This is a genomic window from Microbispora sp. CA-135349 (assembly GCF_050947365.1).
Taxonomy (GTDB): Bacteria; Actinomycetota; Actinomycetes; order Streptosporangiales; family Streptosporangiaceae; genus Microbispora.
Genome location: NZ_CP192001.1, coordinates 57,672 through 169,977, shown reverse-complemented (window position 1 = coordinate 169,977; position 112,306 = coordinate 57,672). Strand labels below are relative to the sequence as shown.

Below are 112,306 nucleotides of genomic sequence, written 5' to 3'. Positions count from 1 at the left end.
TTTTCGCGTCTGCCACCACTGTGCAGTGGCGCCGACGAGCCGGCGCGACCCTCGAAACAGGAGCCGGGCAAGGCCGAAAAGGAACGCGACCTGGAACAACAGGGCGCACATGAGCATGGTCTCGTTGAGTAACCTTCCGCCGGCCCAATCACGTGCCCAATCTCCGACGACGGATGTGATGACCATGCCCAGCACGTACCCGGCCATCACCAACGCTTCGTTATACGCCGCCCGCATGAACTGATCGTAGGGCTGCGGCGAACCCGCGGGCTTTCCCTGTCCTGATGGTTCCGCGACGGCCGGCGTTCGAGGGCGCGGCCGTGTACGGGGACGACCTGCGGGCGCTGCTGGGCGAGATCGCCTCAGACTCCGGGGCCCCCTCAGGCCGGCCGTGTCACTCGGCCATAGTGAAGTAGGCGGCCGGATCAAGAGCGTTGAGCGCGATCCAGCGCTGCGCCGTCGCTTCGGGGGGCGCCTGGCCGCCGCCCGCCGAAGCGCGGAAGAAGCCCTGCACGTCGAGAGCGATGCGGGGATCGTCGTCGATGCGCCGCGCCATGTCGTAGTAGACGGCCAGTTCATGGGCGCACCGCGGGGTGCCGGCAGGGCAGGAGCAGTCGACGCTGTCGAGGACCGGCACGGGCGCATGGCCCGCGTCGGCGACCGCGCGGTACAGATCGTCGGTGAGCAGGGCCTGAATACCGCTCAGCTGACGGGAGATCTCGGCCGTCGCCCCCGCGGACATCGGCGCGACCTCGATCGTGACCACCGAGCTGCCGCGACCGCGCTGCACGACGGCGCGCACGGTCCGGCCGTCGAACGTGATCTGCACCTTGCCGACGCGTGCCATGCGCCGCGCGCTCGGCAGCTGGGGATCGGGACGGGTCTGCCGCAACGACTCGGCGAACCGGACCCAGTCCTTGCCCCACGTCGTGTAACCGTAGTCGTGGTCGGCCATGGTCAGTTGACTCGCTTCCGGCGCAGGACCTCGATGAGGCGGTCGTCGTCCAGGCGGGTCAGCTCGGCGACGCTGGACATGTCGGCGATGTCCGACAGTGCGGACTTGCGGTTGTGCATGGCCGCGATGTGCTCCTCGATGGTGGTCCCGGTGGTCAGGGTGGTGACGGTGACCGTGCGGGTCTGACCGATCCGGTGGACCCGGTCGGACGCCTGGGCCTCCACGGCCGGGTTCCACCACCGGTCGAAGTGGATGACGTCTGCCGCGCGCGTGAGCGTGAGCCCGGTGCCTCCGGCCTTCAGGCTGAGGACGAGCACCTTCGGACCGTCGCCGGACTGGAACCGGCGTACGATGCCGGCCCGTTGCTCCGGGTTCAGCCCGCCGTGGAAGAACGGCGTACTCACCCCGAACTGTTCGGCGAAGTGCCGGACCAGCAGCTCACCGGTCTGCCGGTACTGGGTGAAGACGAGGGTCGGAGAATCGTTCTCCAGGTTGTTGGCCACGATGTCGGTGCACAGGTCGAGCTTTCCCGACCGGCCCGACAGCTCACCGAGGTCGTCCGTGATCAGGCCCGGATGGTTGCAGACCTGCTTGAGCGAGGTCAGGACGGCGAGCACCTTGGTCTGCCGCTGGGCGCCACTGCCGAAGCCGTCGTCGATGACCTGCTCCAGCAGCCGGTCGTACAGCCTCTCCTGCTCCTCGGTGAGGTCGCAGATGAGATCGGCGTGGATCTTGGGCGGGAGCGACCCCGCGACCTGCGACTTCTTCCGCATCAGCACGACCGGCTCGATGGCCCCCCGCAGCCGGGCGGAAGCGGCCGGGGAGCCGTCCGCGATCGGCCGCACGAAACGACGGCGGAACTGCGTCCGGTTCGCGAACAGGTGCGGTGCGACCAGATTGAGCAGGGCCCACAGCTCGTCGAGGTGATTCTCGACGGGCGTCCCGGTCAGGGCGATCCGCGCGTCGGCCGCGATTGTGCGCGGCCTTCGACACCTGCGTACGGGGGTTCTTCAGGCTCTGCGCCTCGTCGAAGACCGCGGTGCTCCACCGGATCCCCGCCAGGGCCGGGCCGTGCGTGCGCAGCGTGGGGTAGCCGGTGAGCACCACCGTGCCGTTGTCCACCTCGGGCAGCGGCCCGCCGCGCCAGATCGTCGCCCCCAGGCCAGGTGCGAACCGCGCGATCTCGTGTGCCCAGTTCCCCACCAACGACGTGGGACAGACCACCAGTTGCGGCCCCTTCTCGGCCCGTCCGGCGACACAGCCGATGGTCTGCAGGGTCTTGCCGAGTCCCATCTCGTCGGCCAGCACCGCGCCGCCGTGCGTCTCGATGGTGTCGCGCAGCCAGCTCACCCCGCGCACCTGATACGGGCGCAGCTTGGCGGTGAGCGCCGTCCGCATCTCGGCCCCCACCGAGGTGGTGCGGCGGAAGACGCCGCTCGCGTGTTCCGCCGTCGTGACGGCGACACCCGTGGCGTCGGGAACCGCGTGCGCGGCGATAGGCAGAGCCGACTCTCCGCACGCGATCCACGACCGCCAGACGTCCACCGACCGGCCGGGCGAGTCGAGGGGCGCGGCCACGAGCCGGTCCGGCTCGATCAGCACGCAGTCGACGTCGGACACCTTGAGCCTGCCGAGGTCCGGCGTCGGCACGACCAGGGGAACGGTCTGGACGTCACCGACCGGCGGGGGCGCCCCCACGGCGCCGTCGGCCCAGGTCCACAGGGCGAACATGTGCCGGTCGGGCAGGTAGGTGGCCTGACTGGCCGACCGCGCCTCGGGGAGTTTCTGCCCGGTTCCCACGGTGTCAACAGGTGCCCACGTCGGAACGGCAGGAATCGACTGCTGCGTGGACTTCGGCAACGTGGATGTAGTCATGAATCCTTCGGATGCGATCCGGAAAGGCCGACGAGCGGACCGTAGGCGACCATCGGGCGTATGTCAATTCCCGGGCGACCGGTAACGGCCGGCGATTTTCCGGCGCCCCCAAGGGCATACCGCCAAGTGTTCTGTCAATTCTTGAATATGTGAGCGGCCGGCGGTTCAGTGCGCGCCCGCGGGCATGCCGCCAAGCGTTTGTCAATCTCTGATCCTGCTGTTTGACTTCGTGCGAATTCCGTGCCCACCCCGTGTTCTGCCTCTGCTCCGTGTTCTGCCTCTGCCCCGCGCCCCACCCCGCCCCTCTACCGCGTCGTGCGCCGCACCGGAAGTAGGAGGAGGTGGGCACGGGTGCCGGTGGGCTGCTCCCGGGGCCCGTTTTGGGGCCGCCGGGAACGGCCGGGCGCCCAGACGGCTACCGCGTGCGGGCGGTCCTTTCGGCTGCCGGTCCAGCAGGCCGAATATTTTTCCCCGCGTAGTTCCGGCATAGAAGGATTGATATTCATCCGGGTCAGTGGAACGCAAGTCGTCGAACCCCTGACTTCCTGCTTCGATCTTCAATAGATGAGGCTTCCACTGGGCGACATACAGTCCGCCAGTGACCGTGACTGACCTGGTTGACCGCGCCAAATGGCACGCTATTGGCACGGCCGCGCTGGATCCGTGCCCGCTTGACTCTCGGAAATCCCGAGACTGGGTGCTGTCCGGGTGAGCAGCGACGATTTCTTGAGCATCGGTGTTTCGCCTTGGTCGGCGGCCTGTCGATTCATGGCGTGCTGCGGCCGGCGGTTGTCGATCCGGCCACTGGTTATCGTCGCTACCGCCCTGAGCAGGCCCGGCACGCCAGGCTGATCTGCGTGCTGCGGCGCGTCGATGTGCCGGTCGCGCCGTAGGACGATCTGGTTGGTCCGGCGTCAGCCGGTGAGATCGGCGATGGCTCGCAGCGCCGCGATGTGCTTCGCGTACGCCGCCTTCCCTTCGTCGGAAAGTGACAGCCACGTACGCGATCGCCGGCCAACGCGCCCCTTCTCGACGTGGACGTAACCCGCCTTCTCCAGCAGCGCCACCTGTTTGGAGAGCATCGCGTCGCTGATCTCCACACCGTCTCGCACTGCGGCGAACTCAGCGTTCGCGAGGCCGGCGAGCGCGGCGACGATCGAGAACCGGACCGCGTGGGTCAGCAGGTCGTCCAGATCATGGCGCGGGTGGCTGAGGCTCCCCGCGTGCCCGCGTTCGCTGTCTTGCCCCTGGCTCATGCGCGCCGCTCCCGGTACGCCCCGATGAGCATGGGCAGTGAGACGATCACGCTGGCAGGCAGCCAGTACGCCAGGTCTCCGGTTGTCTGGCCGGCGCCTACAGCCAGCGCCACGCCGTAGAGCGCGAAGGTCCCACCCCAGTAGGGGCTGATGCGCCGACGCGTTCCGGCAAGGTGGACCAGGCGGCCCCGCTCCCACACCGTCATGACCACGACCATCGCCCCCCACGCGGCGAAGACGGCGGCTTTCAACAGCCTCGACTCGATCAGTCCGACGCCGGCCGTGACCAAGCCGATGCTGACACCGAATACGACAAGTTTGGTGCTGGCCCAGCGCGCCCGTGCGCGCAGCCGCTGAGACGCGTTGGCGGCGGAGCGTAGCGCGTCACGAGCCGCCTCAGGTGTGATCCCGTCATCCATGGATGCCACTCTGGCATCTACTTACCAAAATGGCAAGTAGATGTCGCTCCGGTTACTCGCCTGGTCACCACGCCCACGGCCTACCTCTGGGACGTTCGCCCTGATCTGTCGTCTGCCGTCGGCCCCTCGTGAAGCGACAGCGGGCCGGGGTCCGGTGGCGGGCACAAGCAGGCGCTTCCTGGCGGGACGTCGGAGTGCTACGGCTGCAGGCAAGCGGCGTACGCCCTGTTCCGTCGCCGGCAGCGTGCCGGCGACGGGCAGAAGATCCTCACTACCCTTTCCTCTGGTTCACCCCGCCCTCTCTTATCGGCTGCCGACTCTGGCGAGGTCGCCGAGGTGATCGCAGGGGCGATCCGTCAAAACCGCTCGCATCGCTGTCACGCCCCGCGACAGACCAGCATGAACGCCGACGTCGTGATCGCCACAGCGCGTGGGACAAACCGTTTACTGGGGGCATGTCCGATTTGCGAAGATCTAGCCATGGACCTGCAGATCACCACGCTGGCGGAGCGTCCCGAACTCGAGCCGCAGCTGTGGAGCACGCCCGACAGCTGGCCGGCCTTCATGAAACAGGACCCGGCCGCCAACCTGTTCTATCCGATCGTAGGCACCCAGTATGCGGAGTTCACGCTGGTCGCCACAGACCGAACCGATCCTGGCGCCGTCGTGGCACGCGCCTTCTCCGTCCCCTTCGTCCTCGGAGGCGACGAGCTGCCCGACGACGGCTGGGACGGCGTGCTCTGGCGCGCCACCGCGACACGGCGACGCGGCAACTCCCCCGACGCGGTCTCGGCACTCGAGATCACGATCAGGCCCGACCTGCAGGGTAAGGGCCTTTCCGCCGTCATGCTCGACGCCCTGCGCACCCAGGCCGCCCGGCTCGGCTTCAGCGAACTACTCGCCCCCGTGCGTCCCAACAGGAAGCACCTCGAGCCCCGCACCGCGATGGCCGACTATGCCGCGCTTCGCCGGGAGGACGGCCTGCCGGTCGATCCCTGGTTGCGCGTGCACGCACGCGCCGGAGGGGTGATCGACAAGATCGCCCCGCGATCCATGGTGGTGGCGGGCACCCTCGAGGAGTGGCGAGACTGGACCGGCCTTCCGTTCCAGCGGACGGGCGACGTAGAGGTTCCGGGGGCGCTGGTGCCCGTCCACTGCAACGCCGATGAGCTTGTTCCGCTTTGACGGACACCGTTGGTGTGGTGGTCAGGCCGCACGAGTTTCTTCGTAGGCGGCGGGGCTAACGTAGCCGAGGCTGCTGTGAAGGCGGCGGAGGTTGTACCAGCTCTCGATGAATTCGAAGATCGCACTGCGGGCGGCGGCCCGGGTGGGCCAGCGGCGTTCGTCTAGGAGTTCGCCCTTGATCGTGGCGAAGAACGACTCGGCCAGCGCGTTGTCCCAGCACTGACCTCGGCGGCCGACCGACAACCGGACTCCGAGCCGCTCCGCCAGGCGGGTGTAGGCGGTGCTGGTGTATTGGCAGCCGCGGTCCGAGTGGAAGATCACCGGTTTGGTGGGGCGGCGGTTGCGCCACGCGCGCTGCAAAGCGTCCGCGACGAGCTCGGTGCGCAGGTGGTCGGCGGTGGCCCAGCCGACCACGCGGCGTGAGGCGATGTCGATGACCGTGGCCAGATACAACCAGCCCTCATCAGTGGCGATATACGTGATGTCGCCACACCAGCGGGTGTCGATCTCGGCTGAATCCGGCTGGAAGTCGCGACTGACCAGGTCCGGCCGCTTGGCGGCGTCTGGGTCGGGGATCGTGGTGGTCTGCCGGCGGCGCCGATACCGGCCCTGTAATCCCAGCGCGCGCATCAGACGGGCGACGCGACGTCGTCCGCATCGTTCGCCTTCGTGCTGAAGGGCCGCGTGGATGCGTGGGGCGCCGTAGGTTCCACGCGATTCACGGTGGACGCCGCCGATGCGTTCGCTCAACTGGTTGTCGCGGACAGCGCGGGGGCCGGGTGTGGGGTTGCGGCGGGCGTAGAAGGCGGCGCGGGAGACTTCCGGCAGTTCACACGCCCGTTTGACGTTGTGACCGCCCTGCTTCTCCGCCTCGATGAACGGGTCCACGCTCACCGGGTCTCCCGCACGAAGAAAGCCGTCTTAGATTCAGACGATCAACGCAACACTGCTAGTGGATGGGTGGATCGTGGCTCGGATGGGTCGGCCGGGAATGTCGGACGCGATGAAAGAAGACTTGTGGCGGCGGTGGCGCGCCGGTGACTCCATCAGCGTGATCTCCCGGGCACTGGGCAAGCCCCCGGGGTCGGTTTTCACGGTGCTGAAGCACCATGGCGGCATCGCGCCGGCCGAGCGGGTGCGCCGGGCCGAGCACTTGAGCGCCGAGGACCGGGAATCGATCTCTCGCGGCCTCGAGGCTGGAGCCTCACTACGTTCGATTGCCGTGTCGATCGGCCGGCCGGCATCCACGGTGAGCCGGGAGGTCGCCCGCAACGGCGGCCGAGTGAAGTACCGTGCGGTCGCCGCCGAGCAACGCGCTCAAGAGCAGGCACGTCGCCCAAAACCGTCGGCCCTGCAGGACAACCCGGTGCTGCGCCAGCTGGTGATCGAACTGCTCGACAACGAGTGGTCCCCGGAGCAGATCGTGGGGCATCTGCGGCTGATGCACGCCGGCAACCCGCTCATGCGGATCAGCCACGAAAGCATCTACCGCGCGATCTACACGACCCGCTGGAAAGTGATCCCGCGTGAGCTGTGCACCAAGCTGCGCACGCGCCGTCCCATCCGCAAAAACAAGAAGAACACGGTCAAGGGCCAGTGGCGTTCCCAGATCACCGGGGCCCGGCCGATCGAGGAACGGCCTGACGCAGCCAACGCCCGAACCGAGCTCGGGCACCTCGAAGGCGATCTCATCGTCGGAGCCAAGAACAGCCAGGTCGCGACGCTGGTCGACCGCAAGTCCCGCTATCTGACCATGGTCGCGCTACCCAGTCGTCACACCACGACGGTCATCCCCGCCCTGCAGCAGGCGTTCTCACGGATGGATGCTCGCCTGCTCAGCACTCTCACCTGGGACCGCGGTATGGAACTCGCCGGCCACCGGTTGCTGACCGAAGCAACCGGCGTCGACGTCTTCTTCGCGGCACCGCGCAGCCCGTGGCAGCGGGGCACAAACGAGAACACGAACAAGCTGATCCGGCAATACTTACCGAAAGGCATCGATCTGAGCCTGTACAGCCAAGCCGACCTCGACGCCTTGGCCGCCCGGCTGAACGACCGCCCCCGAAAGTGCCTCGGCTACCGAACCCCGGCCCAATGCGTTGCCTTGACTCTTTGAATCTAAGGTGGCCCGCTTGAGGATGTCGACGTCCTCGCGTAGCCGGCGGTTCTCCCGCCGCAACGCGACCAGTTCCTCGCGTTCGCTGCTGGTTAGCCCGTCACGCTGCCCGGCGTCGACCTCGGCCTGGCGGACCCAGTCCCGCACCGCGGTCTCGGTCAAGTCGAAGTCCTTGGCCACCTGGCCGATCGAGCGATCACCGCGCTGGCACAGCTCGACGATCTCGGCCTTGAACTCCGGCGTGAACGAGCGGCGAGGACGCTTCTTCTTCCCCATGCTCTCCATCTTGGACATCCTTCCGGGGACGAACCCCTGATCTCAGATGTCCGTCAAACCGGATCAAGCCCAATGCGGACCAGTCGGCCTGTAGGCCGGGTTCTAATTTCGCGTGCTCATGATCTGGGCGGATAACTTCGGTATCCCCGGGGACGTGCGAAAACGCTTGCGTTCGTTGCCATCACTTTCCAGTGCTTTCCGAGGGCATGTGCCCCTAATGTGCCCCGGCTGGGCGAAGCGTCAGGGGCGAGGTGTGGAACCGAGGAACTGCTCGACATTCCCCCGGAGACTGGATGGTAGGTCAGCCAGTTCCAGGAGGATCGCGCGGAGTTTGCGTTCAAGGTTGGGGAACCGGCTCCAGATCGCCGGGTCCCTGGTGACGACCGCCGACAAGAGATCGCCTTCGTACATGTCCCCTTCTGCTAGCGGGTTGTCCCGCAATATCTCCAGCGCCAACGGCAGAAGGTGGGGCAGTCCAACGTTCTGCCCGATCAACAAGCGCAGGTTCTCCACGTCCAGCGTGCCGATTGGTCGATGTCGTAGAGCATGCACGGTCGAGACAAGGCGGGTCGCATCATCCGGTGGATCTGGCCAACGGTCGCGCTCAAGCTCCTCCAAGGAGCGATCTCGGTACATAGGGCTAGTCACCACCCGATTGTCCCGCGCGTACAACTCGTCTGTCCTGATCTCTCGTCTGCCGTCGACCCATCGCGAAGCGACAGCAGCCCGGGGACGGAAGGTCAAGCCCTGCCTCGCGTGTACCTGGCTCCCGGTGACCTTCCTCGCGCGCTGGTTGTCCTGCCTGCACGGCTGGGCTTGACGTGGAGGAGCCGGGCTGCTGGGCTCTGCCTGGGTCGATGGCGGGCGAGCGATCAGGACTTCCACCTCAGCCCGCTACGGCGCGAGCTCGCGCGACCCCCTCTCGGAGTCGGAGGCCCCGGGGTTTGGGGCAGCGCCCCAAGGCCCTGTCCCGTTGCTCCTTCCGCCTGCCTCCCCTCCCCGCCCCCTTCTTCCTCTCTCCCCTCGTCTGCCAGCGTCGCCCTCATGGTCTCCGGGTTCTTCGACGTCGTGGTACCGCTCATAGCCAACGACCCGTTCACCCTCTTGGGGAGAGAGATCACTTTTCGCGGATGGCCGCTTTGCCGCCATCGGTTGAACACCCGCGCCGCTTGTCGGCGCAGGGTGCGCGCCGCCTGCCGGCGGGACCGGCCGGAGAGCCGCAGCCCGCCGGCGGGGCGGGCGCGCGGCCCAGCGGTAGACACAACCTGTGTCCGCGTACTTTCCCCTTCGGGAGTGCGGGCCGTGATGGCTTCTGGCTGCGCTGTGCCACCCCCATCGTTCGACCCCCCTCACGGTGTCACTGGAAGGCAGCTCAGGAAACAGCCCTCTCCTCTGCCGATTCCTTCCCCGGCGGGTCCTCCCCCTGGTGGCCCGCCTTCTGTCTCGGATCGTCGAGCCCGCCGCCCCTCTTGTGCTTGCGTCCTTCCCTCCCGTCCCTGCACATTAAAGTGATCTCATCCCGACAAGCGGTGTAGAGAGGGCGCCCGAGGCGTGGCCAAACCGGCGGGAGTACGAGGCGGTAGACGGGAGGTCCGTACGCGTGATGCACGACCGGCATCCTGAATAGCCCCCGCCGGACCTCTTCTCACGGCAATCCGCCGAAGGCGGCTTGAAGACGTAAGCGAATCCGTAACAGCTCAGTTTCCGGCTGGCGGGTTCGGCGTCAGCGTCGCCAGGAGAATCGTCGCGTCGTCGTACTGCTTCGTAAGCGCAAGGTGAAGCCGTGGACGGTGGATGAGGCACGGACTTTCCTGGAGTCGGTTCGTACGAGGTGGGACCCGATGTATCCGGCCTACGTCCTGGTCCTCGTGCTCGGGCTCTGCCTGGGTGAGGTGCTCGGGCTGCGCTGGGAAGACGTGGACCTGGACCGGCCGAGATGACGATCGGCTGGCAGATCCAGCGGGTCAACGGCCAGCTCCTGCACCGCGAGACCAAGACGCACGCTTCCGATGCCACCTTGCCCTTTCCGAACATCGTCACCGCGGCTCTGCGGGTGCGCCTCGCCGCCCATCGTGCGGCCCGCGCTGAGGCTGGGGAGGGCTGGCACGAGACAGGGCTCGTCTTCACCACCGCGAGCGGCCGGCCGATCGAGCCGTCGAACTTCCGGCGGAGCTTCGCCAACGCCTGCGCCAAGGCCAAGGTGCGGAAGGTCCACGTCCACGCGACTCGGAAGACCTGCGCGTCACTCCTGGTCGCCCTCGACGTTCACCCACGCGTGGCGATGCAGATCCTCAGGCACAGCCAGATCTCGGTCACGATGAACATCTACAGCGAGGTCTCGTCAGAGGAGACGCGCAAGGCTCTCAAGCAGCTCGGTGAGCAACTGGATCCGTAGCGGTTGCTGTACTTCGCTGCTGTACGAGATCACAAAGGCCACTTCCTGATCATGGAAGGTGGCCTTTGACGTGGGGTGGAGCCTAGGGGATTCGAACCCCTGACTTCCTGCTTGCAAAGCAGGCGCTCTGCCAGCTGAGCTAAGGCCCCGTGGCGGGTGCGGACTACGCGAACACGCAGATCCATAGGCCGCCGGTGCGTACACCGTAGCAACAGCCCGCACCCGAGCGCCACTCGATACCGCGCCGTGCCGCCCGCCAGGCTCCTCCGCGCCGGAAAACGATGAGGAACGATCAGGAGGCCGCGGCGGCCACCGGCGAGGCGGCGGCCTCGTTGCCGAGGACGAGCGCGGGGAAGTCGGCGACGGAGTCGATGATGTGGGTGGCCCCACCACCGAGCAGGCGCTCCTTGCTGTGGACGCCGGTGAGCACCCCGGCGACGATCGAGGCGCCCGCGCGCCGGCCGCACAGCATGTCGCTTTCGGAGTCGCCCGCCACGGCCACCTGTCGTACGTCGTCGATGCCCGACCGCAGGACGGCGGTGAGCACCATGTCCGGGTACGGACGGCCGCGTCCGGCGTCCTCGGGGCACAGTGCGAGGTCCAGCATGTCGATCCAGGTGAGGGTGCTCAGCACCCGCCCCAGGGTCGCGCGGCTGAATCCCGTGATCAGAACAATCTTGAGGCCCGCGTCGCGCAGTTTCCCGATGGCCTCGACGGCACCGGGGATCGGCACGAGACCGGTCCGCTCGATGGCTCCCTCGTAGGAGCGCTCGAAGGTCAGGTTCGCGGCCTGCGCCCGAGCCTCGTTGCCGGGGAAGAGGCCCCGGAACACCTCGATCTTGGGACATCCCCGGGACCTGTGCACATGCACCATGGCACGGGCATAGGCGCTGGTCCCGGGGACGATGCCCTGCGTGGCGATCGCCTCGGCGAACGCCCGTTCCACCATCTCGATGTCACCGATCGTGGTCCCGGCCAAATCAAGGCAGGCCAGCTTCACGGGGGTCATTCCCGCACCCTTGCCACGATCAAGCACCATCCCTGGTGGTCAGTTCTCGCTGCCGGTGGCCTCGGTCCACAGATCGAGCTCGGCGCGGTCGGCCTGCACCTTGCGCCAGACCAGAAGCCCGCCGACGGCGACCAGAGCGAGAACAAGCAGCTTCTTCACGGTGTGACCCCACTTCTCGACGGTCTCACCTGCCGGGTGAGACAACGCCCGGTTCTACGGTTCCCTGCAGCCTAGCAAGGCTTCGGCGTCCGACCCGGATTGCCCGAAATTTCGGGGAACCAAAATCAAGATTACGGCTCGCCCGCCTGGTGCGCCGTCCGACCCTGGCGGCCAGGCGACGAGATCAGAAGTGCCCAGCTCACAGCGGCGCTAACCCTGACGGCAGCTGGGGTTCGGGGAGTCGGAGGCGTCTGGTTTCGGTCAGGCGACCCAGGCTCCGCTCTGAGCGGAAGTCCAATGACGATCAGGGAAGCGTCACGCAGAGGCGGATCGTCGTCCCCTCGGCCCCCGTACGCACGACGAGGTCGGCCAGGCGGTTCATGAGCCACAGGCCGCGTCCCCCGAAGTCGAAGCGCGTCGCCGGCTCCTCGCGTTCGAGCACCTCGTCGGGAATACCGGGGCCTTTGTCGGTGATCTCGGCCACCAGCACCCCCGCCTCTCGCCACATGGCGATCCCCCGTGGCGGCGAGCCGTATCGGACGGCGTTGGTGACCGCCTCGTGCACGGCGAGGACGAAATCCTCCAGCGCCACGCCTTCAAGCCCGGCCTCCTGCGCCGACACCATGACGAGATGCCGCACCCTGGTGACCGAACTTCGGTCGAACTCCAGGCTGAGCAGGCTGCCCGCCAAGGTTCTCACCGCCCTCCTGCTTGCCCCACAGCGTGGTAGTACTCCACTTACCGCCCCTGCGCACCTGACACGTATTTTCGGGTACGGCTTGCGCCACCGTCTCCTGTGGGCATATCGCAACGGAGGTCGCGCTCGCGACGCTAGCGCATCGTCACAGCTCCGTCATGAGCTGCAGCAGCATACGCTTGGTGTCCGCCGCAGGCCTCGCCTGGATGCACAGTCGTTCCATGACTGCGAGATAGCGGTCGACATCCTCCCGTTTCTCCAGGTAGATGGCGCTGGTGAGCTGTTCGAGGTAGACGACGTCCGGCAGGCCGACCCCGGCGAAGCGCAGAATGCTGAACGGCCCGCCCGCGGCGGCGTGCCCTCCGGCGGTGAACGGGATGATTTGGAGCGTTACACGGGGCAGGGCGATCGTTTCGAGCAGATGCTCGATCTGGGCCCGCATCACCTCGGGACCGCCCACCGGGCGGCGCAGCACGGCCTCGTCGATCACCGCCCAAAGACTGGGAGCATCCGGGCGGGCCAGCACCTCCTGGCGGTCCATCCGCAGCCGGACGCGGCGCTCGACCTCCTCGGCCGAGGCGGCCGGATGGCCGAGTCGCACGACCGCTTCGGCGTACGCCGGGGCCTGCAGCAGCCCGGGCACGAACTGCACCTCATAACAGCGGATCGTGCTCGCCGCCTGCTCCAGGCCGACGTACGCCTCGAACCAGGAGGGCAGGACGTCGTCGTACTTGTGCCACCAGCCGGGGGCGTTGGCCTGGGCGACGAGGGAGAGCAGCGCCTCCCGCTCGCTCTCGTCGGTAACGCCGTACAGAGTGAGGAGGTCGGCGACGTCGCGGCGGCGGAACCCGACGCGTCCGAGCTCCATTCTGCTGATCTTCGAGTGGGAGGCGCGGATGGCGTGGCCGGCCTCCTCCAGGCGGATGTGCCTGCTTTCACGCAGCCGGCGCAGCTGGGTGCCGAGAAGGATACGCAGGACGGTCGGGCTGCGGCGTGATCGTGCCGCCAGATCGAGCGGGTGAGGCACACCCTCCATAGAGGCCGCAGTCATATGGGGTCCTTTGAGGTGCGCCGGTGTTTACGCCACGTTCACGATACTCGCCCTGTCGTCTCACGCAAGTGCCGAGATCATTTGTCCAAGAGGTCGTCGAATTCGCCCTCCTTGGCCGATCGGAGGAATGCGGCCATGTCCTGGCGGGGCACGACCAGCGCCGGACCCGCCGGGTGCCGGGAGTTGCGCAGAGCCACCCGGCCGTCGGGCAGTTCGGCGATCTCGACGCAGTTGCCGCTCGGGTTGCTGTGCCGACTCTTGCGCCAGGCCTGCTGCCCCAGGTGAGATGAGGGCATTCCGTTGTAGAACACGGACATGGGGCGCCTCTTTCGGAATCCGAGCCCAACCGATGCCTTTCGTGCGTTTGCACGTGCATCTGTACTTGCACACGAGCATCAATGGGAGCAGTATGACTTACTGAGTCATCCCGCCACATGGTCGACATCAACCTCATAAGGCTCTCAATGACTGGTTATCGGACAGACCGCGCTTCCCTCGCAGAAGCCGATAGCGGTGCCCGGGATCCTTGGCTGGGCACGCTTGAGCAGGTCTTTCCGGATGGCAAGCGCTGGCCCTGGACCTATGGAGAGGAGCCGTGCGGCGTCCCCCAGGTGGCGGTGCACGAGTTCCATCGGGAGAGCCTCGCCGCGCGCACCGCGCGGCACTTCACCACGGGCGTGCTGCGGACCTGGTCGATGGAGGGCGTCGCCGACGACGCCGCGCTCGCGGTCTGCGAACTGGTCACCAACGCGCTGCGCCACGGCCTGCGGCATCAGGCCATCCATCCCTTGCCGGTGCGGCTGTTGATGTTCCGATCGTCGCGCGCGCTGCTGTGCATGGTCACCGACCCCAGCAACGACGCGCCGGTGCTGCGCGAGCCCGACTACGTGTCCGAAACCGGACGCGGCCTGCAGGTGGTGGCCGGAGTCAGCCGCATGTGGGGCTGGACACGGCTGCGTCCCGTGGGCAAGGCCGTGTGGGCCGGCTTCACCGCGGAGGCCGACGGCTACCGCTGATCCTCCCCGGTTCACAAGGCCCGTCCGTCCCATCGCCCCGGCCGCCGTGACGGGCTCGCAACGCGACACACGTACGAATCCTCAATTTGGCCCGTCTCGCACCGGTACTATCGGTCATCAGGGCTGAACGGAGGATCATGCCGGGTTTCTCCCCGGTCGAGCCTGTGGGTTTCGACCCGTCCGTCCCGAACGAGGCCCGGGTCTACGACTACTGGCTCGGCGGGAAGGACAATTTCGCCGCGGACCGAGAGGCCGCGGAGGCGGCGCTGCTCATCGCGCCCGAGCTTCCCCTGATGTGCCGTGAGGGGCGGAAGTTCCTCCGCAGGAGCGTACGGTTCCTGGCCGGCATCGGGATCCGCCAGTTCATCGACATCGGCTGCGGCCTGCCGACGCAGGGCAACGTGCACGAGATCGCACGGGGATGCGCCCCCGACGCCCGCGTGGTCTACGTGGACAAGGATCCCGTCGTGGTCAACCACGGCCAGGCGCTGGTGGAGGAGGACGAGCGCGTCGCGGTGATCCAGGGCGACGTGCGCGATCCCGACTCGATCCTCACGCATCCGCGGCTGCGGGAGCTCGTGGACCTCGACGAGCCCGTGGGCGTCCTGCTCGTCTCGGTCCTGGCCGCTATCAACGACGACGACCTCACGAGGGCCATCACGGCACGCCTGCGCGAGGCGATCGCGCCCGGCAGCTACATGGTCATCAGCCACGCGATCTCCGACCTCCGGCCGGAGGTGACCGGCAAACTGGCCCTGCTGTTCGCCAACGAATGGGCGGCCAAGGACGACGGCCGCCTGCGACTGCCCACCCGGGCCGAGATCCTGCCGTTGTTCGGCGACCTGGAGATGGTGGAGCCCGGCCTCGTCCAGGTGCCCGAATGGCGGCCGGAGCCGGACGAACTGCGCCCGCCGAAGAACACGGTCTGGGCGGTCGGCGGCGTCGGCCGCAAGCGTTGACAGAAGCGCCGCGGCGGGACGACGCCGACAGTGGTCGTTGGTTGAATATTAATTGGCCAACCATTGACAGATGCGCGGTCAGACGGACACGCTCAGTAAGTATTTCCGCTTCCAGCAAGGAGGTGGGACCGTGACGTCGTTCACCATGTCCTACTCCGCGATCCTTCACCCAGGATGGGCGCGCATCGCGCCGTGCACCGGTTCGCCGTACCGGTGCGTCTCGTGAGGTCGTCCGGCGGCCATCAGGGCGTTCTCTACATCGACACCTACCTCAGCGTCAGATGGTCCCCCGCGGACTCGTCGGTGATCCTCGATGGCGAGGTCGACGTGTCCAACAGCGCCGCCCTGGCGACCGCGCTCGCCGAGGCGAGAAGCAGACGTGGCGAGATCACCGTCGACGCCGGCGCTCTGCGGTTCATCGACCTTGCGGGGCTGCGGGCCCTGCTCGCTCCGGCGTCCCCCGCGGCGGGCGACGCCGTACGGCTGCGCAACGTGCCGCCCTACCTGCGCCGTCTCCTGGAGATGCTCGACGACTGACCCGCCCGCCGGGGGCTCGCACGGCCGCGCACGCTCGCGCGGCGGGACGCGCCGCCCGGCGGGCTCGATGAGTACGCCGAGGGTGCGGGCAGACCGATCGGCTGTGCGGCCAGTACGCCGAGGGTGCGGGCAGAGCCGAACACCTGTGCGGCGACCGCCTCCGCTCAGCCGGCGATCTCGTTCAGCTCCTTGAGCGCCGCCTCGTCCGGCCGCCACGCCGCGGCGGCGACGTTGGCCTTGATCTGCTCGGTCCGGGTCGCCCCCGCGATCACCGAGGAAACGGCCGGCTGCGCGAGCAGGCCGCCGATCGCGACGTCCAGCAGGGTCACCCCCTGCCGTTCGGCGAACTCCCGCAGCCGCTCCACCACCTCGAACCGCGCGTCGGTCAGGTACTGCGGCCGGTCCGCGAGGCGGGTGCCCGACGGTGCCTCCTCCCCGCGCCGGTACTTGCCGGTGAGCAGGCCGTTGGCGAGCGGGAAGTAGGGCAGCAGCCCGACGCCGTGGTGCAGCAGCGCGGGCACCAGCTCCCCCTCCACCCGCCGGTCGAGCAGGCTGTATTCGTTCTGCGCGCTCACGAAACGCTCGAAGCCTCCGGTGCGGGCGATCCAGTCCGCGTCGGTGACCTGCCAGGACGCGAAGTTGGACGAGCCCACGTAGCGGACCTTGCCCTCCCGCACCAGGTCCGTCAGGACCGACAGAGTCTCCTCGATCGGGGTGGACGGGTCGGGGAAGTGCAGCTGGTAGAGGTCGATCCAGTCGGTCTTGAGGCGGCGCAGCGACCGCTCGACCGCCAGGCGGACGTACCGCCGCGAGGCCCGCGCGCCCCAGTCGGGCCCGTTGGCGCCGTGCACGTCCCCGCCGAACTTGGTGGCGAGGACGACCTGGTCACGCCGCCCCTTCAGCACCTCGCCGAGCAGCGCCTCCGACTCGCCGTAGATGTCGGCGGTGTCGATCAACGTGACACCGGCGTCGAGCGCCGCGTCGACCACGGCGCGCGTGGCGTCGAGGTCAAGCCTGCGGCCGAAGTTGTTGCCGCCCAGGCCGAGAGCCGAGACGACGAGCCCCGAGTCGCCCAACCGCCGGTAGGTCATTTCGGTCATGTCCTGCATCCCTTCTCCACGAAGCCGCTCCCCAGGGAGAGCTCTCCTCACCGTATTTCGGCCCCCTTCGGCAGCGGACGCCGGACCGTACGCGAGAGGATGCCGGCATGACCTCCGTGCGGCACGGCGTCCGGGCCATCCTGTTCGACGGCGACGACATCGTCCTGTTCCGGCGTGTACGGCCGGAGCGTGAGCCGTACTGGGTAACGCCGGGCGGCGGCGTGGAGCCCGCCGACGCCACTTTGGAGGCGGCGCTGCGCCGCGAGCTCGACGAGGAGCTCGGAGCGACGGCGGGGCCGGCGCTGCACGTGTTCACCCTCGCCGAGCCCGGCCGCCTGAGCAGCGTCTTCGCCTGCCGACTGGTGTCGCTCGACCTGTCGCGCCGCAGCGGCCCGGAGTTCCTCGAACCGGACATCGGCCTGCACCAGGTGCGGCGCGTACGCCCGGAGGAGGTCCGCGCGCTGAACATGGTCCCGGCCGAGCTGGGGGAGTTCATCGCCGCGAACGCCGCGACCCTGCCCGCGCTGCTCGACGCCGCGACGTACGCCCCCGGACGGTATCGGCCGGTCGTCGACGTGCACTTGATGCTCATAGACGGCGGAGTGCTCACAGACGGCGGCATGCTCACAGACGGCGGGAAGGTGCTGCTGGGCCGCCGCCGGGGCACCGGCTACGCCGACGGGGAGTGGCAGATCATGCCGTCCGGGCACCTGGAGGAGGGGGAGTCTGTGGTGGACGCCGCCGTACGGGAGGCCCGCGAGGAGCTCGGCGTCGAGGTGGACGGCTGCGAGGTGGTGCACGTCATGCATCACCGCAACGCTGGTGGAACGGCCCGCATCGGGATGTTCCTCGTGGCGCGCACGATCACCGGCACGCCGGTCAATGCCGAGCCGCACAAGTGCGCCGAACTGGGCTGGTTTCCACTTGACCGGCTGCCCGAGCGGACCGTGCCGTACGCACGGGCGGGCGTCGAGGCCGTGCGGCGGGCACTCACCGTGCCGCTCGCATGCGGGTCGCCGGTCTTCTCCCTGCACGGGTGGGACGTCCCCGGGTCCGCCGACCTGGCGGCCGAGGCCGTACGCGCCGGCTTCGAGGAGGTCACGGTCTGCCTGGCCGGTTGGCTCGACGGCGCGGTGCTCGTTCACTCCGACGACGAGACGGACCGCCTGCCCGCCACCGTCGTAGGGCCGGGTGAGGCAGTGGAGGCGGCGCTGACGCGGCTCGCCCCGGTGAGGGAGGTGACCTTCGCCGGCGCGGACGACTACGTCTCGCCCCGGGGACGCACCGGCCGCCGTCTGGCCTTCTCCGCCCGGCTGACGGAGGCGCCCGAGGGCATGGTCCCGCTGCCGGCCGGGTCGCTCGGGCGCCTGCCGTACTCCGAGGGGGTATTCGTCCGCGCCTCTTCGGGGCTTTTGTGCGGGTTGCCGGGCCGATAGCCTGGGCCGGGGCGTGCCGGGAAGTCTGGTCGGCGAAGGGGTCCCCCATACCCGGGGGCCGGACCGGCGACCGGAAGGCAGGACGTGAGCACAGCCACTCGCGGCGGGCAGGTGAGATCATGCGTGCCCGCGATCTCGTAGTGCCGTTTCCCACCGTGGGACTCGACTCCCCCGTGGCCGACGCCGCGCGTCTCATGGCCGAACGCGAGCTGCCCGGGCTGATCGTGCTGGACGAGCGCGGCGCCCCGGTGTCGATCCTGCCCGGCACGCAGGTGCTGCGCCTGGCCGTGCCGAGGTACTGCCAGGACGACCCCGCGCTGGCCCGGGTGATCGACGAGGCGCACGCCGACGCGTTCGTCCGCGCGCTGGGCGAGCGCACGGTCCGCCAGGCGATGCCGGAACGGCCGCGCGAGCTCCCGGTGACCGATCCCGACGCCACGCTCCTGGAGGTCGCCGCGCTGATGGCGCGCACCCGCAGCCCCCTGGTCGCCGTGCTCGACGGCGACCGCCTGCTGGGCGCGGTCACGCTCTCCGCACTGCTCAAGCGGCTCACATGACGGTGACCGCATGGGTGGCGGCGATCGTCTTCGTCGCCACGTACGTCCTCATCGCCAGCGAGAGGGTCCATCGGGTCAAGGCCGCCCTGGGCGGCGCCGCGATCCTGCTGCTCATTCACGCGACCACGGCCGGCTCCGCGTTCTTCTCGCAGGAGTCCGGCGTGGACTGGAACGTCGTCTTCCTGCTGCTGGGCATGATGATCATCGTCGGCGTGCTGCGGCAGACCGGCGTGTTCGAATACCTCGCCATCTGGGCGGCGAAACGGGCAAGGGGACGGCCGTTCCGGCTCATGGTGCTGCTCCTGGTGATCACGGCCCTGGCGTCGGCGCTGCTGGACAACGTCACGACCGTGCTGCTGATCGCGCCGGTCACCTTCCTCGTCTGCGAGCGCCTCGCCCTGCCGGTGGCGCCCTTCCTGATCGCCGAGGCGATGGCGTCCAACATCGGCGGCACCGCGACCCTCGTCGGCGATCCGCCGAACATCATCATCGCCTCCCGCGCCGGGCTGACCTTCAACGACTTCCTCGTCCACCTCACCCCGCTGGTGATCGTGCTGACGGCGGTCTTCATCGGACTGTGCCGGCTGCTGTTCCGTAAGGCGTTCCGGTACGACCCCGAGCGGGCGGCCGAGATCATGCAGCTGGACGAGCGGGCGGCCATCCAGGACAAGGTCATGCTCGTGCAGAGCCTGTCCGTGCTCGGCGTGGTGATCGCGGCGTTCGTGCTGCACCCGGTGCTGCACTACGAGCCGTCGGTCGTGGCGCTGCTCGGCGCGGGGCTGCTCGTCCTGGTCACCAAAATCACCACCGACGACGCCCTGCGCGAGGTGGAGTGGCCGACGCTGGTGTTCTTCGCCGGGCTGTTCGTGATGGTCGGCGCGCTCGTCGAGACCGGTGTGATCACGCAGGTGTCGCGGGCGGCGGCGGAGGCGACGGCCGGACGGCCGGGCGTGACCGCCATGGTCCTGCTCTGGGCGTCGGCCGGGCTGTCCGCGATCGTGGACAACATCCCCTACGTCGCCACGATGAGCCCCATCGTGGCCGATCTCGCGCAGCACGTGCCCGGCGCCGACCACAACGTGCTGTGGTGGGCGCTCGCGCTCGGCGCGGACCTCGGCGGCAACGCCACCGCCGTGGGCGCCTCCGCCAACGTCGTCATCCTCGGCATCGCCGAGCGCAACGGCACCCGGATCAGTTTCTGGCAGTTCACGAAGTATGGCCTGGTGGTCACCGTCGTCACGGTGGCCCTGTGCGTGCCGTACCTCTGGCTGCGCTACCTCCTGTAGACCGTCGGGCCCCCTCTCGAAGGGGGCCCTGTCTTGACGCGGAAATACCATAGGGGGGTATGGTGTTGTCGTCGATGAGGAACGAGTTACAGGAGTGATCGCCATGACCGCCACCTACACCGTCACCGGTATGACCTGCGGCCACTGCGTCAGCTCGGTCAGCGAGGAGGTGGGCGCGGTCGCCGGCGTGACCGACGTGCGTGTGGACCTCGCCTCCGGCCTGTTGACGGTCGAGACCGACGGCGGCGTCGACGACGCGGCCATCGTGGCGGCCGTCCGGGAGGCCGGATACGACGTGGCGGGTGTCTCGTGAACACCCCCGCCCGGCTCGGCGCGTACGCCGCGGGCCTCGGAGTGATCTTCATTGCGGCCCTGGGGGCGGGGACCGCGCTCGGCGCCGGCGAGCCCCCGCGCACGGAGCCGCGGCCCGTCCACGGTCACCCCGAGCCGGCGGCCGGCCACGCCCACACGGGCGCCGAGGAGGCCGCCACCACGGTGGCGGCGGGCCTGCAGATCTCCCAGGACGGCTACACGCTGGTCCCGCTGACCACGACGCTCCTGCCGGGCAAGGCCACCGATTTCCGCTTCACCGTCACCGGGCCCGACGGCGCGCCGGTGACCCGTTACCAGGTGAAGCACGAAAAGAAGCTGCACTTCATCGTGGTCTCCCGGGACCTCGGCGGCTTCTGGCACCTGCACCCGGAGGAGGCCGGCGACGGGGTCTGGACGGTCCGGCTCACTCTGCCGGCCGCCGGGACCTACCGCGCGTACGCCGACTTCGCCCCCGAGGGCGGGCCGGATCTGACGCTCGGCACCGATCTGAACGCCCCGGGCCCTTACGAGCCCCGGCCGCTGCCGGCACCGGATCGTACGGCGCGGGTGGACGGATACACGGTCACGCTGGCGGGCGACCTCGCGCCCGGCCGGGTGAGTAAGCTCGTGTTCACGGTGAGCAAGGACGGCGAGCCGGTCGGCGACCTCGAACCCTATCTGGGCGCCTACGGCCACCTCGTCGCGATCCGCGCGGGCGACCTGGCCTATTTGCACGTGCACCCCGAGGAGGGCACGACCCCGGCGGCCGGGGTGACCTTCGCCGCGTCGGCGCCGAGTGGCGGCGACTACCGCCTGTTCCTCGACTTCAAACACGAGGGAACCGTCCGCACGGCCGCCTTCACGGTTCACGCGGAAACGGCCGGGCACAGCCGTTGACGGCATGACGCGAGAAAGGAGTGGTGATGCCGGCGACAACCGGTGACCGGCCTACTGGCGCGGTCGAGCTTTCGATAGGCGGCATGACCTGCGCGTCGTGCGCCAACAGGATCGAGCGCAAGCTCAACAAGCTGGAGGGCGTGACCGCCAGCGTCAACTACGCCACCGAGAAGGCCAAGGTGTCCTTCCCGGTGGACCTGGACCCGCAGGCACTGGTGGCGGAGGTGGAGAAGGCCGGATACACGGCCACGCTGCCCGCGCCGCCGAAGCCGGAGCAGACGGCCGGGGAACCGGCCGACGAGCTCGCCCCCCTGCGCACCCGGCTGTTCGTCTCCGTCGCGCTCGCCGTACCGGTGATCGCGCTGGCGATGGTCCCCACCCTGCAGTTCACGTACTGGCAGTGGCTGTCGCTCACGCTCGCGGCCCCGGTCGTCGTGTACGGCGGCCTGCCGTTCCACCGGGCGGCCTGGGCCAACCTGCGCCACGGCACGGCCACGATGGACACGCTCGTGTCGCTGGGCACGATCGCGGCGCTGGGCTGGTCGCTGTGGGCCCTGTTCCTGGGCGACGCGGGCATGCCGGGCATGACCCACGGGTTCGATCTGACCATCTCCCGCGGCGACGGCTCCGGCGACATCTACCTCGAGGCCGCGGCCGGGGTCACGGCGTTCATCCTGGCCGGGCGCTATTTCGAGGCCCGATCCAAGCGGCGGGCGGGCGCGGCCCTGCGGGCGCTGCTCGAACTCGGCGCCAAGGACGTCGCCGTCCTGCGCGACGGCGGGGAGGTCCGCGTCCCGGTCGGCGAGCTGGCGGTGGGCGACCGCTTCGTCGTACGGCCAGGAGAGAAGATCGCGACCGACGGCGTGATCGAGGAGGGGACCTCGGCGGTCGACGCCTCGATGCTCACCGGCGAGTCGGTCCCGGTGGAGGTGCGGGCCGGTGACGCGGTCACCGGCGCGACGGTGAACGCGGGCGGCCGGCTGGTCGTGCGCGCCACCCGGGTCGGGTCGGACACCCAGCTCGCGCAGATGGCGCGGCTGGTGGAGGAGGCCCAGACCGGCAAGGCCGAGGTGCAGCGCCTGGCCGACCGCATCTCCGGGGTCTTCGTGCCGATCGTCATCGCGCTGTCGGCCGCCACGCTCGGCTACTGGCTCGGCGCGGGCGAGGGCGCTGAGGCGGCCTTCACCGCCGCGGTGGCGGTGCTGATCATCGCCTGCCCCTGCGCGCTGGGACTGGCCACGCCGACCGCGCTGCTGGTCGGCACCGGCCGCGGCGCCCAGCTCGGCATCCTGATCAAGGGCCCCGAGGTGCTGGAGTCGACCCGCGCGATCGACACGGTCGTGCTCGACAAGACCGGCACCGTCACCGAGGGGAAGATGACGCTGGCCGGCGTCGTGGCCGCCGAGGGGGAGGACCCCGAGGAGGTGCTGCGGCTGGCCGGGGCTTTGGAGCACGCCTCCGAGCACCCGATCGCGCAGGCGATCGCCCGGGGGGCCGCCGAGCGGGTGGGCGTCCTGCCCGCGCCGGAGGACTTCGCCAACGTCGAGGGCCTCGGCGTCCAGGGGATCGTGGACGGCCATGCCGTCCTGGTGGGGCGGCCCGCGCTGCTGGCCGAGTGGTCCCAGCACCTGCCCGCCGACCTGACGCGGGCCCTGCGGGAGGCGCAGGCCGCCGGCCGTACGGCGGTGGCGGTCGGCTGGGACGGCTCGGCCCGCGCGGTGCTGGTGGTGGCCGACGTCGTCAAGCCCACCAGCGCCGAGGCGATCGGGGACCTGCGTGCGCTCGGGCTCACGCCGGTGCTGCTGACCGGCGACAACGATGCGGTCGCGCGCACCGTCGCCGCCGAGGTGGGCATCGACGAGGTGATCGCGGAGGTGCTGCCGGCCGACAAGGTCGACGTGGTGAAGCGGCTGCAGGCCGAGGGCAGGACCGTGGCGATGGTCGGCGACGGGGTCAACGACGCCGCCGCGCTCGCCCAGGCCGACCTCGGGCTCGCCATGGGCACCGGCACCGACGCGGCCATCGAGGCCGCCGACCTGACCCTGGTCAGGGGCGACCTGAGGGTGGCGGCCGACGCGATCAGGCTGTCGCGGCGGACACTGCGCACGATCAAGGGCAACCTGTTCTGGGCCTTCGCCTACAACGTCGCGGCCCTGCCGCTGGCCGCCGCCGGGCTGCTCAACCCCATGATCGCCGGGGCGGCGATGGCGTTCTCCAGCGTCTTCGTCGTCAGCAACAGTCTCAGGCTCCGGCGCTTCCGCTGAGGGTTACGGGGCCGGGTCGTCCACAGCCTGTGGACGACCCGGCCTCCGTCGTGTGCGCCACTGACGTGTCCGGCGGGCGGCGGATGGTCAGCGGGGCAGGCGGCGGCCGGTCTCCTCGATCACCTGCCGCAGGACCGGGGCGAGCTCCGGACACTCCGTCAGGACGTCCTCGATCCGGGCCCGCCAGGCGGCGACCTCGGCGGACAGCGCGTCCTCGTGCGCCCGGCCGGCACGCGAGGCGTCTTCCCGTCGCAGGCGCCGGCGGGTGCGGGTCAGGTCGAGCACGTATCTCTGCCCGAGATGGCGCCCGAGCTCTTCACCGAGCCACCAGTAGACGTCGTCCGTGGCGGCCGCGGCGAACACCCTCGCGCTGTCCCACGCCACGCGTTCCTTGTGGATAACGGCCACGTGTCCGACGGTACGCCCGGGCTCTCCGGGGGGCAATGGCCGCTTTGCCGGTCGTTCTCACACGGGATTTTGGTGCCCGGCCGGGAGTGCCCTGAGTTTGCCACTACCGATCTTCGGATACGAAGAGTGACGATCGAACACGATTAGTGACATCTGAGATGAGGAATCTTCATGCACCGCCCTATCCGCCTTCTGTCCCTGGCCGCCCTGACCTGCGTGGGCCTGCTCACCGCCGCGCCCGCGTTCGCCGACTGCGGCTGTGACACGCCGAGGGCCACCACCCCCGCCACTCTGGATCTCGACGCGAGGGCCGACGTGGGCCTCGGCCTGGGCCTGGGCCTGGGCCTCGCCGTGGACCTCGACCTCGACCTCGGCCTCGACGCGCGGGCCGGCGCGGAGACCACGGACTGCGTCACCCCCCGGGTGCTGCACCGGTGCCGTTGACGAGCCCCGCGTGACCCGGCCGGCGCCGGGTCACGCCCCCCGGAACACCTCGTGCCCGATTGGAGCGTCCACGTGCGGATAGCGGGCCAGGATCCTAAAGTGGAGGGATGACCAGCACGCAGAGTGAGCAGCGGGTCCCCCGCGTCCTCGACGACAAGATGTGCTTCGCGCTCTACGCGGCCTCCCGTGCCGTCACCGGCCTCTACCGGCCCCTGCTCGACGAGATGGGCCTCACCTATCCGCAGTTCCTGGTCCTGCTGGTCCTGTGGGACGGTCCCGAGGAGGGCGTCACGGTCAAGGAACTCGGCGCCGCACTGCACCTCGACTACGGCACGATGACGCCGCTGCTCAAGCGCCTGGAGGCCAACGGCCTGCTGCGCCGGGAGCGCCGCGCCGACGACGAGCGCACGGTGCAGATCACGCTGACCGAGGAGGGCGCGGACCTCCGGGGCCGCAGTGACGGCGTCTTCGCCGCGGTCGGCGACGCGATGGCGCTCGATCCCGAGGAGTTCACCCGCACGCTCGCCACACTGCGCCGCCTGACCGAGAACGTCACCGCGTACGCGAGCCGGCGGGGCTGAGGGCCGGCACCGCCCTTCTCCACGTGCCGCGACGCGATCGGCACCTTCGTGGTCTTACCGGCCCGCTCAATCCGTGGTTCATCGCAGACAATTACCTTGCGCACAAGTTAATCGTGGTCTAGTCTCTAGCGCGTACCACGAAACCGGTTGCGGAATCGCAGCGAAGATCAGAAGGGGCACGCCATGGCGTACGTCACCGTCGGCCAGGAGAACAGCACCGACATCGACCTGTACTACGAGGACCACGGCAGCGGGCAGCCGGTCGTGCTCATCCACGGCTACCCGCTGGACGGTCACTCGTGGGAGAAGCAGATCCCGGCCCTGCTCGACGCCGGCTACCGCGTCATCGCCTACGACCGCCGCGGCTTCGGCCGGTCGAGCCAGCCCACCGTCGGCTACGACTACGACACCTTCGCCGCCGACCTGAACACCCTGCTGGAGACTCTCGACCTGCGTGACGTGATCCTCGTCGGCTTCTCCATGGGCACCGGCGAGGTGGGCCGCTACCTCGGCACGTACGGCTCGGGCCGGGTGGCCAAGGCGGCGTTCCTGGCCTCCCTCGAACCGTTCCTGCTCAAGACGGAGGACAACCCGGAGGGCGTCGACGGCAGCGTGTTCGAGGGCATCCTCGAGGCCGTGACCAAGGACCGGTACGCCTACTTCACCGACTTCTACAACGCCTTCTACAACACCGACGAGAACCTCGGCACCCGTCTGAGCGAGGAGGTCGTCCGGGCCAACTGGAACACCGCCGCGGGCGCCTCGTGGTACGCCTCGGCGGCGTGCGTGCCCACATGGACGACCGACTTCCGGGCCGACGTCCAGAAGATCGACGTGCCCGCGCTCATCGTGCACGGCACCGCCGACCGCATCCTGCCCATCGACTCCACCGGCCGCCCGTTTCACCGGGCGCTTCCCCAGGCCGAGTACGTCGAGATCGAAGGCGCCCCGCACGGCCTGTTGTGGACCCACGCGCAGGAGGTCACCGACGCGCTCATCGCCTTCCTGGCGAAGTGACGCCCGGGCGGGATATGCCTTTCTGAGATCGTCGCGACGTGTTCACCCTCGCGTCCGTTTTCAGGAAGGAGGGGTTCACAGCGGAGGAATGGGATCACAGGGCCTGCCGAAAGCACCGAAAGGTACGCCTGTGAGTTCCTCCCTCTCCCGCCGCGATCTCATCCGCTCGGCCGCCGCCGGCGGTCTCGGCATCGCCATCGCCGGCAGCATCGAGGCGATCGCCGGTCCCGCCGCCGCCCGTGCGGCCCAGGCGGGGGCCGGAAAGACGATCGGGTACGGCCCGGTCGTCGCCGACCCCGCCGGTCTGCTGGCCCTGCCGAAGGGCTTCTCCTACACGATCGTCGCCCAGGCCGGGAAGACCGTGCTGGAGTCGGGCGAGCCGACCCCAAGCGACGCCGACGGCACCGGCTGTTTCCGCGGCCGCGACGGCTGGGTGCTGGTGAACAACCACGAGATCGGCGGCGGCGAGCCGTACGGCGTGCCCGCCCTGCCGGGCCTGACCTACGACCCGGGCGCCAAGGGCGGCACGACGACCATCGAGGTCGACAGGAACGGCAACCGCGTCCGCGAATACGTCAGCGTGGCCGGCACGCACAACAACTGCGCCGGCGGCATCACGCCGTGGGACACCTGGCTGACCTGCGAGGAGACCGAGCAGCGGGCCGGCGGCGCGTACCAGAAGGACCACGGGTACGTCTTCGAGGTGGACCCGTTCGACCGCGAGGCCAACAAGGACCCGGTGCCGCTGAAGTTCCTCGGCCGCTACTCCCACGAGGCCGTCGCGGTCAACCCGCGCAACTCGGAGATCTACCTGACCGAGGACGCGAGCGGCCCGAACGGCCTGTACTTCCGCTGGACCCCGCCCCACGGCTTCCGCGGCCGCAAGGGCGCGCTGCGCGCGCTGGCCCTCGGCCCCGGCGGCGACACCGCAGGGAAGCTGCAGGCCATGCGGTGCCGCAAGGGCAACAGGCACATCGCCGACCTGTCCGAGGCGACCCAGCCGGGCACCCGCTACAAGGTCGAGTGGGTCGACGTGCCGGACCGGGACGCCAAGACCACCTCGGTGCGCAAGCAGTTCGCCGACGACCAGGTCACCCGCAGCCGCAAGCTCGAGGGCGCCTGGTGGGGCGATGGCGGCGCGTACTTCGTCGCCAGCTTCGCGCGGCACGACGACGGCAGCGTCAACGAGCACGACGGCCAGGTCTGGTTCTACGACCCCGAGTCGGAGACCGTCACGCTGAAGACCATCTTCGGCGTCAACCCCGACCCGGAGCAGGACACGAACTACGACGGGCCGGACAACATCACCGTCTCGCCGTACGGCGGCGTCATCCTGGCCGAGGACGGCGAGGGACTGTCGCACCTGGTCGGCGTGACCGACAAGGGCGCTCCCTACCCGATGGCGCGCAACGAGCTCAACGACAGCGAGTTCACCGGCCCGACGTTCAGCGACGACGGCCGCATCCTGTTCGCCAACATCCAGAGCCCCGGCTACGTCTTCGCGATCACCGGCCCCTGGACCCAAAAGCACGACGACCACGGCCACGGGCACGGGCACCACTGACCCCGCCGCGCCACCCGGCGAGCCCTCCGGCTCGCCGGGTGGCGCCTCAGGTGAGGAGGGCGGCCAGGGCGAATCCGGCGGCGGCGGCGAGGACGCCGAGGACCAGGCTGCCGAGCGCGTTGAGGCAGGCCTCCAGGACCGAGCCCTCCTCCAGCAGCCGTACGGTCTCGAAACCGAACGTGCTGAACGTCGTGAGCGCGCCGCAGAAGCCGGTGCCGAGCAGGGTGAGCGTCTCGGCGGGCAGTCCGAGGCCGTCCCGCGCGCCGAGCAGCAGCCCGAGCACGAGCGACCCGGCCAGGTTGACCGACAGCGTGCCCCAGGGGAACACGCTGTCGTGCAGGCGCTGGACCAGCCGGTCGGCCAGGTAGCGGGCGGGCGCGCCGACCACGCCGCCGAGGAACACCAGCAGGAGGATCACCGCTCCTCACGCCCCACATAGCGGTGGACCTCCACGGGATCGACGATCACCAGGCCCTCGGCCACCAGTTCGTCCAGCTCCGCCAGGAACGCGCTGATCTTCTCCGGGACGTCCACGATGACGACGGCGACGGGCAGGTCCTCGCTGAGCGACAGCAGGCGGCTCGTGTGAATGCGGGAGGAGGCGCCGAAGCCCTCGATGCCCCGGAACACGCTCGCCCCGGCCAGGCCCATCATGCGCGCCCGGTGCACGATCTCGGTGTACAGAGGGCGGTGCCGATACTGGTCGCTCTCCCCTATCAGGATCGTCAGTCGTTGCGCCGGGCTGTGCGGTCTCATGCGTCCCTCCTCCCGCGACGCCGTACGGGGAGGCCCGCCAGGGCGCGGGCGAGGACGATGCCGCACCAGACCGCGACCAGCCCGGCGGCCAGGCTGACCGCGGCGTACACGCCGGCCATCGGCCACGCGCCGCGCGACGCCCTGTCCACGATCTCCGCCGCGAAAGTGGAGAACGTCGTGTAACCGCCGAGGAAGCCGACCCCGAGGAACGGGCGCACGTAGCGGCGCGGCGGCCAGACGTCGAGGACGAAGACCATGAGGGCCCCCAGCGCGAGGCAGCCGGTGACGTTGGCGAGGAACGTCCCCCAGGGGAATCCGGTGGGGGTCGCGGGGAACGCCCGGCCGACGAGATATCGGGCGACGCTCCCGGCCCCGCCGCCGAGGGCGATCATCGCGAGGACGTCCCAGGTGCGCCGGCGGGCAGGAGTCGCCGGACGGCGGGAGGCATCTCGTTCGTAACGGAGGTCCGTGTCCGGGTCGACCGGCAGGTCCGCCTCTTCCTGTTCGCCGCGTACGCGCCGGCTCACGCCGTCCTCCTCACCTCGTATCCGGCCCTGTCTCCCGGCCCTGTCTCCCAGTCCGTCCGGGCCTGTCCCGCAGGCCCGCGCGACGGCCGGCGAGGGGAGCGGCGTCCGCACGAGCGCATCCCAGTTTACGTACGGGCTCGAAACGGCCGTCTGCCGCGGTGGTCACAGCGGCCGGTGATTCGTGAAGGCCGGCGGCGCGCCCCAATTCGGGAATTGCTGCCGACCGCAAATTGGGCGTCTTCACGCAACAGCAGACAGGGCTTCCGGCACCTCTCACTTTCCGGACACGAACCGCGTTGACCTGGACAAATATCGGTTCATACATATCCCCATAAATCTATCGATTGCGTATATCTGGCTCTATTGACAACAAACCAGGGCCGCCGTTGACTGATGCATTATGTGCATGGTCGCGATGAAGATACCGGCAGAGGCATCGCCGGGGCGAAATGTCGGATTCGGACCGCGCACAACCGCGGTCACGCCTTGGTGAGCGCCATCGGCGTCCCGGGACCGGCCCGGCCGGGCCGGTCGCGCCGCTCGCACCTCACCGTCGACCTACGCGGATCGCCGGGCTCGGTGTCGTGGCGGCTCCCGGAGACCGGGCCGGCCGCGGACGCCACACCCTGCGTCGTGCTGGCCGACCGCGCGGGCTGCGCCGAGTTCGCCGTTCTCCAGGACACCCTGCACCGGCTCGGCGTGCCGAGCGTACGGGTCGACGCCGAGAGCGTGGCCTCGCTGCGGCTGTCCACCACGACGGTCCCCGGCTTCACGGCGGACAGCACCGCGGCAGAGCACGGCGAGGCCCTCGGAGGTGGCGCCCTCAGAGGTGGCGCCCTCAGAGGTGGCGCCCTCGGAGGTGGCGCCCTCGGAGGTGGCGCCCTCGGAGGCGGGGCGTACGGTGTGCTCGACCTGGACGGGCGCCGCATCGTTCCGACCGTCGTCTGGGCCCGTCACTTCTCCCCCCGGGCCATGCCCGCGGCGGCGAGTCCCGCGCGGACCCTCCTGCGGGCCGAGTCCTGGCACGCGTTCGTCCGCCAGCTCTGCTCGCTCGCGCCGGCGAGCCTGCCCGGCAACCGGCCGGGCCGCCTGGAGCAGCTCGCGGACGCGGCGGCGGCCGGGATCAACGTTCCCCGGACGGTGGTCACCACCGACCCGGCGGCGGCCGCCGCCGCGATGCCGGGCGGCAGGGTCGTGATCAAGGTCGTCGGGGAGCACTTCGTCGAGACCGCGCCCGGGCTCCTGACCGGAGTGCTCCCCGAGATCACGTCCCGTGCGGAGGCCCTGCGCCGGCCCGCCCTCGACTACCCGGTCATCGTGCAGGAATACGTCGAGCACGACGCCGAGCTGCGGGTCTACCACGTCGCCGGCGCCGTCCACGCCTACGCCGTCGGCAAGCGCGCCCCCGATTCGCCCTGGCGGGAGGAGGCCGAGGTGACGGTCACGCCGGTCGCCACCCCACCCGCGGCCGCCGACGCCGTACGCATGCTCGCGAGCCTGTGGGGGCTGACCTACGGCGCCTTCGACCTGCTGCTCAGTGACGGCGAGGTGGTGTTCCTGGAGGTCAACGCCGACGGCGACTGGCGCTGGTTCGAAGCCAAGACCGGAGGTCTCGCGGTCTCCACGGCCGCGGCCCTCGCGACAAGGACGCTCCACCTGGAGGCCATCGGGAACGCCGGGCCGCCATCGCCGCTCGAACTCGTCGATTTCCTCCTGTTGGGCACTCGCGCACGCGGCTCCTGCCGGTGACCGAGGCCGCAACGGAGACCCGGACCAAGGGAAGCGCCATGGGTGACGTGATCTCGCCGCGACTGCACTGTTCTATTCTCGGCCCGCTGGAGGTCCGCGTGGCGGGCGGCAGGGCCGTCATCGGCGCACCGAAACAGCGGCTCCTCCTGGCGATACTGCTGTGCCACGCGAACGCGGTCATCCCGTCGGACCAGTTGATCGACTCGCTGTGGGGCGAGACCCCGCCGCGTACGGCACGCAAGAACCTGCAGGTCTACATGTCGGCGCTCCGCAAGATCGTGGGCGACCGGATCAGCTTCCAGGGATGGGGCTACCGCATGCGCGCCGACCGCGAGGAGCTCGACCTGCTGCGCTTCCTGGAACTGGGCAGGTCGGGACGCGCCGCCGTCCGGAGCGGAGACCTCGCCGCCGCTGCCGCCTCGCTGGGCGACGCCGTCCACCTGTGGCGGGATCGGCCACTGGAGGAGTTCTGCCATGTCCCGCTCGTGTCCGCGGAGGTGCGCCGCTTCACCGAGCTCTTCCTGTCGACCTTCGAGGACTGGGTCGAGCTGGAGATCGAGCTGGGCCACCACGTCGAGGCCCTGGGCCCCCTCGACGTCGTGGCCGGACGGTATCCCGCCCGCGAGCGCGTCGCCGCGGCCAGGATGACCGCGCTGTCGCGATGCGGCCGCGCCGCCGAGGCGTTGGCTCACTTCGAGAGCCTGCGCCGGCATCTCGCCGCCGAGATGGGAATCGATCCCAGCCCCGTGATCAGGCAGCTCTACCAGACCATCCTCCGCGGTGACGGGCCTTCGCCGGCGCGGCCTCCCGCCCCGGCCGGCGGCGCCCGCCCCCGGCCCGTACGCGCCCTGGCGAACCGGCTGCCCCGCGACATCGACGATTTCGTGGGCCGCGAGGCGGAGGTGCGGCGCGTCCTGGACGAGCCCGTGCCCGTCACCGTGATCACGGGCGGGCTCGGCACCGGCAAGACCGCCCTCGCCGTGCACGTCGCGCACATGCTGGCCTCCCGCTACCCGGACGGCGCCGTGGTGATCCCGCTGCGGCGCCACGGCGCCCCCAGGCCGGCCGCGGACATCCAGCGGGAGATCCTTCAGGCCGTGGGATTGGAGGTCCCCGGGGTGTGCGAGGACGACGTGCTGGCCTCCGTCTGGCGGTCCTGGCTCGCCGACCGGAAGGTGCTGCTGGTCCTGGACGACGCGCCCGACGAGTCGAACGTACGTCTGCTGCTGCCCGGCACCTCGGCGAGCAGAGTCCTGGTGACGAGCCGCAGCAGGCTGAGCGGTCTGGAGTCGGTGGCGCGCGTCGGGCTGGAGGACCTGTCCACGAGTGAGGGCGTCGAGTTCCTGAGCCTGCTGATCGGCCGTGACCGGGTGTCGGGTGACCTGCCCACGGTGATGCGGGTCTTCCGGCGGTACGGGCTGTCGCCCCTGGCCCTGCGCCTGCTCGGCGGAAGGCTGGCCGGCCTGTGGCACCTGCCGCTCGGCCTGCTGGCCGAACGGCTGGAACGGGCCCAGAGCGTGCTGGACGAGTTCGTCGCCGGGGACGTGTCGCTGCGCGGGCGCTTCGAGGAGTTCTACGCCCACCCCTCGTGGCCGCATCGCACCGCGTTCCGCGCCCTCGGCGCGCTCGACGGGCCGGTCTTCGGGCACGACGAGCTCGTCGCGGCGCTGGACGGCACCGAAGGGCCGGGCGAGCGGGTCATCGAGCTTCTGCTGGAGGCCGGCGTCCTGTCGATCGCGCCGGTCGGGACCGATGCCGAGGTGGTCGCCCACTCCTTGACGTACACGATGTCACCGCTCGCCCACCGGTTCGCGACCGAGCTCCGGGGAGACCGGCGCCGCTGAGGGCGCGGAACCGTCCGCCCCGCGCTCGCCCGCATCGGTACGCGTGACGCCCGACTCCGCGGCCGTGGAGTCGGGCACGTCGAGGCCGCGCAGCGCCGGGCTGATCGAGGCCAGCGCGCACCCCACCGCGAGCGCGCCGCCCACGGCCACCAGCGCGCCCGCGCCACCGACATACTCCGCCAGCAGGCCGCCGAGCAGCGGCCCGACCGGGGTCAGGCCCATGCTGGCCACGGTGAACAGGGAGACCAACCGGCCCATCATCGCGTCCGGCACGAGCCTGGCGACCAGGACGCGCAGGACCACGTTGAGCGCCGGCACCGCGACCATCGCGAGGAAGAGCGGGACCACCGGCCAGTAAGGCCCGAACGGCAGGGCGGTCGCGCAGACGGCCAGCGCGAAGAACCCGACCACGGCCAGCATGAGCTTCCCCGGCGGCAGCAGGCGCCCGATCCTGGCCGACAGGGCCGCACCCAGCAGGCCGCCGAGGCCCAGCCCGGCCAGCACGACGCCGGTCGCGGCGGGGTCGCCGCCGCGTGCCTCCACCATGACGATGACGGGCAGCAGCAGCGCGTTCGCGACGAGGTTGGCCACGAGGGAGAACGCCAGCCCGGCACGCAGGGCGCGCTGCCGCCACAGCCAGCCCGCCGCCTCCATGACGTCCGCCCGTATCCCGGTCTCGCGCCGTTCCGCCGCCTCCGCCGGGCGCCGCGGCACCCGCGCGAGCACCACGCAGACCAGCGAGATCAGGTAGCTGAGCGCGTCGACGGCGAAGGGGAAGGCCCGGCCCAGGCCGAACAGGAAACCGCCGAGCGGCGGCCCGGCGAGGGAGGCCGCGTGCCCGCGCGCCTCCTCCTGGGCGTACGCCTGGGGAAGCTGCTCGGGAGCCACGACGGCGCGGATCGCGGCGGCCCTGGCGGGGCTGAAGAAGGAGTCGGCCGCGCCGTTCACCACCGCGACCGCCACGATCTCCCACAGCGCCACCCGACCGGCCAGGATGGCGATGGTGAGCGCGGCCAGGGTGAGGAACCGCACCGCCTCCGCCGCGATCACGATCCGGCGCCGGTCCCACCGGTCCACCCACGCGCCGGCGGGCAGGGAGATCAGCAGGTTCGTGGTGATCCGGCAGGCGCTGACCAGCCCGGCCAGCGCGGCCGAGCCGGTGACGGCCAGGATCAGCAGAGGGAAGGCCACCCAGGTGAGCGTCGTCCCCAGCTCCGATGCCGACGCGCCGATCCAGAGCATCTGGAACCGGAAGTTACGGCGCAGCGGCGGCAGCTCGCCACCCCTGCTGATTCGCTCGCTCATGCCACCCCCTCGCCTGAGCGAAACGCACCGCACCTACTGATTCGCTCGCTCATGTGCCACCTTCGGTCGATCAGGTGCTCCGAGCGTCCCAACCGGCGGTTGTCGTGCAGTAGGGACCCGGTATGGGCCCGGTATGCGGCCCTCAGCCGTGCGGGCGTACGGGCAGCTCGGCCAGGCCTCTGTTGAGGTGGTTGCCGCGCCAGTCCAGCCGATCGAGCGGCACCGCGGGGGTGATGCGGGGGAAGCGGGTCAGGATCGCGTGCAGCGCCACGGTGAGCTCCAGCCGGGCCAGCGCGGACCCCAGGCAGAAGTGCGTGCCCAAACCGAACGTCAGGTGCCGCGCGGCCGAGGCGCGGCCGAGGTCGAGCGCGTCCGGATCGGCGTGCCGTACGGGGTCCCGGTTGGCCGCGGCGATCGACAGCAGGACCCGGCCGCCCGCGGGGATGACCGTGCCGCCGACGGGCACGTCCCGCGAGGCCGTCCGCATCGTGCCGAAGGGCCCCGGGGTCTGGAAGCGCAGCAGTTCCTCCACGGCCCGCGGCAGCGTGCCCGGGTCCGCCCGCAGAGCGGCGAGCGCCTCGGGGCGGGCGAGCAGCGCGGCCATCGACATGCCGATCATCTGGGCGGTGCTCTCGTAACCGGCGAGCAGCAGCGTCGCGCAGAGCGAGACCACCTCGTCCCGGCTGACAGGACCGCCGGGCTCCCACGCCGAGACGATGGCGGAGACCACGTCGTCACCATGATCACCGCCGGGGTCACCGCCGTGGTCGCCGCCGGAGCTCGCCCGCCGCCGCTTCACCCGCTCGTGGAAGTAGGCGTCGAGCCGGTCGAGGTTCGCCCTGGCCGTGGCCCGGTCGCGCACCGGCCGGGCGAAGACGGACTCGGCACACGCGTACAGCCACGGCCGGTCGGCCTGGGGAACACCGAGAAGCGCGCACATCGCCCGGAAGGAGAAGGCGTGCGCGAACCGCATGAGGTCGGCCGGGTCGTCCCGCGCGACGGCGTCGAGCAGCCCGGCGGCGGCCGCCTCGACGACCGGCCGGTACCGCTCGACGCGCACCGGTGTGAGCCACGGCGCGGCCAGGCGGCGCAGCCGGGTGTGGTGCGGCGGGTCGTGCCCCACCAGCGTGACGTCCAGCGCCCGGCGCGTCGGCGGGTAGGGGCCGGTCCGCCCGCCCCGCATCGACAGGCGGGGATCCAGGAACGCCTCCCGGACGTCCTCGTCACGGGTGACCAGCCACACCGGTCTGCCCGCGGGAGTCGTCACCCGGGCCACCGGGCAGCTCTCGCGGAACGGCGCGAGACGCGAGTAGGGATCTGCGGGGAATCCGGGGCCGAACGGCGTCGGCGGGACCGTCGTCACGTGTGCGCCTCCATCCGCTCCGCGTCGCGGAACCTCTCGCCGTGCGTCCCATGTCCGATTCCCTGTCGGGTCCCCTGTCCGGTCTCGGGGCCGGTTCGGTGTCCGGCCCCGGGGCCGCCGGACCGCCCTGTGGCGATGAGGGACGCCGCCGCGATCACGTGATCGGCGGCCGCGGCCGCGCCGTCGCCCCGGCACAGCGCGGCGCCCAGCCGCCGTGCGCGCTCGGGCAGCGGGCCGTCGAGGGCCGCCGCCAGCGCCGCGACGCCCGAGCCCGGCGAGTCTCCGCCGGAGAACCGGACCGCCACCCCGGCCCGTACGCACGCCTCCGCCAGCAGCGGCTGCTCCGACCCGGCGGGTGCGACGGCGAGTGGTGTGCCGTGGCGCAGCGCGGTCAGCACCGGGGACGTGGTGCCGTTCGTGAGCACCAGCGCGGCCCGCTCGACCAGCGGGCCCATCCAGGGGCGGCGGACCACGAGGACGTCCGCTCCGGCGGCGGGGCTCGGGTCACCGCTGCGTCCCTGCTCGACCACCGCCTGGAAGGGCCCCTCGGTGAACGCCTCGTTCAGCGCCGGCCACAGGCTTCGCCCGCCGAACTGCCGCCCCAGATGCACGTAGACGACCGGTTTTCCCACCCGGGCCAGATGGTGATCGATCCGGTCCACCTCGCCGGGATCCGCCGCCGGCTCCCACGAGCACGGCCCGGCGTGCCACACCCCCTCGGGCAGCGCGGCGCCGGGGTACTCCAGCGCGGGATGCCCGCGCAGCAGCAGGCCGGAGCCGATGAGCGGGCGGTCGGGCCGCCGGTCGCGGCGCGGCGGGAGGCCGATCCGCTCGCGCAGCTCCCGGTAGTGACGCAGCAGCTCCCGCAGCCGCCACTCGCGCAGCACCACACGCTGCGGCTCCCCCTCGCCCCCTGAGGCGTACGGCCAGAGATGGGCGGCGAAGCCGAGCACCACGACCGGCAGGCCGAGCGCCTCGCCCGCGAGCAACGCGCCGTGCCCGAGGACCGAGGTGACCAGCACGCCGGCCCGGAACTCGCGGGCGGCGTGCCGCACCGCCCGGAACTGCGCCTCGCCGCCGCGGGTCCAGCGGCCCACGGAGAAGCCGCCCGCCCCGTCGTACTCGGCCGCGTCCAGCGCCCCCAGCCCCGCGGCACGCGCCGTGGGCACGCCGCCGGCCCGGCCGAGGACGAGCACGCGGTGGCCCCGGCGGCGCAGTTCCCGCCCCACGGCCAGGGCCGGGTAGAGGTAGCCGGGGTCGCTGAACGAGCACAGCAGCACGTTCATGCCGGCGGCTCCAGGCCCAGGTGGGCGGAGAAGAAGGCGAGCACGTCGGCGAGCAGCGCCGCCTTGCGCGACGCCGCCCTGGCGCCGTGGCCCACGTCGCGTTCCAGCCGGTGGAGCACCGGCCCCGGCCCGGCCGAGGCGTGCTGGAGCATCGCGCACATCTTGCGCGAGTGGCACGGGTCCACCCTCGTGTCGCCGTCCGCCACCGCGAACAGCACGGGCGGATACCGCACCCCCGGCCGCACCGCGTGGTAGGGCGAGTAGGCGAGCAGGGCACGGAACTCGTCGGGGTCCCGTACGCTGCCGTACTCGGCCCGCCAGCTCGGCCCCATGCCGAGGCGCTCGTAGGCGAGCATGTCCAGCAGCGGCGCGACGCAGACGACGGCGGCGTACTTCTCCGGGTGCTGGGTGAGCGCGGCGCCGGCCAGCAGCCCGCCGTTCGACTCGCCCATGACGCCCAGCAGGCCGGGGCTGGTCCAGCCCCGCGCGAACAGGTGGTCGGCGGCGGCGTCGAAGTCGTCGAAGACCCGCTGCTTGCGCACTCTCGTCCCCGCCTGGTGCCACTCCTCACCCTCCTCGCCGCCCCCGCGCAGGCAGGCGACGGCGAAGACGCCGCCCGAGCGCACCCAGGCCAGGGCGTGCGGCATGTATCCGGGGGACATCGGCACGCCGAATCCGCCGTACCCGGTGAGGATCGCCGGGCGCGGCCGGCCGGGCTCCCCGTGCGGCGACGTGGCGGGGGACAGGACGAACATGCGGACCGGCGTCCCGTCGTGGGAGGTGAAGGTCACATGACTCGTGGTCACGGCGGGGCGCGGCACGGACGGGTCCGGCCACTCCGCCTCGGTGGCGCCCGTACGGGCGTCGTAGCGGAGCACGACCGGCGGGGTGGTGTGGTCGCAGTAGGTGAACCACGCCTCGTGGCCCGCCTCGGCCCGCACCGAGAACGGGCCGGCCTCCCCGTTCCCCGGCAGGGGCACGCTCCCCAGTTCGCGGCCGTCCGCGAGATCGTGCACGGTGATCTCGGACACCGCGTGCCGGGTCCAGCGCACCAGGGCGAGCGGGCGCGGCAGTTCCGGGCCGGTCAGCGGCACGAAGTCCGCGAGCACGGCGTCCGGCCGCCCGGCGACGAGGGTCCGCCACGTCGCGGGGCCGGGATCGGCGGCGGTCGTCACGACGACGCGTCCCCGCGGCGCCTCGTGACCGGTGTGCAGCCACAGCGGGTCGTCCGGCCCGGTCGCGGGGGCGATCCGCAGGGCGCCGCGGGCGGGCGTGCCCACCTGTACGGGCCGCAGCGCGGGGCGCTCGGGCGGGCCGCCGGACAGGTCCGCGAGCCACACCTCGGTGGCCGGATCGGTGCCGACCGTCGCGGTCACGGTCAGCCAGCGGCCGTCCGGGGTGGCGGCGACGGTGTAGAAGGAGGTCTTCCCCCTGCCGTCGCCGAAGACCACGACGTCCTCGGCGGAATCCGACCCGACGCGGTGGAGGTACACGCGGCGGTGGTACCGCTCCTCGCCGGGGTTCAGCTCCGGCGGCAGCCGCCGTACGTAGTAGAACGCCCGGCCGCCGGGCAGCCAGGCGACCGGCGACCGGCGCACCCGGTCGGTCGGCCCGTCCACCACCGCTCCGGTGGCCACGTCGAGCACGCGAAGGAGCGACTCCTCGGTGCCGCCGGTGGACAGCTGGTAGGCGACGAGGTCGCCCTCGACCGAGGGGTGCCACGCCTCCAGGACGGTGCGGCCGCCCGGGTCGATGGCCGCCGGGCTGACCAGCGCGCGGACCGCACCGGCCTCCGACACCCACAGTGTGGGCTGCTCCTCGCCCGGCTCCCTTCTGAGGAAGAAGACCCGGCGCCCGCGCGGGCGGGGCGGGGACGACAGCGGCACTCCGCTGAGGCGGACGAGTTCCGCGTGCCAGGCCGGGAGGTGACGCCAGCCGTCCCGCTCGCGGCGGAACAACGCCTCCTGGGCCGCGATCCACGCGAGGGTCCGCTCGTCGCCGGGGTCCTCCAGCACGCGATAGGGATCGGCGACGCGCGTGCCGTGGAACTCCTCGGCCGCGTCCGAGCGCGGCGCGTCCGGATAACGGGCCGCGGTGCCCGCCGTCTCACGGCCCCCGGCCTCGTGTCCCGCACGGCCGGTCGCGTACGTGCCCGGGAGGGCCGGCTGGGTCACGTGCCGGGCCGGGCTCGGCGGTGGTCCCTGGCTCACGCCGCGCCGGACCCGAGCCGGCCGGTCGCGCTGAGGTAGTCGAGCAGGGCCGCGTCCACGCTGTCGTGGAACCGCGCCAGCTCGGACAGGTCGTCGTCGTACCGGTAGGACTCCTCGCAGGAGATCCACCTGCCCGCGGTCCTGTCGGGCGGCAGGTAGCCGTCCCGGACCGTGCCGACCCGCCATTCCGGCTTCCCTGCGGTCTCCCAGCAACTCGACAGCGTGCCGTCCGCGTTCACCACCGCGCCGTATCTGCCGTCGCGGTACGAGCACGCCTGGCAGGGGGTGTGCGCGCGGGGGCGGGGCACCGTGAAGCCGAGGTCCAGCGCACGGCGCTGCCAGCGGATGAAGCGGGCCGCCATGTCGTCGGAGAAGGCCAGGTCGTTGCCGTAGCCCACCCCCACGTCGCCGACGCGGGCGAAGTAGAGGGAGCAGCGGGAGGGGTCGAGGTCCCGGCCGAGCCGCTCGACCAGCGCGTCGATCCCCTCATGGTTGTGGTGGGAGACGTTGACGCGGATGCCGCACCTGATCGGCGTGGCCGCCGTCATCGCGGCCATGGCGGCGACGACGTCGTCGAAGGTGCCGCCACCCGTCCGCCGCACGCGGATGCGGTCGTGGTCGGGCCGGTCGCCGTCGAACGTCACCTGCACGTCCCGCAGGCCGAGATCGGCCAGCCGCCGGGCGAGCGGGACGGTCATCAGCGTCCCGTTGGAGGTCATGCTCGCCCAGCGCAGCCCGAGACCGCCGGCCCGTTCCAGCAGTTCCACGCACGCGCGGGGGTTCAGCAGCGGCTCGCCGCCGAAGAGCATGAGCACCAGGCCGTCCAGGCCCGCCTCCGCCTGACGACTGCGGGTGAATTCGAGGATCGCACCGATGGTGCCGGACGTGAGCCGTGAGGAGGCGATCCTCGGCGGCCGGCTCCCGCCGGTGGCGTCCTGCTCGGTGTTCTGGAAGCAGTAGGCGCAGCCGAGGTTGCAGTTGGTGCTGGTCAGCACCGTCAGCGAGTAGCTGCGGTAGGCGGGCGGGGCGAACAGCCCCCGCTCACGCAGGGCGCGTTCGGCCTGGGGGCGCAGTTCGCGCTCCGGCGTGAGGTGATTCGGCTTCAGACGGGCTATTCCTCCGGGGCCCAGAAACCACCAGCCGCGCTCCCCGCCGATCACGCGCGGCCGCGCCTCGGGTCCCCGGTGCTGACCTTTGTTCATCGGATCTCCGCGTCAAAACGAGGGCAGGGCCGGAAGTTCCCGGTCTCCACCCGGTGGCCGGGGGAGACCGGGAACCGCGAGGTGTCTCAGGAAAGAGACTTCTCCTGGTGCACACCGCACCAGGGGGTCTCCTCGCCCTCGTCGTCCTCGGAGTGGGCGACGACCTCGGGGGCCTCGGCGTCCTCGGGCTCGGGCAGGTTCTCGTTCTCTTCGGTCATGGCGACGCTCCTCGTGGTGTCGTGGCCAGTGCGATGCCAAACGCTAGGAGCGGCCAGTTCAGGGTCAGTATGGCGACGGCATGGCGTCGCCATACTGACCCTGAACCCTCCGTTCCTACCGTTGGCGGCGTACCACAGAGGCCGGCAGGTCCCGCACGACCAGGAGGTGGCCGATGAACAGTCCCGAGGTGCAGAGCGGGCCGGCGCGGTTCGACCCGCTGACGGCCCTGCGTGAGGCGGGCCATCCGGTGGACCTGCTCAACGAGCGGCAGCGGCAGGTGTTCGCCGAGCTGAGCAGGCCGGAGGTCGAGCTGCTCAACTCGATCAAGACCCGTCTGGACGCGGCGGCCGGCGAGGTCGAGGGGCAGGAGCTCAAGCTCGTTTGACGTCCTCCCCTCGTTGACGAGGGGATTCAACCGTCGCCGGTTGGGCTTCCTGCTTCACTGCCGGTCGCCTCGTCCGAGAGGACTCTCGTTGAGGTCTCACACCAGCTCCACAGGCGTTTTACCTCTCCGCCAGCCCGGCGGCGATCATCACACACCCAGCGAAGGATCGTACGTGTGTTCGCACAGCTGGTGATCCTCGGAGGATCCTGATGGGCGCAGGGGCGGCCCGCCCTGCGCGCCGGAACGTGGTCGTCGTCTTCATCGACCTGGTCGGTTCGACGGAGCTCGCAGAACGGCTCGATCCCGAGCTCCTGCGGGACGTCCTCGACCGGTACTACCAGGCGTGCACCTCCGGCATCAGCGAGCACGGCGGCGTGGTGGAGAAGTACATCGGGGATGCGATCATGGCGGCCTTCGGCATCCCCGCCGGCCGCGAGGACGACGCGCTCCGGGCGGTCCGCGCCGCGCACACCGCGCTGCTGCGCGTGCGGGAGCTGAGCGAGGGCCTGGCCCCCACGCACGGCATCCGGCTCGACGTGCACTGCGGCGTCAGCGCCGGGGAGGCGGTGGTCATCGCGACTCCGGGAGCGGACCTGCGGGTCATCGGCGACACCGTCAACACGGCCGCCCGCCTGCAGTCGGCCGCGGGCGTCGGCGAGATCCTCGTCGGCGACGAGGTCGCCCGCATGGTCCGCACCCAGGCGCGGCTGGAACCCGTGCCGTCGCTCACGCTGAAGGGCAAGAGCAACCCCGTCCGGGCCTGGCGGGTGACCTCGCTGGAGCCGGACCCCGCCCACGACGACGGCCAGATCCCGCTCGTCGGCCGCGCGGCGGAGTTCGGACGGCTCCGCGCGGCGTACCGCGAGACGGTGCGGGACCGCCGGTGCCGCATGGTGACCGTGCTCGGCGTGCCGGGCATCGGCAAGTCCCGGCTCGTGCGCGACTTCGTCCAGGAGCTGCCCGCCGAGGTCACCGTGCTCACCGGCCGGTGCCGTTCGTACGGCACCGGGATCACCTACAGCCCCATCGTGGAGATGGTCGAGTCTCTCGGCGACGACTCGCCGGACGTCCTGCCGGCGCTGGAGGCGGCGAGCGGCGCCACCCTGCGCGGCCTGGTGACCGCCGACGCCTCGCGGGCGCCGCGGGACGGGGAGAACGCGGGTGTCGAGGAGATCTCGCGCGCGGTGCGCGCGCTGTTCGAGGGGCTGGCCCGGCGCGGGCCCCTGGTAGCGGTGTGGGAGGACCTGCACTGGGCCGAACCGACCCTGCTCGACCTGATCGACGACCTCGCGACGTGGCTCGTCGACGTGCCCGTCCTGGTCGTACGGGTGGCCCGGCCCGAGTTGCTGGAGGTGCGGCCCGCCTGGGCGGACGACGCGGACCGCGCCGTCGCGTTCGAGCTGGGGGCGCTCGACGCCGCGCAGATGGAACGGCTGGTCGCCGAGCTGGCCGCCAACCGGCTGCCGGAGGCCGAGGTGGTCACCCACGACATGGCCGCCGGCCCGGCCCTGTGCCGGCGGGTCGCGGAGAGCTCTGACGGCAACCCGCTGTTCGCCGAACTGCTGCTGGAGACGCTGGCCGAGGGGGGAGAGGACGCCCCGCTGCCGCCCACCATCCAGGCGTTGCTCGGCGCCCGCCTGGACCGGCTCGACGAGGGGGAGCGCGACGTGCTCGAACGCGCCGCGACGATCGGCCACGTCTTCACGCGCGACCAGCTCGGCGTCCTGTGTGCGGCCGAGCCGCAGGCCCGGCTCGACGTCGACGAGCTGCTCGGGCGACTGATCCGCACGCGCATGATCCGGCGGGGGGAGGCGCAGGGGTCGTTCCGCTTCGCGCAGACGCTGACCCGGGACACGGTCTACGCCATGACCCGCAAGGACCTGCGGGCCACCTGGCACCTGGCCCTCGCCGACCGGATCTTCGGCCGGGCCGCCTCGTCCCCCTCCGCCTCGTCCCCTTCCACCTCGTCCCTCTCCACGGAGGAGTGCTCGCACGGCGACCTCGCCCACCATCTGGAGACCGCCTGCCTGCTCAAACGCGAGGTGCGGCCGGACGACCCGCTGCTGCCTTCGCTCACCGAGCGGGCCGCCCGCGCCCTCGTCGGCGAGGGCACGCAGGCGCTGCACCGCAAGGACCTGCCCGCCGCCATCGCCCTGCTGGAGCGGGGACGCGACCTGCTGCCGGCCGGGCACGCCGATCACCGGTCGCTGGCCGTGCGCATCTGTGACGCCGGGCTGGCCCACGGCGAGGCCGACCGGCCGTACGCCGCACTGGACGTGGCCGAGCGGATGCTGCCGGACGACCGGCGGGGCCGGCTCACCTGCGCCATCCAGCGGGAGACGCTCGCGGTGCGTTTCGGCACCCGCCCCGCCTCGGCCGAGCCGTTCCGGGACCTGCTGGCCGCCGACCCCGGCGACGACCTCGGCTGGTGCCGTTTCCATCATCTGGAGGCGCTGGTACGCATCGGCGAGGGCCGGTTCGGGGCGGCCGAGGCGGCACTGCGCGACGCTCTCACCCGGGCCCGCTCCCTCGGTGACACGTATGAGGAGAACCGCCTCCTCAGCGGGCTCTGCGAGCTGGCGCAGTGGTCCCCCACGCCGCTGGCCGAGGGGCTGAGCCTGTGCGCCGGGCTGTCTGCCAGGTTCGGCGCCGACCGGGCGATGCTCGCGCCCGTCCTGGTCACCGAGGCGCGGCTGCTGGCGCTGGCCGGCCACGTCGCCCGCGCCAGAGCCGTCCTCGACACCGCCGACCGGCACGCCGGCGACCTTCACCTCGGCCTCGCGGCGACCGCGGTGCTCCAGGTGCGCGGGCTGGTGGAATCCCTCGTCGACCGGCACGACGCGGCGGAGACGTTGTTCCGCCGGGCGGCGGCGGACCTCCGCCGGGTGGGGCAGTCCGAGCCGGCCAGGACGCTGGAGCTCTACGCGGCGCGCGAGCTGCTCCGGCAGGGGCATCACTCCGAGGCCGCGCGGGAGCTCGACCGGCTGCGGGCCGAGGACGGACGGCTGCAGGCCCGCGGCGAGCTGATCCTCGCCGCGCTGGGCGCCCGGCTCGCGTCCCTCGACGGCGACCACGGCACGGCGGATGCCCTCGCCGCCCACGCGGAGGAGTTGCTCACCCGCACCGACGACCCCTGCCTGCGGGGGGACGTGCTGGCCGACCTCGCCCAGGTGCACCGCGCGGCCGGGCGTACCGGCCCGGCGGCGCGGGCCGCGGCCCGCGCGCTGCACGGCTACGCGGCCAAGGGAGCGGAGCTGCCCGCCCGGCGGGTACGCCAGTGGATCGAGGAGGAGAAGTGACCGTGACGCAGCCCCCCTGGCGCCGGGAGCGGCGTGAGCAGTTTCCCGGCGTGCCGGCCTGGAGTCTGGCGACCTCCCGGCTGGCCCCGGAGGAGTTCGGCGTGATCCGCCTGGAGGAGGTCACCAGGCAGTGGGCATGGGGTGCTGACAGCGCGGGTGACCGCGCGGGGGGTGACAGCGCGGGCGCCCACGGAGCGGGCGTGCGCGTCTGCGTGCTCGACACCGGCGTGGACGCCCGTCATCCGCGGGTCCGCGGGCTGGAGCGTTCGCTGGTGGTCGCCGAGGATCTGACGGTCGTCGACTGCGACCCGGCCGACCCCGCGGGACACGGGACCGCCTGCGCCGGGGTGATCCGCTCGATCGCCCCGGCCGTCTCGCTGACCTCGGTGCGCGTGCTGACCGACGGGCGCTCCGGCAGCGGCGCCGCCCTCCTGGCCGGTCTGCGCTGGGCCGTCGACGAGGGGTTCGACCTCGTCAACCTCAGCCTGTCCACCACCAGGAGCGAGTTCCTGCCCGCGCTGCACGATCTGACCGACCGCGCCTACTTCCGGCGCTGCCTGCTGGTGGCCTCGGCCCACAACATGCCGGTCCTCAGCTTCCCCTGGACGTTCTCCTCGGTCATCTCGGTCGCCAGCCACGACGAACCCGATCCGATGACCTATTACTACAATCCCGCGCCGCCGGCCGAGTTCCTCGCACGCGGCGTCCGGGTTCCGGTGGCCTGGCCCGGCGGCAGGGAGATCCGAAGCACCGGGAACAGTTTCGCCACGCCGCACATCACCGGGATCTGCGCGCTCATCCTGAGCAGGCACCCGTGGCTGACCCCCTTCCAGCTCAAGTCCGTGCTCTACCTGACCGCCAGCAACGTCGTTGTATCCGAAGGAGACGCGCATGTCCGTGCATGAACGGCGCTCCGACAGCGAAATCACCGAGCGCAGGCTCCTGCAGTCCACCGTCGAGGTCGCCCGGCACGTCTTCGCCTCGGCCGCGGCGTCGGTCTTCCTGGTGGACCAGGAGACCGGCGAGCTGGTCTTCGAGGCGGTGTCGGGCGAGGGAGAGCAGCACCTCGTCGGGACGCGCTTCCCGCCGAGCACGGGCATCGCGGGCTGGGTCGCGGCCAGCGGCCAGCCGATGATCGCCGACGAGGTGGCCGCGGTGCCGCAGTTCGCCCACGACGCCGCCGAGTCCACGGGGTACGTCCCCCGCAGCATCATGGCGGCGCCGGTCATCCGGCAGGAGAGCTGCATCGGTGTGCTCGAGGTGCTCGACAGATCCGCCAGCTGGCGTGGGGACCTCGCCGACGTCGACCTCCTCGCGCTGCTCGCCACGCAGGCCGCGTACGGCCTGGAGCTCCTGCTGCGGCTGCGGCGGGCCGAGGCGGCGCTTCCCGCCGCCGCCGGCGGCGACGACGTCCACGTGCTGCTGCAGCGCATCTCCGACCGGGTGCCGCGAGGCGGTGGGGCCGCCGATCCGACCGCGCTGAAGCTTCTCGCCGTGGCCGAGGAACTGCTGTGAGTGCACCGCTGTGAGTGTTCCTGGGCCGGCGGCGTCGCCGTGCGGGTCCCGGCTCGCTCAATCGGATCCATACCGCCGCTGAAGCGAATCCGAACTCCCGGAATTTAACGTGCAACCGACCCACCCCGACGGCGATTTGGAGCCCTGCCATGGCGAGGAGTCCCCGCGACGCCGGCAGCACGCTGACCGAGATGCTGGAGGGGCTGACCGCCCCGATGAGCGAGGACGAAGGGGCGCTGGTACGCGGCTGGCTGAGCCGGCCGGACGGGACCGCGAACCGTGCGCTCACCGTGGGCGGGGAACGGGCGGCCACGGCCTTCACCCGCCCGCGTGACGACGACCCCCGCGCGGTGCGCACGGTGGGAGTCATCGGCGGGGGCACCGCCGGCTACCTCACCGCGCTCGCCCTGCGGGCGAAGCGGCCCTGGCTGGAGGTCACCCTGGTCGAGTCGTCCACGGTGCCGATCATCGGTGTGGGCGAGGCCACGGTTCCGCTGATGGTGACCTTCCTCCACCACTACCTCGGCATCGACCCGGTGGAGCTCTATCGCGAGGTCCGGCCGACGTGGAAGCTGGGCATCAAGTTCGAGTGGGGTCCCAATCCCGGCGGCTTCATGGCGCCCTTCGACTGGGCCGCCAACTCCGTCGGCGTGCTCGGTTCCCTGGCCGAGCAGGGGGACATCAACGCCTTCACTCTGCAGTCGCTGTTCATGAGAGCGGACCGCACGCCGGTGTTCGGGCCGGACGACGCGCCGATCTCGCTCATGAAGTATCTGGCGTTCGCCTACCACCTCGACAACGAGCGGTTCGTGCGGTTCCTCACGTCGCTGGCCCGGGCCCGGGGGGTCGGGCACGTCGACGCCAAGATCGCCGAAGTCGTGCCGGGCGGGCCCGAGTGGGTCGACCACCTGCTCACCACCGACGGCCGCCGTCTGTCCTTCGACTTCTACGTCGACTGCTCCGGCTTCCGCTCGCTGCTGCTCGGCAAGGCCATGGAGACGCCCTTCCACAGCTACGCCGACAGCCTGTTCACCGACTCGGCGGTGACCGGCAACACCGAGCACGGTGGGCATCTCAAGCCGTACACGACCGCGACCACGATGGACGCGGGCTGGTGCTGGACCATTCCCACCAGGGAGAGCGACCACCACGGCTACGTCTACTCCTCGGCCGCGATGAGCGACGAGGACGCCGCCGCCGAGTTGGCCCGCCGGTTCCCGGGGATCACCCCGCCCCGGCAGGTGCGGTTCAGGGTCGGACGGCACGACCTCGCGTGGCGGGGCAACACGATGGCGATCGGCAACTCCTACGGCTTCGTCGAGCCCCTGGAGTCCAGCGGGCTGCTGATGATCACGCAGGGCATTCTGGCGCTGGTGACCTCACTGCCGGCCTCGTGGTCGGATCCGGTGGGCCGGGACGTGGTGAACGCCGTCCTCGGCAAGAAATGGGACGAGATCAGGTGGTTCCTATCGGTCCACTACCGTTTCAACACCCGGCTCGACACGCCCTTCTGGCGGGAGGCGCGTAGCCGTACGGACGTGTCGGGCCTGCGGCCGCTGCTCGACGTGTACGCCGCGGGCGCGCCGCTGCGCATGCGCGACACGCTGACGCGCAGATACCTGGAGCTCACCGCCCCGACGTTCTACGGACTGGAGGGCATCGACTGCGTCCTGCTCGGGCAGGGGGTGCCCACCCGGCTGCTGCCCTCCTCCGAGCCCATCGAGCGGTGGCGGGCGCGCAAGGCGGCGGCCGACGTGCTCGTGGCGCGGTCGCTGCCGCAGCGGGAGGCGCTGGCGTTGTTCGACGCCGAGCCGCGGCTCCACGAGGAGCTGCTGAAGGACCGGGACAGCTGGCTGACGCGGTCGGCCGCCACGCTCTGATCCCTCCCCCTGGCGTGCCTTGCCCGAGTCTGGGACCGCCGCGGAGATTGCACACCTGGTCCGCGGCGGTATGAGCCAGGGCGAAAGCCACGATCGTCAGGGGGGACGACCGCTCATGGAGATGCCCGTAGTCAACCGGTGCGAGGCCACCTCGTGTGCGTACAACCGCGAGGGCATGTGCCACGCCACCGCGATCACGGTCGGGGACGCGTCGCACGCGCACTGCGACACGTTCTTCACCGCGCCCACCCGCGGCGGCGACCAGGAGACGGTGGGCCGGGTGGGCGCCTGCAAGATGTCCGACTGCCGGCACAACGTGCAGCTGGAATGTCAGGCGCCCGGCATCGACATCGGCTACTCCCTGGACGAGGCCGACTGCCTCACGTACGCGCCCGCCTAGCGCCTCCGCCCTCAAGACGAACCGGGGCGAAGCGGGCGATGGGGTTGACCAGGTCACCGGCCATCTGCAGCGCGGCCGAGGGGTCGGTCAGGTCCACCATCTGCCGGTTGTTCCGCAGTTGCAGGCGGTTGAGGCACGACAGGGCGAACGCGCCGGCGAACAGGTCGTAGCGCCGGAACCGGTCCGCCAGGTGCGGGACCGACCTCTGGTAGGCCGCCGCGCACTCGGCGACGGTCCGCCAGAAGGCGTCCTCGTCCAGCACGCCCTCCGTGGCCAGCACGGCGTTGAGGAAGCGCAGGAAGCAGTCGAAGACGTCGGTGAAGATCGACAGCAGCCGGTGCTCCTCGGGCACCTCGGCGCGGATCCGCCGGACCTCGGGCGGCAGGTCCGCGTCCGGATCCATCACGACGATCTCCTCGGCGATGTCCTTGAAGATCACCCGTTCCACCGCGCCGCCGTTCAGGACCAGGATGACGTTCTCACCGTGTGGCATGAACGCCAGGTCGTACGCGTAGAAGGCGTGCAGCAGCGGGACGAGGTAGGCGTCGAGGTAGCGCCGCAGCCACACCTCGGGGGCGAGGCCCGACTGCTCGATCAGCGCCGCCGCGAACGACCGGCCCTCTTGATCGGTATGCAGCAGGGAGGCCATCGTGGCCAGTCGCCGGCCCGGCTCCAGCCCCGCGACCGGGCTCTCCCGCCACAGGGCCGCGAGCATCTTGCGGTACGGCGAGTGGCGGTCGGTGGCCGCCTCGTACCGGCGGTTGCGGTAGCCGACGGCCGCCCGCTCACGGATGATCGTCAGGCGGGCCGCGCGGAGGACCTCGTCGTTCCCGATCAGGTCGGCGAGCCAGTCGTTGATCGCCGGAGTGCCCTCCATGTATGCCGCGGACAGGCCCCGCATGAAGCCCATGTTCAGCACCGACAGGGCCGTCTTGACGTAGTGCTTCGACGGCGCGCTCGCGTTGAAGAACGTGCGCACCGACTGCTGGGCGAGGTGCTCGTCGTCGCCGGGGCCCAGGCAGACCAGCCGCCGCTCGGCGACCTCCGCCGCGAACGTCACCGAGATCCTGTTCCACCACTGCCAGGGGTGCACCGGCACGAGCAGGTAGTCGGCCATGTCGAGCCCCAGGCCGGCCAGCGTGCCCGCGAAGCGGGCCAGCACCTCCTCGCCGAGCTCGCCGCGCATCAGCCGTTCGTAGTCGATGTCGCGTGAGCAGGTGAACGTCGTGTGGTCGCGATGAGCGGCCAGCCAGATCAGCCGTACGGGCGCGGCGGCCTCGGGAGCGTAGTTGTGGTGGTCGTCGATCCCGTAGCCGATGCGGCCGCTGTTGGCCACGAAGCACGGGTGGCCCTCGGTCATGGCGGCCTCGATCTCCTGGAAGCCGGCCTTCGCCAGCTCGGCCACGCCGACCGGCGGCCGGCTCAGCTTGTACGCGAGGCTCGCCAGCGTGGAGGTGATCTCCTCCAGATAGACCGGGAGGATCTCGTCGCGCAGCCCGAGCGGGCCGCGCATCTCGGTGACGAACTCCAGCGCGTCGAGTGGCAGCGGCTCGCCGGAGGGCCCGTGGCGGGTGACCTCGCCGATGTGCCAGTGATCGAGGGACATCACGGTCGCGGTGAAGCGATACTCCACGTGATCGCCGCGCACGGCGAAACGGCCGTCGCCGAGCGGGCGCGGGGTGAGCAGCCGCTCGTGGGCGAACTCGGCGAGCGCCTTGCGCACCAGCCGCCGGTTGGCCTTCTCCCAGGTCCCGGGGGTGAGATGGGAGACCGCCTCCGCGACATCGCCCGGAGCGTTTCGGTGGCGGCTCATTCCCGCGCTCCCTTCCCGGCCGCGCCTCCGGCCGCACTGAAGACGGCGCTACCGGCGGCGCCGGTCGCCGCGAGGAACCGCTCCCGGGTGCAGACGCTCAGCAGGGCGTCCTTCTCCGGCTTGGCGACCGTGCCGACGACCTCGAAGCCGACGGCGGCGTTGAGCGCGTGCACCGCCGTGTTGCGCACGTCGGGCTCGACCACCACTCGCCGCGTCGCGGGATCGGCGAACAGCAGCTCCATGACGGTCGTGATCACGGCCAGGGAGAAGCCGTGCACGGGGGTGTCGGCGGGCGCGCACAGGAAGTGCATGCCCACGTCGCCCTCCTCGGCGTCGTAGAGCCCCGCCAGCTCGACTTCGGCGGGGTCGTAGCGCTCGGCCAGGAAGGACGGACGCCCGTTCACCAGCCCGAGGAACGCGTCGCGATGCGGGTGGTCGACGATCTCGCGGTACTCCTTCTCCACGTCGGCCACGCCGGCGTCCTGCATCAACCAGAACACCGCCTTGGGGTGGGTGACCCAGGCGTGCACCGTCTCAGCGTCGGCCTCCGGGTCGAGACGGCGTACGGCGAGCTCGCCGACCCGGTCGTCGGTGCGGCGGAACACGATGTCGCTCATGCCACCTCCTCGCCTAGCGGCTCGGAGCCGCATGAGCGGAACGCACTGTGCCCATCGATTCGCTCGCTTCGCTCGCTCATGCCACCTCCTCGCCTAGCGGCTCGGAGCCGCATGAGCGGAACGCACTGTGCCCATCGATTCGCTCGCTTCGCTCGCTCATGCCACCACTCCCTCGGGCGCGCCGAACTCCTGGAACGCGATGGTCTTCTCGATGGGGTAGTGCTCGCGGCCCAGGATCTGGCTGATGATCCACGAGTTGCGGTACGGGCCCATGCCGAGGTCGGGAGAGGTGACGCTGTGGGCGTGGGCGGCGCCGTTCTGCAGGAAGATCCCCCGGCCGGTGACGTCGACGCTGTAGTTCCTGGCCACGTCGAACCGGCCGTGCCGGTCCCACCTGATCCGGTCGCGTACGGGCTCGAGGAAATCGGGGGGTGTGTAGCGATAGCCGGTGGCCAGGACGAGGCCCTGCGTGACGAGTGTGAAGTCGCGTTCCTGCTCCAGGTGGCGCAGCCCGAGCGTGTATTCGCCACGCCCGGCGTCGTAGGCGGCCTCGCGCAGCTCGGTGCAGGTCAGCAGCCGGGTGGGAACCGGGCCGCCGACGGTCTTGGCGTACAGCAGGTCGAAGATCTCGTTGATCAGGGCCGCGTCGATGCCCTTGTAGAGGCTTTTCTGCTCGGCTTCCAGGCGGTAGCGGGTGTCCTCGGGCAGCGCGTGGAAGTAGTCGACGTACTCCGGGGACGTCATCTCCAGGGTCAGCTTGGTGTATTCCAGCGGGAAGAACCGCGGGGACCTGGTCACCCAGTTCAGCCGGTAGCCGCGCGTGTCGATGTCGGCCAGCAGGTCGCGGTAGATCTCCGCCGCGCTCTGCCCGCTGCCGACGACCGTGATGCTCTCCTTGGCCTGCAGCGCGGCCTTGGCGTCGAGGTAGCCGGCGTTGTGGACGAGGTCGCCGCCGAGGCCCCGGCAGGCCTCCGGCACGTACGGCGGGGTGCCGGTGCCGAGCACGAGGTGCGGGGCCCGGTGCTCGGTCTCACGGTGCTCGGTCTCCTCCCCTCCGTCGGTGACCGCGCGGACGACGTAGTGCCCGTCGGCCTCGTCGTACGTCACCGAGGTCACCCGGTGACCGAAGCGGACGCTCCGCAGCCGCCCGGCGGCCCACCGGCAGTACGCGTCGTATTCGGCGCGGAGCTGGTAGAAGCTCTCGCGGATGTAGAAGGGGTACAACCTGCCCGTCTCCTTGAGGTAGTTCAGGAAGGAGTACGGCGAGGTCGGGTCGGCCAGCGTGACGAGGTCGGCGATGAACGGCGTCTGCAGTGTCACGGAGTCGAGCATCATCCCGGGATGCCAGGCGAAGCCCGGCCTGGCCTCCAGGAACAGGCCGTCGAGCTCGGCGATGGGCTCGGCCAGGCAGGCCAGGCCCAGGTTGAAGGGCCCGAGCCCGATCGCGACGAAGTCATGGGTGGACATGTCTCTCCCCTGGTCGGCGAACAGGTCAGCGAATCGAATCGGCGAATCGGGTCAGCGGGGGTCGGCGAGCGGGACAAGGTCGTCCACGTAGCGCTGGGCGTGCCCGGCGAGCAGGTCGAGGACGTGCGCGATGTCGTCCAGCGTGGTCTCCGGGTTGAGCAGGGTGAACTTCAGGTAGTGGCGGCCGTCGACCGTGGTCCCCGCGACGACGGCCTCGCCGGAGGCGGCCAGCGCCTCGCGGGCGTACAGGTTCGCGTCGTCGGCGAGCTTGCGGCCCGGGCCCTCGGGAGGGACGTAGCGGAAAACGAGCGTGCTCAGCGGCGACCGCGTGACGACCTCGAACCGCGGGTCGGCCGCGACCAGGGCGTACGAGGCGGCCGCGCGGTCCACGACCTCGTCGAACAGCTCGCCGACCGCGTCCGGCCCCATCACCCGCAGGGTGAGCCAGAGCTTGAGCGCGTCGAAGCGGCGGGTGGTCTGCAGGCTCTTGTCCACCTGGTTGGGGATGCCTCGTTCGGCCATCCGCCGGGGGTTCAGATAGTCGGCGTGGTGGGCCGCGTGCCGCAGCGTCGCGCCGTCGCGCACCAGCACGGCGCTGGAGCTGACCGGCTGGAAGAAGGACTTGTGGAAGTCGACGGTGACCGAGTCGGCCCGCTCCACGCCGTCGAGCAGGTGCCGCCGTCTGCGGGAGACCAGCAGCCCGCAGCCGTACGCCGCGTCCACGTGCAGCCACACCCCGGCGGTCTCGCACAGCGAGGCGATTTCGGGCAGGGGGTCGATCGAGCCGAAGTCGGTGGTGCCGGCGGTGGCCACCACGGCCATGACCACCAGTCCGGCGCGGCGGCAGCGGTCGAGTTCGCGGGCGAGCGCGGCCGGCCGCATCCGCCGATCGGCGTCGGTCTCGACCGTGACGACGGCGTCCGGCCCGAGACCGAGCAGGTTCGCCGCCTTGCGCACGCTGAAGTGCCCGGCCTCGGACGTGATCACCCGCAGCCGCGCCAAAGAGGCGCCCGCACGGGCCTCCTCACGGGCGAGCAGCAGGGCGTGGAGGTTCGACTGGCTGCCACCGCTGGTGAAGACGCCGTCGGCGGCGGGGCCGAAGCCGATCCGGCCGGCCGTCCACTCGATCAGGCGGCGCTCGATGAGCGTGCCGCCCGCGCTCTGGTCCCACGTGTCGAGCGAGGAGTTCACCGCCGACAGGACCGCCTCGCCCAGCAGCGCGGGGATCACCACCGGGCAGTTGAGATGCGCCAGGTAGCGGGGGTGATGGAAGTAGACGGCGTCACGCAGGTAGACCCGTTCGAGCTCGTCGAGGGCGGCCGCGTGGTCGTGCAACGGCCGTTCGAGGTCGATCGCGGCGATCTCCGGTGCGAGCCGTTCCGGCGACACGCCGCTGAACGGCCGGTCGGCGCGCCGGATCCGGTCCGCCACCCGCCCGGTCCCCGCGGCCATCGCGGCCCGGTAGTCCTCCAGCGTGCGGTCGTTGAACAGGTACGGCCGCGCGGCCTCGGCATGGGGATAGGTCATGGTCATCCTTACCGTCGAGAGTTAGGGTAGGCATGCCTAACTAGGAGGCGTCGGCACGTGTCCCCGGGTGATTTGCGCAGTCCTGTGGTTCGATCAGCCGAGCTTCTTGGCGTTCCGGATCGCCGTCGCGAGGTCTTCCAGGATCGGGGCGGCTCCGGCGTACGAGAACCGCGGCACGGGGTCCCAGCCGACGACCTGATCGGCCTTGACGGCGGGCAGCTTGGCCCAGGACGGCTTGGACGTCAGGTCCTTGGGCTGCAGCGCGGTGCCGCGGTTGTCGAGCAGGATCAGGTCGGCGTCGTACTTGTCGGCGTTCTCCCAGCTCAGGTTCTCGTAGTAGCCGCCCTCGCCGGGCTTTTCCGGCTTGACGACGTCGACTCCCAGCTGGGTGAAGTACATGAGGTCGGTGTTGACCTCGGGGTTGGACACGTACAGCACGTCGGGGCTGCCCGAAGCGGCCAGCACCTTGATGCCGGGGTTGTCGGCGACCGCCTTGCGCACGCTCTCGGCGGCGGCCTCGAACCTGGCCTTGGCCTCGGTGATCTTCGGGGCCCCGAGGTCCGCGCCGAGCGACTCGGCGAGGGCGGCGTAACGCTCGATCGGCTGGGTCATCGGGACGCGGGCCGCGCTGACGGCCACGGTCGGGGCGAGCTTGACGATCTTGTCCTTGCTCTCGTCCGGGACGTACCAGAGGGCCCCGGGGTCGTACATGTGCGTGACGAGAAGCTCGGGGCGCAGCGCCGCGTACTTCTCGATGTTGAACTCACCCCAGACGTTGCCGAGGATCGTCACCTTGTTCACGTCCAGGTCGCCGGCCTGCGGCTCGGGCGAGCCGTCGGCGCGCTTCGTCTCGCCGAAGACACCGACGATCTTCTCCTGCAGGCCGTAGTCGGCGAGCACCGCCGCCGTCCCGGTGAACGCCACGATCCGCGACGGAACGGCCGCGGCGGCGACCGTCTCCTTCCTGTCGTCGGCGAAGGACCACGACTTCGCGGCCTGACCCGCGGTGGCGGGCGCCGGATCACTCGACCCGCAGGCGGCCAGCGCCAGGGTGAGTACGGCGGCTCCGCCCGCCGCGAGAAGGCCGCGACGGGACATGGGGGAGTTCAGGTTTCGCACGGTTCGTCTTTCTCTCGTGGGGCGCAGGGTTCCGCCGACACTGTCTGCCGACACTGGGCCTTGGGGTTGATCGCTAGTTAGGTTACCCTTACCTAAGTTCTTGTCCAGAGGGGCGAAAGGAATTCGTCCCCTGCCCCCACCGGAGCCGGACGTGGTCGTCACAGAGTCCCCGCAGATCAACGCACCCGCGCGGGTGCCGCGAAAACGCGCGGAAAACGGCCGGCGCGCCGCGGCGCTGCTGGGGTCGGCGATCGCACTGGCCGCCATCCTCGTGCTCAGTCTCGGGTTCGGGGCCCGGCAGCTGTCCCCGGCCGAGGTCTGGCACGGGCTCGTCGACGCCGACTCGGCCGCCTACACGGTCGTCCACCAGATGCGGCTGCCGCGCACCCTCCTCGGGCTGCTCGCCGGAGTCGCGCTGGGGGTCGCGGGCGGCGTCATGCAGGCGCTGACCCGCAACCCGCTGGCCGATCCCGGTCTGCTGGGGATCAACGCGGGCGCCTCGGCCGCGGTGGCCACGGCCGCCGGGCTGCTGGGCGTGGCGACGTTCCAGGGCTACGTCTGGTTCGCCCTGGCCGGCGCCGCGGCCGTGTCCGTGCTGGTGTACGCGGTGGGCGGCGGGCGGGCGGCCACCCCGGCACGGCTGGCGCTGGCGGGAGCCGCCGTCAACGCCGCGCTCTACTCGTACGTGAACGGGACCATGCTGCTCGACGCGGCCTCGCTGGAGACCATGCGCTTCTGGACGGTGGGCTCGCTGGCGAGCGCGCAGGGCACGACCGCGGCCATGACGGCGCCGTTCGTCGCCGTGGGCCTGCTGCTGGCTCTGACCCTGGCCAGGCCGCTCAACGCGCTCGCGCTCGGCGACGAGTCGGCGCGCTCGCTCGGCGCGCACCCCGCCCGCGTCCGCGCGGGCGCCATCGTCGCGGTGACACTGCTGTGCGGGGCGGCGACGGCCGCCTGCGGGCCCATCGTCTTCGTCGGGCTCATGGTGCCGCACCTCGTCCGGGCACTGACCGGTCCGGACCAGCGCTGGATGCTCCCCTGCTGCGCGCTGCTCGCGCCCGTGCTGCTGCTCGGCGCCGACGTGCTCGGCCGGCTGGTGGCCAGACCGGGCGAGCTGCAGGCGGGCATCGTCACGGCCGTGCTTGGCGGCCCGCTGTTCCTGTACTTCGTGCGAAGGAAGGTCCGCGCATGAGCGAGCGAATCAACAGGCACAGCGCGATCCGCGAGGTGCTCACTAGCGCGCCTTCGGCACGACCGAACTCCGAGCCGTCAGGCGAGGAGCAGGCATGAGCGCGGTTCGGCCCATGCCCGTGCGAAGGATCGCCGGCGGCGTGCCCCTGCGGTTCAGGGCCATCGCCGTGGGCGCCGGCTGCCTGCTGCTCGCGCTCGTCTTCGGCGTGCTCGCGGTCGGCGGCGGCGACTATCCGATGAGCCCCTCCGACGTCGTACGCACCGTGCTGGGCGGCGGCAGCCCGGCCGAGGACTTCATCGTGAACGAGCTCCGGCTGCCTCGCGTGGTCACCGCGCTGCTCGTGGGTGCCGCCCTCGCGCTGGCCGGCGCGGTCTTCCAGTCGCTGGTGCGCAACCCGCTGGGCAGCCCCGACCTGCTCGGATTCACCCAGGGCTCGTCGGCAGGGGCGCTCCTCGTGGTCGTCACCGGGGGCGGCAGCGCGGCCCTCGCGGGCGGCGCGGTGATCGGCGGAATCGTCACCGGAGTGGTCATCTACGCGCTGTCCTGGCGCGGCGGCCTCCACGGGCACCGCCTCGTGCTGGTGGGCATCGGCGCGACCGCCATCCTCACCGGCGTGAACGGTTACCTGCTGACCCGGGGCCGGCTGATGGAGGCCGCGCGGGCCATGTTGTGGCTCACCGGCAGCCTGGACGGGCGCGGCTGGGGTGACGTGCTTCCGCTGCTCGCCGCGATGGCGGTGCTGGCGCCGGTGGTGCTGCTCGGCTGCGCGCGCCCGCTTTCGCTGCTGGAGATGGGCGACGACCTGGCGCGCGGCCTCGGCGTACGGGTGCAGGGCGTGCGGCTGGTCCTGCTGGCGGCGGCCGTGCTGCTCACCTCGCTGGCGGCGGCGGCCGCCGGGCCCGTGTCGTTCGTCGCGCTCACCGCTCCGCACCTGGCCAGGAGGATGACCCGGGCGCCCGGGCCGAACCTGCTCGCCTCGGCGTGCACCGGCGCCGCGCTGCTGACCGGCGCCGACCTGGCCGCGCAGCGGCTGTTCGCGGGCCACCAACTGCCCGTCGGGGTGGTGACGGGGGTGCTCGGCGGCGGCTACCTCGTCTGGCTGCTGGCCGCCCAGCGGAAGGCGGGACGGATTTGACCGAGACGATCGCACCCGAAACCAGCGGGCGGGGATATGGAGTGACGGGCATGCACGACGACGGGCCGCGCCTGAGCGGCGACGCGCTGACCCTTTCCTACGACAAGAGGGTCGTCGCCGAGGGCCTCGACGTCGCCATCCCCGACCGGTCCTTCACCGTGATCATCGGGCCGAACGCCTGCGGCAAGTCCACCCTGCTGCGGGCGCTGGCGCGCACGCTCCGGCCGGCCGCCGGGACCGTGCTGCTCGACGGGCGGGACATCACCTCGCTGCCCGCCAAAACGGTCGCCAGGACCCTCGGCCTGCTGCCTCAGACGTCCGTGGCGCCGGACGGCATCACGGTCGCCGAACTGGTCGGCCGCGGCCGCTACCCCCACCAGCGGCTGCTGCGCCAGTGGTCGGCCGACGACGAGCGGGTCGTACGCGAGTCGATGGAGGCCACCGGAGTCGCCGACCTGGCCGGGCGCCTGGTCGACGAACTGTCCGGGGGGCAGCGCCAGCGCGTGTGGATCGCGATGGCGCTGGCGCAGGAGACGCCGCTGCTGCTCCTGGACGAGCCGACGACCTACCTGGACATCGCCCACCAGATCGAGGTGCTCGACCTGTGCGCCCGGCTGCACGAGGAGCGCGGCCGCACGCTCGTGGCGGTGCTCCACGACCTCAACCACGCCGCCCGCTACGCCACCCACCTGATCGCGATGCGCGACGGCCGGGTCGTGGCGGCCGGGGCGCCCGGAGAGGTCATGACCGCCGGTCTCGTGGAGGAGGTCTTCCGGCTGCCCTGCCGGGTGATCGACGACCCGGAGACGGGCACTCCGCTGGTCGTGCCCGCCGCCCGCCGTCGTGCCGAATCGGCGGCGAGGACCACGTCGTGAACATCCCGGTGCCGGGGACGGCGTTGTGAACATCCGGGCGTCGGGGACGGCGTCGTGAGCAGGGTGTACCGGGACGCCTGGGGCATCCCTCACCTGCGTGCGGACGATCCGTACGAACTGGCCTTCGCGCAGGGCCGTGTCACGGCGTGGGACCGGGCCTGGCAGATCGAGGTGGAGCGGCGCCGGGCGACCGGCACGTCGGCGGCGGTCCTCGGACCGGACGCCGTCCCGTGGGACCGCTTCGCCCGGCAGGCCCGGCTGGCGGACACCGCCGAGCGCTGCCTGCACGCCTTGGACGAGGACACGGCGCGCTGGCTGATCGCCTACGTGAACGGCGTGAACGCCGGACTGCCCGAAGGAGCGCGCCGGGCTCCGGAGTTCGCCGCGGCAGTGCCCGAACCGGCGGGGCTCGCGCCGGGTTGCTGGGAGCCGTGGACGCCGCTGGCGATCTGGCTGTCCCACCACATACTCTTCGCGCACTTCCCGGCGAAGCTGTGGCGCGAGGCGGTGGCCGACCGGCTGGGGCCCGAGGCGGTCGCGATGTTCGCGGCCGACGGGCCGGGCACCTCGGGAAGCAACGGCTGGCTGGTCCCCGGAGATCACACCGCCACCGGCGCGGCCCTGATCGCGGGCGATCCCCACCGGTTCATCGAGGACCCCGGCTTCTACCAGCAGATCCGCCTGGCCTGTCCGGAGTTCGACGTCGTGGGGCTGGCCGTGCCGGGCGTCCCGGGCATCGCCCATTTCGGGCACACCGGCTCGGTCGCCTGGGCGATCACCAACGCGATGGCCGACTACCAGGACATCTACCGTGAACGGCTCCGGCGCCGGGACGGCGGCGTCGAGGCGCTGGGACCGGACGGCTGGCGTGCGGCCGCCGCCCACCTCGAGGTCGTGGAGGTGGCGGGGGAGGCCCCGGTCGAGGTCGAGGTGATCGAGACCGAGCGCGGCCCGGTCGTCATGATGGATGCCCACGTTTCGGAGGAGACAGGCCGGGACCGCGAGCAGGCGGCCGGTCACCACCGCGAGCGGGAGTCCGGTCCCGTACGCGAGTGGCGAGCGGTGAGCCTGCGATATCCGGCGCGGGTGTGCCGTGATCTGGGGTTCTCGGCGCTGCCGGCGCTGCTGCGGGCGAAGACCGTGGCCGACGTGGACCGGGCGCTCGATCGCTGGGCCGAGCCCGTCAACGTCGTGCTCGCCGCCGACACCGGCGGCGGGCTGCTGCACCGGGTCGCCGGGGTGGTGCCCGTCCGCCACCCGGACAACGCGCTGCGGGTCGTGCCCGCCTGGGAGCCGGGTCACGAGTGGCGCGGCCGGCACGCGCCGATGCCGTGCCGCGAAGTCTCCGGCATCACGGTCATGGCGAACGAGCCCGGGATCGCCGCGCCGCTCGGCGTGGAGTTCGCCCCGCCGTACCGCGCCGACCGGATCAGGCGCCTGCTCGACGGCTCGCCCCGCTGGTCCGCCGGGGACATGGCGGCCGTCCACACCGACACCCTGCTGCCCAACGCGGGCCCTGTCCTGGACCTGCTGGCGGGGCTGAACGGACTCGGCCCGGAGTCCGTACGCCTGCGGGACCGGCTGCTGAGCTGGGACCGGCGCATGAACGCGGACAGCACGGACGCGGCGGCGTACGCGGCCGTCCGGGCGGAGGTGGTGCGGCGTCTGGCGGCGCATCCCGCCCTGGCCGTCCTGGCCGGGCTGGAGATGACGGTGCCCGAGGTCTTCCGGCCGTGGCTCGCGCTGGCGCCGCGTGTCGCGTACGCCCTGGAGAGCCTGCTGACGACCGACCGGCTGCCGGGACTGGACCGGGCAGCCCTCGCGGACCTGGCCCGGGCGGCGCTGGAGGACGTGGCGGCACGGCTCCGTCACCGGCGCCCGCCGGGGAGCACGGCGACCGGCGTCCGATGGGGTGACCTGCACCGGCTCACCCCCTGGCGGGCGCTGCCACTCGCCGCGGGCGCTGTGGACATCCCGGGCGCTGTGGACGATTCACGCCCTGTGGACGACGCGGGCGTTGTGGACGATTCGCGCGCTGTGGATGCCCCGGACTCCGGCGCGTCTCCACAGCCTGTGGATGGTTTCTTTCCGGGCGCGGCGTCGGCGGAGACGGGCCTGTCGGGCGACCACGACTGTGTGCTGTCCACGTCGAGCGTGCCCGGCGTCACGCATCGCTGCGCCCGGGGCCCGGCGGCACGCTACGTGTGGGACCTCGCCCGGCGCGACGCGAGCCTGTGGATCGTCCCGTTCGGCGCGAGCGGCGTGCCGGGCGACCCCCATCGGCGTGATCAGCACCCGCTGTGGCTGCGCGGTGAACTCGTGCCCGTGATCACGGACTGGAACCGACTCATCGAGGAGCGACATGCCCCCTGACGCACACACCACGGCTCCCGCGCGGCGCGACGCCGTGTACGAGCAGGTGGTCGAGGGATTCGGCACCGTCCGTGTCGTGCCGGTGGACCCGCCGGCCGACGCCGAACTGATCCACTCCTGGGTCACCGAGGAACGGGCCCGGTTCTGGGGCATGCTCGACGCGAGCGTGCCGCGGGTTCTCGAGCTCTACGACTACGTGGACAGCCTCGACACCCACCACGCCTACCTCGTCCACCGGGACGACCGGCCGGTGGCGCTGTTCCAGACGTACGAGCCCGAGGCCGACCCGGTCGGGGAGTGCTACGACGTCCAGCCGGGCGATTTCGGCGTCCACCTGCTCATCGGGCCGACCGCGGGCGCGGGCGAACGCGGCTTCACCGCCGCGTTGCTGTCCGCGCTCCTCGCGTACGCCTTCTCCGACCCGCGTCACACCCGGATCGTGGCCGAGCCGGACATCCACAACGACAAGGTGATCGACCGCCTGCTGCGAACCGGTTTCACCCTCGGGCCCGAGATCGACCTGCCGGAGAAACGGGCCCGGTTGCTGTTCCTGACCAGAGACGACCGCTGAGACCAAGGAGTGCGCGTGCTGCTCGACGCCCTTACCGACCACCTGGAAGGCCTCGCGGCGGAGCGGGGCGGCGTGCTGGGGGTCCTGCCCGGGCTGGTCGCCGACGACTCCCCCGGCTGGATGCCCGCCGCCGATCTCGCGCGGGAGCCGTACGAAGGTCTGCTCGCGCTGGTGGACGAGACGGCCGGACGCTGGAGCGCGCCGCGTCACGTGGCGGCGGCGCTGCTGTGGAAGACGTACGGCTACTGGCACACGATGCCGATGGCCCTGGGCTGGGGTCTCGACCGCCGGGTGCCGCTGATGCGTCTGGAGGACACGCTGGTCAGACCGTCCGCGGCCGGGGTGACGGTGGCGGCGTCGCGGGTGACCGTGGCCGTGCTCCCCGGCGACCCGCTGGCCGGGACCGAGGGGACCGTCGTCGTCCCCGACCTGGCGGCGGCCATCAAAGAGGCGCTCCTGGAGAGCCAGTATCCGTTCGTCAGGGCGCTCAGCGCCGTGACCAAGGTCGGCGAGCGCACCCTGTGGGGCTCCACCGCCGAGGCGTTCGCCCACCCGCTGCTCACGCTCGGGTCGTACGCCGAGGCGGCGCGGCTGCTCGACGAGATCGGGCCGCCGGTGGCCGGGCTGCTCGTTCCCGACGGCGACGGGTATCGCCGCCGCACGTGCTGCCTGTGGATCACGCTGCCGGACGCCGACCCCTGCTCCACCTGCTGCGTGTGCTGACCGGCCCCCGGCGGCGCGGACGTGGCGGCCGTCATCGCGTGCCCGCCGGGGGACCGGTGCTCATCGCGTCCCCAGGCTGCGAGGGGTGCCGTCGGCGATGGCCTGGAGTTTGTCCGGGTTGGCGACGTTGTGAATGGTGATGATCCGGCCGTCGGCGTCGAAGTCGAAGGTGACGGTGGCGATCACCCGGCTCCCGCCGCTGAAGACGACGCCCGGCCCGCCGTTGATCTCGACGAGTTCGGCGTTCATGTCCGCGGGCTCGACGCCCTGATAGGTGACGGTGCCGACGGCCGCGAACCAGGCGGCCACGGTCGCCGCGCCCACCACCGGGCGCAGGGCCTGACGAACCTTGCCGCCGCCGTCGGTCCACAGGGTGACATCCGGAGACAGCAACTCCATCAGGGCGTTCACGTCACCGCCGGTCGCGGCGGCGAAGAACCGCTCGGTGACCTCACGCTGCCGTGACCGGTCGGCGGCGAAGCGCGGCCGCCGGGCCCGCACATGCTCGCGGGCGCGGTGCGCGGCCTGCCGTACGGCGGTCTCCGAACGCTCGACCGCCTCCGCGATCTCGGCGTGGCTGAAGCCGAAGACCTCCTTCAGCACGAACACCGCGCGCTCCAGCGGGCTCAGCGTCTCCAGCACCACCAGCATCGCCATCGACACCGACTCGGCGTCCGCGACGGCCTCGGCGGTGTCCGCGCCGGTGAGGATCGGCTCCGGGAGCCACGGTCCCACGTAGGTCTCACGCTTGTGCCGGGTGGAGCGCAGCCGTTCCAGGGCCAGATTCGACACGATCCGCGTCAGGTACGCCTTGGGATCGGCCACCTGGGAGCGGTCGGCCGCCGACCACTTGATCCAGGCGTCCTGGACCGCGTCCTCGGCATCGGCCGCGGTGCCGAGAATGCGGTAGGCCACCGAGAACAGCAGATTCCGATGGTGTACGAACACCTGCTGACCGAGGTCGGAGGGCTCGGTCATCGCGCCTCCCCGACCCGGGTGAAGCGGCCCCCGCGGGGCCAGAACACGCCCGAGGCGGGCATCTTCTTCATGCGGCCCCACGTGGGCCAGGGTGCGGCGGTCACCGTCTCCTTGTAGCGGGCCGCGACGCGGCCGGTCAGATACAGCCGCCGGGGGCTGTCGTCGGGGTGGGTGAACTGCACGACCGCGTCATGCCGGCCCAGGCTGACCGGCGTGTGGTAGTAGCCGAACCGGAACGGCTTGGGCCGCTTGCCCTGCAACTCCCGGACGATCGACACCGCGGCGTGCACCCCGGTCGGCATGCCGCCCTGGCAGGTGCCGTGCATGACGCCGTAGCCCTGCCGGATCGCGGCCGCGTCGCCCACGGCGTACACCTCGGGGTGGGACACCGAACGCAGCGCGGCGTCGGTGACGATGCGGCCGTGTTCGTCGACGGTCAGCCCGGCGGCGGCCGCCAGCGGCGACACGCGCGTGCCGCTCGTCCACAGAACCGCGTCGGCCGCCACGCTCTCCCCGCCGGCCACCTCGACCGCGCCGGGCAGCACTTTCACCACCTCGACTCCGCTGCGGACCGTCACGCCCAGACGCGCGAGCGCGGCGTGCAGATACGCCCTGGCCTTGGGGTTCATGGCCGCGCCCGGCTCGCTGCGGCCAAGCAGCACGACGTTCAGCTCCGGATGCCGCTCGGCGATCTCCGCGGCCGACTCGACGCCGGTCAGCCCGCTGCCGACGACCGCCACCGTGCCGCCGCCGAGCCGTGACAGCCGGTCGGCCAGCAACTCGGCGTCCTGGGTGCCGTTCAGGGTGTACGCGTGGTCCTCGACGCCCGGCACCGCCGGCGTGTCGGCCACGCCGCCCAACGCGTACACCAGCGTGTCGTAGGACAGGACGCGTTCGTCGTCGATCCGCACGGTCCTGGCGTCCGCGACCACCGCCGTCACCCACCCGCGCGCGAAGTGCGCGCCCGTGCCCTCCAGCAGTTCGGGGATGCTCAGCTCGGCGAGCCGCTGCCCGGTCGCCGTCATGTGCAGCCGCAGCCGCTCGGTGAACCGCTCCTGCGCGTTCACCAGGGTCACCCGCACCTTCTCGCCCGGCTTGACCCGGCACGCGAGCTGGATCGCCGCGGACAGGCCCGCGTACCCCGCTCCCAGAACCACCACTCGGTGTGCGGCCGCCCCGCCGGCTTCATGCTGTGCGCTCATCGTTCCGCCTCCTCGTTTGACCGTTGACGACCAGCAGATGGAAGCGGCCCGGCCGTATGTGACACGCGTCCGATGTGACCCTCGCCACAGCCCCCTCACCAACCCAACCCGATGAGGCATTACCGGCCTGCGGAGTCAACACTCGCGTTGACCTGCGCGTCGCCGCAGCGAGGTCCGCTATGAGGGTCATCAAGGGGGCCGTCATCGCCCGGCTCTCGTGCGCGCCGCCAACGCCAAAGCTTGGAAGGCATGGCGGGAACCACGCTCACGGCTACCCGGCAACTGCGACCGGTGCCGGGCGGACCTCACCGGCGATCCGCGCCGGGTCGACGACCGGCAAGACCCGCTGTCCGGATCGCTGGGCACCGTCAAGCACGACGTGGCCGGTCAGAGCGAGACCCAAGCTTTTACCGGGAGGCGCTCCCTACATCCTCACCGTCAGGGCAGGGAACGGGAGAGCGCTCGTACGGGCGCGCCGTCCGCGCCACCGATGTTGAGCGGGGTGAATACGGACTCGACGCGTCTGCCGGACAGCTCGCCGAGGTTCGTCACATGCTCGGCGATGAGGACGCCCGCGCGCAGGAGCACCTGGTGCACGGGCCAGGTGAAGCCGGCCGGGCGGAGATGGACGGGGAGGTCGGGCGTCGGTGTGTCGAGGGCGATCATCTTCACGCCGCGCTCGACGAACCAGTGCGCCAGTTCCAGTGACAACGACGGGTGCTCGTCGTAGCGCGGGCTGCCGAAATACCGCCACCAGCCGGTCTCGAGCAGGACGATGTCATCTCGCTCGATGGCCTCGGCATCGACGAGGGCGTCCACTCCGAACACCTCTCGATCTCCTGCCCGGACCCGGCATACGATGCCGGGTCCGGTGAAGCGGCCGACGGGGAGATCGTCTATGGCCGGCCCACCGTCGATGAAGTGGCAGGGAGCGTCCACGTGGGTCCCGACATGCACCACCATGTCGATATGGGTGACGTTGAGCGGGTGTTCAGGCATGGACAGGAACCGTGAATAACGGGGCGCGGGGAAGGTCGGCACCCGGGGAAGGCCGTCGACGAGCCGATGGGAGAGGTCGACCCACTCGCCGACGTCGGTGCCGCTCACGTCGTCACCGTCGAATGCTCACCCTCGTGTACGGACAACACTGCCTTGTTCCGCTCCTCGTACGGGCGGACGATCTCGGTGTGGTCCGCGGCCGCGGCCAGCGTCTGACAGGCGTCCACCCATGCGGCCAGAACGCTGTCAGCGACCGGTGTGGTCACCTCGAGAGCTCGGGCCAATCCGACCGCGATGCCGACGTCCTTCTTCAGTAGGGCGGCGGTGAAGCCGGAATTGAAGGTGCGCGGAAGGACGAACCGGGGGAACTTGTGCTCAGTGGACCCGCTGCGACCGCTGCTCGTGTTCACGACGTCGAGGACGACGGCGGGATCCAGGCCGAACCGGGCGGCGACGATCAACGCCTCCGTCGAGGCGACCAGGTGAGCCGCCGACATGAGGTTGTTCAGGGCCTTCACCGCGTGCCCCGCCCCTACCGGACCCACGTGGGTCACCTGACGACCCACCGCGCGAAGGACCGGCCGCACCTCTTCCACGATCTCGCCGGGTCCGCCGACCATCACGGTGAGCGTCCCGGTCTCGGCTCCGGCGACTCCACCGCTGACGGGCGCGTCGAGGACGGTCACACCGGCGGCGCTCAGCTCGGCCGCCAATGCCTGCGTCCGCAGCGGCTCGGACGAACTCATGTCGACCAGCACGCGGAGCGCGCCCGGAGCGCGGTCACCGACGAGTTGAGCGGCGACTTTCTCCACCACCGATGACTCGGGCAGCATCAGCACGACGATCTCGCATCGATCGGCCATGCCGGGCAGGTCCTCGGCGCGAGTGGCTCCCCCTGCCAGGGCCCGGTCGACCGCATCGGCCGATGTGTCGTAGGCCTGCACCTCGGCCCCGGCGGCGAGAAGACGGGCAACCATCGGGCCGCCCATGTTGCCGAGGCCGACGAAGCCGATCGGCCCCAGCTCCCGGAGACCGGCGTCCAGATCACTCACCATCGATGCCGTCCAGCGCCACCTGGGCGTTCCGGCTCGCCTCCAACGCCGCCGGGACGCCACAGTAGATCGCGGTCTGCAGGAGGACCTCCTGGATCTCCTCGACACTGCAGCCGTTCCGAATCGCTCCCCGCACGTGCAGCTTCAGCTCGTCGGGCTTGCCCAGCGCGGTGAGCAACGCGATGTTGATCAGGCTGCGGGTCCGGAGCTCCAGGCCGGGCCGCGTCCAGATCTTGCCCCAGCAGTATTCGGTGACGAGCTCCTGCAGCGGCTGACCGAACGGGGTGGCCCGCGTCCGCGACCGGTCGACATGCTCATCGCCCAGCACTCGACGGCGTACGCGGTCGCCGGCGGCGAGCATCGTCTCCGGTTCCGGCGGAGGTGCTGAGCTGCCGTTGTGCGAGGGAGTGCTGGCGGCGGTCATGGGGGTCCTCTCGAGCGATCGGCTACCGAGTAGCGGTATTTAACCATGGTTTCAGACATCTGCAAGCAGCTATTGACCTATCAGACAGGTCTCCCTACTGTCTCTTGCAGCGTCACCCCCGGAGACGCCGATCAGAGCGTCGCGCCATCCCCGACCATGAGCGCCCCTGGGCGTCCTTCCCGCCCCGAGGTGGCGCCCGGGCTCGCCTGAGAGGACATAGACAATGCCGACCCCTGCCCCGAAGCGACGGGCGCCCCGTCGCGTCCCGAGATCCAGCCGCGGAGCGACCCACCCGCGCCGCCTGGCGTGGCTGGCCGTCGTGGGATCCGGAGCACTCCTGCTGAGTGCGTGCGGTGGTGTCGCGAACCAGAGTGCGAGCGCCGGCGCGAACTCCGGCGACTGCCGCGACGAGATCGTGATCGGCGCGCCGTACCCGCTCTCCGGTCCGCTCGCGGAGTTCGGCACGAACTCGCTGCAGGGGATGCGGGTGGCCGCCGACGAGGTCAACGCGTCCGGCGGGATCGCCTCGCTCGGGGGAGCGAAGCTCAAGGTGGTACAGGAGGACACGAGCAGCAGCGACGTCGCGCAGGCGAAGAGCGCGGCGACGAAGTCGATCAAGAGCGACCACGCTGTCGCGCTGGTCGGCGCGTGGTTCAGCAACTTGACCACGACGGTCTCGACGGTCGCCCAGGAGGCTCGCGTGCCCTTGGTTACGCAGGCCTGGGCAGACTCGCTGTCCCAGCGCAAGTACGAGTACTACTTCCAGCCGCCGCCGAAGTCGTCGCAGATCGGCGGTGCCGCGACGTCGGATGTGCTGGCCGCGGCGCGGGCCGCGGGCCACAAGTTCACCCGGATCGCCGCTGTCGGGCCGAACGACACCGCGAACACGCAGCAGATCACGACCGCCATCCAGGCTTTCAAGGCCGCTGGCGTCACCGCGAAGGATCCCGAGTTCTACCAGCCCGGTATCGCCGACGCGACACCGATCGTGAACCGCATCGTCGAGCAGAACCCGGACCTCGTGCTCATGTCCGGCCCGCCGGCCGACGTGACCCTGATCATCAAGGGACTGCGCGCCAGGGGGCTCCACGCTCCCATCCTGGGATTCGGCGGTGCCTTCGTGGCGCCGAGCCTGGGCAAGACGCTCGGTGACGACGTGAACGGCCTGATGGCGGTCGGGGCGTGGAACGACGACCTGCCACTCGACGGAGTCGCGCAAGCGAGCGCGGCCTACAAGAAGCAGTTCAACGCCCCGTTCATGCCCATGGAGGCGGGGGAGTCCTGGGTGAACGTGCACCTGATCGCCGAGGCCATGAACCAGGCCAAGACCTGTGACCCGGACAAGATCGCGTCTCAGCTCCATTCGATGCACGTCACGTCCGGCCCGGCGGCCGCGATGCCCGGCGGTGAGGTGTCGTTCGATCAGGACGGCACGAACCCGCACGCCGTCCCGGTGCTCACGCAGTGGACGGACGGGGTGCCGAAGACGGTGTGGCCGCAGAAGTACGCGACGGTGCAACTGACCCTGGGCGCGCGATGACCGAGGCAACGTGTCGGACCCGCGGGGAGGTGCGTCGATGAGCACCCTTCTGCAGGTCCTCGTCTCCGGTGTCTTGGTGGGCGGCCTCTACGGGGTGATCAGCAGCGGGCTGTCGCTGAGTTTCGGAATCACCCGGATCGTGAACTTCGCCCACGCGGACTTCGTGACGATCGGGATGTATCTCAGCGTGGTCGCGGTCAGCGCGCTCGGATCGTTCGGGCTGTTCCTCACCCCGGTGTTCGGTCTCGCCATCGGCCTGCTGGGCGTGCTGGTCTACCTGCTGCTGCTGCGTCGGACCGCGGTCGGCGCGACGACCGAGGACGAAGCGCACCTGCCCCAGATCGTGATCACGGCGGCTCTCGGCATCTTCATCCAGTCGCTGTTGCTCGCCGTGTTCACCTCTACCGACCGCAGCGTCAACACCGTCCTGGACGGCGCGTGGCGGGTGGGAGGGCTGTCCCTGTCCAAGGCGCAGGTGGTCGCCTTCGTGATCGCCGCTGTGGCCTTCGCCGTTCTCGATCTGGTCGTGAACCGGACGGAGTTCGGGCGAGGATTGCGAGCGGTCGTGGACGACGCCGACGCCGCGGCGATGGTCGGGGTGAACCGTCGGCGGGTCTTCTCGATCAGCATCGGGATCGGCGTCAGCCTCGCCGGCCTGGCGGGTGGCCTGCTTGCCACCTATCAGACCGTCAACCCGACGACCGGGTTCGGCTATCTCGCGCTTGCCTTCGTGACGGTCGTCCTCGGCGGCCTCGGCAGCATCCGGGGTGCCTTCATCGCCGGCATGGTCATCGGCGTCGTCCAGCAGGCGACGGCCACCTACGTGGCGCTCGACCTGCAGAACCAGGCGGTGTGGATCGGCTTCCTGGTCGTCCTGCTGGTGCGACCTCTGGGGCTCTTCGGAAAGCGGGTGATGACGTGAACCTGGTGCGCTCAGCACCCGGCCGACCAGCCTTGATCGCGCTGGCGGTGCTGCTCGTGGGCTGGTCACTGCCGTTCTGGCTCATCCAGACGCAGTTCATCCTCGTGGTGGCGATCTCCGCGGCCGTGTGGGCCATCGCCGCACAAGGGTGGAACATCGCCGGTGGCTACGGCGGCCTGCTCTCCTTCGGGCACTCGGTCTACTTCGGGATCGGCGCCTACACGACGGCATTGCTCACCATCCACTTCGGCCTCACCCCCTGGGTGGGCATGCTGGTGGGAGCGCTCGCCGCGGCGATCGCCGGGGCGATCACGACGTTCCCGGCCCTCCGCCTCAAGGGCACCTACTTCACGCTCGCGACGTTCGTCCTCACTCTGCTCTTCGCCGATTTCGCCACACACTTCCGGGACTTCACCGGCGGCGATGTCGGCCTGAGCATCCCCTTCCTGCGCGACGCCCCCGAGATGTTCCAGTTCGACTCGGCACTCACCCTGTACTACGTGGTGGTCGCCATCCTCGCGGTGGTGACGCTGATCGTCGGCCTGCTCGCCGCGAGCAAGCTCGGCCTGTTCCTGCGTGCCAGCCGGGACGATCCCGATGCGGCTCGGGCGGCAGGCGTGGACGTGACCCGTGTCCGCCTCGTCGGGCTGTCGCTGAGCGCGGCGGTCACCGGGGTGGCCGGTGGCGTCATGCTGCAGTCCCTGCGGGCCATCGACCCCGTGACGGGATTCGGCGCCAACACGGCGTTCGTCATCGCCCTGGTGGCTCTCACCGGTGGGCGGGGAACCGTGGTCGGTCCGATCGTCGGCGCCGCCGTCCTCATCCCCGTGCAGCAGATCCTGTCCGCGCAGTTGTCCTCGGCTCCCCCGGGGCTGTCGGGTATGGCCTACGCGGTCGTCGTGGCCGCCGTGATGCTCGTCGAACGACGAGGTCTCGTCTTCCTCATCGCTCGACTGGCGCGAGCGGTCACCGCCGCCGTCCGGGCGCGCCGGCCGCACCGACCTGGCGGGAGTCCGGCCGGCGGTGGCGACGCCGCGCAAGCGGCCACCGTGCCCGCACAGGAAATCCCCGAACAGCAGAGGAGCGGATCGTGAGCGCCAGCCGTGAGAACGTCCGGACTGGTCCCGACGGGGAGCCGGGTCTGCTACGGATCACCGGTGCCTGCGTGACGTTCGGGGGACTGCGAGCGGTGGACGACGTCTCGCTGGAGGTCGGCAGCGGCGAGATCGTCGGCCTCGTCGGTCCGAACGGAGCCGGCAAGAGCACTCTGTTCGGCGCGATCGCCGGAGCGGTCCGGCTCAGTGGTGGGTCCATCGAGTTCGCCGGGCGCGACGTCACCGGGCACGGAGCTCAGCGCATGTCGACCTGGGGCGTCGCCCGGACCTTCCAGAAGGTCAGGTTGTTCCCCACCATGACGGCCGAGGAGAACGTGCTGGTCGCCGCACGCGCGCACCACCGGAATGCTCGCGAGGCCCACGAGGCGGTCGCCGCCGCGCTCGACATGGCCGGCTTCACCCTGGACCCGGCGACTCCCGCCACGGCCCTGGCCCTGGCGGACCGCAAGCGCGTCGAGATCGCTCGTGCGGTCGCCGCCCGCCCCCGGCTGCTGCTGCTGGACGAGATGCTCAACGGGCTCACACGCCAGGAGACCGACGCTCTCGTGGCCGCGGTCGCGAAGCTTCCGGCGGCGGGGATCACCGTGATGCTCGTCGAACACGTGCTGCACGTCGTACGCAGCCTGTGCGATCGCCTGGCCGTGCTGCACCACGGCAAGCTGATCGCGGCGGGCGACCCCGCCGACGTGCTCGCGCGGGACGAGGTCATCGAGGCATGGCTCGGACGAGCCCACGCGGAAGGAGCGCGCTGATGCTCGAGGTCCGGAATCTGTCGGCTCGATACGGCGACAGCCACGTGCTCGACGACGTCTCCTTCGCCGTCGCCGATGGTGACTTCTTCGGGATCCTGGGGCCGAACGGAGCGGGTAAGACCACCATCCTCCGAGCCCTGGCGGGGCTGACCCCACCAGACGCCACCGGCCACGTGCGGTGGAACGACATCGATCTGGCCGCCGAACCCGCGCACCGCAGGCCGGCGCTGGGAGTGGCCCACGTCCCCGAGGGGCGGCGCATGTTCTCGTCGCTCACGGTCGAAGAGAACCTGCTCATGGGGGCCTACCGGCGGGGCAAGGCGTGGCAGAGCCGCAACCTCGACCGCGTCCTGGAGACCTTCCCGGAACTGGCCGACCGTCGCGACCAGCAGGCTGGCAGCCTGTCGGGAGGCCAGCAGCAGATGGTGGCCATCGGACGCGCGCTGATGGCGGAGCCGCGGCTGCTGCTGCTCGACGAGCCCTCTCTCGGGCTGGCGCCCGTCGTGGTCGCGCGGGTGTTCGAACTGCTCACCACTCTTCACCAGGCGGACGGCGATCTCACGATCGTCCTGGTCGAACAGAACGCATTGGAGGCGATCCCCCTGCTCACCCGTGGCTGCGTGATCGAGCGCGGCAGCGTCGTCATGGCCGGAACCCGCGCCGAACTCGAGGCGTCGCCGGCCGTTGCCCAGGCCTACTTCGGAGCTGCCTCATGAGCGCCCCGTCGTCCCGCGCCACACCGCTGCGCGGCCGGACGGCGCTGGTCACCGGCGGGGGAAGCGGCATCGGTCAAGCCATCTGCGCTCACTTCGCCGCCGCGGGCGCAGCTGTCGCGGTGCTCGACCGGGACGGTAAGGCCGCGGCACGGACCTCCGACCAACTGGCCCGCTCCGGAGCCGTGAGCTGCGCCGTGACGCTGGACATCTCCCAGATCGAGCGAATCGACGCGGCGCTCGACGAGGTGGAGGCGGCACTGGGCATCCCGGACGTGGTCGTGAACAACGCCGGTGTCGGCGTGCACGCCGACTTCCTCGACGTGACTCCCGAGCTCTGGGACCAGACGCACTCCATCAACGCCCGGGGCACGTTTTTCATGACCCAGCGCACGGCCGCGCGTCTTGTGGCCCAGGGGCGGCCGGGTTCCATCATCAACGTGACCTCCGTCGTCGCGGAGCGGGTCTGGCTGCCCAGCACGGCCTACGCGGCGAGCAAGTCCGCGGTCCGCACCTTCACCGAGTACGCGGCCGCCGAACTCGGCCCGGCGGGTATCCGCGTGAACGCGCTCTGCCCCGGGCCGACCGATACCCCACTATCCGCTCCCCGCTACCAGGACCCCGACTATCGGGCCGGGCTGCTGGCGGTCGTGCCGCTCCGGCGCATCGGAACCGTTGACGACCTGGCCCGGGCGGCGGTGTTCCTCGCCAGCGACGAATCGGCGTTCACCACCGGCAGCACCGTCTACGTCGATGGTGGAAGGCGGGTCGGGTGACCGGCACTCTTCGGCTGCTCACCGACACCGGCGCCCGCGCCGGGGTAGGCGTCCCGCCGTCGGTCGGCTCCACTGGACCGATGCACGTCGCGCGCACCGGGGATGACGAGGTGACCCTCTGCCGCTCGACGGGTCTGGCCGGCTCGGAGGTGGTCCTGGCCGATGCGCTGCTCGACCGCATCGACCGCAGCCGCTCACGGCCAGGACTGGGAGAGAGCCATGCCCCTGTTCGATGACGAGGACTCCGCTGGACCAGCTGCGGCCGGCGCGGACGGGCCGCCGATCCCGGCGATGCAGGTCCGGCGACACGCGCCGATCCGGGAACAGGTTGCCGCGATCCTCCGCCAGGCGATCGTCGACCTGCGTCTTCAACCGGGCCAGGTGTTGATCGAACGTGAGCTGTGTGAGATGACATCCGCCAGCCGCCCATCGGTTCGCGAGGCCCTCCGGCAGCTCGAGGCGGAGGGGCTCGTCGAGTCGGTCAACGGCCGGGGCACGATCGTGCGGGCGATCACCCCGGAGGAAGCGCAACAGGTCTACGTCGTTCGCGCCAACCTCGAGGGGCTCGCCGCTCGCCTCTTCGCCGAACGGGCCGGGAGCGCCCTGCGCCACGACCTGCGCGCCGCGATGGCACACCTGACGGAGAGCACCCACCGCGGCGCCTCCTCTACGAGCCTGATGGCCGCCAAGAACCTGCTCTACGACATCCTCTTCGAGGGCGCCGGGAACGAGGTTCTGCACCAGCTGGTGCGGATCCTGCACCACCGGGTGACGCAGTTGCGAAGGCTCACGCTGGCTCAGCCCGGTCGTCCGGCTCAGAGCGCACGGGAGCTTCAGGAGATCGTCGACGCGATCGAGCACCGGGACGGCGAGGCCGCCGATGCCGCCGCCGTCCGGCATGTCCAGGCTGCCGCCGCGGTCGTGCTCGGCGTCCTGCTCGAGTCATCGTCCACCGCGCTTGACTCCCCACCCACCCCCAGGCCCTAGACACGACCTAGAGGAGTGGCGATCGCTGCGCCCGCCTCACGTCCACCCCGTGCACGCCCACCCCTAAAGCACATTCCGGGCAGCGCGCAGCAACCGGAATCGCGTAAGAGAAAGAGGTAACGATGGTCATCCCCACGCCGAAGCCGAGGCGGTTTCCGACGCTCCCGCGACGAGCCGGCGCGGAGGAGCGGTGAGTCCCGCGTCCAGTGCCGGGGCCGCGCTTGTCACTGGTGCGGGCCGCGGGATCGGCAGGGCGACCGCCGAGCGTCTCGCCCGCGACGGTCTGCGGGTGGTCGTGGCCGACCGGGATGAGGAGTCGGCCGCCCGGGTCAGTGAGGGCATCACATCTGGAGGCGGATGTGCCGAGGCGCTCTGCCTCGACGTGACCGATCGCGACGCCGTCCGCGGAGCCGTCCAGGACGTCGTGACGCGCCACGGGCGACTTGCCGTCGTCGTGAACAACGCCATGTGGATCCGGTACAAGCCCTTCCTCGATTTCACCGAGGACGACATCGACGGCATGCTGGCCGTCGGTCTCAAGGCCGTGTTCTGGACCATGCAGGCGGCCATCGCCGCCATGTCCGAGCAGGGCGGCGGCGTCATCGTCAACGTGTCGTCGCCGGCGGCGTGGCGGGGAATGCCGGGCACGGCCGTCTACTCGGCGGTGAAGGGTGCCGTCACCAGCCTCACCCGGCAAGCCTCACGCGAGCTCGGACCGCTCGGTATCCGCGTGAACGCGGTCGTCCCCGGAGCCATCCCGACGGAAGGGGCACGACAGATCGTCGACGAGGCCGGCTACGACCTCCGTCGCCAGATGACACCGCTGGCGCGACTTGGCTCCCCCGAGGAGATCGCCGCCGGCATCGCCTGGCTGGCGTCCGAGGACGCCTCCTACGTCACCGGCCACCTCCTCGCGGTGGACGGCGGCATCCTCGCCTCCTGATCCCGGCCGGGCGGGACCGCGAGTTCCGCTGAACGGGTCGTACGGATCAACACCACCGCAAGAAGGAGTGAACATTATGGCGATCACCAAGGGCGCGGCTGCCGCCGGGATGTCAGAGGAGCGGCTGGCCCGTCTCGAGGAGGTGGTACAGGCCGACCTCGAATCCGGGCTCTACCACGGCGCCTCAATCCAGGTCGCCCGGCACGGAGAACTGGCCTTGGACCTGGTGGCAGGCCACGCTGACGAGGGCAAGACGCAACGGCTCGAGAGCGACACCGTCTTCACGATTTTCTCGGTGACGAAGACGTTCATCAACATCCTCGCCCTGCGTGCCGTAGAGCTGGGGCAGTTCGCCCTGACGACCCCGATGGTGGAGATCATTCCGGAGTTCTCCGGCGCTCCACGAGAGCGTGCCACGATCTTCCACTTCCTCACGCACACGGCCGGGCTACCGGGGGTGTGGGAGGTCAGGACCGGGATGCCGATGGACCGACTCGGTGACATCGTCGCCGCGGTCTGCGAGAACCTGCACGGGGTGGTCGAGCCGGGGTCCAGGTGCGACTACTCGCCCATGGTCAACCACGCGCTCCTCGGTGAGGTCCTGCGCCGGACCGATCCGAAGAAGCGGACCATCAACGAGATCCTCGACGAGGACCTGTTCCAGCCCCTCGCGATGTCTGACACGGCCCTCGGCATCAAGCCGCACATGCGAGAGCGGCATGCCTTCCCCGACCTGCGCGGCAACCTGGCGGTCCGGCACACGTCCTCCACGACGCCGGGGGACCAGGGGCTCTTCGCCTCCGAGTCCAACGAGGCGACCTGGGTCGGGGCGGCGTCGACGACCCGTGATCTCATGCGGCTGGCGGAGATGCTGAGGAATGGTGGCAGCCTCGACGGGGCGCGTATCCTGTCCCCGCGCATGATCCAGATGGCGCGCCAGAACTGGACCGGCGAGCTGCCCAACGAGATCTACCGAGCGGTTGCCCTGCGGCACGGTTACACCCCGCCGCCGGCCAACCTGGGCCTCGGGTTCACGGTGCGCGGCCACGGGGTGGTGCGCCACATCTTCGGCACGATGACCTCACCCGAGACGTTCGGGAACTTCGGCTTCGGCAGCAGTATCTACTGGGTCGATCCGGACCTCGACCTGACCTTCGTCGCGCTGACGACGGGGCTGCTGGGACAGGCAGCCAACATCGATCGCTTCCAGCGGCTGGCCGATCTCGTCGTCGGCGCTGCCGTGTAGCAGCCCGGTCAGGATCCTCACTCAGGGTGAGGTCGGGCCACCGCGGGCGGTGGCCCGGCCTCACCCTGAGCGGCCATCCCGAGAACGTGCGCTGTCGGGCCGCCCGCTCGCCCGAGCGAAGCTGCCGTCTTATAACCAACCAGGCGCAAAGTTTCGGATAGATTCGGGTCATGTGGGAGATGCAGGTCCAACGCCATGCCCCCATTCGCGAGCAGGTTGCGGCTATTCTCCGGCAGGCCATTGTCGACATGCGACTCAAGCCTGGCCAGCTGCTCATCGAACGGGAACTCTGCGAGCTGACCTCGGCGAGCCGCCCGTCGGTGCGCGAGGCGCTCCGGCAATTGCAGGCCGAGGGTCTGGTCGAGTCCGTGAACGGCCGCGGAACCATCGTCAGCGTGGTCACCCCGGGCCAGGCACGCCAGGTGTACGAGGTGCGGGCCAACCTGGAGGGTCTGGCGGCCCGCCTCTTCACCCAGTACGCGTCGGACGAACAGCGCGAAGCTCTACGCACCGTCATGGCGGCGTTGTCCGAGTCGGTCAGTCGCGAGGACGAGCCCGCCGCGATCATGGCCGTGAAGAACAGGTTCTACGACGTCCTCTTCGAGGGGTCGAGGAACGAGGTGCTGCAGCAACTCGTGCAGAGCCTGCATCGGCGTGTGACCCAACTGCGGGCTCGGACCCTGGCGTCTGCAGGGCGCCCCGCCCAGAGTGCAGCCGAGATCAAGGCGATCGTCGATGCCATCGAGGCGCGCGACGCGGACATGGCTGATCTCGCCGCTCGACGCCATGTCCTGGCCGCGGCGGCCGTGATCCTCGGCAGCGGTACGGAGTCGATCGCCGACACCACCGCTTAGTACTCCAGCCGTAGATCGGGATCTTGCTGGTAGGCGGGTGTATAGACGCGTACGGCAGCCCCTCTGCCGGCGGCGGCCGGGTGAGCGACGCGAAGGAGTACTACTTTCGTCAGGGGTGGTCGTGGCGGATCGCCGGATCTTTTCCGGGCTCCCGGTTTCTAGCGTTTCTTTGCATGAAACGAAAGCTCACCGGCCTGGCAGCGGCCACGTTCCTGGCTCTCTCCCCTCTGGTCGTGTCTCCTCCCGCGTCCGCCGTCGTGCCCCACGCGGCGGAGGAGCCGTCCGCGGCGGCCATCGACGCCTACCTCGCCGAGTCCATGGAATCCACCGCACTGCCGGGGATGTCCGTCGTCGTCACCCATAACGGCAAAATCGTGCACGCGGCCGGATACGGGCAGGACTCGGCGGGCCGGCCGATCACGGCGGAGACTCCCATGCGCGTCGCCTCGGTCAGCAAGTCGTTCACCGCCATGGCCGTCATGACGCTGGTCGAGGACGGCAGGATCTCGCTGGACGAGCCGGTCGCCCGGCAACTGCCCGAGTTTCGCATGACCGACCCGCGGGCCCGCGCCATCACGGTTCGGCACCTGCTGAACCAGACGTCGGGCATCTCCGACGCAACGGTCGACCTCGGCGCGGCGGAGTCCGCGACGACCCTCGCCGGATATGTGGCCGCGCTGGGCACCGGCACCCTGGCCGCCGACCCCGGCACGCGGTGGGCGTACTGCAACGCCAATTATGAGGTGGCCGCGCGGCTGGTCGAGGTTGCCAGCGGCATGCGCTTCGGCGAGTACATGAAGCAGCGCGTCTTCGGGCCTCTCGGCATGACCGGCAGCGCCGTCGGCGACCAGGTGGTCACGCCGTCCAGCGGATTCAACTCGCTGTTCGGGGCGTGGGTGCCGCGCACGGAGCTGCGCGACTTCCTCTACGGCGGCGGCGCCGGGGGCGTCATCACCGACGCGGCCGACATGGGCAGGTGGCTGATCAGCCAGACCGGTCAGGGCCGGCAGATCGTGAGGCCGCAGAGCCTGCAGATCATGCACACCTCCTCGGGCGTACGCGACTACGGGATGGGCTGGGGCACGGAGACGGTGAACGGCACCGAGCTGCTCGTGCACTCCGGCAACCTGTTCACGTACACGGCCGTGGAGGCGATCGCCCCGGACACGGGGTACGGCTTCGCCGTCATGACCAACAGCGCCGGCCTCTACGACGACACCTACGACGTGCTCACCGGGCTCGTGGCGATGACCCAGGGCAGGGCTCCGGAGACGCCGGGCGGAGGCCGGCAGTGGACCGAACTGATCCTTGGCCTGATCACGCTGGCCGCGGCGGGGCTGGGTGTGCTGGGCGTGCTGCGGTCGCGCCGCTGGGCGGATCGGCGCGCCGGAAGAGCCGGGTGGCGGATCAGGCTGCGCATGGTTCCGGTGCTGCTGCCGGTGCCGCTGCTCGCGCTGTATCCGGCGCTGATCACGTTCCTCATGAACGGCCGCACCGTCACCTGGGCGCAACTCACCTACTACGCCGCGCCGCTGACGATCGCCTTCGCCGTCGCGGCCGTCGCGGGCGCGGTCACCACCGTGTTCCGACTGCTCAGGATCAGATCGATAGTCTCGTCACGATGAGAAACCGTGCGATCCTGGCGGTTATCGCCGAGATCGGCGTCGTCAACGGGCTGTATCTCGACGACGTCCCGGCCTGGCGGCAGCTGCTGTTCGTCATACTGACCGTCGCCGCCTACCTCCATGGACGTCACCTGCGCGGACGACGTGACTGGCTGGTGCTGATCGTCGCCGCGGTCCCCGGGGCCGTCTATGTCGTGCCGGACTTCTGGAACGGCGCGACCGCGCTGCTGGCCCTCGGGATCTTCGTGGTGCTGCCGTGGCTGGCCGGTCTCTTCCGGCGGCAGCAGGCAGAGCTGGTGCTGGCGGGCCGGGAACGGGTCGCCCAGCTCGAACGCGAACAGGAGCTGATCGCGGAGCGCGCCAGGCTCCGCGAACGCGCCCGCATCGCCGCCGACATGCACGACTCGCTCGGTCACGAGCTGGCGCTGATCGCGCTGCGCGCGGGGGCGCTGGAACTGGCCGCCGACATGACCGGACGGAACCGGGAGGCGGCGGCGCAGCTGCGGGCGTCCGCGGTCACCGCGACCGACCGGCTCCGCCGTACCGTCGGAGTGCTGCGCGAGACCGCCGCCACGGGCGGCGACACCGCGAGCCGGGTGCCCACCGAGCCGCCCGACGAGACCGTCGAGGCGCTGGTGGATCGGGCACGCGACGCCGGGATGGCGGTGGAGCTCCGATACGACGGAGAGCGCCCAGACCTGCCGCCACTGGTGGACAGGGCCGTGCACCGGGTGGTGCAGGAATCGTTGACCAACGCCGCCCGGCACGCCCCCGGCGCCGACGTGCTCGTCCACATCGAGCGGAGCGAGGAGGCGGTCGCGGTCACGGTCCGCAACTCCGCGGCTCGCGCCGAGCCCGGGCCGGCGGGCGGCGGAAGCGGCCTGGCCGGTCTGCGCGAGCGGGCGCGCCTGCTCGGCGGCGCGCTGCGCGCCGGGCCGCACGACGGCGGTTTCGCCGTCACGGCACGCTTCCCGCACCGCCCCGAAGAGGGCCGTCCTGAAGGAGGACGCCCTGGCGGCTCCGAGGAAGGCGGCTCTGAGGGAGACGGCCGTCCGGAAGGGCCGGATTGGGATTCAAGCGGCCGGGGTGAAAACGAGCGGGGCCAAAATGGCCGTGGGTGAAAGCGGCCGGGGTCAAAGCGGCCGGGGTCAAAGCGGTCGGGGTCAAAGCGGCCGGGGTGGCAGCGCGGGGCAGGGGGAGATCGAGGTGCGCCGGTGATCCGGGTGGTGCTGGCCGACGACGAGGCCATGATCAGAGTGGGTGTGCGGTCGATCCTGACCACCGACCCGGAGATCGAGGTGGTGGCCGAGGCCGCCGACGGCCACGAGGCGATCGAGATGGTCCGCGCGCACCGGCCCGACATCGCGCTGCTCGACATCCGCATGCCCCGGCTCGACGGCCTCGCGGCCGTCGCCGAGCTGCGCGCCGCCGCTCCCGAAGTCGCGGTCGTCATGCTGACCACGTTCGACGAGGACGAGTACGTCTCCCGGGCGCTCGCCGAGGGCGCCGCCGGGTTCCTGCTCAAGGCCGCCGACCCGCGCGAGCTGATCATCGGGGTGCGGGCGGTCGCCGGGGGCGCGGCGTACCTGTCGCCGAGGATCGCGCAGAAGGTCATCACCCGGCTGGGCGGCGGCCGGCTCGCCAGAGCGGACACCGCACGCAGACAGGTCGAGATGCTGACCCCGCGGGAACGCGAGGTGCTCGCCCTCGTCGGCCGCGGCTTGTCCAACCAGGACATCGGCCGCGAACTCTTCCTCTCCGAGGGCACCGTCAAGTCCCACGTCAGCGCGATCCTGCTGCGGCTCGGCCTGAACAACCGCGTCCAGGCCGCGATCGTCGCCTACGAGGCCGGCCTGGCCTACTCCGATTCCTGAGCGCTTCAGAGGTCGTGTCCCGGCTGCGGCAGGTTGCCTCATCACCCGGATGAGGCATCGTCATCCGGCGAAGCGCGTGGTCTCCGGCCGGGGCGCGGCGGATTCGGCCCGCCGTACGGCGGCGGCCCTGGCGGCGAGGAGCACGGACAGGGCCTCGCAGTCGTCCGGGGTGAGCGGCGCGAAGGGGAGCAGGTAGAGACTGCCTCCCGGGCCGTCCACGAGCTCGACCGGCAGCGGGCGTGTGGACACCCCGGTCGGCGCGGTGATGGTCGGCGCGGTGATGGTGGGCGCGGTGATGGTGGGCGCGGTGATGGTGGGCGCGGTGATGGTGGGCGCGGTGATGGTGGGCGCGGTGATGGTGGGCGCGGTGATGGTGGGCGCGGTGATGGTGGGCGCGGTGATGGTGGGCGCGGTGATGGTGGGCGCGGTGATGGTCGGCGCGGTGATGGTCATGATGAGTGCGATTCTTTCGTACGCGACCGACATTCCCCGCCCCCGGCGACGGCCGATAGGCCCGGCGACGGGCGATGATCGCTGCCATGATGTCCGGCAGTAGATGAAAGAGGTCACCTTGTCTGACATCGACGTGAAATTCGGCTGGTTATCCGGTTACGGGCCGCTGGGCTCCGTATTCGGGGTGTCGTTCGTCCGCGGGCTCGCGCCCCGGGAGGTGCTCGTCCGCCTGGGTGTGGACGAGAGCACCATCGACGAGATGACGTTCGAGGAGCTGGACGAGAACGCGGCGGAGTGCCTGGAGGTCTCGGACGGCATGGACGCCGCCTGGGCCGGCGCCGTGCGGTCGGGCGACTGGACCGTGCTCGTCGAGCCCGGCGGGTGGCGTGTCGTCGCCGAGGAGGGCGTGCTCGAGCGCGTCTCGCGGGAGACCGAGGTAGTGGCGGTCAGCAGGCACGACTACGCCTCCGACGACTTCATCCACGCGATCGACGGTCAGGTGATCACACAGTTCCAGCCCCTGGCGCCGCACCTGCGCTCCGGTGAGGACCCCGACCGGTGGATCGGCGCGATGCGCGACGTGGGGCTCGGCCGGACCGGCTTCGACGATCCCATGCCGCAGGCTCCGATCGCCGCCGCGTTCGCTCTGGCGGGCGTCATCACCGGTGTGGACCTGTCCCCCGCCCTGCTGGAGATGACGTTCCTGGCGGGCACGACGAACCCCGACGACTGAGCCCGGCGACTGAGCCCCGGGCGGGGCGTCAGGGGACGAAGCGGTAGCCCATGCCCGGCTCGGTGATCAGGTGGACGGGGTGAGCGGGCTCCTTCTCCAGCTTGCGCCGCAGCTGGGCCATGTACTGCCGCAGGTAGTGCGTCTCCTTGACGTACCGCACGCCCCAAACCTCGCTCAGCAACTGCCGCTGGCCGACCAGCTTCCCCGGACTGCGGACGAGGAGTTCGAGGATGTGCCACTCGGTCGGAGTCAGCCGTACGTCGCCGGAGACGGTCTTGCCGGCCAGGTCGACCAGGTGCTCCCCGATCCGTACGCGGGCGGGCTCGGTCTCCCGGACGCCGGTGCGCCGGGTCACCGCGCGCACGCGGGCGAGCAGTTCGTCCACGCCGAAGGGCTTGGTGACGTAGTCGTCCGCCCCGGCGTCCAGCGCCTCAATCTTGTCCTGGTTGCCGGTGCGCCCCGACAGGACGATGATCGGCACGCTGCTCCAGCCGCGTACGCCGTGGATGACCTCGACTCCGTCCATGTCGGGCAGCCCGAGGTCCAGCACGATCAGGTCGGGACGCCGGTCGGCGGCCTCGCGCAACGCGGACCCGCCGTCCGCCGCGACGGTGACCTCGTAGCCGCGCGCGGCCAGGTTGATCCGCAGCGCGCGCAGGATCTGCGGCTCGTCGTCGACGACGAGGACCCGGCTCACGGCGCCGCACCGCCGAGACCGAGGGAACCACCGAGACCAAGGGAACCGCCGCGATCCAGGGAACCGCCGAGTTCCGCCGGGAGCTCGGGCCCGTCGCCGGTGTGCACGGCGACGGGCAGGGTGAGAACCATGGTGAGTCCTCCCCCGGGCGTCTCGTCGGGTGTCAACTCTCCTCCCATCGCCTCCGTGAGCCCGCGCGCCAGGGCCAGGCCCAGCCCGACCCCGCTGTGGTTGTCCCTGTCCCCCAGCCGCTGGAAGGGCAGGAAGATCTGGTCGTAGGCGTCGCGCGGCACGCCGGGACCACGGTCGATTATCCGGATCTCGGCCCGCTCGCCGTACCTGCTCGCGGTCACAAGCACGCTCGCCCCCGCGGGGGTGTAGCGGACGGCGTTGGCCACGACGTTGGCGAGCACCCGCTCCAGCAGCGCCGGATCGGCGACGACCTCGGGCAGGTCGGGCGGTATGTCGATCTTCACCTCGGCGGCGAGCGGCCCGAGGTCGTCGACCGCCCTCGGCACGATCTCCTCGACGGCGACCGGCTGGGCGGCCACGCCCAGCACGCCGGCCTGCAGGCGGCTCATGTCGAGCAGGTTCGCCACCAGGCGGTCGAGCGTGGCCAGCGACTCGTCCGCGGTCTCCAGCAGCTCCGCGCGGTCCCGCGCGGACCATTCGACGTCGGTGGCGCGCAGGCTCTCCACCGCGGCCTTCGCCGCGGCGAGCGGGGTACGCAGGTCGTGGCTGACCGCGGCGAGCAGCGCGGTGCGCATCCTGTCGGCCTCCGCGAGCGGCCTTGCCTGCTCGGCCTTCTCCTTCAGCCGTTCCTGCCGCAGGGCGACGGCCACCTGCGCGGCGAACGCCTCGATCACGCGGCGGTCCGAGGCGTCGAGCAGCCGGCCGCGCGCGGCGAGCACGAGGCCGCCGTCGTTGTCGTCGTCGTTGTCGCCGTCGATGTCCACGTCGGTGTCGGCGGCGCCGGGGCAGCAGCAGGGCTCTCCCCCCGAGGTGGCGACGATCCGCCAGGTGGCGGGGTCGGACCGGTCGTCAGGTCCCTGCCCCGCCTCGGGCCGCCGTTCGAGCAGGGTGACCGAGACCAGGCCGAACGTCTCCCGCGTACGCGCCAGCAGGGAGGGCACGGCGGCCTCGCCGCGCAGCACGTGCCCGGCGAGCGCGGACAGGACCTCGGCGTCCGCCCCGGCGCGGGCCGCCTCCCTCGTACGGCGGGCCGCCACGTCCACGATCATGCTGACCGCCGCCGCGACGAACACGAAGACGACCAGGGCGAGGAGGTTCTCCGGATTGGCGATCGTCAGCGTGTGCAGCGGCGGGGTGAAGAAGTAGTTCAGCAGCAGGGAACCGGCGACGGCCGTCGTGATCGCCGGCCACATGCCGCCGATCAGCGCCACGCCCACGACGGTGCTCAGGAACAGCAGGATGACGCTCGGCAGCGCCGGCGTGCCCCGGGAGGGGAGCAGCGCCGCGGTGAGCAGCGGCAGGCCGCCGGCGGCGACGGCCCATCCCGCCAGCCTGCGCCTCCGGGTGAGCGCCGCCCTCGACCGTTGCGGGCGCTCCCGGCCCTTCTTGACGTGTTCATGGGTGATCATGTGGACGTCGATCGAGCCGGACATCGCGGTCGTCTCGACACCCACGCCCCTGCTGAAGATCTGGGCGATCCTCCCTCTCCGGGACGCCCCGAGCACGAGCTGGGTGGCGTTGACCCCCCGCGCGAACTCCAGCAGCGCCCGGGGGACGTCGTCGCCCACGACCTGGTGGTAGGTGCCGCCCATGCTCTCCACGAGGGCGCGCTGCCGGGCCAGCAGCGCGGGATCGCCCCCCGCCAGTCCGTCGGCCCGGGTCACGTGCACGGCCAGCAAACCGGCGCCCTTCGTCCTGTCGGCGATGCGGGCCGCCCGCCGCACCAGCGTGTCGCCCTCGGGCCCGCCGGTCAGCGCGACCACGACCCGCTCGCGCGCCTCCCACGTGTCGGCGATGCCGTGCTCGGCGCGGTAGCGGTCGAGCTGCTCGTCCACCTCGTCGGCGAGCCACAGCAGGGCCAGCTCGCGCAGCGCCGTGAGGTTGCCGACGCGGAAGTAGTTCGCGAGCGCGGCGTCCACCTTCTCCGGCGCGTACACGTTGCCGTGCGCGAGCCGCCGCCGCAGCGCCTCCGGGGTCATGTCGACCAGCTCGACCTGGTCGGCCCGCCGTACGACCTCGTCGGGCACGGTCTCGCGCTGGGGGATGCCGGTGATGTGCCGGACGACGTCGTTGACCGACTCCAGGTGCTGGATGTTCACCGTGGAGATCACGTCGATTCCGGCGTCGAGGAGCTCGTCGACGTCCTGCCAGCGCTTGGCGTTGCGGGAACCCGGCACGTTGGTGTGCGCCAGCTCGTCGACCAGGGCGACCCGCGGCCGCCGGGCGATGACCGCGTCGACGTCCAGCTCGGTGAAGGCCGCACCCCGGTGCGTCAGGGTCCTGCGGGGGACGGCCTCCAGTCCTTCGAGCAGCTGTGCGGTGCGTACGCGGCCGTGGGTCTCCACCAGGCCGACCACCACGTCCGTGCCCCGCTCCCTGCGGCGGTGCCCCTCGCAGAGCATCGCGTACGTCTTGCCGACCCCGGGTGCCGCGCCGAGGTAGATCCGCAGCCGCCCGCGTGGCATCGCCGCTCACCTCTCCCTGTCGAGGGCCAGATTGAGCTCCAGCACGTTCACCGCGGGCTCTCCCAGGAAGCCGAGGGCGCGCCCGGTCGTGTGCTCCCCGATCAGTTCCCGCACCCGGTGCACGTCCATCCTCCGCTCCCCGGCCACCCGGGACGCCTGCAGCTCGGCGTACGCGACGGAGATGTGCGGGTCGAGCCCGCTGCCGCTCGCCGTCACGGCGTCCGGCGGGACGACTGCCCGGGCCTTTCCGCGGACCGGCACCGTGCGCCCTGACGAATAGTCCTCGCCCGGTCTGCCGCATTCGACCTGCACGCCCCGGTAAGTGGCGACGAACGGCGCGGCCGGGCACGCCTGGTTGACGCTGACGACCCTGGCCGGCGTGCCTACGGCGGGGAAGACCTTGAGCACCGCGCCCACGCCGTCCGCCGTGCAGTACGGCCTGGCCCCGCTGACGCCCTCCACCTCGCCGACCGCCTTCGAACGCGCGCACACCTGGGTGAGCAGGGAGACCCTGCCTTTCCGCGCGGCCTCGCCGGTTCCGTGGGGGTCGGGCAACCGGTCCACGACGTCCTGAGGGCCGAGGTTGCTCGCCCCCGAGGCCAGCGGGTCGTAGCCGGCCGTCGACGGCCGGCTCTGGAAGTAGCCCCGCGCCGGGCGGCCGTACCGGTCGGTGAAGAGCTGCCCGATCAGAGAGCTGCCCACCTCACGGCCGTCCGCGCGCACGATCGAGCCGCCGGCCCGGTGGGGGAGGACGACCTGGGCGATGCCGGTCACCAGCAGGGGATAGAAGCCGCCCAGGATCAGCGTGAAGACGGCGACGGCCCGGACCGCCGCGAGGTGCCGGCGGAGCGTGTTCGGCAGGCGTTCCATCACGTTTCCAGCCGCCTTTCCCCTCATCACGACATCCCCGGAAGGAACCGGATCAGCAGGTCGATGATCTTGATGCCGACGAAGGGCGCGACGACGCCGCCCAGGCCGTACAGGCAGAGGTTGCGGCCGAGCAGCTTCGACGCGCTGGAGGGGCGGTAGCGCACGCCCCGCAACGCGAGCGGGATCAGCGCCACGATGACCAGCGCGTTGAAGATCACCGCGGACAGGATGGCCGACTGCGGGCTGTGCAGCCGCATCACGTTGAGCGCGTCGAGGCCGGGATAGACCGCGGCGAACATGGCCGGGATGATCGCGAAATACTTCGCGATGTCGTTGGCGATCGAGAACGTGGTCAGCGCCCCACGCGTGATCAGCAACTGCTTGCCGATCTCGACGATCTCGATGAGCTTGGTCGGGTTGGAGTCGAGGTCGACCATGTTCCCGGCCTCCTTGGCCGCCGAGGTGCCGGTGTTCATCGCCACCCCCACGTCGGCCTGCGCCAGCGCCGGTGCGTCGTTGGTGCCGTCCCCGGTCATCGCGACCAGCCGCCCGCCCTCCTGCTCCTTGCGGATGAGCGCCAGCTTGTCCTCGGGCGTCGCCTCGGCCAGGAAGTCGTCGACCCCGGCCTCACGGGCGATGGCCCCGGCGGTCATCGGGTTGTCTCCCGTGATCATCACGGTGCGGATGCCCATCCGGCGCATCGCGTCGAACCGCTCCCGCATGCCCTGTTTGACCACGTCCTTGAGGTGGATCACTCCGAGCACCCTGGCTCTGCCACCGCTGATCTCGCCGACGACGAGAGGCGTGCCGCCGGAGGCGGAGATGCCGTCCACCAGGTGCCCGACGTGGCCGGTGGGATGGCCGCCGTTGTCACGCACCCACTTCATCACCGAGGTCGCGGCGCCCTTGCGGACCTGCCGCCCGTCCACGTTGACCCCCGACATGCGGGTCTGGGCGGTGAAGGCGATCCACTCCGCGTGGGCCAGCTCACCCGCCCGGCGTTCGCGCAGGTCGTAGGCCTGCTTGGCATGGACGACGATCGAACGCCCCTCGGGGGTCTCGTCGGCGAGGCTCGCCAGCTGGGCCGCCTCGGCCAGGTCGAGCTCGCAGACGTCCTCGACCGGGACGAACTCCGACGCCTGCCGGTTGCCCAGGGTGATCGTGCCGGTCTTGTCGAGAAGCAGGGTCGTGACGTCACCGGCCGCCTCCACCGCCCGCCCGCTCATCGCCAGCACGTTGCGCTGCACCAGGCGGTCCATGCCGGCGATGCCGATGGCCGACAGCAACGCGCCGATCGTGGTCGGGATCAGGCAGACCAGCAGCGACACGAGCACCACCCCGCTCACCCCGTCGGCGCCGAGCGCGGACGTGTCCGGTACGCCGGGGTTGATCGCCTTGGAGTAGATCGCGAGCGGCTGCATGGTCACCGTGGCGACCAGGAAGATCACCGTCAGCGCGGCCAGCAGGATGTTCAGCGCGATCTCGTTGGGCGTCTTCTGCCGGTTCGCCCCCTCCACCAGGGCGATCATCCGGTCGATGAAGCTCTCCCCGGGTTTCTGAGTGATCCGTACGACGATCCGGTCGGACAGCACCTTCGTGCCGCCGGTGACGGCGGACCTGTCGCCGCCGGACTCGCGGATCACCGGCGCCGACTCACCCGTGATCGCCGACTCGTCCACACTGGCGATGCCCTCGACCACGTCGCCGTCGCCCGGGACGACCTCTCCGGCCTCGACGACCACATGGTCGCCCTGGCGCAGCTCCTGGGCGCCGACGACCTCCCATCGCGTGGGGTCGCGCGGCTCCGGCAGCCGCCGGGCCACGGTGTCGCGTTTGGCCGCCCGCAGCGTGGCGGCCTGGGCCTTGCCCCGGCCCTCGGCCACCGCCTCGGCCAGGGTGGCGAACAGCACGGTCAGCCACAGCCAGACCGTGATCGCCCAGGCGAACGCCGAAGGGGTCGCGATCGCCAGGCCCGTGGTGAGGACCGCGCCGATCTCGACGACGAACATGACCGGGCTGCGCCACAGCGTCGCCGGGTTCAGCTTGTGTACGGCGCCGGGAAGCGACCGCACGATCTGCCGGGGATCGAGCAGACCTCCGCCGATCCTGGGGCCGATCCTGGGGCCGATCCTGCCGCCGTTTTCCCGGCTCGCGCGCTGTGATGACGCCGGCATGGCTAGGAGAGTCCTTCCGCGAGCGGCGCGAGCGCCAGGGCCGGCAGGAACGTGAGCGCGACGAGGACGACCGTGACTCCGGCCACCATCCCGACGAACTGGGGGCGGTGCGTGGGCAGCGTTCCGGCGGAGAACGGCACCGGCGCCTGCCGGGCCAGCGATCCGGCCAGGGCGAGGATGAAGACGATCGGGAGGAACCGGCCGAAGGCCATGCACAGGCCGAGCGCGACGCACCACCAGGGCGTGCCCGCCGAGATCCCGGCGAACGCCGAGCCGTTGTTGTTGGCCGCGCTGGTGAACGCGTAGAGGACCTCCGACAGCCCGTGCGGGCCGCCGTTCAGCATGGCGGCGGGACCGGCCCGATTGCCCATCGCCGCGGCCGTGCCCGCGAGCACGAGGGCCGGGGTGACCAGGAAGTAGAGCGAGGCCAGCTTGATCTCGCGCGAGCCGATCTTCTTGCCCAGGTACTCCGGCGTGCGGCCCACCATCAGACCGGCGACGAAGACGGTGATCACCGCCAGCACCAGGATGCCGTACAGGCCGGAACCCGCGCCGCCGGGCGCGACCTCGCCCAGCATCATGTTGACCATCGTCATCATGCCGCCGAGCGGCGTGAAGGAGTCGTGCGCGGAGTCGGCCGCGCCGGTCGAGGTCAGGGTGGTGGCGGCGGCGAACGTCGCGGAGCCGGGCACGCCGATGCGGACCTCCTTGCCCTCCAGGGCCGCCCCGGCGGCGCGGGGGACCGCGGCGGCGCCGGAGACCTCGAAGACGTTCGTCAGCAGCACGCTCACCAGGGCGATCACCGCCATGACGGCGAGGATCGCGTGTCCCTGCCGCACCTGGCCGACCATCCGCCCGAAGGTGCGCGGCAGCGCGACCGGGATCGCCAGGAGCAGGACGATCTCCAGCCAGTTCGTCCACCCGGACGGGTTCTCGAAGGGATGGGCGGAGTTGGCGTTGAAGAAGCCGCCGCCGTTGGTGCCGAGCTCCTTGACGGCCTCCTGGCTCGCCACCGGGCCCCCGGTGATCGCCTGGGTGCCGCCGGTCAGCGTCGTCACCTCGTGCGGCGCCGTGAGGCTCTGGACCACACCCCCGGCGACCAGGACCAACGCGGCGACGAACGCGATCGGCAGCAGGACACGGAACGTGCCGCGCACGAGGTCCACCCAGAAGTTGCCGACGGTGTCGGCCTGCCTGCGGGCGAAGCCCCGCACGAGCGCGACGGCCACGGCCATGCCGGCCGCCGCCGACGTGAAGTTCTGCACCGTCAGGGCGGCCATCTGCACCAGGTGGCCCATGACGGTCTCTCCCGGGTACGCCTGCCAGTCGGTGTTCGTCACGAAGCTGACGGCCGTGTTCCACGCGACATGGGCGGGGACCGGGGGCCGCCCGAGGCCGAGGACCAGCTTGTCCTGAAGGCGCTGCATGCCGTACACGACCAGCACGGAGACCGCGGAGAAGGCCAGCAGGGCGCGCGCGTAGGCCGCCCAGGGCTGCTCGGCGTCGGGCCGTACGCCGATCAGGCGGTAGACGAGGCGCTCGGCCGCGCTGTGGCGGGTGCCGGTGTAGACCCGGTACATGTAGTCGCCCAGCAGCGGGTACACGACGGCGAGCACCGCGACGACGGACAGCACGAGGACGACCCCTGCCGCTGCCGCGCTCATCAGAAGCGCTCCGGGAACAGCAGGGCCGCGACCATGAAGACCAGGAGCGCCGCGGCCACCCCGAGCCCGACGGCGTTGATCAGGCTCACAGGTGCTCCACCGCCCTGATGACGAGCCCGACGATCGTGAACACCACGATCGTCAGGACGACGAAGACGACATCCGCCATCCCTGCTCCTCGGTTGTGATGACGCCCGCCGGACTACGGCGGCCTCAGCACAAGCAAAGACCTAGATCGGAGGCATTTGGCCGCTCTTGACGGCTTCCATACGGGTTTGAGCCGAGTATTGACGGCCTCTGTACGCGGACCACGCCGGGGGTTTCGGGCGTTCCCGTGCCGGAAATCAACGCGGTTCAACCGGCATGCGGCGCCCCCGATCACCTGTGCCGGCTCCGGGGAGGGGACGCGGCGTGGGCGAGGTGACCGGCCAGATCGTGGAGGTCGTCCTGAAGGCGCTGGCCGGCGGCGTCTTCGTGCTGGCCTTCGCGGCGCTGGCCGAGATGCTGACGCCGAAGCGGCTCGCCGGGGTGTTCTGCGCCGCCCCTTCGGTGGCCCTGGCCAGCCTCATCGTCACCGCCTGCATCGCCGGCGTCCCCGACGTGCTCGCCTCGGCCCGGGGCATGCAGATCGGTGCGGTCGGTTTCGCCCTCTACTGCCTGATCGCCGTCCCGCTGCTGCGCAGGTGGGGCACCTGGTGGGGGGCACTGGCCGCGCTCACCGTCTGGGGCGCCGTCGTCGCCGTGGGGTACGCGCTGGCGCCGGCGGGCCTGCTCGGCCCGCGGGCCGCGGCGGTCACCGCTCCGCCTTCCCCGCCGGCGGCGGGCCTGCCGTGAGCGCCCGTCGTGACGAGGACCGGCCTCCCGGCGGCGACCCGCCTCCCGGGGGCAAGCGGTCCTCCGGTGGCAACCGGCCTTCCGGGGGCAACCGGCCTCCTGCTTACGGCGACGGCCGGAAGGTGCGGCTACGGCTCAGCGAGCTCAGGCGAACCCCCAGGCGCGACTGGGCGTTGCGCTTCGCCTTCGGCGCCGGAGTGTCGGCGCTCGCCGGTGTGGTGTCCGTGCTGGCCGGCCCGCGCGCCGGCGGGCTCTTCCTCGCGTTCCCGGCGATCCTGCTGGCGAGCGTCACTCTCGTCGCCAAGGAGGAGGGCGATCGCCAGGCCGGGCAGGACGTGGGGGGCGCGACCTTCGGCGCCCTCGGCCTGATCGGTTTCGCCGTCGTCGTGGCGTTCACGGCGACCGTCTGGCCGCTGTGGCTGTCCCTCGCACTCGCCACCCTGACCTGGGCCGCCCTCTCCTTGGCCCTGTACGCCGCCCTGACCCGGCTCTGCCGCTGAGCCTGGTCACGAGCCGGCCCCCGGTCATCCCTTGGCGTTCTCCTCGGCCGCCCGGCGCGCGGCGGCCGGGTCGGGGAGGCCCTCCCCGGTCGGCTCGTAGGTGAGCAGGACCACGCCGGAGGAGAACGCCTGCGTGCCGGCGAGCCGCAGCGTGGCCGGGCCCCCGAGTCCGAACAGCCCGCCGCGCCTCAGCCCCCCGCGTCAGGCCGTCGTGGGCGCGAGCCGCCCCTGGTGCACCCCGGCGAAGAACGTGCGGCCCGCCATCGTCATGGCCGGCTGGAACTCGCTCATCAACTGGGTGCGGTAGGGCGTGTCGGCGAAGCGCGGCTCCAGCTGGAACTCGGCGGCCAGCGACCACCAGGTGACCGGAACGACGCCGGACATCGTCATGCGCTGCACCGCCGCGTCGTGCGCCTCCCTGCTGAGGCTCGCCGTGGCGTCCACCACGACGTACGCCTCGTAGCCCTCGCGCAACGCGCCCAGCGCGGTCTGCAGCACGCAGCCGTCGGTGGCGATGCCGCCGATGACCAGCCTGCGGCGGCCGGTGGCGCGAACGGCCTCGGCAAAGGCCGGATCGAGGAAGGAGTTGAACGCCGTCGTGCGCTCGATCACCGGCCGATCGCCGACGACCTCCAGCAGTTCCGAATAGAGCGGACCCGAGGGCTTGGACGCCTCGCCGTTGGTCACCACGAGGCCGCTGCCGTACAACGTGGCGGTCTTGGCGAGGCCGACGACGTTCGCAAGGTGCTCGCGCAGGTCGTGCGAGCGGAGCAGGTTGGCGAAACCGACGGCGTAGTCGACCAGGACCACGGTGGTGTCGTCGGGGGAAAGCGGGGCGAGGTTCATCGCGATCACTCCTGGTATGCGAGGCCCTAATGACCATCTGGTCAGTAATGTACGCCCGCGTCGCCGCTAATGTCCACGTGTACAGTAAGCGGCATGGTGTCTGACGCGTCACAGTCCAACGCCGCGGAACCCACGCCCGCGAGGAAGGCGGAGCCCACGCCCGCGAGGAAGCGGGTGCGCGACCCGGAGGCACGGCGAGCCGCCATCCTCGCCGCGGCGCGCTCCGTCTTCGCCGAGCGCGGGTACGCGAAGGCGACCATCAGGGAGATCGCGCAGCGGGCCGAGGTCACCCACGGGCTCGTGGTGCTGCACTTCTCGTCCAAGGAGCAGCTCTTCCTCGCCGCCGTGCCGGGGACGCGGGACCTCGCCGACAGCGTCCGGGGAGACGCCGAGGGATTGGCCGGGCGAGTCGCGCACGCCTACGTCGCCCGCATGGAGTCGGCCGACAGCGCCGATCCTTTCATCGCCCTCGTACGCAGCGCCGCCGGTGACCAGGAAGCCGCCAAGGCACTGCTGCGAGCCATGCGCGAGGAGAGCATCGCCGCCTACCGCACCGTGCTCACCGGCCCGGACGTCGCGCTGCGGGTCGACCTGCTCGGCGCGCACCTCATCGGGGTCACGTTCAGCCGGTACGTCCTGGCCGACGGACCGATCGCGGCCATGACGGCCGGCGAGCTGACCCGCTACCTCACCATGACGCTCGGCGGCATCCTGTTCGGCTCCGCCGACACGGCCCGCTCATCCTCCTGATCGGGCCGGCGACCCCGATCACCTGCCGCGAGACATGGATGTGAAGATATGATCCGTCCACTTCTGCGGAATTTGCGAGGAAAGGTCTGATTTGTCGCTCCACGCACCCCGGACCTCTCCCCGGCGGGTGACGGGCGGACGCCGATGACGGACGAGACGCTGGCGCGCCTCCAGTTCGCGACCACGGCCGGTTTCCACTGGCTGTTCGTGATGCTCACCCTCGGCCTCGCCCCGCTGATCGCGGTGACGCACACCCGGCACGCTCTCAACGGCTCACCGCTCATGGAGCGCATGACCCGGTTCTGGGGCCAGATCTACGTCGTGAACTACGTGCTGGGCATCGTCACCGGCCTGGTCATGGAGTTCCAGTTCGGACTCGCCTGGAGCGGGCTGTCGGAGTACGCGGGCAACGTCTTCGGCGCTCCCCTCGTGCTCGAGACGATCGTCGCCTTCTTCGCCGAATCGACCTTCCTCGGCATGTGGATCTTCGGCTGGGGGAAGCTGCCGAAGGCGGTGCACGTCACGCTGATCTGGCTGGTCACGCTCACCGCGTACGCCTCCGCGTACTGGATCCTGGTGGCCAACGGATTCCTGCAGCATCCGGTGGGACACGAGGTGCGCGACGGAGTGGCCCGGCTCACCGATTTCGGCGCCATGCTCACCAACCCCAACGCGATCAACGCGCTGGTCCATGCCGCCACCGCCGCCCTTATGACCGGCGGCGTCTTCATGGCGGGGGTGAGCTCCTACCACTTCCTCAAGCGCACCGCCGAGCGGGAGTTCTTCCGCGCCTCGCTGCGCCTCGGCCTGTTCGTGGCGACGCCCGCGGCGTTCGTGGCGCTCTACTACGGGTTCGTGCAGATCCCGACGCTCGTGGAGACCCAGCCGATGAAGGCGGCGAGTCTGCGGGGCCACGTCGACGACATCGGCTCCCTGAGAGTCGAGGACGTGCAGGCGCAACTGGTCCAGCGGTTCGGCGCGGGCGACTACCGGCCGCCCGCCTGGATCGCCACCGCCTTCGATGTCATGCAGGACGTCGGCTACCTGATCCTCCTGCTGATCGTCGTGGCCCTGGTGCTGCTCTACCGCGACTGGTACCTCCGGTTTCGCCCGGCGGCGTACCTGATGCTCGTCGCCGTTCCCCTGCCCTTCGTCGCCGCGCTCGGCGGATGGCTGCTGCGCGAGGTGGGGCGCCAGCCCTGGGCCGTGTACGGCGAGCTCACGACCGCCGCCGCACGGTCGCCCGTCGGCTCGATGCTGACGTCCCTCGTCCTGTTCGGCTCGGTGTTCCTCGCGCTGGCGATCGCCGACTGGGCGCTGATCATCCGGTATGCCCGCCGCGGCCCGGCCGACACCGACCTCGGCGGATCGCCTCCGGACGGGCACGCGGAGCGGCCCACCGCGTCGCTCGCCCTGTAGCCCGACCTGTCGCTCGCCCTGTAGCCCGACCTGTAGCTCGCCCTGTGCTCGACCTGCCAAGAGGAACCCGTGACTCTCGAACTCGTGTGGCCGGCCCTGCTCGGGCTGCTGCTCGCCGGTTACTTCGTCCTGGCCGGTCTGGACTACGGCGTGCAGATGCTCGTTCCCGGGCTCGGCCGTGACGACGGTGAGCGCCGGGCGCTGCTCAACGCATTCGGCCCGTTCTTCCTCGGCAACGAGGTCTGGCTGGTGGCGGTGGCGGGGGTGCTGTTCGGCGCCTTCCCCTTCCTGGAAGGGCGGCTGCTGTCCGGGATGTACTTCCTGTTCGCGGCGATCCTGGCCGGGATCGTCGCCGGCAACGCCGCCGTGCAGTTGCGCAGCCGCCACCGGGGCGCCTCGGCGCGCCGTTTCTGGGACGGGCTGATCTTCCTGGGCGGGCTGGTGCCCGCCGTGGGGTGGGGGCTCGTGACCGGCCGCCTCCTCGCGGGGGTGCCGCTGGACACCCGGAACGTCTTCTCGCTCGGGGTGGCCGACCTGCTCCACCCCTTCGTGCTGCTGTGCGGCGCCACGACCACGGCGCTGTTCCTCGCGCACGGCGCGGCCTTCCTCGCATGGCGAACCGGCGGCGGGCCGGGCGCGCGGGCGGCGAGGACCGGCGGGCGCGCCCTGCTCGTGGCGGCCGTGGCGGCCGCGGCCGTCCTGGTCACCGGGTTCCTCTCCTCGGCGCGGCACACCGTCGTCAACCCGTGGCCCGCCCTCCTGACCGGCGTGGCCCTGGTGGTCGTGCTCCTCGTGGGGGCGGCTCTGCTGCGCGCGGGCCGTACGGGCCGTGCCTTCGCCGCCACCTCGTGCGCGGCCGCCCTGCCCGTCGTCGCCCTCGGCGCGGGCCTGCGCCCCTTCGCACTGGTCTCCTCCGGCGCCCCCGGCACCGGCCTGCGGCTGGCGGAGGTGATGGCGGACGCGGGCACCCTGCGGCTTCTGACGGGCTTCGCCGCGGTCATGGTGCCGCTGATGCTCCTCGCCCAGGTGTGGAACTGGTGGCTGTTCCGCGACCGCGCGGGCCGTACGCCGACTTACTTGTAACTCCTGCTTCGAAGCTGGCGCTGCGCTGAAATATGCCCATGAATCGGGTGAGGCAGGCGACGGGGGAGATGCTCGTCTATCTTTTCGCGGCCTTCCTGATCACCGGCGGCGTCCTGGCGTTCTCCTACGTGCCGAGCGGGGAGACGGTCGCCTACACGGGCGGCTACGAGCCGCTGCGGGGCGTCCAGATGAGCGCCGCCTACCACTCGATTCTCGACATCAGCATGGACGTGCGCGGCGGCCTGCTCGCACGGCAACTTCACCATCACTGTGCGGTCCTGCTCGGCCTGGGGACCGTCGTCTGGGCCCTGCTCGGCAGGTTCCGGTACGCGCTCCCGGCGCTGGGCCTGGCCGCGGTCGCCGCAATCGGCGGCTACGGCTCCGCCGATGACCTGCTGTCCGGGACCTTCCTGGCCAGGGTGCCCATTCCCGTGTGGTACGGCCTGCACCTCGTGGCGGCGCTCGCCATCGGCGTCCTGCTGGTGGTCTCCTGCCGCAGGGAGGCCGCCCGGCAGCCCAGGACGGCCGGCTTCGTGGCGGTGACCCTCGGCCTCACCGCCATGCTGGTCTTCCTGTTGTGAGCCGGAGGACCGTCACAGCTCGACGACGACCTTGACGTCCTCCGGCCCCGCCGTGAAGGCGTCGCGGAACGACTCCAGCGGCACCCTGCGGGTGATCAGCCGGCGCAGCCACGCGCCATCGGCCCTGGCCAGGGCGTCGGCCGCGGCGGCGTAGTGGGTGAGGTTGGCGTTGACCGAGCCGATGAGCACGTCGTTCTCCAGCACGATGTCGCGGTTGAGGCTGCCCGCGTCGATCGTGATCCGGTGCCCCGCCGAGGAGACGCCGGTAAGACAGACGATGCCGTACGGAGCCGTGCCGAAGGCCACCGCGAAGATCACCGATCCGGCTCCGGTGGCCTCGATGACCACGTCGGGACGGAGTTTCGCGGCCACCTCGCCGGCGTCGCCGCTGTGGTAGACCGCGCCGAGGTCGCGCACCAGACCCGGCTTGGGGCCCTCGGTGACCCGGTCGAGGACGTGCACCTCAAGCCCGCGCTGCACGCCGAGCAGCGCGGCGAGCAGGCCGATCGGCCCGGCACCGGTGACCAGCGCGGTCTTCGGTGCGAACCAGGCCCGGGAGCCGACCTTCTCCACCTCGTCCCACGCCTTGGCCACGACGCTGGTGGGTTCGAGCAGCATTCCGACCTCGGCCAGCCCGGGGTCCAGCCTGACGGCGTAATCGGGCTCGACCACCCAGCTCTCGCCGGCGTAGCCGTCCAGCTCCTTGATGCCGCGCTCGGTGTAGCGGCCGTTGCGGCACATGTCGAACTGCCCGTGCGCGCAGGCGCCGCACGGCACCGGGTCGGGCCGCCGGACCACTCCGACCACCAGGTCACCCGGAGCGAAGCCGCTGCCGGAAGGCGCCTGCCGCACCCGGCCCAGCGATTCGTGCCCGATGACCAGGCGGTCGCGGCCGGGCGGGGCCCAGCCGTACTCCCCTGCGGCGATCTCCTTGTCGGTGCCGCACACGCCGACCGCGAGACCGTCGACGAGCAGGTCCCCGTCGCCCGGCTCGGGATCGGGGACCTCGGTGACGGCCAGGGAGCCCTTCTGCAGCGGAATGACCGTCAGAGCGCGCATCAGCGCTCACCTCCAACGTACTCGTGGCCGTGCGCGGCGTGCTCGGCCGGCCGGGCGCCGGACAGGTGACGAGCGGCGTTCACGAGCCCGACGTGGCTGAACGCCTGGGGGGTGTTGCCGAGCTGCCGCCCGGCGACGGGGTCGTACTCCTCGCTCAGCAGGCCGAGGTCGTTGCGCAGGCTCAGCAGCCGCTCGAACAGCTCATGCGCCTCCCGGCGGCGGCCGATGCCGTACAACGCGTCGGCGAGCCAGAACGTGCAGGTGACGAACGCTCCTTCCACACCGGGCAGGCCGTCGACGTTGCCGTCGGCCTGCGGCTGGTAACGCAGCAGGAACCCGTCGGAGCACAGTTCGCGCCGCACCGCCTCCACGGTACCGGCCACCCGCGGGTCGTCCCATGGCAGGAACCCCACCCGGGGGATCAGCAGCAGGGCGGCGTCCAGCCCCTGCGAGCCGTAGAACTGGGTGAACGTGCCCCGCCCGGGGTCGTAGCCGCGGTCGCACACCTCCGCGTGGATCTTGTCGCGGGTGGCGCGCCACCGGTCCACCGGCCCGTCCAGGCCGAAGCGCTCGACGGCCCGCACGGCCCGGTCCAGGCCCGCCCACGCCATGACCTTGGAATGCACGAAGTGGCGGCGGTCGCCGCGCACCTCCCACAGCCCGTTGTCCGGGTCGTCCCAGTGGCCCTCCAGGAAGTCCAGCAACGCCCGTTGCAGGTCCCATGCCGGCTCGTCGGCGTGGATGCCGGCCGTCCTTGCCAGGTGGAGCCCGTCGAGGACCTCGCCCCACACGTCGAGCTGGAACTGCCCGGACGCCGCGTTGCCGACCCGCACCGGGGCCGAGCCCTCGTAGCCGGCCAGCCAGTCGATCGTGTATTCCGGCAGGCGGCGGGTGCCGTCGATGCCGTACATGATCTGCAGGTCGGCCGGGTCTCCGGCCGCGGCCCGCAGCAGCCACTCCCGCCAGGCCTTCGCCTCGGCCACGAAGCCGGTGCCCAGCAGCGCCTGCAGCGTGAACGTCGCGTCGCGCAGCCAGCAGAACCGGTAGTCCCAGTTGCGCGGCCCGCCCGGCTGCTCCGGCAACGAGGTGGTGACCGCGGCGACGATGCCGCCGGTCGGCGCGTAGGTCAGCGCCTTCAGCACGACCAGCGACCGGCGTACGGCCTCCTCCCACCGGCCCTCGTATCGGAAGCCGCGCATCCACGACGTCCAGTACGCCTCGGTGTCGGCGAGGGCCTTGTCCGCGTCCACCGGACGCGGCCTGCGCTCGTGGGAGGGCCGGTAGGTCAGCACGAACGGCACCCGCTGCCCGGCGCTCACCTCGAACTCGGCGTAGGTGGTCATGTCCTCGCCGCGCAGCGGCACCGGTGTCGCCAGCCAGGCGGCGTCGGGACCGGCGACCGCCTCAAGCCGCCCGTCCTGCTGCCGCACCCAGGGCACGATGTGCCCGTAGTCGAACCGCAGCCGCAGCGCCATCCGCATCGGCACCCGTCCGCTGACGCCTTCCACGACCCGCACCACGTCGGCCGCCTCACCGCGTGGCGGCATTGCGTCGATCACGCGTACGGACCCCTCGGGGGTCTCCCACTCCGTCTCCAGGACGAGGGAGTCGCCGCGGTAGCGGCGGCGCGTGCAGAGCCCGCCGGCCGCGGGAGCGAGACGCCAGAACCCCGCTCGCTCGTCGCCGAGCAGGGCGGCGAAACACGCGGGAGCGTCGAACCGGGGCAGGCACAGCCAGTCGATCGACCCGTCGCGCCCCACCAGCGCGGCCGTGTGCAGGTCGCCGAGCAGCCCGTAGTCCTCGATACGCAGTGCCACGCGCTTCCGCCTCCGGGGTCGATCTCACGGACAAAGCCGCGCTACCCAGGCAAAGAAAACACATGCACTGTGCAAAGAACTGTCACCCGCCGGAGAGCGAGTCATGCGGCCTACCCACCTTTTTGTGGGTACTTGTCGGCACTGCCGCGGGCGCGTGAAGCTGGATTCCGGGCGGCCGCGGGGGCGCCCGGAACCGGAGGAGAAGGGGGTGTGCGCGGTGCGTCAGAAGACCGGCCGGGTCGCCTTCTCCCGGGCAGGCTTCTCCAGAGCAAGCTTCTCCAGGCGGCGATGTCCCCAGTCGGACAGCGGCGCCAGCGCCTCGGACAGCTCACGGCCGAACTCGGTCAGGGAGTACACGGTCTTCAGAGGGCGGCCGTCGTGCACCTCACGGTGCACCAGCCCGTCGGCCTCCATCTCCCGGAGCGTCTGAGTCAGCACCTTCTCGGTGAGGCCCGGCAGCCGCCGGACCAGCTCGCCGGGACGACGCGGAGCGGTTTCCAGAAGCCAGAGCAGGATCGTCTTCCACTTGCCGTCGATCACGGCGATCGCGGCGGTGACCCCGCAGACGTTCGGGTCTCCGGCACGGCTACGCGTCATTTTCCCATCCCGTTCAGCGTCATCGCTGTCATGCACGCAGGAGTTGAGACATGAGCCACCACGCCCCACAGTCTGCCGTCACCGTGCTCGGACTGGGGCCGATGGGCCAGGCCCTGGCCGGGGCCTTCCTGGGCGCCGGCATCCGCACCACGGTCTGGAACCGGACACCGGGCAGAGATCGGGAGTTGACCGAGCGGGGGGCGTCCGGCGCCCCCACACCGGAAGCGGCGGTCGCCGCGAGCGAGCTGACCGTGATCTGCGTGGTGAACTACGACGCGGCGGACGCCGTCCTGCGGCGCGACGCGGTCGCCGGCTCGCTGCGGGGACGCACGCTCGTGAACCTGTCCGCCGACACACCCGGCCGCGCCCGGAGCACCGCCGCCTGGGCGGCCGAGCACGGCATCGGCTACCTCGACGGCGCGATCATGACGCCGACCACGACCATCGGCACCCCGGCCGCGGCGTTCCTGCACAGCGGCCCGGAGGAGCTCTACCGGCGGCACCGGCCGGTGCTGGAGACCCTCGGCGGCACGCACACCCATCTCGGCGAGGAGATCGGCCGGGCCGCGGCCTACGACATCGCGTTGCTCGACGTCTTCTGGACCGCGATGGCAGGCTACGCGCACGCGCTGGCGGTGGCACGGGCCGAGGGGGTGACCGCCCGCGAGCTGGCGCCGTTCGCCAAGGGCATCGGCGCGATCCTTCCGCCCATCTTCGAGCAGGAGGCGGCCGAAGTGGACAGCGGCCGGTTCTCCGGCGAGGGCAACCCGATCACCTCGGCGGCCTCGTCCATGGCCCACATCGTCCACACCTCCGAGGCCCACGGCATCGACGCGAGCGTGATGCGCGCGGCCGAAGGCTGGGCCCGCCGCGTCATCGCACAGGGCCACGGCGCCGACGGGTTCGTCCGGATCACCGAGCTCCTGAAGCCCTGACGGTCCCGGCCACCCGCGCCGGCATCACCGCGCGAAATGCCGCCGTGGGCGCCCGGCGTGCCGGGCGCCCACACGACCTCTGGGCCGATGTCGTGGCCGTCAGTCGGTGCCGAGCTCCATGGCCGCCTGGTCGAGCAGCTCCTCCTCGGTGGAGACCTCGCCGCGCGAGGCGATCGCCTCGGCGCCGCCCTCGGGCATCGCGCCGATGAGCTCGGTCGGGGCCGCCTGCGGAGCACCGATCAGCGCGGGGTGCTGGCTGCCGACCAGACCGAGCTTGGCGTACTGCTCCAGCTTCGCGCGGGAGTCGGCGATGTCGAGGTTGCGCATCGTCAGCTGCCCGATGCGGTCGACCGGGCCGAAGGCGGAGTCTTCGGTGCGCTCCATGGAGAGCTTGTCGGGGTGGTAGCTGAACGCCGGTCCGGAGGTGTCCAGGACGGAGTAGTCCTCGCCCCGGCGCAGCCGCAGCGTCACCTGGCCGGTCACCGCCATGCCGACCCAGCGCTGCAGCGACTCGCGCAGCATCATCGCCTGCGGCTCCAGCCAGCGGCCCTCGTAGAGCAGCCTGCCCAGCCGCCGCCCCTCGTTGTGATAGGCGGCGAGGGTGTCCTCGTTGTGGATCGCGTTGACCAGCCGCTCGTAGGCCGCGTACAGCAGCGCCATGCCCGGCGCCTCGTAGATGCCCCGGCTCTTGGCCTCGATGATCCGGTTCTCGATCTGGTCGGACATGCCCAGACCATGCCGGCCGCCGATGGTGTTGGCCTCCAGCACCAGATCGACGGCGGAGGGGAACTCCTTGCCGTTGATCGTCACTGGTCGTCCCTGCTCGAAGCCGATCGTGACGTCCTCGGCGGCGATCTCGACGGCCGGGTCCCAGAAGCGCAGGCCCATGATGGGGTCGACGATCTCGATGCCCGTGTCGAGGTGCTCGAGGGACTTGGCCTCGTGCGTCGCACCCCAGATGTTCGCGTCGGTGGAGTACGCCTTCTCCACGCTGTCCCGGTAGGGCAGCCCGCGGGCGAGCAGCCACTCGGACATCTCCTTGCGGCCGCCGAGCTCGTTGACGAAGTCGGCGTCCAGCCACGGCTTGTAGATCCGCAGGGAGGGGTTGGCGAGCAGGCCGTAACGGTAGAACCGCTCGATGTCGTTGCCCTTGAAGGTGGAGCCGTCACCCCAGATCTGCACGCCGTCCTCGAGCATCGCGCGCACCAGCAGCGTGCCGGTGACGGCCCGTCCGAGCGGGGTGGTGTTGAAGTAAGGGCGGCCGCCGGACCTGATGTGGAACGCCCCGCAGGCGAGGGCCGCGAGCCCCTCCTCGACCAGGGCCGCCCGGCAGTCGACCAGCCGGGCGATCTCCGCGCCGTACGCGGTGGCGCGGCTGGGCACCGAGGCGATGTCAGGTTCGTCGTACTGGCCGACGTCAGCGGTGTAGGTGCACGGCACTGCACCCTTCTCCCGCATCCACGCGACCGCTACCGAAGTGTCGAGACCACCGGAGAAGGCGATCCCGACACGCTCGCCGACAGGCAGAGAAGTGAGCACCTTGGACACGAGTAGAATATATACACGGGAATGCATGATCATGCAATCCCGGGTGGCGTGTTGTCGCCGCCGGCGAAAGACCGGGGTGCGCGGCGATCACCGGGGCGACCGGTAGATCTCCTCGCTCACCAGCCTGGCCGCACCGATCACACCGGCCTGCGGGCCGAGGTCGCTCATCGTGATCGGCAGATTCCTGGTCGCGAGGGGCAGCGAACGCCGGTAGATCGCGCCGCGGATCTCGGCGAGCAGGACGTGACCCAGCAGCGTGAGCCCACCCCCCAGCACGATGAGGCTCGGGTTGAAGAACGACACCAGGCCCGCCAGCACCTCGCCGACGCGCCGTCCGCCGTCGCGCACCATCTGGACGGACGCCGGGTCGCCGGCGGCGACCGCCTCGCCGACGTGGGCGGCGGTCAGCGTGCCCTCGCGGTCGAGGAGCTCCCGGAGCAGGGGTGAGCGCCCCGACCGGGCCGCGGCGAGGGCGTCGCGAGCCAGCGCGTCGCCACCGAAGGACGCTTCCAGACATCCCGTGTTGCCGCAGGCGCAGACTTCCACGGAGTCGGCGACCGGTATATGCCCGATATCCCCCGCGCATCCGTCCATGCCGCGATAGAGCTCACCCTTTGCTACGATTCCGCAGCCGATGCCCGTCCCGACCTTGACGAACAGGAAGTTGTCCGCGGTGCTCGCCGCACCGGCGTGCTGTTCGCCCAGGGCCATTACATTGACATCGTTGTCCAATACGATCGGACAATCGAACTGCCGGTCGAGGAGACCGCGGACCGGATAACCGTCCCATCCCGGCATGATTGGCGGCGACACCGAGATACCGCGTGAGAAGTCCACCGGGCCGGGCACGCCGACGCCGACTCCGAGCGGTGTGTCCACTCCCGATTTCGCGAGCAGCCGGCGACTCTGTTCAACGGCGAGTTCGAGCACGGCCTCGGGGCCCTGTCGTACGTCGCATTCGGTGCGCTCGAACGCGAGGACTCTCAGCCGGCCATCCGTGACCGCGGTGGAGACCGAGGTCACGCCGATGGCTATGCCGACGAACCGGATCAGCCCGGTGAAGTCGATGACGGTCGAGCGGCGGCCTCCACGCGATGCGGCCGGTCCGATTTCCTCGACGAGTTGAAGCGCCGCGAGCCGGCCGAGTTCCGCCCCGATCGTCGTACGTGACACTTCGAAGTGTTCCGACAGCTGAATGCGAGATTGCGGTCCGGCGTCACGCAATCGCATAAGTATTTTGGCCTGTAGCCGGGTTTCGGCTCGACCTGGCACCGAGGTCTCCACTCCCCAAGTTTCTCATCGGACGACGCCTCATCCATCACTACGGGAACACGGCCGCGACTCGAATTCGACCCCACTCATTCGAGAAGGATTTCGGAGAAGTCCGGTCAGGCCCCGGGTGCCGTCCGTAATGAAACTTTCATTGGGCGAGCCGGCCCCGGACCCGCGGCTCGCCCGTTTCCACGGCGGTGACGGACGGGGAGAGTCGACGACGTCGGGCCTGCCCGTCAGGGGCGGGGCGTGATCTTCTCGCCGGTCCACCCCTCGGCCGCGGCCCTCGGCAGGCTCACCTCGTCACACGGGCCAGCCGCCCCGCGTCCGCGGTGACTTGAGCGGCACCGCGGCCGCCAGCGGAGAGGCCGCGTCAGGGGACAGGGCGTCGAGGATGAGCTCGAGGTAGCGCCGCCAGCCGTCGCTGCCGGGATCCATCGTCCACAGCACGCCCATCAGCATCACCATGATCCTGAGCAGGTCGTCGGGGACGAGGTCGGCACGGATGAGACCGGCCTGCTGCCCGCGCCGGGCCAGCAGGGTCAGCGACTCGACGAACGGGCCGCCGGCCTCCGCGGTGATGGCGCCCGAGTTCCTGGCCGCCGCCAGGGTGTTGTGTTCGCGGGCCACCGTGGACATCGCCGCCTCGAGCACGCCGGCCAGACCGCGCCGTGGATCGTCGTCGCCGAGCGCCTGTTCGATGGCGGGGGCGATGTCCTCGGCGAAGCTTTGGTCGAGTGCGGCCCTGACCAGGCCCGCCTTGTCGGGGAAATGGCGGTAGAGCGTCGCGATGCCGACACCGGCGCGGCGGGCGATGTCCTCGAGCGGGGCGTCGGGCCCCTGCTCGGTCCAGACCTCCCGGGCCGCGCGCACAATCCTGCCGGAGTTGCGTGCGGCATCGGCGCGCAGCCGCCGCGAGGTCCCGGTGGTCACCGCCGCAGGATAACCAATCGATAGGCGGCTATCGGTTATCCCGGTACGCCCGTCAGGGCCCGTCCCACGTCACACGCATGTGCTCGGGGCCCCGGGTGGACAACCCCGTCTTCCACACGACGTCGTCCTCGGAGCCCGCGAGGCGGAGTCCCGGCAGCCGCGTGAGCAGGGTACGCAGGGCGACCTGCAGCTCCATTCGCGCGAGCGGGGCGCCGAGGCAGTGGTGCGCCCCGTGCCCGAATCCCACGTGCGAGGCCTGCTGCCGGTCGAGTTCGAGCTCCTCGGGGTTCGTGTAGACCGACTCGTCGCGGTTGGCCGACACCAGGCTCACGACCACAGGTTCACCGGCGCGCACCGTGACGCCGCCCAGCTCGACGTCCTCCAGCGCGTAGCGGGCGATGGAGGCGCCGCTTCCGAGCGGGACGAAGCGCATCAGCTCTTCGACCGCCCGGGGTATCAGGTCGAGGTCCGCGCGCAGCGCCGCGAGCTGCTCGGGGTGGGTGAGCAGCACGTAGGCGAAGTTCGGGATCTGCGTGGCCGTGGTCTCGTGACCGGCGACCAGCAGCGCCTCGGCCAGCGACAGCATCTCCTCCTCCGACAGCCGCTCCTCGTTGTCGCGGGCCGCGACGAGCGCGCTGAGCAGGTCGTCCTTCGGGGTCTGCCGGCGCTCGGCGATGAGCCCGGCCATGTACTCCCGCAGCAGGACCATGCTGTGCGCCACCTGCTCCGGGGTGAAGCGCGTGGTGGACAGGAGCGCGTCCGACCAGGTGCGGAAGTCCACCCGATCCTCGACGGGCACCCCCAGCAACTCGCAGATGACCGTGATCGGCAGCGGCAGGCCGAAGTCCTCGACGAGGTCGGCCGGGGCGCCCTTGGCCAGCATCGCGCCGACGAGACCGTCGGCGATCTCCTGGACCCGTGGCCGCAGGAGCTCGATCCGCCGGACGGTGAACGCCTTCGACACCAGTCGGCGCAGCCTGCTGTGCTCGGGCGGGTCGAAGCTGAGGATGCTCCCGGAGCGGGACCGGTGGGGCCGCATCCGCGGCTCGTCGCGGCCGATCGCCGCGGCCCGGCTGAAGCGCGCGTCGCCGAGCACGACCTTGACGTCTTCGTAGCGGGTCGCGAGCCAGGCGGGTTCCCCGTAGGGCAGCCGGACCCGGCACAGCGGTTCCTCCTGCCGCAACCGGGAGAAGAGCGGGTCCACTTCCAGCCGGTTCAGCTCCCCGAAGGGGAAGGTCCGGGGTTCGGCAGTGGTCATGATGCCTCCAGAGCGGATCGTCGTTCACCACGAGCCGTCGAGTCGCCACTTGATAGTCAACTATCACATGACTCGTGTAAAGAGATCAAGCAAAGGAGAGCGCATCCGCGCGAGGCGGTGTGGCCGGGAGAAACGCCCGCCCTACCCGAGGCCGGGGTCGCCGTCGTGGACGGTGGCGAGGCCGGCGAGTCCCGACACGGTCAGGACGGGTGTCAGCAGGGGGTTGGCGATGAGAGTGATGCGTTCGGCGTGGTCGAACAGCACGCTCAGGCCCGCGCTGTCGAGATAGTCGACGGAGGTCAGGTCGAGGATCAGGGGGCCCGGGGTGCGGTCGAGCGCGGCGGCGAGGGTGCCGGTGTTGCTCATGTCGATCTCACCGGCGACCGTCAGGAGAGCGGCGCCGTCGGGGCCGACCCCGGGGGTGAGAGTGAGGGGCGTGGTCATCAGGCGATCCTCATCTGCATGTCGACGGTCGTGCCGTACGGGCCGGGGGTGATGGTGACCTGTTGCATCATGGCGCGCATGAGAGCGACGCCGCGGCCGCGGTGGGCGTTCGCCTCCGGCTGCGGGGACTTCCAGCGGCCGCTGTCGGCGACGACGAGGCGCAGTCTGTCGACGGACGCCTCGGCCCGCAGACGCACCGCGTCCCCCGGAGCGTGGCGATGGCCGTGCTCGATGGCGTTGGCGCACGCCTCGCCCGCGGCGACCAGGATGTTCTGCACGATCTGAGCGGGTAGGTCGCACTGACCGAGCCAGCTGCGCAGGGCCTTGCGGACGGGCGCGAGCTGGGACGATTCGGCCGGGAAGGTCATCTCCAGCGGGGCCGGGTGCCGATAGAGCAGCAGAGCGACGTCGTCGTCGTAGCCGTCGGCGGGCGCCAGCCGGATCATCACCTGCGTGGCGAGGTCGTCGACGGCAACGTTCCGCCCGTCCTGTACGGCCTGGCTGGCCTGGTCGATGCCCGTATACAAAGGCCGGCGACGGCGTTCGACCAGCCCGTCCGTGTACAGCATGAGCGTGGCTCGCGCGGGAATGACCGTCTCGCTCTCCGGCCGGGTCGCGCCCGGGCGGACGGCCAGGGGAACGGAACGTCCGCCGTCGAGCAGGCCGGTGCTGCCGTCGGGGTGAGCGAGGATGCCCGGCGGATGCCCGGCGCTGGAGTAGGACAGGTGCCCGGTCTCCGGGTCGAGGACGCCGCAGAAGACGGTGGTGCACTTGGCGCCGGTGACGCCGGCGGCGAACTGGTCCAGGGCCATGAGCACGCGGGCCGGGCTGTCGTCCTGCAGCAGCAGCGCACGGCAGGCGCTGCGCAGTTGTCCCATGACGGCGGCGGCTTCCACTCCCCGCCCGACACAGTCGCCGACGACGATGCCGATGCGTCCGCCGGGCAGGGCGACGGTGTCGTACCAGTCGCCGCCGACTTCCAGCGGCCGGGTGGCGGGCTCGTAGCGTACGGCGAACCCTTCGGGAAGCTGGGCCGGACCGAGGATGGCGCGCTGCAGCGCGATCGCGGTCTCGCGTTGCTGGTCGATCTGGTGGGCGCGGACCAGTCCCTGCGCGAGACGGCCGGCCAGCAGCGACAACAGCAACTGGTCCTCGCTCGTGAAAGGCCGGTCGCCCGGATCGATCCACAGCGCCATCGGGCCGTCGGGATGCTCGAGAAGGATGCCGGCCCCACTCTCGTCGGCCACCGGGGTGAGCAGAGGCCGCCGCAGCAAGCCGGCGAGCATCCGACGGTGTCCGGCCGGCAGGCCCTGCCAGTCCACGGACGCGCCGGAGGCGGTCAGGGTCGCCGCCTCCCCGTCGTGATCAAAGACCGCGGCCAGCACGGACCGGGCGCGCCACAGGTCCCGCAGCTGGCGCAGGGCGCCGGTCAGCGCGTCGGACAGGCTCGCGGCCTGCGACAGGCTGGTGCTCAGCGAGGCGAGGGCGCTCTCGCGCTGGATGGCGTAGTGCTCGGCGGTGACGTCGCGGAAGGTGCCGACGACAACCTCACGCCCCGTGTCGGGATCCTGCGCCTTGTTGAAGGTGACGCTGACCCACAACCGATGCCCGTCGCGGTGGGTGACGGGAATCGTGTAGCTGCCCTGGCCGGGCCCGACGAGGCCGCTGAAGGCGTCTCCAGCCTGCTCATGGGCCTCGGGATCGGTGGCGGCGTCCGGCCACCACGGATGGATCGGCGTGTAGGGCAGGCCTTCGGGGCCGTAGCCGAGGATGTCGGTGAACGCGCTGTTGATCTCGACGACGGCGCCGTTCTCGTCACAGACGAAGAACGCCTCCTGCATGGAGTCCACTAGCGCGGTGCGCCAGCGCGCCTGGTGCTGGCGCAGCCGCGCCATGTCCATGGTGGCCCGCACCCGCGCGAGCAGCTCCGCCGCGGCGAAGGGCTTGACCAGGTAGTCGTCGGCTCCGGCCTGCAGACCCTCGATGGACGCCTCCTGGCCGGCCCGGGCCGACAGCAACACCACGGGGACGGCCGCGGTGCGCGCGTCGGCCCGCAGCGCCGCGACCAGGGACAGGCCGTCCATGCGAGGCATCATGACGTCGCTGACCACGAGGTCGGGGACGTCGGCGCGGATGGCCTCCAGAGCCTCCTGCCCGTCGCCGGCGGTGTTCACGAGGTAGCCGGCGCCCTTGAGGAGCCGGACGAGGTATCCGCGCATGTCGGCGTTGTCGTCGGCGACCAGCACACGCGCCGGGGCGGCCGAGCCCCCGGATCGCGCGGGGGAGTGCGACGGCATGCCCACCGGGTCGCCGGCCGCCTCTCCGGTGTCGTCCCCCGGCAGCCAGCGCAGCGCCTCCTCGACGTAGGGGTCCGCGGCGGTGGAGCCGGCGCCGGTGCCGGCCGTCGCGATCGCCTCGTCGGGCAGGTGCGCGGAGCCGTACGGCAGGCGGATGGTGAAGCGGGTGCCCTCTCCCTCGGCGCTGTCGGCGGTGATGGTGCCGCCGTGCAGGCCGATCAACTCCTGCACGAGGGCCAGTCCGATACCGCTTCCCTCGTTGGACCGCGAGCGGGCGTTCTCGATGCGGTGGAACCGCTCGAACAACCGCGGCAGTTCGCCGGCCGGGATGCCGATGCCCGTGTCCGTGACGGTCACCACCGCGTGGGTGCCCTCCCCGCGCACCTCGACGCCGATCCCCCCCTCGAAGGTGAACTTCAGCGCGTTGCTGAGCAGGTTGAGCACCACCTTCTCCCACATGCCGCGGTCGATGTACACCGGCTCGTCCAGGGGAGGGCAGTCGACCCGGAAGTCCAGGCCTGCCTTGTCGATGGCGGAGCGGAAGAGGCTGGCCAGCTCGGCGGTGACCACGGCCAGGTCGACCGGTTCGTAGCTGGCCTGCATCCGGCCGGCTTCGATACGGGAGAAGTCCAGCAGGGTGTTGACCAGCTTGCCCAGCCGCAACCCGTTGCGGCGGATGACCTCCAGCTCCTCGCGCACCTGCGGGTCTGCTCCCTGCAGACGGCCGCGCAGTTCCTCCACCGGTCCCATGATCAGGGTCAGCGGCGTGCGGAACTCGTGACTGATGTTGGAGAAGAAGACGGTCTTCGCACGGTCGAGCTCGGCCAGTTCCTCCGCCCGCCGCTGCTGGGCCTGGTAGCTGCGCGCGCTCGCCACACCCGCCGCGACATGCCCCGCGGCCAGCTCGACGAACCCGCGATAACTGTCGTCCACGGAGCGATACCGGTTGAGCGCGGCCACGAGGAACCCGTACGGCGCGCTGCCCTGCTGCAGCAGCGGAACCACCAGCGCCTGCGCGGGCGGCTCCGGCCAGTCTCCGGCCGGGAGAGCGGCGAACGGGGAGCCGTCGAGCGGCACGAGCACCGGCTCTCCCCGGGCCAGCGTCGTCGCGGGCCACACCGAGTCCGGGTCGTCGGCCGGCAGGGTGAGGGGAGCGGCCGGATGCCCGGCCGGGATCCCGGTCACCCCGGCCAGCCGCGCCCCGCCGCCGTCCTCGAAGAGGTAGGTCGACGTGAACGGAAGGTCCTTCTGGTTGCGGCCGAGTTGGCGGCAGGCGAAGGCCAGCATCTCCTGCTCGGTGCGGACCACGCTGGGATCGGAGCCGAGGTCCCGCAGGGTCGCCATGCGCCGCTCACCGATGACCCGCTCGGTGTCCTCGCTGACGACGCACAGCATGCCGACCACGGTGCCGGAGTCGTCCCGGAGGGGGCTGTAGGAGAAGGTGTGGTAGGTCTCCTCCGGGTAGCCCGCCCGTTCCAGGAACAGCAGGAGCGCCTCGTCCCAGGTCGCCTTCCCCGTGGCCAGCACGGCCTCGATCCGCGGGCCGATGTCGTCCCAGATCTCCGCCCACACCTCACTGGCGGGCCGGCCCAGCGCCCACGGGTATTTCCGGCCCAGCGTGTCACGACGGTAGGCGGCGTTGCAGAAGAACGTCAGCTGCGGTCCCCACGCCATCCACATGGAAAAGCGGGACGACAGCAGGATGCTCACCGCCGTCTGCAGGCTCTGCGGCCATTCCTCCGGCGGCCCTAGCGGCGTCGCCCGCCAGTCCACCAACGCCAGATCCCGGCCGATCTCGTCGTCGGCGGCGAACACTCCGGCACCGGCCGACGGCGACGGCCCCTGCTCAGCGTCCTCACAGCGCGTCACTTGACACCCCTTCGTCCACGCCGAGCCCAGCCCACCCGCGCCGGCCTCCGTACCGTGCCGCTGCCGCGCGGCGGGCCCCACAAAGGCGTGGGAGAGGTCGGACACGTGCGCAGCAGGATACTCCTGGCAGGTCAATGTGGATGTACCGGAAATCCCCCCACGCGAAGGCACGTAAGACCACGTGGGACGCCAGACCGAACGGGCGGACACCGGTGATCAGGATGGCGAGCATGACATGGCCCTGCAGGTCGTGCTCGCCGCACGCGGACGCCGCCCTCGCGACACCGGCGGGGAGGATCGGAGGGCCGCCGGTGCCCTACGGCATACCGCGGAGGGCGTCCGCTTCCGGCGTTCTTAACAGCTTTCATTCTCCTTACTTTCATTCCCCTCACATAAGGGCGGAAATACGTTTTCCTTGCCGGTGAGTGCTGCACGGCCTCCTCCATGTAGGCCGTCAGGGGTTACCTGAGGAGGGGAACCCATGGAGTTCATGGCGAAAGAGCGGGCGGCGCTGGAGCGATTCATGCCCGGCCTCGACGACGTGCTCGCCACCATCCCGCTGGCCGATCTGGAACGGCCCGGCAACCCGGGGCTGCCCGCGTTCAAGGCCGCCGGCGGTCCGAAACTGCTGGTGCCGGCCGAGTATCACGGCCTGGGCGCCACACCGGTGGAGGCGATCCGCGTCCAGCGGGCCCTGGGCAGCCGTTCTCCCTCGCTCGCGATCGCCGCCACCATGCACGGCTTCTCCGTCGCCGGCCTCGTCGAGGTCAGCCAGACCAGCACCGGCTTCGAATGGATGCTGCTCGAGGCCGTCGCCCGGGAGAACCTGCTGCTGGCCTCCGGCTTCGCCGAGGGCCGCACCGGCGCCGCGATCCTGTCCCCGGCCCTGCGGGCCGTACGGCGCGGCGACAACCTGGTCGTGTCCGGTTCCAAGAAGCCCTGCACCCTGTCGCGCTCCATGGACATGCTCACGGCCTCGGTGGCGGTCACCGACGACGAGGGCCGCGACCGGCTCGCCGTCGTGCTCATCCCGGCGGGCAGCCCCGGCATCGAGATCCGGCCGTTCTGGAACAGCTTCGTGCTCGCCGGAGCCGAGAGCGACGAGGTCGTGCTCAAGGACGTCGAAGTGTCGCGGCATCTGGTCGTCATGACCGACAACACCACCGAGGACCAGCGGCTCGATGACCTGCAGAGCGGCACGTTCCTGTGGTTCGAGCTGCTGGTGAGCGCCTCCTACCTCGGCGTGGCCAGCGCGCTGGCCGAGCGGGTGCTGGCGGCCGGCAAGGCCGACGCCGTCGAACGGGCCGCTCTGGTCGTCGAGGCGGAGGCGGCCATGACCACCCTGGAGGGGGTCGCCAGGGCGATGGGCGACGGCGAGCGCGGTCAGGACATGTTCGCCACGGCGCTGTGCGCCCGTTACGCCGTCCAGGACGCCATCGGCCGCATCGCGCGTCGTGCGACCGAACTGCTGGGAGGCATGGCCTACATCGGCTCCGGCGACGTGGCCTATCTGTCTGCGGCCTCCACCGCGCTGATGTTCCACCCGCCGTCCCGCACGCGCATGTCCCAGCAGCTGTGTGACTACTTCGCGGGCCAGCCCTTACGCGTGGCCTGAAGGGAGAATCCGATGTCGGGCATCGACTTCACGGCCCGCCCCACCGTCCTGCTGACCGGCGCCGGCGGCGTCGTCGGCCAGGCGCTGCTCACCGAGCTCGGCGACCACAACGTCATCTGCCTGACCCACAAGAGGGCGGTGACCGGCCCCCATGTGCTCAGCATCCGCGGCGATCTGACCCTTTCGAGGTTCGGGCTGGATCGCGAGGAGTACGACGAACTCGTCCGCCGGGTCGACGCGATCGTCCACTGCGCCGCGGTCACCGCGTTCGGCGCGGGCAAGGACGCGACGTACGACGTCAACGTGCGCGGCACCGGGGAGGTGATCGCCCTGGCCCAGCGGGCGGGCGTGCCCCTTCACCACATCAGCACCGCGTTCGTGGCGCGCACCGAGCTGGCCCGCGACGACGGCGGCACCGCGCGCCCGGAGGTCTACCTGGACAGCAAACGGGCCGCGGAACGGCTGGTCCGCGACTCCGGTGTGCCCGCCACCGTCATCCGCCCGAGCGTGGTCATCGGCGACTCGGCCACCGGGCGGATCGCCCAGTTCCAGGGCCTGCACGGCATCGCGGGCGCGGTGTTCAAGAACGCCCTGCCCCTGCTCCCCCTGCAGCCCGGCTCCCGGATCGACTTCCTCCCGCAGGACCTGATCGCCGGAGCCGTCGCCGGGCTGCTGCGGGCCGGGGTCACCGACGGAGACTTCTGGATCACGGCGGGCGAGGCCGCACTCACCGTGGATCAGATGGTCGAGCTGGCCCTGGAGACCGGCCGCGGCTTCGGCCTGGAGCTGAACGCGCCCCGGCTGGTCTCCCAGGACATGGTGGACCGGCTGATCCGCCCGGTCTTCATCGACCCGCTGCCCAAATGGCAGCGCCGCCGATTCGACGACATGCTGGCGATGACCGCGCTGTTCTGCACTCCGCAGCCGTTCGAGAGCTCGTGCGACCGCGTGCCCGGCATCGTCGCACCGTCCACCTCCGCCCTGCGGGACGCCTTCGTCGCCTCGTTGCGCCACTACGCGCAGGCCAAGGGCCTGCTGCGGGACAGCGAGGTGGCGGCGTGAAGCCGGTCCGCGTTCCGCCGTCGCCCGCCGCGGGCCAGGGCCGCACGCATGAGGGCCGCACGGATGAGAGCCACACGGATGAGGGCCGCACGCATGAGGGCCGCACGCATGAGGGCTCTCAGCTAGGCGTGCCGGCATGACCATCCAGGCGGAGGGCTCCGCGACCGCCGTGCTCGACCTCTACCGGCGCCACCTGAGCAGGGGCCGCGCCCGGCTGGCGGAGATGACCGGCGGCCAGGTGGAGCTCTCCTCCCACGGCGCGCACGTCTTCGGCGCGGACGGCCGGCGGTTTCTGGACTGCGGCGGGTACGGCGTCTTCCTGCTCGGTCACACCCACCCGGCCGTGGTGGAGGCCGTCGTCGCGCAGGTCCGTACCCATCCCATGGCGACCCGGCTGCTGCTGGAACCGGTCGCGGGCGAGGCCGCCGCCGCCCTGGCCGCGGTCACCCCGCCCGGCCTGAACCGGACGCACTTCGTCAACTCCGGCAGCGAGGCCACCGAGGCCGCCATCAAGCTGGCCCGCGCCCACGGCAAGACGCGGCTGATCTCGGCCGTCGACGGCTACCACGGCAAGACCACGGGTGCGCTGGCCCTCACCGCCAAAGAGCTCTACCAGGCGCCGTTCCGGCCGCTGCTGCCCGAGGTGACGCACGTGCCGTACGGCGACGCCGCGGCGCTGGCGGGCGTGGTCGGGCCGGACGCCTGCGTGGTGCTGGAGCCGATACAGGGCGAGGGCGGCGTGAACATCCCGCCGGACGGCTACCTCACCGACGTCCAGCGGATCTGCCGCGCACAGGGCGCCTTCTTCGTGCTGGACGAGATCCAGACCGGGCTGGGCCGGCTCGGCCGCTGGTGGGGGGCCGACCGCGAAGCCGTCACCCCGGACATCCTGCTCGTGGGCAAGGGCCTGTCCGGCGGAGTGGTGCCGGTCGCCGCGATGGTGGCCACCGACGCCGCCTACGCGCCCTTCGATCGTGACCCGTTCCTGCACACCTCCACCTTCGCCGCCTCGCCCATCGCGATGGCCGCCGCCCTGGCCGCGGTGCGGACCATCGCCGCCGAGAACCTGGTCGACCGCGCCGCCGTCCTGGGACAGACCCTGCTCGACGGACTGCGCAGCATCGCCCCCGCGCTGGTCACCGGCATTCGCGGCGCGGGGCTGCTCATCGGCCTGGAGACACGCGATGAGCACGTGGCGGGCGCCTACATGCTGG

General features: G+C 71.2%; 107 protein-coding genes, 1 tRNA gene and 2 pseudogenes (2 of these 110 only partly in view). 57 read left to right on the top strand and 53 right to left on the bottom strand.

Annotated features, from left to right (window positions below):
* From ACQPZZ_RS00800 to ACQPZZ_RS00785, 4 genes and pseudogenes are all read right to left on the bottom strand, one after another.
* A protein-coding gene (locus tag ACQPZZ_RS00800) for a hypothetical protein (RefSeq protein ID WP_432927976.1) crosses the window boundary here: on the bottom strand, positions 1-237 show its 5' portion. 18 nt of this gene lie to the left of the window's left edge; only the first 237 of its 255 coding nucleotides appear in the window; it begins with the start codon at positions 235-237; its stop codon lies beyond the left edge, outside the window.
* A gap of 157 nt (positions 238-394) precedes the next feature.
* Positions 395-955, bottom strand: a complete 561-nt coding sequence (locus tag ACQPZZ_RS00795) for a hypothetical protein (RefSeq protein ID WP_432927975.1) — start codon at positions 953-955, stop codon at positions 395-397.
* Positions 956-957: 2 nt separating this feature from the next.
* Positions 958-1,929 carry a DEAD/DEAH box helicase gene (locus ACQPZZ_RS00790; protein ID WP_432934697.1) on the bottom strand — a complete coding sequence of 324 codons (972 nt, stop codon included), beginning with the start codon at positions 1,927-1,929 and terminating at the stop codon, positions 958-960.
* 61 nt (positions 1,930-1,990) lie between these two features.
* A pseudogene (locus ACQPZZ_RS00785) lies at positions 1,991-2,353 on the bottom strand (SNF2-related protein); the annotation flags it as partial.
* Here ACQPZZ_RS00785 and ACQPZZ_RS00780 point away from each other — a divergent pair.
* On the top strand, positions 2,337-2,705 hold the full coding sequence (locus tag ACQPZZ_RS00780; RefSeq protein ID WP_432934711.1) for a hypothetical protein: 369 nt from the start codon (positions 2,337-2,339) through the stop codon (positions 2,703-2,705). The pseudogene ACQPZZ_RS00785 and the gene ACQPZZ_RS00780 sit on opposite strands and share 17 nt — an antisense overlap.
* 1,039 nt (positions 2,706-3,744) lie before the next feature.
* Here ACQPZZ_RS00780 and ACQPZZ_RS00775 read toward each other — a convergent pair.
* Entirely contained in the window at positions 3,745-4,086 is a 342-nt protein-coding gene (locus tag ACQPZZ_RS00775; protein WP_432927973.1) for a transcriptional regulator, read from the bottom strand.
* On the bottom strand, positions 4,083-4,505 hold the full coding sequence (locus ACQPZZ_RS00770) for a hypothetical protein (protein ID WP_432927971.1): 423 nt from the start codon (positions 4,503-4,505) through the stop codon (positions 4,083-4,085). The genes ACQPZZ_RS00775 and ACQPZZ_RS00770 overlap by 4 nt, the downstream gene beginning before the upstream one ends.
* A 480-nt stretch (positions 4,506-4,985) precedes the next feature.
* Between ACQPZZ_RS00770 and ACQPZZ_RS00765 the strand changes: the two genes are divergently transcribed.
* Complete coding sequence (locus ACQPZZ_RS00765; RefSeq protein WP_432927969.1) at positions 4,986-5,690, top strand: N-acetyltransferase; 705 nt, start codon at positions 4,986-4,988, stop codon at positions 5,688-5,690.
* 21 nt (positions 5,691-5,711) lie between these two features.
* On the opposite strand, the gene ACQPZZ_RS00760 is transcribed toward ACQPZZ_RS00765, so the two are convergent.
* Positions 5,712-6,584: an IS3 family transposase gene (locus tag ACQPZZ_RS00760; protein ID WP_432927968.1), complete on the bottom strand. Its 873-nt coding sequence runs from the start codon at positions 6,582-6,584 to the stop codon at positions 5,712-5,714.
* Between the two features lie 97 nt (positions 6,585-6,681).
* Here ACQPZZ_RS00760 and ACQPZZ_RS00755 point away from each other — a divergent pair, with 97 nt between their 5' ends.
* A complete protein-coding gene (locus ACQPZZ_RS00755; RefSeq protein WP_432927966.1) occupies positions 6,682-7,806 on the top strand; it encodes an IS30 family transposase in 1,125 nt (374 codons plus the stop codon).
* A 45-nt stretch (positions 7,807-7,851) separates the two neighbouring features.
* Here the strand turns inward: ACQPZZ_RS00755 and ACQPZZ_RS00750 are convergent.
* Both ACQPZZ_RS00750 and ACQPZZ_RS00745 read right to left on the bottom strand, forming a co-directional pair.
* Positions 7,852-8,082 (bottom strand): annotated as a pseudogene (locus ACQPZZ_RS00750) (transposase); the annotation flags it as partial.
* Positions 8,083-8,322: 240 nt separating this feature from the next.
* Positions 8,323-8,700, bottom strand: coding sequence for a contact-dependent growth inhibition system immunity protein (locus ACQPZZ_RS00745; RefSeq protein ID WP_432927964.1), 378 nt, complete (start codon positions 8,698-8,700; stop codon positions 8,323-8,325).
* A 1,318-nt stretch (positions 8,701-10,018) separates the two neighbouring features.
* Between ACQPZZ_RS00745 and ACQPZZ_RS00740 the strand changes: the two genes are divergently transcribed.
* Positions 10,019-10,477 (top strand): tyrosine-type recombinase/integrase, encoded by a 459-nt coding sequence (locus ACQPZZ_RS00740; protein ID WP_432927962.1) that lies wholly within the window; start codon positions 10,019-10,021, stop codon positions 10,475-10,477.
* Between the two features lie 76 nt (positions 10,478-10,553).
* Here the strand turns inward: ACQPZZ_RS00740 and ACQPZZ_RS00735 are convergent.
* The 6 genes from ACQPZZ_RS00735 to ACQPZZ_RS00710 all read right to left on the bottom strand — a co-directional run bounded on the left by ACQPZZ_RS00735 (position 10,554) and on the right by ACQPZZ_RS00710 (position 13,710).
* Positions 10,554-10,626: transfer RNA gene (locus ACQPZZ_RS00735), tRNA-Ala, on the bottom strand.
* A 143-nt stretch (positions 10,627-10,769) separates the two neighbouring features.
* Positions 10,770-11,486 (bottom strand): HAD-IA family hydrolase, encoded by a 717-nt coding sequence (locus ACQPZZ_RS00730; RefSeq protein WP_363635715.1) that lies wholly within the window; start codon positions 11,484-11,486, stop codon positions 10,770-10,772.
* 39 nt (positions 11,487-11,525) lie between these two features.
* Positions 11,526-11,690 (bottom strand): DLW-39 family protein, encoded by a 165-nt coding sequence (locus ACQPZZ_RS00725; protein ID WP_161628012.1) that lies wholly within the window; start codon positions 11,688-11,690, stop codon positions 11,526-11,528.
* A 259-nt stretch (positions 11,691-11,949) separates the two neighbouring features.
* Positions 11,950-12,345 (bottom strand): ATP-binding protein, encoded by a 396-nt coding sequence (locus ACQPZZ_RS00720; protein ID WP_363635717.1) that lies wholly within the window; start codon positions 12,343-12,345, stop codon positions 11,950-11,952.
* A gap of 142 nt (positions 12,346-12,487) precedes the next feature.
* On the bottom strand, positions 12,488-13,393 hold the full coding sequence (locus ACQPZZ_RS00715; protein WP_432927959.1) for a helix-turn-helix domain-containing protein: 906 nt from the start codon (positions 13,391-13,393) through the stop codon (positions 12,488-12,490).
* A gap of 77 nt (positions 13,394-13,470) precedes the next feature.
* Positions 13,471-13,710, bottom strand: a complete 240-nt coding sequence (locus ACQPZZ_RS00710) for a DUF397 domain-containing protein (protein WP_363635719.1) — start codon at positions 13,708-13,710, stop codon at positions 13,471-13,473.
* A gap of 300 nt (positions 13,711-14,010) precedes the next feature.
* Between ACQPZZ_RS00710 and ACQPZZ_RS00705 the strand changes: the two genes are divergently transcribed.
* The 3 genes from ACQPZZ_RS00705 to ACQPZZ_RS00695 all read left to right on the top strand — a co-directional run bounded on the left by ACQPZZ_RS00705 (position 14,011) and on the right by ACQPZZ_RS00695 (position 15,905).
* Complete coding sequence (locus ACQPZZ_RS00705) at positions 14,011-14,409, top strand: ATP-binding protein (protein ID WP_432927957.1); 399 nt, start codon at positions 14,011-14,013, stop codon at positions 14,407-14,409.
* A gap of 137 nt (positions 14,410-14,546) precedes the next feature.
* Positions 14,547-15,368 carry an SAM-dependent methyltransferase gene (locus ACQPZZ_RS00700; protein ID WP_432927955.1) on the top strand — a complete coding sequence of 274 codons (822 nt, stop codon included), beginning with the start codon at positions 14,547-14,549 and terminating at the stop codon, positions 15,366-15,368.
* 174 nt (positions 15,369-15,542) lie between these two features.
* Positions 15,543-15,905, top strand: a complete 363-nt coding sequence (locus ACQPZZ_RS00695; protein WP_363635725.1) for an STAS domain-containing protein — start codon at positions 15,543-15,545, stop codon at positions 15,903-15,905.
* Positions 15,906-16,069: 164 nt separating this feature from the next.
* Here ACQPZZ_RS00695 and ACQPZZ_RS00690 read toward each other — a convergent pair whose 3' ends face one another.
* On the bottom strand, positions 16,070-17,005 hold the full coding sequence (locus tag ACQPZZ_RS00690; RefSeq protein ID WP_432927952.1) for an aldo/keto reductase: 936 nt from the start codon (positions 17,003-17,005) through the stop codon (positions 16,070-16,072).
* A 107-nt stretch (positions 17,006-17,112) separates the two neighbouring features.
* Here ACQPZZ_RS00690 and ACQPZZ_RS00685 point away from each other — a divergent pair, with 107 nt between their 5' ends.
* The 6 genes from ACQPZZ_RS00685 (at position 17,113) to ACQPZZ_RS00660 (ending at position 23,757) form a co-directional block, all read left to right on the top strand.
* Positions 17,113-18,441: an NUDIX domain-containing protein gene (locus tag ACQPZZ_RS00685; protein ID WP_432927950.1), complete on the top strand. Its 1,329-nt coding sequence runs from the start codon at positions 17,113-17,115 to the stop codon at positions 18,439-18,441.
* A gap of 119 nt (positions 18,442-18,560) precedes the next feature.
* Complete coding sequence (locus tag ACQPZZ_RS00680) at positions 18,561-18,998, top strand: CBS domain-containing protein (protein ID WP_432927948.1); 438 nt, start codon at positions 18,561-18,563, stop codon at positions 18,996-18,998.
* A complete protein-coding gene (locus ACQPZZ_RS00675; protein ID WP_432927946.1) occupies positions 18,995-20,284 on the top strand; it encodes an ArsB/NhaD family transporter in 1,290 nt (429 codons plus the stop codon). Before ACQPZZ_RS00680 ends, ACQPZZ_RS00675 begins: the two co-directional genes overlap by 4 nt.
* A 103-nt stretch (positions 20,285-20,387) precedes the next feature.
* Positions 20,388-20,597 carry a heavy-metal-associated domain-containing protein gene (locus ACQPZZ_RS00670; protein ID WP_432927944.1) on the top strand — a complete coding sequence of 70 codons (210 nt, stop codon included), beginning with the start codon at positions 20,388-20,390 and terminating at the stop codon, positions 20,595-20,597.
* Positions 20,594-21,493 carry a hypothetical protein gene (locus tag ACQPZZ_RS00665; protein ID WP_432927942.1) on the top strand — a complete coding sequence of 300 codons (900 nt, stop codon included), beginning with the start codon at positions 20,594-20,596 and terminating at the stop codon, positions 21,491-21,493. The genes ACQPZZ_RS00670 and ACQPZZ_RS00665 overlap by 4 nt, the downstream gene beginning before the upstream one ends.
* Positions 21,494-21,519: 26 nt before the next feature.
* Entirely contained in the window at positions 21,520-23,757 is a 2,238-nt protein-coding gene (locus ACQPZZ_RS00660; RefSeq protein ID WP_432927940.1) for a heavy metal translocating P-type ATPase, read from the top strand.
* An 87-nt stretch (positions 23,758-23,844) separates the two neighbouring features.
* On the opposite strand, the gene ACQPZZ_RS00655 is transcribed toward ACQPZZ_RS00660, so the two are convergent.
* A complete protein-coding gene (locus ACQPZZ_RS00655) occupies positions 23,845-24,165 on the bottom strand; it encodes a hypothetical protein (protein WP_432927938.1) in 321 nt (106 codons plus the stop codon).
* A 171-nt stretch (positions 24,166-24,336) separates the two neighbouring features.
* Between ACQPZZ_RS00655 and ACQPZZ_RS00650 the strand changes: the two genes are divergently transcribed.
* From ACQPZZ_RS00650 to ACQPZZ_RS00635, 4 genes are all read left to right on the top strand, one after another.
* On the top strand, positions 24,337-24,609 hold the full coding sequence (locus tag ACQPZZ_RS00650; protein WP_432927935.1) for a hypothetical protein: 273 nt from the start codon (positions 24,337-24,339) through the stop codon (positions 24,607-24,609).
* A 107-nt stretch (positions 24,610-24,716) separates the two neighbouring features.
* On the top strand, positions 24,717-25,190 hold the full coding sequence (locus ACQPZZ_RS00645; protein ID WP_363635745.1) for a MarR family winged helix-turn-helix transcriptional regulator: 474 nt from the start codon (positions 24,717-24,719) through the stop codon (positions 25,188-25,190).
* 183 nt (positions 25,191-25,373) lie between these two features.
* Positions 25,374-26,207 carry an alpha/beta fold hydrolase gene (locus ACQPZZ_RS00640; protein WP_363635747.1) on the top strand — a complete coding sequence of 278 codons (834 nt, stop codon included), beginning with the start codon at positions 25,374-25,376 and terminating at the stop codon, positions 26,205-26,207.
* A 130-nt stretch (positions 26,208-26,337) separates the two neighbouring features.
* Positions 26,338-27,771, top strand: coding sequence for an alkaline phosphatase PhoX (locus tag ACQPZZ_RS00635; RefSeq protein ID WP_432927932.1), 1,434 nt, complete (start codon positions 26,338-26,340; stop codon positions 27,769-27,771).
* Between the two features lie 46 nt (positions 27,772-27,817).
* Here the strand turns inward: ACQPZZ_RS00635 and crcB (ACQPZZ_RS00630) are convergent, their stop codons facing one another.
* From crcB (ACQPZZ_RS00630) to crcB (ACQPZZ_RS00620), 3 genes are read right to left on the bottom strand one after another with little or no spacing between them, the layout of a single operon-like run.
* Positions 27,818-28,189, bottom strand: a complete 372-nt coding sequence (crcB, locus tag ACQPZZ_RS00630) for a fluoride efflux transporter CrcB (protein WP_432927930.1) — start codon at positions 28,187-28,189, stop codon at positions 27,818-27,820.
* Entirely contained in the window at positions 28,186-28,527 is a 342-nt protein-coding gene (locus ACQPZZ_RS00625) for a DUF190 domain-containing protein (protein ID WP_432927928.1), read from the bottom strand. The genes crcB (ACQPZZ_RS00630) and ACQPZZ_RS00625 overlap by 4 nt, the downstream gene beginning before the upstream one ends.
* Positions 28,524-29,054, bottom strand: coding sequence for a fluoride efflux transporter CrcB (gene crcB / locus ACQPZZ_RS00620; protein ID WP_363635755.1), 531 nt, complete (start codon positions 29,052-29,054; stop codon positions 28,524-28,526). Before crcB (ACQPZZ_RS00620) ends, ACQPZZ_RS00625 begins: the two co-directional genes overlap by 4 nt.
* Before the next feature lie 489 nt (positions 29,055-29,543).
* Here crcB (ACQPZZ_RS00620) and ACQPZZ_RS00615 point away from each other — a divergent pair, with 489 nt between their 5' ends.
* On the top strand, positions 29,544-30,803 hold the full coding sequence (locus ACQPZZ_RS00615) for an ATP-grasp domain-containing protein (RefSeq protein ID WP_432927926.1): 1,260 nt from the start codon (positions 29,544-29,546) through the stop codon (positions 30,801-30,803).
* 38 nt (positions 30,804-30,841) lie between these two features.
* The gene (locus tag ACQPZZ_RS00610) at positions 30,842-32,647 is read left to right on the top strand and encodes a BTAD domain-containing putative transcriptional regulator (protein ID WP_432927924.1); all 1,806 of its coding nucleotides are present in this window, start codon (positions 30,842-30,844) and stop codon (positions 32,645-32,647) included.
* Here ACQPZZ_RS00610 and ACQPZZ_RS00605 read toward each other — a convergent pair.
* From ACQPZZ_RS00605 to ACQPZZ_RS00580, 6 genes are all read right to left on the bottom strand, one after another.
* Positions 32,594-33,952, bottom strand: coding sequence for an MFS transporter (locus ACQPZZ_RS00605; RefSeq protein WP_432927922.1), 1,359 nt, complete (start codon positions 33,950-33,952; stop codon positions 32,594-32,596). The two genes, ACQPZZ_RS00610 and ACQPZZ_RS00605, sit on opposite strands and share 54 nt — an antisense overlap.
* Before the next feature lie 142 nt (positions 33,953-34,094).
* Complete coding sequence (locus ACQPZZ_RS00600; RefSeq protein ID WP_432927920.1) at positions 34,095-35,315, bottom strand: cytochrome P450; 1,221 nt, start codon at positions 35,313-35,315, stop codon at positions 34,095-34,097.
* A complete protein-coding gene (locus tag ACQPZZ_RS00595) occupies positions 35,312-36,601 on the bottom strand; it encodes a glycosyltransferase (protein WP_432927918.1) in 1,290 nt (429 codons plus the stop codon). Before ACQPZZ_RS00595 ends, ACQPZZ_RS00600 begins: the two co-directional genes overlap by 4 nt.
* On the bottom strand, positions 36,598-38,811 hold the full coding sequence (locus tag ACQPZZ_RS00590; RefSeq protein ID WP_432927916.1) for a prolyl oligopeptidase family serine peptidase: 2,214 nt from the start codon (positions 38,809-38,811) through the stop codon (positions 36,598-36,600). The genes ACQPZZ_RS00595 and ACQPZZ_RS00590 overlap by 4 nt, the downstream gene beginning before the upstream one ends.
* Positions 38,808-40,013, bottom strand: a complete 1,206-nt coding sequence (locus ACQPZZ_RS00585; protein WP_432927914.1) for a radical SAM protein — start codon at positions 40,011-40,013, stop codon at positions 38,808-38,810. Before ACQPZZ_RS00585 ends, ACQPZZ_RS00590 begins: the two co-directional genes overlap by 4 nt.
* Positions 40,014-40,099: 86 nt before the next feature.
* Positions 40,100-40,231 (bottom strand): hypothetical protein, encoded by a 132-nt coding sequence (locus tag ACQPZZ_RS00580; RefSeq protein WP_363635771.1) that lies wholly within the window; start codon positions 40,229-40,231, stop codon positions 40,100-40,102.
* Between the two features lie 173 nt (positions 40,232-40,404).
* Here ACQPZZ_RS00580 and ACQPZZ_RS00575 point away from each other — a divergent pair, with 173 nt between their 5' ends.
* From ACQPZZ_RS00575 to ACQPZZ_RS00550, 6 genes are all read left to right on the top strand, one after another.
* Positions 40,405-40,617 carry an aroma-sacti cluster domain-containing protein gene (locus ACQPZZ_RS00575; RefSeq protein ID WP_363635773.1) on the top strand — a complete coding sequence of 71 codons (213 nt, stop codon included), beginning with the start codon at positions 40,405-40,407 and terminating at the stop codon, positions 40,615-40,617.
* A 209-nt stretch (positions 40,618-40,826) separates the two neighbouring features.
* Complete coding sequence (locus ACQPZZ_RS00570) at positions 40,827-43,916, top strand: AAA family ATPase (protein ID WP_432927911.1); 3,090 nt, start codon at positions 40,827-40,829, stop codon at positions 43,914-43,916.
* A gap of 2 nt (positions 43,917-43,918) precedes the next feature.
* Positions 43,919-44,821 carry a S8 family peptidase gene (locus ACQPZZ_RS00565; protein ID WP_432927909.1) on the top strand — a complete coding sequence of 301 codons (903 nt, stop codon included), beginning with the start codon at positions 43,919-43,921 and terminating at the stop codon, positions 44,819-44,821.
* Positions 44,808-45,431 carry a GAF domain-containing protein gene (locus tag ACQPZZ_RS00560; RefSeq protein ID WP_432927907.1) on the top strand — a complete coding sequence of 208 codons (624 nt, stop codon included), beginning with the start codon at positions 44,808-44,810 and terminating at the stop codon, positions 45,429-45,431. Before ACQPZZ_RS00565 ends, ACQPZZ_RS00560 begins: the two co-directional genes overlap by 14 nt.
* 149 nt (positions 45,432-45,580) lie before the next feature.
* Positions 45,581-47,311: a tryptophan halogenase family protein gene (locus ACQPZZ_RS00555; protein WP_432927905.1), complete on the top strand. Its 1,731-nt coding sequence runs from the start codon at positions 45,581-45,583 to the stop codon at positions 47,309-47,311.
* Between the two features lie 115 nt (positions 47,312-47,426).
* Complete coding sequence (locus tag ACQPZZ_RS00550) at positions 47,427-47,711, top strand: DUF1540 domain-containing protein (protein ID WP_363635783.1); 285 nt, start codon at positions 47,427-47,429, stop codon at positions 47,709-47,711.
* On the opposite strand, the gene ACQPZZ_RS00545 is transcribed toward ACQPZZ_RS00550, so the two are convergent.
* From ACQPZZ_RS00545 to ACQPZZ_RS00525, 5 genes are all read right to left on the bottom strand, one after another.
* A complete protein-coding gene (locus ACQPZZ_RS00545) occupies positions 47,692-49,524 on the bottom strand; it encodes an IucA/IucC family protein (protein WP_432927903.1) in 1,833 nt (610 codons plus the stop codon). The genes ACQPZZ_RS00550 and ACQPZZ_RS00545 overlap by 20 nt on opposite strands.
* Positions 49,521-50,141 carry a GNAT family N-acetyltransferase gene (locus tag ACQPZZ_RS00540; RefSeq protein ID WP_432927901.1) on the bottom strand — a complete coding sequence of 207 codons (621 nt, stop codon included), beginning with the start codon at positions 50,139-50,141 and terminating at the stop codon, positions 49,521-49,523. Before ACQPZZ_RS00540 ends, ACQPZZ_RS00545 begins: the two co-directional genes overlap by 4 nt.
* A gap of 156 nt (positions 50,142-50,297) precedes the next feature.
* Complete coding sequence (locus ACQPZZ_RS00535) at positions 50,298-51,608, bottom strand: lysine N(6)-hydroxylase/L-ornithine N(5)-oxygenase family protein (RefSeq protein WP_432927900.1); 1,311 nt, start codon at positions 51,606-51,608, stop codon at positions 50,298-50,300.
* A 51-nt stretch (positions 51,609-51,659) separates the two neighbouring features.
* Entirely contained in the window at positions 51,660-53,135 is a 1,476-nt protein-coding gene (locus ACQPZZ_RS00530; protein WP_432927898.1) for a pyridoxal phosphate-dependent decarboxylase family protein, read from the bottom strand.
* Positions 53,136-53,228: 93 nt separating this feature from the next.
* Positions 53,229-54,254 carry an ABC transporter substrate-binding protein gene (locus ACQPZZ_RS00525; RefSeq protein WP_432927896.1) on the bottom strand — a complete coding sequence of 342 codons (1,026 nt, stop codon included), beginning with the start codon at positions 54,252-54,254 and terminating at the stop codon, positions 53,229-53,231.
* Between the two features lie 151 nt (positions 54,255-54,405).
* Here ACQPZZ_RS00525 and ACQPZZ_RS00520 point away from each other — a divergent pair, with 151 nt between their 5' ends.
* From ACQPZZ_RS00520 to ACQPZZ_RS00495, 6 genes are all read left to right on the top strand, one after another.
* On the top strand, positions 54,406-55,446 hold the full coding sequence (locus ACQPZZ_RS00520; protein ID WP_432927894.1) for a FecCD family ABC transporter permease: 1,041 nt from the start codon (positions 54,406-54,408) through the stop codon (positions 55,444-55,446).
* Positions 55,447-55,540: 94 nt separating this feature from the next.
* Positions 55,541-56,581 (top strand): FecCD family ABC transporter permease, encoded by a 1,041-nt coding sequence (locus tag ACQPZZ_RS00515; RefSeq protein WP_432927892.1) that lies wholly within the window; start codon positions 55,541-55,543, stop codon positions 56,579-56,581.
* A 50-nt stretch (positions 56,582-56,631) separates the two neighbouring features.
* Positions 56,632-57,456 carry an ABC transporter ATP-binding protein gene (locus ACQPZZ_RS00510; RefSeq protein WP_432927890.1) on the top strand — a complete coding sequence of 275 codons (825 nt, stop codon included), beginning with the start codon at positions 56,632-56,634 and terminating at the stop codon, positions 57,454-57,456.
* Positions 57,457-57,510: 54 nt separating this feature from the next.
* Positions 57,511-59,829: a penicillin acylase family protein gene (locus ACQPZZ_RS00505; RefSeq protein WP_432927888.1), complete on the top strand. Its 2,319-nt coding sequence runs from the start codon at positions 57,511-57,513 to the stop codon at positions 59,827-59,829.
* Positions 59,819-60,400, top strand: a complete 582-nt coding sequence (locus ACQPZZ_RS00500) for a GNAT family N-acetyltransferase (protein ID WP_432927886.1) — start codon at positions 59,819-59,821, stop codon at positions 60,398-60,400. The genes ACQPZZ_RS00505 and ACQPZZ_RS00500 overlap by 11 nt, the downstream gene beginning before the upstream one ends.
* Before the next feature lie 15 nt (positions 60,401-60,415).
* The gene (locus ACQPZZ_RS00495) at positions 60,416-61,123 is read left to right on the top strand and encodes a hypothetical protein (RefSeq protein ID WP_432927884.1); all 708 of its coding nucleotides are present in this window, start codon (positions 60,416-60,418) and stop codon (positions 61,121-61,123) included.
* Positions 61,124-61,183: 60 nt separating this feature from the next.
* On the opposite strand, the gene ACQPZZ_RS00490 is transcribed toward ACQPZZ_RS00495, so the two are convergent.
* The 5 genes from ACQPZZ_RS00490 to ACQPZZ_RS00470 all read right to left on the bottom strand — a co-directional run bounded on the left by ACQPZZ_RS00490 (position 61,184) and on the right by ACQPZZ_RS00470 (position 65,778).
* Positions 61,184-62,101 (bottom strand): RNA polymerase sigma-70 factor, encoded by a 918-nt coding sequence (locus tag ACQPZZ_RS00490; RefSeq protein ID WP_432927882.1) that lies wholly within the window; start codon positions 62,099-62,101, stop codon positions 61,184-61,186.
* Complete coding sequence (locus tag ACQPZZ_RS00485; RefSeq protein WP_432927880.1) at positions 62,098-63,303, bottom strand: NAD(P)/FAD-dependent oxidoreductase; 1,206 nt, start codon at positions 63,301-63,303, stop codon at positions 62,098-62,100. Before ACQPZZ_RS00485 ends, ACQPZZ_RS00490 begins: the two co-directional genes overlap by 4 nt.
* A gap of 438 nt (positions 63,304-63,741) precedes the next feature.
* A complete protein-coding gene (locus ACQPZZ_RS00480) occupies positions 63,742-64,410 on the bottom strand; it encodes a cyclase family protein (RefSeq protein ID WP_432927878.1) in 669 nt (222 codons plus the stop codon).
* Entirely contained in the window at positions 64,407-65,357 is a 951-nt protein-coding gene (locus tag ACQPZZ_RS00475; protein ID WP_432927876.1) for an NAD(P)-dependent oxidoreductase, read from the bottom strand. The genes ACQPZZ_RS00480 and ACQPZZ_RS00475 overlap by 4 nt, the downstream gene beginning before the upstream one ends.
* On the bottom strand, positions 65,347-65,778 hold the full coding sequence (locus ACQPZZ_RS00470; protein ID WP_432927874.1) for a carboxymuconolactone decarboxylase family protein: 432 nt from the start codon (positions 65,776-65,778) through the stop codon (positions 65,347-65,349). Before ACQPZZ_RS00470 ends, ACQPZZ_RS00475 begins: the two co-directional genes overlap by 11 nt.
* Before the next feature lie 319 nt (positions 65,779-66,097).
* Here ACQPZZ_RS00470 and ACQPZZ_RS00465 point away from each other — a divergent pair, with 319 nt between their 5' ends.
* The 14 genes from ACQPZZ_RS00465 (at position 66,098) to ACQPZZ_RS00400 (ending at position 79,125) form a co-directional block, all read left to right on the top strand.
* Entirely contained in the window at positions 66,098-67,318 is a 1,221-nt protein-coding gene (locus tag ACQPZZ_RS00465) for an ABC transporter substrate-binding protein (protein WP_432927872.1), read from the top strand.
* Positions 67,319-67,355: 37 nt separating this feature from the next.
* Entirely contained in the window at positions 67,356-68,240 is an 885-nt protein-coding gene (locus ACQPZZ_RS00460; protein WP_363635814.1) for a branched-chain amino acid ABC transporter permease, read from the top strand.
* 5 nt (positions 68,241-68,245) lie between these two features.
* Positions 68,246-69,334, top strand: a complete 1,089-nt coding sequence (locus tag ACQPZZ_RS00455; RefSeq protein WP_432927868.1) for a branched-chain amino acid ABC transporter permease — start codon at positions 68,246-68,248, stop codon at positions 69,332-69,334.
* Positions 69,331-70,107, top strand: coding sequence for an ABC transporter ATP-binding protein (locus ACQPZZ_RS00450; protein WP_432927866.1), 777 nt, complete (start codon positions 69,331-69,333; stop codon positions 70,105-70,107). The genes ACQPZZ_RS00455 and ACQPZZ_RS00450 overlap by 4 nt, the downstream gene beginning before the upstream one ends.
* Positions 70,107-70,823: an ABC transporter ATP-binding protein gene (locus ACQPZZ_RS00445; RefSeq protein WP_142650063.1), complete on the top strand. Its 717-nt coding sequence runs from the start codon at positions 70,107-70,109 to the stop codon at positions 70,821-70,823. The genes ACQPZZ_RS00450 and ACQPZZ_RS00445 overlap by 1 nt, the downstream gene beginning before the upstream one ends.
* Positions 70,820-71,596, top strand: a complete 777-nt coding sequence (locus ACQPZZ_RS00440; protein WP_432927863.1) for an SDR family NAD(P)-dependent oxidoreductase — start codon at positions 70,820-70,822, stop codon at positions 71,594-71,596. The genes ACQPZZ_RS00445 and ACQPZZ_RS00440 overlap by 4 nt, the downstream gene beginning before the upstream one ends.
* Positions 71,593-71,832 carry a hypothetical protein gene (locus tag ACQPZZ_RS00435; protein ID WP_432927861.1) on the top strand — a complete coding sequence of 80 codons (240 nt, stop codon included), beginning with the start codon at positions 71,593-71,595 and terminating at the stop codon, positions 71,830-71,832. The genes ACQPZZ_RS00440 and ACQPZZ_RS00435 overlap by 4 nt, the downstream gene beginning before the upstream one ends.
* The gene (locus ACQPZZ_RS00430; protein ID WP_432927859.1) at positions 71,816-72,583 is read left to right on the top strand and encodes a GntR family transcriptional regulator; all 768 of its coding nucleotides are present in this window, start codon (positions 71,816-71,818) and stop codon (positions 72,581-72,583) included. Before ACQPZZ_RS00435 ends, ACQPZZ_RS00430 begins: the two co-directional genes overlap by 17 nt.
* A gap of 190 nt (positions 72,584-72,773) precedes the next feature.
* On the top strand, positions 72,774-73,526 hold the full coding sequence (locus tag ACQPZZ_RS00425; protein WP_432927857.1) for an SDR family NAD(P)-dependent oxidoreductase: 753 nt from the start codon (positions 72,774-72,776) through the stop codon (positions 73,524-73,526).
* Between the two features lie 76 nt (positions 73,527-73,602).
* Positions 73,603-74,772, top strand: a complete 1,170-nt coding sequence (locus tag ACQPZZ_RS00420; protein ID WP_432927855.1) for a serine hydrolase domain-containing protein — start codon at positions 73,603-73,605, stop codon at positions 74,770-74,772.
* Positions 74,773-74,942: 170 nt separating this feature from the next.
* Positions 74,943-75,626 (top strand): GntR family transcriptional regulator, encoded by a 684-nt coding sequence (locus tag ACQPZZ_RS00415; RefSeq protein ID WP_432927853.1) that lies wholly within the window; start codon positions 74,943-74,945, stop codon positions 75,624-75,626.
* A 173-nt stretch (positions 75,627-75,799) separates the two neighbouring features.
* Positions 75,800-77,251: a serine hydrolase domain-containing protein gene (locus tag ACQPZZ_RS00410; RefSeq protein ID WP_432927851.1), complete on the top strand. Its 1,452-nt coding sequence runs from the start codon at positions 75,800-75,802 to the stop codon at positions 77,249-77,251.
* A complete protein-coding gene (locus tag ACQPZZ_RS00405) occupies positions 77,248-78,372 on the top strand; it encodes a sensor histidine kinase (protein ID WP_432927849.1) in 1,125 nt (374 codons plus the stop codon). Before ACQPZZ_RS00410 ends, ACQPZZ_RS00405 begins: the two co-directional genes overlap by 4 nt.
* Positions 78,373-78,465: 93 nt before the next feature.
* The gene (locus ACQPZZ_RS00400; protein ID WP_432927847.1) at positions 78,466-79,125 is read left to right on the top strand and encodes a response regulator; all 660 of its coding nucleotides are present in this window, start codon (positions 78,466-78,468) and stop codon (positions 79,123-79,125) included.
* A gap of 60 nt (positions 79,126-79,185) precedes the next feature.
* On the opposite strand, the gene ACQPZZ_RS00395 is transcribed toward ACQPZZ_RS00400, so the two are convergent.
* Positions 79,186-79,374, bottom strand: coding sequence for a hypothetical protein (locus tag ACQPZZ_RS00395; protein ID WP_432927845.1), 189 nt, complete (start codon positions 79,372-79,374; stop codon positions 79,186-79,188).
* On the opposite strand from ACQPZZ_RS00395, the gene ACQPZZ_RS00390 reads away from it, so the two are divergent.
* Both ACQPZZ_RS00390 and ACQPZZ_RS00385 read left to right on the top strand, forming a co-directional pair.
* Entirely contained in the window at positions 79,367-79,681 is a 315-nt protein-coding gene (locus ACQPZZ_RS00390) for a hypothetical protein (RefSeq protein ID WP_432927843.1), read from the top strand. The genes ACQPZZ_RS00395 and ACQPZZ_RS00390 overlap by 8 nt on opposite strands.
* A gap of 15 nt (positions 79,682-79,696) precedes the next feature.
* Positions 79,697-80,311 carry a DUF6461 domain-containing protein gene (locus tag ACQPZZ_RS00385; protein WP_432927841.1) on the top strand — a complete coding sequence of 205 codons (615 nt, stop codon included), beginning with the start codon at positions 79,697-79,699 and terminating at the stop codon, positions 80,309-80,311.
* A 28-nt stretch (positions 80,312-80,339) separates the two neighbouring features.
* Here ACQPZZ_RS00385 and ACQPZZ_RS00380 read toward each other — a convergent pair whose 3' ends face one another.
* From ACQPZZ_RS00380 to ACQPZZ_RS00355, 6 genes are read right to left on the bottom strand one after another with little or no spacing between them, the layout of a single operon-like run.
* Positions 80,340-81,008 (bottom strand): response regulator, encoded by a 669-nt coding sequence (locus tag ACQPZZ_RS00380; RefSeq protein ID WP_363635840.1) that lies wholly within the window; start codon positions 81,006-81,008, stop codon positions 80,340-80,342.
* Entirely contained in the window at positions 81,005-83,665 is a 2,661-nt protein-coding gene (locus ACQPZZ_RS00375; protein WP_432927838.1) for a DUF4118 domain-containing protein, read from the bottom strand. The genes ACQPZZ_RS00380 and ACQPZZ_RS00375 overlap by 4 nt, the downstream gene beginning before the upstream one ends.
* A 6-nt stretch (positions 83,666-83,671) precedes the next feature.
* Positions 83,672-84,535, bottom strand: coding sequence for a potassium-transporting ATPase subunit C (locus ACQPZZ_RS00370; protein ID WP_432927836.1), 864 nt, complete (start codon positions 84,533-84,535; stop codon positions 83,672-83,674).
* 26 nt (positions 84,536-84,561) lie between these two features.
* Positions 84,562-86,709, bottom strand: coding sequence for a potassium-transporting ATPase subunit KdpB (gene kdpB / locus ACQPZZ_RS00365; protein ID WP_432927834.1), 2,148 nt, complete (start codon positions 86,707-86,709; stop codon positions 84,562-84,564).
* Between the two features lie 2 nt (positions 86,710-86,711).
* Complete coding sequence (gene kdpA / locus ACQPZZ_RS00360) at positions 86,712-88,373, bottom strand: potassium-transporting ATPase subunit KdpA (RefSeq protein WP_432927832.1); 1,662 nt, start codon at positions 88,371-88,373, stop codon at positions 86,712-86,714.
* A complete protein-coding gene (locus ACQPZZ_RS00355) occupies positions 88,373-88,462 on the bottom strand; it encodes a potassium-transporting ATPase subunit F (RefSeq protein WP_363635850.1) in 90 nt (29 codons plus the stop codon). The genes kdpA and ACQPZZ_RS00355 overlap by 1 nt, the downstream gene beginning before the upstream one ends.
* Positions 88,463-88,784: 322 nt before the next feature.
* On the opposite strand from ACQPZZ_RS00355, the gene ACQPZZ_RS00350 reads away from it, so the two are divergent.
* Complete coding sequence (locus ACQPZZ_RS00350; RefSeq protein WP_432927830.1) at positions 88,785-89,207, top strand: hypothetical protein; 423 nt, start codon at positions 88,785-88,787, stop codon at positions 89,205-89,207.
* Positions 89,204-89,707: a DUF3147 family protein gene (locus tag ACQPZZ_RS00345; RefSeq protein WP_432927828.1), complete on the top strand. Its 504-nt coding sequence runs from the start codon at positions 89,204-89,206 to the stop codon at positions 89,705-89,707. The genes ACQPZZ_RS00350 and ACQPZZ_RS00345 overlap by 4 nt, the downstream gene beginning before the upstream one ends.
* A 201-nt stretch (positions 89,708-89,908) precedes the next feature.
* Here ACQPZZ_RS00345 and ACQPZZ_RS00340 read toward each other — a convergent pair whose 3' ends face one another.
* Positions 89,909-90,553 carry an isochorismatase family protein gene (locus ACQPZZ_RS00340; RefSeq protein ID WP_432927826.1) on the bottom strand — a complete coding sequence of 215 codons (645 nt, stop codon included), beginning with the start codon at positions 90,551-90,553 and terminating at the stop codon, positions 89,909-89,911.
* A 93-nt stretch (positions 90,554-90,646) separates the two neighbouring features.
* Between ACQPZZ_RS00340 and ACQPZZ_RS00335 the strand changes: the two genes are divergently transcribed.
* The 4 genes from ACQPZZ_RS00335 (at position 90,647) to ACQPZZ_RS00320 (ending at position 94,386) form a co-directional block, all read left to right on the top strand.
* Entirely contained in the window at positions 90,647-91,303 is a 657-nt protein-coding gene (locus ACQPZZ_RS00335; RefSeq protein WP_432927824.1) for a TetR family transcriptional regulator, read from the top strand.
* Between the two features lie 144 nt (positions 91,304-91,447).
* The gene (locus tag ACQPZZ_RS00330) at positions 91,448-92,722 is read left to right on the top strand and encodes a cytochrome ubiquinol oxidase subunit I (RefSeq protein ID WP_432927822.1); all 1,275 of its coding nucleotides are present in this window, start codon (positions 91,448-91,450) and stop codon (positions 92,720-92,722) included.
* Positions 92,723-92,791: 69 nt separating this feature from the next.
* Positions 92,792-93,805, top strand: coding sequence for a cytochrome d ubiquinol oxidase subunit II (gene cydB, locus ACQPZZ_RS00325; protein WP_432927820.1), 1,014 nt, complete (start codon positions 92,792-92,794; stop codon positions 93,803-93,805).
* Between the two features lie 38 nt (positions 93,806-93,843).
* Positions 93,844-94,386 (top strand): hypothetical protein, encoded by a 543-nt coding sequence (locus ACQPZZ_RS00320; RefSeq protein WP_432927818.1) that lies wholly within the window; start codon positions 93,844-93,846, stop codon positions 94,384-94,386.
* 12 nt (positions 94,387-94,398) lie between these two features.
* Here ACQPZZ_RS00320 and ACQPZZ_RS00315 read toward each other — a convergent pair whose 3' ends face one another.
* The 3 genes from ACQPZZ_RS00315 to ACQPZZ_RS00305 all read right to left on the bottom strand — a co-directional run bounded on the left by ACQPZZ_RS00315 (position 94,399) and on the right by ACQPZZ_RS00305 (position 97,859).
* Positions 94,399-95,445 carry a glucose 1-dehydrogenase gene (locus ACQPZZ_RS00315; RefSeq protein WP_432927816.1) on the bottom strand — a complete coding sequence of 349 codons (1,047 nt, stop codon included), beginning with the start codon at positions 95,443-95,445 and terminating at the stop codon, positions 94,399-94,401.
* Positions 95,445-97,256 carry a glycoside hydrolase family 15 protein gene (locus tag ACQPZZ_RS00310; RefSeq protein WP_432934695.1) on the bottom strand — a complete coding sequence of 604 codons (1,812 nt, stop codon included), beginning with the start codon at positions 97,254-97,256 and terminating at the stop codon, positions 95,445-95,447. The genes ACQPZZ_RS00315 and ACQPZZ_RS00310 overlap by 1 nt, the downstream gene beginning before the upstream one ends.
* Before the next feature lie 228 nt (positions 97,257-97,484).
* On the bottom strand, positions 97,485-97,859 hold the full coding sequence (locus ACQPZZ_RS00305; RefSeq protein WP_432927814.1) for a winged helix-turn-helix transcriptional regulator: 375 nt from the start codon (positions 97,857-97,859) through the stop codon (positions 97,485-97,487).
* A 50-nt stretch (positions 97,860-97,909) separates the two neighbouring features.
* Here ACQPZZ_RS00305 and ACQPZZ_RS00300 point away from each other — a divergent pair, with 50 nt between their 5' ends.
* A complete protein-coding gene (locus tag ACQPZZ_RS00300) occupies positions 97,910-98,794 on the top strand; it encodes an NAD(P)-dependent oxidoreductase (RefSeq protein ID WP_432927812.1) in 885 nt (294 codons plus the stop codon).
* Positions 98,795-98,893: 99 nt separating this feature from the next.
* Here ACQPZZ_RS00300 and argG read toward each other — a convergent pair whose 3' ends face one another.
* The 6 genes from argG to ACQPZZ_RS00270 all read right to left on the bottom strand — a co-directional run bounded on the left by argG (position 98,894) and on the right by ACQPZZ_RS00270 (position 108,415).
* Positions 98,894-100,342: an argininosuccinate synthase gene (gene argG, locus ACQPZZ_RS00295; RefSeq protein WP_432927810.1), complete on the bottom strand. Its 1,449-nt coding sequence runs from the start codon at positions 100,340-100,342 to the stop codon at positions 98,894-98,896.
* 87 nt (positions 100,343-100,429) lie between these two features.
* Positions 100,430-101,626: an ROK family transcriptional regulator gene (locus ACQPZZ_RS00290; protein WP_363635882.1), complete on the bottom strand. Its 1,197-nt coding sequence runs from the start codon at positions 101,624-101,626 to the stop codon at positions 100,430-100,432.
* Positions 101,627-101,917: 291 nt separating this feature from the next.
* Positions 101,918-102,547: a TetR/AcrR family transcriptional regulator gene (locus ACQPZZ_RS00285; protein WP_432927807.1), complete on the bottom strand. Its 630-nt coding sequence runs from the start codon at positions 102,545-102,547 to the stop codon at positions 101,918-101,920.
* Positions 102,548-102,599: 52 nt separating this feature from the next.
* Positions 102,600-103,805 carry a cytochrome P450 gene (locus tag ACQPZZ_RS00280; RefSeq protein WP_432927805.1) on the bottom strand — a complete coding sequence of 402 codons (1,206 nt, stop codon included), beginning with the start codon at positions 103,803-103,805 and terminating at the stop codon, positions 102,600-102,602.
* 141 nt (positions 103,806-103,946) lie between these two features.
* Positions 103,947-104,249, bottom strand: a complete 303-nt coding sequence (locus ACQPZZ_RS00275; RefSeq protein ID WP_432927803.1) for an STAS domain-containing protein — start codon at positions 104,247-104,249, stop codon at positions 103,947-103,949.
* Entirely contained in the window at positions 104,249-108,415 is a 4,167-nt protein-coding gene (locus tag ACQPZZ_RS00270; protein WP_432927801.1) for a SpoIIE family protein phosphatase, read from the bottom strand. Before ACQPZZ_RS00270 ends, ACQPZZ_RS00275 begins: the two co-directional genes overlap by 1 nt.
* A gap of 481 nt (positions 108,416-108,896) precedes the next feature.
* On the opposite strand from ACQPZZ_RS00270, the gene ACQPZZ_RS00265 reads away from it, so the two are divergent.
* The 3 genes from ACQPZZ_RS00265 to ACQPZZ_RS00255 all read left to right on the top strand — a co-directional run.
* Positions 108,897-110,030, top strand: coding sequence for an acyl-CoA dehydrogenase family protein (locus tag ACQPZZ_RS00265; RefSeq protein ID WP_432927799.1), 1,134 nt, complete (start codon positions 108,897-108,899; stop codon positions 110,028-110,030).
* Between the two features lie 12 nt (positions 110,031-110,042).
* Positions 110,043-111,092 (top strand): SDR family oxidoreductase, encoded by a 1,050-nt coding sequence (locus ACQPZZ_RS00260; RefSeq protein WP_432927797.1) that lies wholly within the window; start codon positions 110,043-110,045, stop codon positions 111,090-111,092.
* Positions 111,093-111,228: 136 nt separating this feature from the next.
* Positions 111,229-112,306: the 5' portion of an aspartate aminotransferase family protein gene (locus ACQPZZ_RS00255; protein WP_432927795.1), read on the top strand. It continues 152 nt past the right edge of the window; the window shows 1,078 of its 1,230 coding nt (coding positions 1-1,078); its start codon is at positions 111,229-111,231; the stop codon falls past the right edge of the window.

Excerpts from the sequence above, each read along its gene's own strand:
- ACQPZZ_RS00795 (WP_432927975.1), bottom strand. The coding sequence starts at position 955 with ATGGCCGACCACGACTACGGTTACACGACGTGGGGCAAGGACTGGGTC.
- ACQPZZ_RS00775 (WP_432927973.1), bottom strand. The coding sequence starts at position 4,086 with ATGAGCCAGGGGCAAGACAGCGAACGCGGGCACGCGGGGAGCCTCAGC.
- ACQPZZ_RS00770 (WP_432927971.1), bottom strand. The coding sequence starts at position 4,505 with ATGGATGACGGGATCACACCTGAGGCGGCTCGTGACGCGCTACGCTCC.
- ACQPZZ_RS00765 (WP_432927969.1), top strand. The coding sequence starts at position 4,986 with ATGGACCTGCAGATCACCACGCTGGCGGAGCGTCCCGAACTCGAGCCG.
- ACQPZZ_RS00755 (WP_432927966.1), top strand. The coding sequence starts at position 6,682 with ATGTCGGACGCGATGAAAGAAGACTTGTGGCGGCGGTGGCGCGCCGGT.
- ACQPZZ_RS00740 (WP_432927962.1), top strand. The coding sequence starts at position 10,019 with ATGACGATCGGCTGGCAGATCCAGCGGGTCAACGGCCAGCTCCTGCAC.
- ACQPZZ_RS00730 (WP_363635715.1), bottom strand. The coding sequence starts at position 11,486 with ATGACCCCCGTGAAGCTGGCCTGCCTTGATTTGGCCGGGACCACGATC.
- ACQPZZ_RS00715 (WP_432927959.1), bottom strand. The coding sequence starts at position 13,393 with ATGACTGCGGCCTCTATGGAGGGTGTGCCTCACCCGCTCGATCTGGCG.
- ACQPZZ_RS00710 (WP_363635719.1), bottom strand. The coding sequence starts at position 13,710 with ATGTCCGTGTTCTACAACGGAATGCCCTCATCTCACCTGGGGCAGCAG.
- ACQPZZ_RS00700 (WP_432927955.1), top strand. The coding sequence starts at position 14,547 with ATGCCGGGTTTCTCCCCGGTCGAGCCTGTGGGTTTCGACCCGTCCGTC.
- ACQPZZ_RS00695 (WP_363635725.1), top strand. The coding sequence starts at position 15,543 with ATGGGCGCGCATCGCGCCGTGCACCGGTTCGCCGTACCGGTGCGTCTC.
- ACQPZZ_RS00690 (WP_432927952.1), bottom strand. The coding sequence starts at position 17,005 with ATGACCGAAATGACCTACCGGCGGTTGGGCGACTCGGGGCTCGTCGTC.
- ACQPZZ_RS00685 (WP_432927950.1), top strand. The coding sequence starts at position 17,113 with ATGACCTCCGTGCGGCACGGCGTCCGGGCCATCCTGTTCGACGGCGAC.
- ACQPZZ_RS00680 (WP_432927948.1), top strand. The coding sequence starts at position 18,561 with ATGCGTGCCCGCGATCTCGTAGTGCCGTTTCCCACCGTGGGACTCGAC.
- ACQPZZ_RS00675 (WP_432927946.1), top strand. The coding sequence starts at position 18,995 with ATGACGGTGACCGCATGGGTGGCGGCGATCGTCTTCGTCGCCACGTAC.
- ACQPZZ_RS00670 (WP_432927944.1), top strand. The coding sequence starts at position 20,388 with ATGACCGCCACCTACACCGTCACCGGTATGACCTGCGGCCACTGCGTC.
- ACQPZZ_RS00660 (WP_432927940.1), top strand. The coding sequence starts at position 21,520 with ATGCCGGCGACAACCGGTGACCGGCCTACTGGCGCGGTCGAGCTTTCG.
- ACQPZZ_RS00650 (WP_432927935.1), top strand. The coding sequence starts at position 24,337 with ATGCACCGCCCTATCCGCCTTCTGTCCCTGGCCGCCCTGACCTGCGTG.
- ACQPZZ_RS00645 (WP_363635745.1), top strand. The coding sequence starts at position 24,717 with ATGACCAGCACGCAGAGTGAGCAGCGGGTCCCCCGCGTCCTCGACGAC.
- ACQPZZ_RS00640 (WP_363635747.1), top strand. The coding sequence starts at position 25,374 with ATGGCGTACGTCACCGTCGGCCAGGAGAACAGCACCGACATCGACCTG.
- ACQPZZ_RS00625 (WP_432927928.1), bottom strand. The coding sequence starts at position 28,527 with ATGAGACCGCACAGCCCGGCGCAACGACTGACGATCCTGATAGGGGAG.
- ACQPZZ_RS00610 (WP_432927924.1), top strand. The coding sequence starts at position 30,842 with ATGGGTGACGTGATCTCGCCGCGACTGCACTGTTCTATTCTCGGCCCG.
- ACQPZZ_RS00605 (WP_432927922.1), bottom strand. The coding sequence starts at position 33,952 with ATGAGCGAGCGAATCAGCAGGGGTGGCGAGCTGCCGCCGCTGCGCCGT.
- ACQPZZ_RS00595 (WP_432927918.1), bottom strand. The coding sequence starts at position 36,601 with ATGAACGTGCTGCTGTGCTCGTTCAGCGACCCCGGCTACCTCTACCCG.
- ACQPZZ_RS00585 (WP_432927914.1), bottom strand. The coding sequence starts at position 40,013 with ATGAACAAAGGTCAGCACCGGGGACCCGAGGCGCGGCCGCGCGTGATC.
- ACQPZZ_RS00580 (WP_363635771.1), bottom strand. The coding sequence starts at position 40,231 with ATGACCGAAGAGAACGAGAACCTGCCCGAGCCCGAGGACGCCGAGGCC.
- ACQPZZ_RS00575 (WP_363635773.1), top strand. The coding sequence starts at position 40,405 with ATGAACAGTCCCGAGGTGCAGAGCGGGCCGGCGCGGTTCGACCCGCTG.
- ACQPZZ_RS00570 (WP_432927911.1), top strand. The coding sequence starts at position 40,827 with ATGGGCGCAGGGGCGGCCCGCCCTGCGCGCCGGAACGTGGTCGTCGTC.
- ACQPZZ_RS00560 (WP_432927907.1), top strand. The coding sequence starts at position 44,808 with ATGTCCGTGCATGAACGGCGCTCCGACAGCGAAATCACCGAGCGCAGG.
- ACQPZZ_RS00555 (WP_432927905.1), top strand. The coding sequence starts at position 45,581 with ATGGCGAGGAGTCCCCGCGACGCCGGCAGCACGCTGACCGAGATGCTG.
- ACQPZZ_RS00550 (WP_363635783.1), top strand. The coding sequence starts at position 47,427 with ATGGAGATGCCCGTAGTCAACCGGTGCGAGGCCACCTCGTGTGCGTAC.
- ACQPZZ_RS00545 (WP_432927903.1), bottom strand. The coding sequence starts at position 49,524 with ATGAGCCGCCACCGAAACGCTCCGGGCGATGTCGCGGAGGCGGTCTCC.
- ACQPZZ_RS00540 (WP_432927901.1), bottom strand. The coding sequence starts at position 50,141 with ATGAGCGACATCGTGTTCCGCCGCACCGACGACCGGGTCGGCGAGCTC.
- ACQPZZ_RS00535 (WP_432927900.1), bottom strand. The coding sequence starts at position 51,608 with ATGTCCACCCATGACTTCGTCGCGATCGGGCTCGGGCCCTTCAACCTG.
- ACQPZZ_RS00530 (WP_432927898.1), bottom strand. The coding sequence starts at position 53,135 with ATGACCTATCCCCATGCCGAGGCCGCGCGGCCGTACCTGTTCAACGAC.
- ACQPZZ_RS00515 (WP_432927892.1), top strand. The coding sequence starts at position 55,541 with ATGAGCGCGGTTCGGCCCATGCCCGTGCGAAGGATCGCCGGCGGCGTG.
- ACQPZZ_RS00510 (WP_432927890.1), top strand. The coding sequence starts at position 56,632 with ATGCACGACGACGGGCCGCGCCTGAGCGGCGACGCGCTGACCCTTTCC.
- ACQPZZ_RS00500 (WP_432927886.1), top strand. The coding sequence starts at position 59,819 with ATGCCCCCTGACGCACACACCACGGCTCCCGCGCGGCGCGACGCCGTG.
- ACQPZZ_RS00490 (WP_432927882.1), bottom strand. The coding sequence starts at position 62,101 with ATGACCGAGCCCTCCGACCTCGGTCAGCAGGTGTTCGTACACCATCGG.
- ACQPZZ_RS00485 (WP_432927880.1), bottom strand. The coding sequence starts at position 63,303 with ATGAGCGCACAGCATGAAGCCGGCGGGGCGGCCGCACACCGAGTGGTG.
- ACQPZZ_RS00475 (WP_432927876.1), bottom strand. The coding sequence starts at position 65,357 with ATGGTGAGTGATCTGGACGCCGGTCTCCGGGAGCTGGGGCCGATCGGC.
- ACQPZZ_RS00470 (WP_432927874.1), bottom strand. The coding sequence starts at position 65,778 with ATGACCGCCGCCAGCACTCCCTCGCACAACGGCAGCTCAGCACCTCCG.
- ACQPZZ_RS00460 (WP_363635814.1), top strand. The coding sequence starts at position 67,356 with ATGAGCACCCTTCTGCAGGTCCTCGTCTCCGGTGTCTTGGTGGGCGGC.
- ACQPZZ_RS00445 (WP_142650063.1), top strand. The coding sequence starts at position 70,107 with ATGCTCGAGGTCCGGAATCTGTCGGCTCGATACGGCGACAGCCACGTG.
- ACQPZZ_RS00440 (WP_432927863.1), top strand. The coding sequence starts at position 70,820 with ATGAGCGCCCCGTCGTCCCGCGCCACACCGCTGCGCGGCCGGACGGCG.
- ACQPZZ_RS00430 (WP_432927859.1), top strand. The coding sequence starts at position 71,816 with ATGCCCCTGTTCGATGACGAGGACTCCGCTGGACCAGCTGCGGCCGGC.
- ACQPZZ_RS00420 (WP_432927855.1), top strand. The coding sequence starts at position 73,603 with ATGGCGATCACCAAGGGCGCGGCTGCCGCCGGGATGTCAGAGGAGCGG.
- ACQPZZ_RS00415 (WP_432927853.1), top strand. The coding sequence starts at position 74,943 with ATGTGGGAGATGCAGGTCCAACGCCATGCCCCCATTCGCGAGCAGGTT.
- ACQPZZ_RS00410 (WP_432927851.1), top strand. The coding sequence starts at position 75,800 with ATGAAACGAAAGCTCACCGGCCTGGCAGCGGCCACGTTCCTGGCTCTC.
- ACQPZZ_RS00405 (WP_432927849.1), top strand. The coding sequence starts at position 77,248 with ATGAGAAACCGTGCGATCCTGGCGGTTATCGCCGAGATCGGCGTCGTC.
- ACQPZZ_RS00375 (WP_432927838.1), bottom strand. The coding sequence starts at position 83,665 with ATGCCACGCGGGCGGCTGCGGATCTACCTCGGCGCGGCACCCGGGGTC.
- ACQPZZ_RS00370 (WP_432927836.1), bottom strand. The coding sequence starts at position 84,535 with ATGGAACGCCTGCCGAACACGCTCCGCCGGCACCTCGCGGCGGTCCGG.
- kdpB (WP_432927834.1), bottom strand. The coding sequence starts at position 86,709 with ATGCCGGCGTCATCACAGCGCGCGAGCCGGGAAAACGGCGGCAGGATC.
- kdpA (WP_432927832.1), bottom strand. The coding sequence starts at position 88,373 with ATGAGCGCGGCAGCGGCAGGGGTCGTCCTCGTGCTGTCCGTCGTCGCG.
- ACQPZZ_RS00340 (WP_432927826.1), bottom strand. The coding sequence starts at position 90,553 with ATGAACCTCGCCCCGCTTTCCCCCGACGACACCACCGTGGTCCTGGTC.
- ACQPZZ_RS00335 (WP_432927824.1), top strand. The coding sequence starts at position 90,647 with ATGGTGTCTGACGCGTCACAGTCCAACGCCGCGGAACCCACGCCCGCG.
- ACQPZZ_RS00330 (WP_432927822.1), top strand. The coding sequence starts at position 91,448 with ATGACGGACGAGACGCTGGCGCGCCTCCAGTTCGCGACCACGGCCGGT.
- ACQPZZ_RS00320 (WP_432927818.1), top strand. The coding sequence starts at position 93,844 with ATGAATCGGGTGAGGCAGGCGACGGGGGAGATGCTCGTCTATCTTTTC.
- ACQPZZ_RS00315 (WP_432927816.1), bottom strand. The coding sequence starts at position 95,445 with ATGCGCGCTCTGACGGTCATTCCGCTGCAGAAGGGCTCCCTGGCCGTC.
- ACQPZZ_RS00305 (WP_432927814.1), bottom strand. The coding sequence starts at position 97,859 with ATGACGCGTAGCCGTGCCGGAGACCCGAACGTCTGCGGGGTCACCGCC.
- ACQPZZ_RS00300 (WP_432927812.1), top strand. The coding sequence starts at position 97,910 with ATGAGCCACCACGCCCCACAGTCTGCCGTCACCGTGCTCGGACTGGGG.
- ACQPZZ_RS00280 (WP_432927805.1), bottom strand. The coding sequence starts at position 103,805 with ATGACCACTGCCGAACCCCGGACCTTCCCCTTCGGGGAGCTGAACCGG.
- ACQPZZ_RS00275 (WP_432927803.1), bottom strand. The coding sequence starts at position 104,249 with ATGACCACGCCCCTCACTCTCACCCCCGGGGTCGGCCCCGACGGCGCC.
- ACQPZZ_RS00265 (WP_432927799.1), top strand. The coding sequence starts at position 108,897 with ATGGAGTTCATGGCGAAAGAGCGGGCGGCGCTGGAGCGATTCATGCCC.
- ACQPZZ_RS00260 (WP_432927797.1), top strand. The coding sequence starts at position 110,043 with ATGTCGGGCATCGACTTCACGGCCCGCCCCACCGTCCTGCTGACCGGC.